This window comes from Rathayibacter sp. RFBD1 (genome assembly GCF_002932915.1).
Taxonomy (GTDB): domain Bacteria; phylum Actinomycetota; class Actinomycetes; order Actinomycetales; family Microbacteriaceae; genus Rathayibacter.
This window is the reverse complement of sequence record NZ_PSWQ01000006.1, coordinates 1-98,079: the sequence shown is the minus strand read 5'-3', so window position 1 is coordinate 98,079 and position 98,079 is coordinate 1. Positions and strand designations below refer to the sequence as shown.

Sequence of the window (98,079 nt, the reverse complement as noted above, 5' to 3'; positions counted from 1 at the left end):
GCCGATGGTACTGCAGGGGGGACCCTGTGGGAGAGTAGGACACCGCCGGACACCATTCACGATGGCCACCCAGAAATGGGTGGCCATCGCTGTTTAACCACCACCTCGGATCCCCGCTGCTCACTGGAGCGCGGTGCGGGTTAGGGTGGTGCGACGGTTACGGCCGTCCTCCCCGCCCTCGGGCGGGTCAACTCCACAGAGCATCACCACGACAGGCGAGGAACGCATGGACGACTCAGGATCCGACCGCAACGACCGGGACTCCGGACGTCGTGACGAGCGGCCGCCTCGCGCCGGCGGCCCCGGCCGCTCCTCGAACGATCGCGGCGGCTCGGGCGATTCCCGCCCCCGCCGCGACGGTGATGCTCGTCCTCCCTATCGTGGCGGTGGCGACTCCCGTCCGCAGCGTGATGGTGACTCGCGTCCTCCGTACCGCGGTGGTGGCGATTCCCGTCCGCAGCGTGATGGGGACTCTCGTCCTCCGTACCGTGGTGGTGGCGATTCCCGTCCGCAGCGCGACGGGGACTCTCGTCCTCCGTACCGTGGCGGTGGCGACTCCCGTCCGCAGCGTGATGGTGACTCTCGTCCTCCGTACCGTGGTGGTGGCGATTCCCGTCCGCAGCGCGACGGGGACTCTCGTCCTCCGTACCGTGGTGGTGGCGACTCCCGTCCGCAGCGTGATGGGGACTCCCGTCCTCCTTACCGTGGCGGTGGGGATTCGCGTCCGCAGCGCGATGGTGACTCGCGTCCTCCTTACCGTGGTGGTGGGGATCCCCGTCCGCAGCGCGATGGGGACTCTCGTCCTCCTTATCGCGGTGGCGACTCTCGTCCGCAGCGTGATGGTGACTCGCGTCCTCCGTACCGCGGTGGCGGCGACTCTCGTCCGCAGCGTGACAGTGACTCTCGTCCTCCTTACCGCGGGGGTGGGGATTCCCGTCCGCAGCGCGATGGGGACTCCCGTCCTCCTTACCGTGGAGGTGGGGACTCCCGTCCGCAGCGGGACGGTGACTCGCGTCCTCCCTATCGCGGTGGCGACTCGCGTCCGCAGCGGGACGGTGACTCCCGGCCTCCCTATCGCGGTGGCGACTCTCGTCCGCAGCGGGACGGTGACTCTCGTCCTCCTTACCGTGGAGGTGGAGATTCGCGTCCGCAGCGGGATGGTGACTCCCGCCCTTCCTACCGTGGTGGTGGCGACTCTCGTCCGCAGCGTGACGGGGACTCGCGTCCGCCGTTCCGCGGTGGATCGCGCGACGGCGGAAGCCGGCCGTGGTCGGACGATCGTCGGGGCGGCGGAGACCGCCAGGGCGGCGGACGCGGACGCGAGGGCTTCGGCGGCGGACGCGGCGGCCCCCGCGAGGAGCCGGAGCTCACCGAGGAGGAGCGCGAGCGGCGCTCCCTCCAGTCGGTGCGTCCGCGCCACGACGACCCGGACCTTCCGGACGACGTGCAGGCCAAGGACCTCGACAAGGTCGCCCGCAACGAGCTGCGCACGCTCTCGAAGGACAACGCCGAATGGGTCGCCCGTCACCTGGTGATGGCCGGCCGCCTCCTCGAGGAGGACCCCGAGCTGGCGCACCGCCACGTGCTCTCGGCGGCACGCCGCGCGGGACGCATCGCCGTGGTCCGCGAGTCGCTGGCCATCTCGGCGTACGCGACGGGCGACTTCGCCCTGGCGCTGCGCGAGCTGCGGACCTTCCGTCGGATCTCCGGCTCGGACGAGCAGGTGCCACTGATGGTCGACTCCGAGCGCGGCGTCGGCCGACCCGACAAGGCGCTCGAGCTGGGACGGTCGATCGACCGCACCACGCTGAGCCCCGGCGCGCAGGTGTCGCTGGCGATCGCCATGTCCGGCGCCCGCCTCGACCTCGGGCAGGCGGAGCTCGCTCTCATGGAGCTCGAGATCCCGCAGCTGGACCCGGACCGCGCGTTCTCGTACAGCCCGGATCTCTTCGCCGCCTACGCACTCGTCCTCGAGGAGGTCGGCCGCTCCGAGGAGGCGGCCGAGTGGCAGCGTCGCGCCGACATCGCGGCGCAGGCCGTCTTCGCGGCCGAGGGCGGCGGTGACGACGAGACGATCGAGGTGATCGAGGAGGAGCACGAGTCGGCCGACGCCGCGTCCGCTCCCGATCGCGCCGAGGAAGGGACCGCGGTCGACGACGCGGACGACTACCTGGACGACGAGGAAGGCCCGACCGCCGTCGACGACGCGGACGAGGACGACGCCCGGCGGACCGTCTCCGAGGAGATCGCCGACGAAGACGACGCGGACGACGCCGACGCGAGCGCTGACGCCGACGCCGACCTCGTCGACACGGACGAGCCGACCTTCGCGGACGAGTCCCTCGAGTCCGACGATCTCGCCGAGACGGACCTGGATGAGGCTCTCGACTCGGCTGACCCGACCGCCGACGATTCGGTCGAATCCGCCGTCACCACCGAGGAGGACGCCGATGTTCCGCAGCAGCAGGACTGAGCCCACTCCGCTCGACGGCCGCGACTCCGTCTTGGCCGACCTCGACGGGGTCGTCTACAAGGGTGCCGACGCGATCCCCTTCGCGGTGGAGAGCCTCAACCGAGCGGCCGAGACGCTGCGGGTCGGCTACATCACCAACAACGCCTCCCGCACGGACGCCTCCGTCGCCGGGCACCTCTCCGAGCTGGGGCTGAGCGTCCGGCCCGAGGACGTCGTCACCTCCCCGCAGGCAGCGGTCGTGCTGCTCGCCGACCTGGTGCCGGCCGGCTCGACGATCCTCGTCGTCGGGGCGGAGGGCCTCACCTCCGAGGTCGAGCGCGCCGGGTTCACCGTGACGCGCAGCGCGGAGGACTCGCCGGCGGCGGTCATCCAGGGCTTCGCGCCCACGGTCGGCTGGGAGCAGCTGGCCGAGGCCTCGTTCGCGCTCCACACGGGGATCCCGTGGGTCGCGACGAACACCGACTGGACGATCCCCGTCGCGCGCGGCATCGCCCCGGGCAACGGGACCCTCGTCTCGGCCGTGCACACCGCGGTCGGCCGGCTCCCGGTCGTCGCGGGCAAGCCCGAGCGGGCCATCTTCGACGCGGCGACCGCGCGCTTCGGCTCGACGAACCCGCTGTTCCTCGGCGACCGGCTCGACACCGACATCGCCGGCGCGAACGGCGCAGACATGGAGAGCGCCCACGTGCTCACCGGCATCGACCGGGCCAAGCAGCTCCTCGCCGCGGAGCCCAAGCTCCGGCCGACGTACATCCTCGGCGACCTGCGCGAGCTGCACCTGCCCTACCCGGCGACGACGGTCTCGCGGAACGGCACGCACGCCGTCCGCGGCGCCAAGGTCCGCCTCGACGGCGACTCCGTGGTGATCGTGGACGTCGGCGACGACGCGACCGATCTGCTCCGGGCCGCCTGCTCGGTGATCTGGTCGTCCGGCCGCGCGATCTACGGCCTCGACGTGCCGGAGTCGCTCTACAGCTGAGCCTGCTCGGCGGGCTCCCGGCGTCCCTCGCGGCGCAGGAGCCCGTCGAGCCGGCGGGCCAGACCGACCGCGGCGATCGCGATCAGCGCGGCGTACGAGAAGGTCGCGGCGAAGACCCCGGTCCCGGCCCCGATCAGGCCGGTGACCGCCGCCGCGAGGAGGCCCGTCAGCGCGAGGGAGACCGAGGCGCCGGTCGAGTCGGCGATCTGCAGGGCCGAGCTGTTGAAGCCCTCCCGGCCCGGAGCGGAGAGCGCGAGCGTCATCGTCCCCATCCGCGGGAACATCGTGCCCATGCCGCCGCCGGCCAGGAACCAGCCCACGCCCGCGACGATCGGGCTGAGGGCGAGCACCGTGACGAGCAGCACGACTCCGATGCCGGCGAGCACGAGCGACGTGCCGAGCCGCATCGCTCCGCCGTGGCTGAGGCGGGTACCCGGGCGTCCCTGGATGTTCGAGCCGAGAGCCCAGGAGACGGCGCCCGCCGTGAGCATGGCGCCCGAGAGCCAGGGCGGCAGGCCGTACTGCTCCGAGAGCAGCAGCGGCAGGTAGACCTCGGTGCCGAAGAACGCCGCGGCGACGAGGGCGCGGAGGAGGATCACCGACGGCAGGACGCCCCGGGCGCGCAGCGTGCCCGCGGGCAGGAGCGCGCGAACCGCCACGACTACGACCACCACGGCGGCCGCGGCCAGGAGCCCGGCGAGGTCGGGCGCGAGCTCGGCGCTCGTGCTCAGCACGACGACTCCGGCCGAGACGACCACGGCGCGGGCGATGCGGCCCACTGCCCGGCGATCGAAGGGGAGGCGCTCGCGCGGCTCGAGCGAGCGGAGCGTCGGCGCGATCGCGGCGCTCGCGAGGGCCACCAGGGCGACGACTCCGAAGAAGACCCAGTGCCAGCTGGCGAGCTCGGCGACGACTCCGGCCACCAGCGGCCCCACCAGCGACGGCACGACCCAGGCCGCGGCGAAGGCGCCGAAGATCCTCGGATGCAGCTGGCTCGGGTAGACCCGCGCGACGAGCACGTAGAGGGTGACGGTGATCCCTCCGCTGCCCAGCCCCTGCAGCAGGCGGGCCGCCACGAAGACCGGCATCGCCTGCGCGGCGCCCGCGGCGACGAGACCCAGGGTGAAGAGCAGGATCGCGACCACGAGCGACGGCGTCGGGCCGCGGCGGTCGGCGGAGGAGCCGGCCGCGACCATCCCGACCACGGCGGCGGCGAGCGTCGCCGCGAAGGCCAGGGGGTAGAGGGCGCGGCCGTCGAGATCGGCGCTGACGATCGGCATGATCGTCGTCACGGCGAGCGACTCGAACGCGCAGAGGAAGACGAGGCTCGTCGTTCCGATGGTCGTCAGGAGGAGGGGAGCCGAGGTGATGCCGCGGCGATCACGAGAACGCACCTGCTCAACAGTACGCCGAGCGCACGGCCGGTCAGCGGTAGACGGCCCAGTCGTCCTTCGCGAGCACCGTCGGGGTGCCCTCGATCTCGACCAGCCAGCCGCGGTCGTCGCGCTCGAGGTAGCGCCCCTGCACGATCTCGGGGGCCCAGCCGCCGTCGCGGGAGGAGATCCAGCGGACGAAGCGGACGGTGCCTCCGCGCCGGAACAGTGTGCCGTTGTGGTCGCTCATGCGGGGATCTTCTTCACGGAGAGGTCGTCGGGCGACGAGGTTTCGGGGAGGAGGTGGAGGCCGAGGCGGCCGTTCGAGGCGTTCGAGAGCTCGCGCAGCCAGTGCGGGTTCAGCTCGATCGCGGCGGTGCCGTCGTACTCGTAGCGGGTGGGGATGCCGGGGTGGAGCCACAGTTCGGACCGGCGGCCCTCGGCGTCCTCGATCGTCAGGAGGAAGCCCTCGCCGCGGCGGAACCGCGAGGTGATCACGGTCTGGAGGTGGGCCAGGGCGCGGTCCTCGAAGGAGTGCGAGCTGGCGGGTGCGCCGTAGAGCAGTCGTCCCATCGCGCGCACCTCCTCACCGTCGGCGGCGCACGGAAGGCGTGCCGCACCGTCGACACTAGGTATTGCTAAGTCGGTTGACTAACAGTCTCGGCGCCGACTGCGCTTTCGGGACACACGCCGTCCGATCGCCGGAGAAGTGGTTCGATGGGGGCAGCGAGTTCCCGTCCGGGGCGCCTGCCGCTCGGAAGGTGCACCTCGATGGACGCTCGGCCAGACCTGTTCGCTCTGCTCACGCGATTGCGCACGGCGGAGCGCGACTACGACGGCCGCGTGGAGCGCCGCCTGGGCATCGGCGCCACGGATCTCGCGGCCCTGCGGCTGATCGGGGTCGGGGAGCGGCGCGACGAGATCGTCCGCGCCGTCGACCTGTCCGCGGCCCTGTCGATCACGACGGCGGCCGTCTCCCTCCTCGTCGACCGCCTCGCCCGCGCCGGCTACGTGGACCGCACTCCCGACCCGTCCGACGGCCGCGGCCGCATCCTCTGCCTGACGGAGCGCGCGCAGAAGGCCATCGTCGGCACCGACGACCCGACCTACGAGCAGATCCGCGCGATGGTCGCGAAGGTGCCCGAATCGGAGGCCGCGACCGTCGCGGTGCTGCTCGACGGCCTCAGCCGCATCCTCGAGGGGCAGCCGCCGCCCGAGCTCGTCGACTGATCAGCGCTGCAGCGTGGCGCTCGGCGACTCGCCGAATCGCTCCGCGTAGGCCGCGCTGAAGCGGCCCGCGTTCCCGAAGCCCCAGTGCCGGGCGACGGCGGCGACCGTCGTCCCGAGGGGCGGACTCACGGCGAGCTCCTCCCGGGCGCGGTCGAGCCGCACCAGGCGCAGGTAGGCGATCGGGCGCATCCCGAGCACCCGCTGGAACGCGGACTGCAGGCCCCGGACGGTCAGGCCCGACGCCGCCGCCATCTCGGCGGGGCCGATCGGCTCGCTGCAGTGGGCGTGCACGTACTCGACGGCCGTGCGGATCCGTGCGTTCCGGGGGGCGAGGAGCTCGGGCGGGACCGGAGCGGACTCCGGAGGGTAGAGGTCGAGCAGCGCGGAGGCCGTGGCGCGGGTGAGCTCGTCCCAGAGCAGCGGCTCGACGCGCTCGCTGCGCAGCGCGCGGGCGGAGTCGGCGACGGCGGTGCGCCAGCGGCGGATCGCCGCGGCGTCGGGGCGGTGCTCGGAGTCGAAGACGAGGGAGCCGACGAGGCCGCGCTCGGCGGCGACCCGGTCGACCACTCCCCGGTCGAGGTGCACCAGGCGCTGGTCGAAGTCGACGTAGTCGAAGGCGAACGGCCGGCCGACGGGGAAGAGGACGGGACGGTTCTCCTCCATCGCGATCGAGGCGCGGCCGACGTCGATCCGGCCGGAGCCGCCCACGATCCACTGCACGACGACGTCGTCCGAGTCGCCCACGCCGCCCGCGAGGCGCCCGGACATCCGCGAGGTGCGGAGGGTCATCCCGCCGTCGCCGATGGCCGCGTAGCGGTAGCTGAAGTCTGCAGCGGTGGTGGCGGCGCGCCACTCGTCGCCGTTGTAGAGCCGCGCGAGGCTGTGCCGCGCCTCGTCCGGATCCTCGCCGCGGGCCTCCAGCCGGACGCGAGGGTGGTGATCGTCCACAGGTCGTTCCGGTGCCTCAGCGCGTGAGGCGCTCGATGAGCTCGCGGTAGCGCGCGGCCGTGCGCTCGACGATCTCGGACGGGAGGGTCGGCGGGAGGCCCTGGCCGTCCCAGTTGTCGGAGAGCCAGTCGCGCACGATCTGCTTGTCGAACGAGCGGCCGCGGATGCCGGCGTCGTAGTCGTCGGCGTCCCAGTAGCGGGAGGAGTCGCTCGTGAGGACCTCGTCGCCGAGGGTGACGACTCCGGTCCCGCGGTCGATTCCGAACTCGAACTTCGTGTCGGCCAGCAGCACGCCGCGGGCCAGGGCGATGGTGGACGCCTCGCGGAAGACGGCGAGCGAGAGGGTGCGCAGCGCCTCCGCGGCCTCCTCCCCGACGATCTCGACCGTGCGCTCGAAGGTGATGTTCTCGTCGTGCTCGCCCTGCGGGGCCTTCCACGCGGGGGTGTAGATCGGCTCGGGGAGAGCGTCGCCGTCCTGGAGGCCCTCGGGGAGCGGGACGCCGCAGACGGAGCCCGTCTCCCGGTACTCCTTCCAGCCGCTGCCGGAGAGGTAGCCGCGCACGACGCACTCGATCGGGAACATGTCGAGCGTCTTCACCAGCATCGACCGGCCGCGGACCGCCTCGGGGATCGCGCCCGGGATCAGGTGGTTGGGGACGTCGGAGAGCTGCGCGAACCACCAGAGGGAGAGCGTGGTCAGCAGCTCGCCCTTGCCGGGGATCCCGGGCTCGAGGACGGCGTCGTACGCGCTGACCCGGTCGCTGGCGACGACGAGCATGCGGTCGGCGCCGAGCACGGGGTCGGCGTCGTCGGGGGTGTAGAGGTCGCGCACCTTGCCGGAGTAGGCGTGCTGCCAGCCGGGCAGCGGCGCCGTGGTGTCGAAGGACAGGGAGTCGTCGCGGGTCACCGCACCATTCTCCCCGATCCGGGGGGCTCCGCGGCTCCTGAAGACCTCCTGTGTCCTGGCGGATCGGGGCTGTCAAGCACGCGCGGCCGCCGATCCCGCGCGCCTAGCGTCGAGACATGACTTCGCAGAACGACCAGACTCCGCAGAACGACCAGTACACGTTCCAAGACCCGACCGCGATGTTCGCCGACATCGACACGGAGGCCCAGTACCAGGAGGGCTCCGGCCTCGACTCGAAGATGGACGACCCCGCCGACCGCGGCGAGTCGACCTACCGCGGCTCCGGCCGCCTGACCGGGCGCAGGGCGCTCGTCACCGGAGGCGACTCGGGCATCGGCGCGGCCGTCGCCATCGCCTACGCCCGCGAGGGCGCCGACGTCGCGATCGTCTACCTCCCCGAGGAGGAGTCGGACGCGAAGAAGGTCGTCGCGCTGATCGAGGAGGCCGGCCGCACCGCCGTCGCCATCCCCGGTGACATCACCGACCACGACTTCGCGGTGGGCGCCGTCGCGAAGGCCGTCGAGGGCCTGGGTGGACTCGACATCCTCGTCAACAACGCGGGCAAGCAGCAGCACGTCGAGGACTTCCTCGAGCTCTCGGACGAGCAGTTCGACGAGACCTTCAAGACCAACGTCTACGCGATGTTCTGGATGACGAAGGCGGCCGTGCCGCACCTCGCCCCGGGCTCCGCGATCATCAGCACCTCGTCGATCCAGGCCTACCAGCCGTCGCCGATGCTGGTCGACTACGCCAGCACGAAGGCCACGATCAACACGTTCTCGAAGGCGCTCGCGCAGCAGCTCGCGCCCAAGGGGATCCGCGTGAACGTCGTCGCCCCGGGCCCGATCTGGACGCCGCTGCAGACCGCGGGCGGCCAGCCGTCCGACAAGCTGCCCGAGGTCGGCTCGCAGACGCCGCTCGGACGCTGGGGTCAGCCGGCCGAGCTCGCTCCCGCCTACGTGTTCCTCGCCTCCCCGGAGTCGAGCTACGTCGTCGGCGAGACGCTGCACGTCAACGGCGGCATGCCCACGCCGTAACACTCGGCGCTCACGGCGGGCCCGGTCACGGAGCGGAGGAACCTCTTCCGCGCCGTGGCGGGGCCCGCCGTTTTGGTTGTCGTAACAATCGACTGCTGTGCAGGTTCGTGCGCGAGAGTCGGTGCATGACCGATTCCCTGCCGATCCTCGACCTGTCCCGCCTCGACCGGGGGGAGGCGGAGGCCGCCGCCTTCCGCCGCGACCTCCGGGAGACCACGCACGACGTGGGCTTCTTCTACCTCGTCGGCCACGGCGTGCCCCAGGACCTCCTCGACGACGTCGTCGCCGTCTCCCGCCGCTTCTTCGACCTGCCGGAGGAGGAGAAGCTCGCGATCGAGAACACCCTCAGCCCGCAGTTCCGCGGCTACACCCGCTTCGGCGCCGAGCTCACCAACGGCGACGTCGACTACCGCGAGCAGGTCGACATCGGCATCGACCGACCGGCCGTTCCCGCCGGGCCCGGCGTCGCCGACTACGAGCGCCTCGAGGGGCCGAACCTCTGGCCCGAGGCGCTGCCGGAGTTCCGCGAGGTCTTCGAGCGCTGGCACGCGGAGCTCGCCGCGGTCGCGATCCGGCTGCTGCGCACCTGGGCCGTCGCGCTCGACGCCCCGGAGGACGTGTTCGACGAGGCGTTCGCCGAGCGGCCGTTCTCGCTGGTGAAGGTCGTCCGCTACCCGGGCACCTCCGACCCGGAGCCCAAGCAGGGCGTGGGCGCGCACCGCGACGGCGGCGTGCTGACGCTGCTGCTGGTCGAGCCCGGCAAGGGCGGCCTGCAGGTCGAGCACGACGGCTCGTGGATCGAGGCACCCGCGATGGAGGGCGCGTTCGTCGTCAACATCGGCGAGATGCTGGAGCTCGCCACGGGCGGCTACCTCAAGGCCACGCTGCACCGCGTGATCTCGCCGCTGATCGGAACGGACCGGATCTCGATCCCGTTCTTCTTCAATCCCGCGCTCTCGGCCACCATGCCCTCGCTCCCGCTGCCCGAGGAGCTCAAGTCCGGCCTCTCGGTCGACCCGACGAACGCGCCGATCCTCGAGACCTACGGCGAGAACGCGCTGCGCTACCGGCTCCGGGCCCACCCGAACGTGGCGGCCGCCCACCACGCGGACCTGCTCGCTCCCACAGTCTGACCCGGGAACGACGAAGGGCCCCCTTCCGCGCGAGCGCAGGAGGGGGCCCTTCGTCGTCAGTGCGTCAGCAGCGCGTGGCGGCCACGGGGACCGTCGCGGTGAACGCGGGCTGGCCGGTCGCCGATCCGGTCACCGTCACCGTGCCGGCCGGCATCGAGGCCAGGCGGGTGGTGAAGGCGGCGGAGGCGGACGAGCCGGGAGCGACCGCGGTGAACGACTTCGAGCCGTAGGCCGAGGTGATCGTGACGTCCGCGGCAGCGGTATCGGTGTTCTTCACGGTCGCGGTGAGCACGATCTTGCCGGCGACGCAGCGCGTGGCGACCGCGGGGACGAGCTCGAGGGTGTCCAGCGGGACGACGGCCGAGACCGACGTGCGCACCAGCTTGTCCGCGTACCCGGTGTAGGAGGCCGTGACGCCGGTCACGTCCGCCGGGACCGAGACGCTCGCCGAGCCGCCGGAGAGCGGGACGGTCGAGGTCCACGAGCCGCCGGTGAAGGTGACCGAGCCGACGACGTCGCCCTTGTCGGCCGCCGCGACCGTCGCCGTGACCGTGCGGCCGTCGGCGGTGAGGGTCGTGGTGGAGTCGACGGCGGTGACGCCGGTCCAGTTCTTCATGGCGGTGAGGACCGTCTGCGGGACGCTCACGAACGCACCGTGCCGCGGGCTGGCCGGGAGGCCGGCGCGGCTCTTGGGCGAGACGTTCCAGTCGGCCGACTGCGAGAGGCGGTTCGTCTGCGAGCTGCCGGCGATGGCCGCTCCGGAGGTGAGGAAGGCCTTGTAGCCGCCGTCGCCGTAGTTGTCGACGAGGAACGCGTAGCCGTCGCCCGTGCCGGTGGTGTCGTTCGGGTCGCCCGCGTTCAGCTTGATGATCTCGGGTCCCTCACCGGCCTGGCCGGTCTCGAGCGAGGTCATCCGGGTGTCGGTGAGCTGCCAGGTGGTGTTCGGGTCGGCACTCCAGTTCGAGGAGGTCGTCCCGGCGGTCAGGACCTTCGACTTCTCGAGGAAGATGTCCTTTCCGGCCTCGAGGGTGCCGGCGGCGCCGCCCTCCTCGTTCTTGGTGAAGCGGTAGTAGTAGTCGCCGATCTTCGTGATCGTCGAGTCGATCCGCGCGTAGCCGGTGTCCTGCCAGGTGGCGGGAGGAGCGGTGAAGGTGCGGAAGTCGCGGGTGATCACGGAGAAGACGCGGGAGTAGAGCTTGTCGTTGTTGGTCTTCGTCGCGTCGGAGTAGAGGCGCGAGGAGAAGAACACGACGTAGGACTGCAGGGCGTCGTCCCAGTACGCCTCGGGCGCCCAGGTCATTCCGGCGGCCGGCTGGTTCACCGTGATGCCGGTGTCGGCGCCGTTGGTGCGGGTCCACTGCACCAGGTCGGTCGACTCCCAGACCTCGATCTTCAGGCTGCCCTTGGACTGGGCGTCGCCCCAGCCGGTGCCGCAGGAGATGCAGAGGTCGGTGGCGACCATGTAGTACTTGTCGCCGTTGTGCGAGCGGAGGATGAACGGGTCGCGCAGGCCCTTCGTGTCGGTCGTCGAGGTGATGACCGCCTTCCCGCCGTTGACCGGCGAGAAGGTGAAGAAGTCGTTGCCCGAGGTCGCGGCCTGGTAGATCTTCTCGTCGCCGTCCGACTTGAAGTACGCCGAGGCGTAGCCCGCGTCGGGAGCGGTGCGGCCGAGCTCGGCGACCGTCAGCGTGAAGGCGCGCGTCTCGGTGACGCCGTTGAGGGTGGCCGTCGCGGTGAGGGTGACGGTCCTGTCTCCGGAGCCGTAGGCCGGCCGGGTGACGACGCCGCCGCCGCGGTAGGGGTCGGCCGCGCCGACCGCCGGAGCCGCGTAGGAGGTGTTCGTCGGCGTGACGAGGGCCGGGTCCGAGGAGGTCCAGGTGATGTCGGTGCCGTTCCGGGCGCCCTTCACCGCGAGGGGGAGGTTCTCGGTGGTGCGCGTGGCGAGCTTCAGCGCGTCGAGGTCGTCGTTGATGCTCGGGGCGAGCACGACCACCTCGAAGGCGATCGTCGCGCCCTGGGCGGTGGTCGCCGTCAGGGTGACCGGGGTGTTCTGCGCGATCGAGCGCGAGACGACGCCGGTGGCCGAGACGACCGCGCTGTTCGAGGAGGTCCAGGTGAGCGGGACGCCGCTGCTGGAGGCGGGCAGCGTCAGGTTCGAGGAGACCTGGGTCAGCGACGGGTTGCCGGCCAGCAGGACGGGCTGGATGTCCGAGCGCAGCAGGGCGGAGGTCGCGGACGCCTTCGCCGCGGCGGTCGGCATGCTCGAGGCGACCTGCTCGGCGGTGAGGGAGGTGTCCCAGAACTTCACGTCGGTGACGTCGGCGGTCACGAGTGCGTCGCCGGAGTAGAGCGAGCGGCCGAGGTAGCCGAGAGTGGACCCGGTCGGCACGATGCTCGCCATCGACTTCGTGGTGTTCGCCGTCGAGATCTGCGTGCCGTCGCGGTAGAGGGTCAGCACGGTGCTCGACCCCGTGCCGGTGCCGACGAGCGTGAGGGTCGTGAATCCGGGGTTCAGCGTGCCGCCGAACGGCATGCGGGTCTCGCCGTTGCTGGTGGGCTCCTTGACGCGGATGCCCGCGAGGACCTGTCCGCTGGGCGAGCCGTCGGGGTTGCGCGGGTTCACGAAGACGTGGTTGCCGAGCTGCGTGGTGTTCCACGGGCCGACGCCGTCGCCGATGACCCAGCCGAACTGGTTGGCGGTGGTCTGCGTCTTCACCGTGTACTCGACGGCGAAGGCGTTGTCGGCTCCGGTGACCAGGCCCTGGGGGAGGCTCGCGTAGCCGTCGTTCTTGAACCGGGCGACCTGGTCGCCGCCGGCGTTCGCGAAGGACGCGTCGGTGAGGCCGGTCAGTGTGGCGTTGCGTCCGTTGCCCGAGATGTCGAGCAGGGCCGAGCCGGCGTGCGACATGTCGTAGTGCGCGGTGGGCGCCGGGACGTCGACGGCCTGCGCCGAGACGGGGACGAGAGCGCCGGTGAGGGCGACGCTCGTGCAGGCGAGAGCGGAGAGGAAGAGGGATCGCACGCGGCGCCGAGGCGCGGCGGCAGGGGGCTCCGGGGAGCGTCGTCTCATCGTCGAGACCTTTCCTTCAGGGGAGGGATGCGTCGAGCCGAGGGGACCGACGCGTGTGTTCACGTTAACATGTGAGCCGCCTCAGAGCCATGGGGGAATTGCTCCGCCGTCGGGAGCGAACCATGCGACAGGGGCGCGCCTCGGCGCAAGACCTGCACCCGCGAGCGCCCGGGGCGTAGCGTGAGCGCACCGCATCCTGGCCCCCGGTGACGGAACCATGCCCATCCGCCTGCCTTGCGAGGAATTGACCATGACGACGCTCTTCCACACCGGTGGCTCCCTCTCCCTCGACGACGCGACCGCCGACGCCGTCGTCCGCTACTCGCTCGCGCTCGCGCAGCAGCATCGGATGAGCACGGTCAGCGTCGCCGACGACTCGGCCCCCTCCTCCGTCGTGACGCTCACCGTCGGGCTCGGCGTCCCCCTGGTGGTCGCGGGCAGCGGCAGCGCAGCGGCGGAGTCGAGCGACGAGATCCTCGAGCGCCTCGACGCGCTCGACGGCGCCGGCGGTCCGGTGCCCGCCTCGGACGTCGACCCCCGCGCGACGTGGGAGCTCGAGAACGAGTACTGAGCTCCGAGCCGCGGCGCCGCCGGCGCGGATCCGCCCCGCTCCTGCTCCGCTGGCGCGGAGCGTCAGCGCCGGTAGTCGCGGATGATCTCCTGGGCGAGCGTCGTGATCGGGGTCGACGTCGCTCGCGCGCGGACCCGCAGCACCTCGAAGGCCTGCTCGACCGTGGTGCGGTGGGCGTAGGCGAGTATCCCCTTCGCCTGCTCGATCAGCACCCGGCTGTCGAGCGCGTGCTGCAGCTGCTCCTGGGTGACCGTGCTCTGCTGGAGCGCGCGCTGGTGCAGGATCCCGATCGTCGCGACGTCGGCGAACGCCTGCACGACCGCGATGTCGTCCGGATCGAGCCGGCCGGGCCGGGCCTGGAAGAGGTTGAGGGAGCCGATCGTCGTCCCCGCCGAGCGCATCGGCACGCAGTGCGCCGAGAGGACGTCGAGCTCGACCGCCAGCGTCCGGAACTCCGCCCACTCCTCGCCCACGGCGCGGGCGTCCTCGACGATCACCGGCCGCCCGGTCTCGAAGCACTGGATGCACGGGCCCGACCCGCTGTCGAGCTGGAGCAGCTCGATCAGCCGGGTGTCCTCGTCCGTGGAGGCGAGCACCTCGAGGGAGCCGGAGGAGTCGGCGAGGACGAGCCCCGCCGAGACGGCGTCGAAGAGGGTCGCGCTGCTCTCCACGAGGGTCTGCGTGAAGTCGACGACGTCGTAGTCGTCGACCAGCGTGTCGGAGAGGGCGACGAACGTCTGGATGACGCTGCGCTCGCGGGAGTTCGTCACCATGTGTCGTCCTGGGCGGTGAGAGGGCGGTCGGGGAACCCGTCGTGCCGGGCCACGATGCCGGAGGCGACATCGACGACGGAGCGCTGCTGGGCGAAGGCGTGGGCGCGCAGCAGCAGCTGCGCCTCCTCGGCCGTGCTGCCGTAGCGCGCGATGATCATGCCGGTCGCCTGGTGCACCACGCGTCGCGAGCGCGGATTCGTGCTCTCCTCGACCTCGTTGTCGCGCAGCACCGCGGCAAGCACCAGCAGCGCCGTCGCGGTGGTCGAGGCGCTGATCCGGCCGAGGAGGGAGTCGCTGAGCGACGTGGGGCGGCGGGAGTAGAGGTCGACCGCGCCGATCGAGAGCCCCGCGATCGAGAGCGGGAAGGCGAAGACCGCGCGCACCGCCGTGGGGCCGATCGCCTCGGTGAAGAGCGGCCAGCGCTCCTCCGCGCCGGTGTCCGGCACCGAGACGGGGCCGGCAGCGCGGATCGCCTCCCAGCACGGGCCCTCGCCGAGGTCGATCTGGATCTCGTCCAGCCGGCTCGCGGTGCTGTCGCTCGCGGCGACGGTCTCGCCGCCGAAGGGGCTGCCGAGCGTGGAGATCGCGACGCCGTCGATCGGATACCCGCGCAGATACGGGTCGCAGAGAGCGTCGGAGTCGGTCACCGCGCCCATTTCAGCCGTCGGCTCCGCTCGGAGCGACGCTCCGCCGGACCGGCGGGGACCACGACGCGGTGACGCGCGGGAGCCCGCCTGGCTGCGCTGCCCGGGCGCACGAGGCGACGGCCCGTGAAGCGGCTCGTCGGGCGCGGACGGTGCGCGGTGCGGGGCGACGGGAGCCGGAGGACGGCGGCCTGCACGGCGACGGAGCGGCTCAGGCCGGGGTCGATCGAGCCGGGACGCTCGAGGGCGGCGATGAGGTCGTCGAGGACGGCGAAGGCGGGATCTGTCATCACGGCTCCTGGCCGGGTGTCCGCGGCCGTTGTTCTGTGCGCCGGGGCGCGGGCGGTGTCGATCGGGTGTCGCCGTGCGGGGTCCGCGCACGACGTCGACGAGGTCCTGCCCGACGGTACGGGGCGCGGATCGACCGGACGACGTGGTTGACCTCCCCGAGGTCCGCCGCTACTCGTACTCTGCGTTGAGCTTGTCGAAGTCGTTCGTGATGATCGACAGCGGGGTGTACGGCGTGATGAGGAGGAGCGCCGGGTTCGCGCGCCCCTCGCCGTAGTTGACGGTCAGCCACTGCGGGGTCGGGGAGGCCAGGGCGGCCTCGACCTCGGCGCGGAACTCCTCGAGGCTCCTGTTGTTGACGGTGTAGGCGGTGCCGTTGTAGATCAGGTCGATGCGCTTCACAGCTGGTCGCCCTTCGCCGGGGGACGCACCGGTTCGGCGGGTTCCGAGATCACGTACAGCCCGCCCGCGGAGTTCGCGAGGTCGGTGAGCGCGGAGATCCAGGCGGGGTTGATGCGGGGCATCCGGCCGCCGAAGTACTTGTAGCGGAGCGCGTGGGAGGGGTGGATCCAGATCGCGCTGCGGCCGTCGCCCATGCTGTGATCGTCGCGCCAGCTGAGCAGGAACGACTCGTTGCGGCGCAGCTTCGCGGTGATGACGATCTGCAGGTGCGCGAGCACGCGGTCCTCGAAGTCGATCTCGACGGTCCCGTCGTAGTGCAGCTTCCCCATCGGCGTCTCCAGCCCCTGATCTCCAGCCGGCAGGCGCCCGCCGTTGCCACCACCCTTCCGCAGACCGGAGGGATCCGACAACCGGGGTTTGCCATCCTCTGCTCGATCTGTCCAGGTCTTCCGTCAGCGGCGGTCCTCTGTCAACCTCCTCCCTCCACGCAGCCGGCGCTGCCGAGCATGGACGGCATGAAGCACATCCTCTTCGCCGACAAGACGATCCTCGTGGGGGACGAGGCGGCCGACGCGCTCGTCGAGTACGCCGTCGCCCTCGCCGCGAAAGGCGCGGCCGACACCGTCGAGTACACGGGGATCGGCGCGGACGGCGGGACGGTCGACGCCACTTTCCTCGTGAACGCCGCGGCCGCCCTCATCGTCGAGACCACGCCGAGCGACCTGCCCGAGCCGGACAACGCGGCGGAGGTGGCACGGCTGCGCGAGCGGATCGACGCGCTCACCGGCGAGCATCCCGTGCAGCCCGGCGACGGCGAGCTGACCAGTGGTGCCGACTACGAGGACTCCTACGAGCAGTGAGTGGTTCCCCGTGGTGCGGACCCGGATGCGACCGGCGTCCGCTACCACTGCGAGGCTCCGCAGTGAACCCCCTGATCGGCTGAGGGGAGGCGGACGTACCGTGGCCCTGCGGGTCGCCGACGACACGATCACCGGTCGACCGCTACGGGCACGGCCGCGGGTCGGCCGGGGAGGACGGACACCATGACCGGAGACCATCCCTTCTGGGTGCGCCTCGCGCGCAAGGAGCCGCAGTGCGCCATCGTGCGCGGCCGGGTCTTCGAGATCGGCGCCCCCGACGAGCGGGACGGGGCCTTCCTCCTCACGGTCTGGGAGAAGGGGCGGCCCGTCGGGCACGTCCTGAACGTGGATCCGCCCGCCTACAAGCCGTGCGGACCGGGGCTCCCGGTCGAGCCGCAGCGGGTCGACGGGGTCGAGGAGCTGCTCGAGCTCCTGGTGCCCCAGCGCACCCGGCTCGCGGCGCACGGCTGACGCCGCTCCCGTCCGCGGGGGCCGCCCGAGTCCTGTGCACCGGGAGCGGGGCGAGCGCTGAGCACCCGCTGACGGACGCCCGGGACGGGGGAGTCGTGCGGCCGGGCGGCGGCTGGCATCCTGACCTCGGTGCGACGAGCGCGCCCGCGAGGGGGAGCCCGATGAGCACCGCCGAGGACGTCGACGACGGGACCGCCGACTTCGGGTACCGCCCTTCGCTCACCCGCGGGATCGGCCGCTTCGGCAGCTTCGCCGCGGGCGTGAGCTACATCTCGATCCTGACCGGCACGTTCCAGCTCTTCTCCTTCGGCTTCGCTCTCGGCGGTCCCGCCTACTGGTGGTCCTGGCCGATCGTGTTCGCCGGGCAGCTCATGGTGGCCCTGTGCTTCGCCGAGCTCGCCGCCCGCTACCCGGTCGCCGGCTCCGTCTACAACTGGAGCAAGCGCCTCGCCGGGCCGACGGTGAGCTGGATGGCGGGCTGGCTGATGGCCACCGCGTCCGTGGTCACGCTCGCGGCCGTCGTGCTGGCGTACCAGGCGACGCTCCCGCAGATCTGGAGCGGGTTCCAGCTCGGCGGCTCCGCGGGGGTGAGCGCGGTGGTCTGGGGAGGACTGCTGATCGCGTTCACCACCGCGGTCAACGCGCGCGGCGTGCGGCTGATGGCCCGGATCAACAGCGTCGGCGTGCTGATCGAGCTCGTCGCGGCGGTGCTGCTGGTGGCGGTGCTCGCGGTGAACGTGGTGCATCCGCCGACCGTGCTGCTCGACACCAGCGGCTACGGCGGGAGCACGCCGGGCGGGTACGCCGGCGCGTTCCTCATCGCCGCGATCGCGTCGGCGTACGTGATGTACGGGTTCGACACCGCGGGCTCGCTCGGCGAGGAGACGGTCGATCCGCGCCGGACCGCGCCGACGGCGATCCTGCGGGCGGTGACCGCCTCCTTCGTCCTCGGCGGCCTCATCCTGCTGCTGGGGATCCTCTCGGCGCCCGACCTCGCCGACCCGGCGCTCGGGCAGGCGTCGGGCGGGCTGCAGCGGATCGTGCTGCAGGTGCTCGGCGGCCCCCTCGGATCGGTCCTCCTGCTCTGCGTGGTCGTCGCGATCACGGTGTGCGCGCTGGCGGTGCACACGGCGGCCATCCGACTGATCTTCGCGATGGCCCGCGACAACGCCCTGCCTGGCAGCCGCGTGCTCGCCCGCGTCGACCCGCAGCGCGGGACACCGGTGGCGCCGGCGCTGGTCGTGGGGGTGCTCGCGGTGCTGATCCTGGTCGTGAACATCGGGACGCCGGCGATCTTCACGGCCGTGACGAGCGTGGCGGTCATCCTGATCTACCTCGCCTACCTGCTGGTGACGGTGCCGCTGCTGATCGCCCGGCTCCGCGGCCGGTGGCCCGCAGCCGCGCCCGGGCGCTTCTCGCTCGGCCGCGCGGGCCTGCCGGTGAACGTCGTCGCGGTGCTCTGGGGCGCGGCGATGACGGTCGACCTCGCGTGGCCGCGCGTCGAGGTCTACGGGGAGGAGCTGCGCTGGAGCGCGGTCGTCGTGGTCGCCGCGGTCGTCGGGATCGGCCTGGCCTGGTTCCTCCTCCGCGGCCGGCACCGCCTCGGCACCCTGCCCGCGCACGCGCTCCCCTCGCCGCCGCCGCAGGGCTGAGCCGGAAGGCTCGTTCTCGAGGGGGGAGGACGGGCGTGCCCGGGCGACTCGGCGGCGGCACCGGGAGGAGGATGGGGGAGCGGGTGCTCGGCCGAGCGCCGCGGGGAGGAGCGCGCGTGCGGAACCGCCTGGCGACTCCGTCCCTGCTCGTGCACGCCGTGCTCATCCAGGCCGTCGCGTTCCTGCTCCGGCCGGCCGCCGTCTACCAGGCGATCCGGCTCGACGTGCCGGCCTGGGCGCTCGGGGCGCTCGGCGCCTCGTTCGCGCTGGTGCCGCTGCTGATCGCGCTGCCGGTGGGCGGGCTGGTCGACCGGGTCGGCGCCCGGGCCGTGATGGCCGTCGGCTCGCTCGTCGCGGTGGGAGCGGCCGCGGTGCTGCTCCTGGCGGGCGGGAGCGTCGCGGGGCTGCTCCTCGGCATCGCCCTGCTCGGCGCGGGGCACCTGGGCTGCGTGGTCGGGCAGCAGACCGTCGTCGCTGGCGGCACCGGAGGGACGCGGCTCGACAGCCGCTTCGGCTACTACACGTTCGCCGCGTCGCTCGGGCAGGCGATCGGGCCCGCATTCATCCCGGTGCTCGCGGGCGGCTCGGTGCGGCCCGACCCGGCGCCGCTGTTCCTCGTGGGCGGGATCCTCGCGGTGCTGCTGCTGGTCTCGACGGCGGGGATCCGCAGCCCGTCCCCGCGCGGACCCGCGGCGGAAGGGGCGGCGGCTCCGGGCTCGACGCTCGGTCTCCTCCGGGTGCCGGGCCTCGCGCGCGCCCTGCTGACCAGCGCGACCGTCGTCGCCGCCGTCGACCTGACCGTCGTCTACCTCCCCGCCCTCGGCGCCGAGCGCGGGCTCCCGGCCGGCGTCGTCGGGGCCCTGCTCACCGTGCGCGCGCTCGCGTCGATGGCCTCGCGGCTCCTCCTCGGCGCGGCCACCGCCCGGCTCGGGCGCACCCGGGTGATGGTGGGCGGCATCCTGATCTCGGCGCTCTGCCTGGTGCTGGTCGCCCTGCCCGCGCCGACCGTGCTCCTCTTCGTCGCGGTCGCCGCCCTCGGCCTGGGCCTCGGGATCGGCCAGCCCATCACGATGTCCTGGCTGATCGAGCGGACCCCCGCCGACCGCCACGGCCGCGCCCTCGCGCTGCGCCTGGCCGGGAACCGCCTCGGGCTGATCGCCCTGCCCAGCCTCCTCGGCGTCCTCGCGGCGGCGGCCGGAGCGGGCGGCGTCCTCATCGGCACCGGTGCCGCGGTCGGCGCGACCCTCCTCCTGCTGCGCGGGGTGCGCCTGGACTGAGGTGCCCGGGGCCGCAGCGGATCGGCGGCGCGAGCGGCGATGCCGGGCCTCGCAGTCGGAAGACCGGAGGGTCAGCTGCCCGGCTCCTCCACGCGGACGTCCTCGGCGGCCTTGTCGGCGCGCCAGCCGCGCCAGACCGGCTGGCGGAGGGTGCCGGAGGCGGTGCGCTCGCGGTAGCGGACCTCGCCGACCAGGACGGGCGACACCCAGTGCACGCCGCGCGACTCGAGCGGAGGGACGGAGACGGCGGGCTCCTCGGTGGCGTGCTCGGCCAGGCGGTCGACCAGTCCGCGGCGCTCGCGGTCGCTGAAGCCGGTGCCCACACGGCCGGAGTACGCGAGCCCGTCCTCGCCGGGGATCGCGGTCAGCAGCGCCCCGACCGACCCCTGCAGGCCGCCCTCGCCCTCGCGCCAGCCCACGATCACGACCTCCTGCAGCCGGTGGTGGGTGAGCTTGATCCAGTCGCGCGAGCGGCTGCCCTCCTGGTAGCGCGAGTCGCGGCGCTTGGCGACCACGCCCTCGAGGCCGAGGGTGCGGCTGGTGGCCATCGCCTCCTCCAGGTCGCCGTCGAACACGGACGGGACGTGCACGCGCTCGTTCTCGGCGACGAGCTCGACCAGTGCCGAGCGACGGGTGTCGTAGTCGCTCCCGGTCAGGTCGTCTCCTGCGCGCTCGAGCAGGTCGAAGACCATCAGGTGCACCGGAGTGGACCGGGCGGCCGCCTCGATCTCGCGCGGCTTCGTCAGCCCGCCGCGGGTCTGCAGGGCGCCGAAGTCGGGGCGCCCGCGAGCGTCGAGGGCGACGATCTCGCCGTCGAGCACGGCGTCGGCGGCGGCCTCGGCGAGCGGGGCGAGCAGGTCGGGGAACGCCGCGGTCAGGTCGTTGCCGTTGCGGCTCGTGAGGGTCGCGGTGCCGCCCTGCACCCGCACGAGAGCGCGGTAGCCGTCCCACTTCATCTCGATCGCGGCCCCGGGGTCCACGTCGCCGCGGCGTCCGGCCGTGGCGAGCATGGGGCGGTGGCGGCGCGGAGCGGAGTCCTCGGCCGGGCGGTCGGCGGAGGGTGCGGGGCGGGGAGCGGGCGACGCGGCGGACGCGGCCGCCCGGCCCCGTCGCTGCGTCCCGTGCCCGTGAGCGGGACCCGGCGCCATCAGGTGCAGGAGCCAGTTCTTCTCGGCGCCCTCCCTCGAGCCCGTGTGCAGCAGGGCGTAGCGACGGGGCTCGCCGCCGAGCCCGCCGTCGGGGCGGCCGGTCAGCACCGCGATCACCTCCTTCCCCTCGCGCCACTTCTCGAGCGCGTAGGTGCCCTCGTCCCAGATGCGCACCTCGCCGCCGCCGTACTCGCCGGCCGGGATCGTGCCCTCGAAGGTCGCGTACTCGAGGGGGTGGTCCTCGGTCTGCACCGCGAGCCGGTTCGGGTCGCCCTCCAGCGGCGGGCCCTTCGGCACCGCCCAGCTGACCAGGACGCCGTCGTGCTCGAGCCGGAAGTCGTAGTGCAGGCGCCGCGCGTGGTGCTCCTGGATGACGAAGGAGTCGCCCGAGGAGGAGCCCGCGGACCCCGCCTCGGGCACCGGCTCCGGCGTCCTCGACGCGTCGCGCATGCTGCGGTAGGTCGCCAGGCGGTCGGAGGAGGCGTCCGTCGCGGCGAAGCCCGCCATCCGCTCCGGGGTCGGCTCGAGCCCGGCACCCCGGGCGGCGAGCAGCGGGCGGAGGAGGTCGCCGTCGCTCCGCAGCCGCTCCACCACCTCGTCGGGCGACAGGTGGCGCAGGTCCTCGGCGCCCAGCTCCTCCCACGTCCGGGGCGCGGCGACGGCGGGCCGGAGGCGCCCGCGGAGGGAGTAGGGGGCGATGGTCGTCTTCGCCGCGCTGTTCTGGCTCCAGTCGACGAGGACCTTGCCCTCGCGCAGGGTCTTCTTCATGTCCGAGACGACGAGGTCGCGGTGGTCCGACTCGAGAGCGCGCGCCAGCTCGTGCGCGACCGCCGAGATCTGGTCGCTGGAGGCGGAGGCGTCCAGCGGGCAGTAGAGGTGGATCCCCTTGCTCCCGCTGGTCACCGGCAGCGGAGCCAGCCCCATCCCCTCCAACAGGTCGCGGGCGAGGAACGCGACCTCGGCGCACTCTGCGAGGCCCGCCCCCTCGCCCGGGTCGAGGTCGAGCACGAGACGGTCGGGCGGACGGCGCTCGCTGTCGGAGCCCACCCGCCACTGGGGGACGTGCAGCTCGAGCGCCGCCTGCTGCGCCAGCCAGGTGAGCCCGGCGACGTCGTCGACCAGCGGGTACTCGACGTCGCGCGACGAGTGCGCGAGCCGGGTCCGGCTCAGCCAGTAGGGGGCGGAGGAGGGGAGGTTCTTCTCGAAGAAGACCTCGCCCGGATGCTCGGCGGTGCCCACTCCGTCGACCCAGCGCTTCCGGGTGACCGGGCGGCGCGCGAGATGCGGCAGCATCGCGGAGGCGACGGAGGCGTAGTAGGAGAGCACGTCGGCCTTGGTGAAGCCCGTCTCCGGGTAGACGACCTTGTCGAGGTTCGTCAGCCGCAGCCTCCGCCCGCCGACCGAGACGATCTGCTGCGAGGCGGCCATCCCCCCATGGTGGAGGCAGGCGCGCGCCGAGGGAACCCCGGACCGTCGCGGGAACCCGCAGCGAGCCGCCTCCACGACTCGGGGTTCCCTCGGCGGCGGGGAGTAGCGTCGACGCACCACGTCCGAAGGAGCCCTCCGTGCCCGACACGATCGCCGACATCCCCCTCACCACGATCGACGGCACCACGTCGACCCTCGCCGACTACCCGCCCGTGCGGCTGATCGTCAACGTCGCCTCCCGCTGCGGCCTCGCCCCGCAGTACGAGAAGCTCGAGGCCCTGCAGAAGAGCTACGGGGAGCGCGGATTCACGGTCCTCGGCTTCCCGAGCAACCAGTTCCTCCAGGAGCTGAGCGACGAGGACAAGATCAAGGCGTACTGCTCGACGACCTGGGGGGTCACCTTCCCGATGTTCGAGAAGGTCCGCGTCAACGGCCGCTCGGCGCACCCGCTCTACGCGGAGCTCACCAAGGCGGAGGACGAGAACGGCAAGGCCGGCCGGGTGAAGTGGAACTTCGAGAAGTTCCTGATCACGGCCGACGGCACGGTCCACCGGTTCCGCCCGACGGTCGAGCCCGACGACCCGCGGATCGTCGACCTGATCGAGGCGTCGCTCCCCGCCTGATCCCGCTCAGCGGCGGGCGCGGGGCGGAGCACCCCGCCCGTCGCGGATCAGCGGTCGCGGAGCCCCAGGGCCGAGCGGGCGTCCGCGGGCTCGACGCCCTCGGGGCAGACGATGTCCGAGACGTCGAACGGCGTCGCGCGCGAGAACGGGATCATCTCGATCCCGTCGACGTGGCGCAGCAGCACGAGGCCGCCCTCGCCCTCGCGCAGGCTCCGGCGCACCTGGCGCAGGAAGATGCCGGCCATGTCGAGCTCGACGACGAAGGAGCGGCCGCTCACGTCGATCCGGCAGCCGATGACCGGCTGGGAGCCGACGGAGACGGAGTCCGGCACGCGGCGCGGCTCGATCGGCTGCTCCTTGCGGAGCGTCCGCACCGGGGTGAGGGTGGGCAGGCCGGTCGCTCGCGCGGTGTCCGTCATGGTCGTCTCCGTCCGTCGACGTCCACCGATGGTTCCGGGGACGTCTTCTCGACGGTACTTCGCGTCCCCCGCAGAGGGGACGGGGTTGACGGCCGTGCGATCAGGGGGCAGCGGGGCCCAGGAGCGGCGGAGCTCAGGAGCCCTGGCGCTGCTCCTCGGGCTCCGGCAGGACCGAGAGCTCGCCGTGCATGCTGGCGACGCTGAGCATCTGCTCGATCCACGCGCGGTTGAGCTTGGGCTGGTGCGCCTCGGTGAAGCGGAAGTGCAGCGGCACCGACGGGTGCAGCCAGACGGAGCTCCGGCCGTGTCCGGTGGAGGCGTCCTCCATCCACGAGAGCGAGAAGGCTTCGTTGCGGCGCAGCTTCGAGAGGACGGCGACCTTCAGGTGCGCGAGGACGCGCTCCTCGAATTCGATCTCGAGGTTCTGCGGTCCGTAGATGAGCGTGGCCACGGGCCCCCTTCGTTCATCGGGCCGGCCCTGGCGGACGGCTCCTCGGGGGACGGTATCCGCTCGGACCCCGGTGCGGGGAATCGGGCGGGAGACACGCCGGACCCCCATTGACAGTCCCGCGGACGGGACGTAGCACTGCCGGGCGTGCTGGGCGCCACGTTAGCCGACGCATGTAGCGAGAGTCGATGCTCCGTCGCGGATCTCCCGTCGGCCGGGGCCGGCCCGGGAGCGAGCGCGGGCACCTCCGGCTGCCGGCCGCGCCGCTCCGGATCCCGTCACGGCCCGGCCGGCGCGTCCCACCCCTCCTGCGGAGTCGCGCAGGTGCCGCGGAAGACGTACTGCGACGGCAGCTTCCGCTGGTGGGAGGACCAGTCGATCGCCGGCCGCCGCTGCTCCGGAGGCAGGTAGCCGAGCCGGTACACCGCCATCAGCTCCAGCTCGTCGGGCACGGCGAGCAGCGACTCGATCCGCGCCCACGCTCCCGGCACCTCCATCGGGAACGACACGAACTGGATCCCCATCCCCAGCTCGACCGTGCTCAGCCAGACGTTCTCCATCGCGGCGCCCATGCTGAACACCGAGTAGAAGGAGGAGAGCTCGCCCGGCCGGTACTCGGAGCGGTCGAGCATCACCCCGAGCAGCAGCGGCGATCCCGCGACGAGCCGGCGGTTCTCCTCGCCGAGCGTCTGCGGGACGCGGAGGGAGTTCATCAGGAACTGCCCGCGCTTCGTGAAGACCTGCTTCGTGAAGGGGCGGAGCGGAGCCGGCAGCTTGTCGAACAGCATCCCGTCGCGCCGCCGCTCCATCTCCTCGCTGCTGAAGCGGAAGTAGGGCTTGTAGCGCTCGAAGAACGTGCCGTTCGACATCGCGGTGGTCATGCTCTCGCCGCTGATCGCGGCGATCCGGTCGATCGTCTCGCGCTCCTCGACGAGCACGAACCGCCACGGCTGGCTGTTGAGCTGCGAGGGCGCCCGGCCGGCCACCTCCATCAGGAGCCGCTGGTGCTCCTCGGAGACGGGGTCGGGCAGGAACGCGCCGTTGGTGGTCTTCCGGCGCCGGACGACATCGAGGAACTCCATGCCTCGATCCTGCCCCGATCGATCGCGCAGAGGGGGGAGCGGCGGCGGCCCGGGGCGCGCGCGGTAGCATCGAGGGTCCTGTGCAGGCTCGAGGGAAGCGGTGGAACGGTGAAGACGAGGGTCATCTTCTACCTTCTCGGAGGTGTGTTCGTGCTCGGCGCGGGCATCAACTCGGTCGTGGGCAGCGGCTTCTCGGTGCCGAACCTGCTGACGATGCTCTGCGGCGCGCTGATCCTCGCGATCGCCGGCTGGCAGGCGCTGCGCTCGTACCGCTCCGACCCCGACCGCGACGTCGAGCCCCCGCGCTAGAAGCCGGGGCGCGTCAGCGCAGGGCTGACCCGGCCCTGAGACGCTGGAGCACTCCTCGGCGCCGCGCCGGCCGCCGCGTCCGCCCGAGAGCGGCGAGCACGAACGGAGCCGCCGCCAGCGCGATCGCCGGGTGCCGACGTCCGTGCGTCCCCGCGAAGGGGATCACCGCCAGCGGGACGGCGGCGGGAGCCAGCGCGGACGCGGCGCGGGGGTCCGACCGTCGCAGCGTCGCCCAGGCCAGAGCGGTGAGCGTCGACGTGCAGATGTAGAGCGCGTGATGGATCCAGTGCCAGCGGCCCGTGCGGAGAGCGCCGGTGGCGACGGCGCTGCCGAGGGCGCAGTTGGCGGAGTAGCTGACAGCGGCGGCGCGCAGCCAGAGCGGACCGGAAGCGCTCACCCTCCGCCGCGTCCTCACACCTCGCCCCGCGCGAGCAGCAGCCGGTAGGGCGCCGCGCGCTCGACCCGCCACCCCTCGGGCGCCACCGCCCGCAGCTCGCCGGCGGTGAAGCTGCGTCGCACAGACAGCGACCCGTCGTAGTGGAGGAACGAGCCGGCCGCGATCGGTCGCGTCGCCAGCAGGTAGGCCGTGTAGGCCAGCCGCGAGCGCTCGATGTCGTTGTGCAGTGCGCGCGGGGCCAGGCGCTCGCTGTCGGCGAGCAGGTCGGCGAGCGACTCCGGCGACAGGTGGTGCAGCACGTGGTTGGAGGTCACCAGGTCGAAGTGCTCGCCCTCGGCGACCAGGTCGGCGCTGCTCGCGCGGCGGAACTCGACTCCGGGCGGCGCGGGCGTCGACGTGGCGAACGCGGAGGCGCGCTCGTCCGGATCGACGGCGGTGATCGCCAGGCGGAGGCCGTCCTCGCGGGCCCAGCCGGCGAGGGAGCGGGCGACGTCGCCGCCTCCGGAGCCGATGTCGAGGAGGCGGAACGGCTCGTCGGGCCGCAGCAGCGGACGCAGGCGCGAGCGGTAGAGGCCACGCCACCCCGAGACCAGCCGGTTCACGGTGCCGAAGCGGGCGTAGGTGGCGTCGAGCAGGGTGCGGTCGCAGTCCGGGTCGTCCATCAGCTCCTGCTCGGAGACCTCGCGGTGGCGCAGGTCCGGCGCGAGAGGGGCTCGCGGAGTCACTCCCCGCCCCGCTTGGTGAGCAGCGCGAGCTCGACGGTGAGGCCGGGGCCGAACGCCATCGCGCCGATCCGCTCGCCGTCGGCCGCCTCGCCGTGCAGCAGGCGCCGCAGGATGAAGAGGACGGTCGCGCTCGACATGTTGCCGTTGGTCCGCAGCACCTCGCGCGACGGGGCCAGCTGCTCGTCGCTGAGGGCGAGCGAGGCCTGCACCTTGTCGAGGATGCTGCGGCCGCCGGGATGGATCGCCCAGCGCTGCACGTCGCTCCGCTCGACCTCGGCGCCGGCCAGCAGCGGGGCGACGGCCGCCTCGATGTTCGCTCCGATGATCGAGGGCACGTAGGTGCTCAGCCGCATCGAGAAGCCGTGGTCGCCGATCGTCCACGCCATCTCGGTCTCGCCCTCGTCGGTGAGCGTCGTGGCGAGCGCGTCGAGCTCGAGCACCGGGGTGCCGGGCGCGGCCTCGCGGGCGGTGACGACGGCCGCCGCACCGCCGTCGGCGAAGACGGAGGTCGCGACGATCTGCTCCGGGTCGTTGGAGCTCGTGAGGTGGATGGTGCACAGCTCGACCGCGACGACGAGGACGACCGCCTCCGGGTCGGCCTCGCAGAACTGGCGGGCGGCGCGCAGGCCGGGGAAGGCGCCGTAGCAGCCCATGAAGCCGAGGTGGAAGCGCTGCGTCGAGGGCGCGAGGCCGAGGCGGCGGACCAGCTGGTAGTCGGGCCCCGGGGCGTAGAAGCCGGTGCAGGAGACCGTCACCACGTGGGTGACGTCCTCGGGGGTCATCGACGCGGACGCGAGGGCGCGGCGGGCCGCCTCCGTGAAGAGCTCGGGAGCGCGCTCGGTGTAGACGGCGTTGCGCGCGGCCGTCCCCGGGTCGAGCACCAGGCCGCTCCCCGCGTCGTAGAAGACGCTCGCACCCTCCCGCTCGACCCGGTCGAGCTCGTCGACCACCGTGCTGCGGGTGTCGATCCCGGACGCGTCGAAGGCCGCGCCGATCAGGCGGGACCCGAGCCGGGTCATCGCGGGCTGGGACGCGAAGAGGTCGCGCACCTCGGACTGGCGCAGGACCGTGGTCGGCACCGCCGTCTCGATGCTGCGGATGTGCACACTCACCCGCAGGAACCTATCGCGGAATCCTGCGGGTGAGCGGTGCCCTGGAGCGTGATCAGAGGATCGGCTTCCCGCCGGTGACGGCGATCGTCGACCCGCTGATGTAGCTCGCCTCGTCGGAGGCGAGGAGGACGTAGGCGGGGGCCACCTCGGCCGGCTGCCCGGGGCGGCCCAGCGGGACCTGCTCGCCGAACTCGGCGACGGCCTCCTCCGGCATGGTCGAGGGGATGAGCGGCGTCCAGATCGGGCCGGGCGCGACGGAATTGGCGCGGATGCCCTTCTCGCCGAGCGCCTGCGCGAACGAGGCGGTGAGGCTGAGGATCGCCGACTTCGTGGCGGCGTAGGGGAGCAGCTGGTACGACGGCTGGTCGGACTGCACCGAGCTCGTCGCGATGATCGATGCGCCCTCCTTCAGGTGGGGCAGCGCCGACTTCACGAGGTGGAAGTAGGCGCTGATGTTCGTCGCGATCGTGCGGTCCCACTCCTCGTCCGGGATGTCGGTGACGCTCTCGCGGCTCATCTGGAAGGCGGCGTTGCTGACGAGCACCTCGAGGTGGCCGAAGCGCTCGACGGTCTCGGTGACGACGGCGCGGCAGTGCGCCGGGTCCTGCAGGTCGCCGGGGAGGAGCAGCGCCTCGCGGCCGGCCTCCCGGACCCACTTGGCGGTGTCCTCGGCGTCGTCGTGCTCGTCGAGGTACGAGATCGCGACGTCGGCGCCCTCGCGCGCGAACGCGATCGCGACGGCCTTGCCGATGCCGCTGTCGCCGCCCGTGATGAGGGCGACCTTGCCGCTGAGGCGGCCGGTGCCGCGGTAGGTGGTCTCGCCGTGGTCGGCCTTCGGCGTCAGCTCGGCCTCGGTGCCGGGCGGTGTCTGCTCGGGGGATTCCGGAGTCATGACTCTCCCTCTCGTGTCGTCGGTCGGTCCCTCCATGCAAGCGGGTGGGAGGGAGGGGGCGCAGGGGGTTGACGCCCGGACCGCTCCGTCGTGTCGTCAAGCCCGCGACACCGAGGGCTCCCTGGGTCTTGACTGAGCGTGTCGCCCTTCTTCGGGGCGCTCGGCCAGGAGGTTCGACATGAGCACGACAGACAGGGATCCGGCTGACGGCGGACTGCCGCGACGGGCAGAGGGCTCGGCGGCGGGCGGCACGGCGCGCATCGACTCCGCGGGGGATACGGGAGCGGCTGCGGCGACGGACCGCTCCGCGACTCCGGACCGTTCCGCCTCCTCGGACCGCTCCGCTTCGACGGACCGCTCCGCTTCGACGGACCGCTCCGACTCCGCGCATTCGGCTCCCGAGCACCGCGCGCCCGTCGACCCCGACTCCGCCGAGGCGAAGCAGGCCCGTGCGGCCGCGCGCAAGGACATCCACCAGCGCGAGCGCGACCGCTTCGGCGGCTTCAAGATCGGCTGCGCCTTCTTCGGCTGGCTCGCCGCCACCGGACTCGCCGTCCTCCTGACCGCCCTCGTCACCGCGATCGGGGCCGCCGTCATCGGCACCCAGGACGTCACCGGCGACCTCGCGGCCGACCCCGCCGCGTTCGGCTGGGCGGGCGCGATCGCCCTGCTGGTCATCCTCCTCGTCGCCTACTACTGCGGCGGCTACGTGGCAGGCCGCATGGCCCGCTTCAGCGGAGCGAAGCAGGGCGTCGGAGTGTGGGCCTGGGCGGTCGTCGTCGCGATCGTCGTGGGCATCGTCTCGGCGATCACCGGCGGCAGCCAGGCGCTCTCCGCGGTGAGCGGCTTCCCGACGATCCCCCTGGACGCCGGCGACGCCACGGCCGCGGCGGTCGTGACGGCGCTCGCCGCCCTGGTCGTCGCGCTGGTCGGCGCCGTGCTCGGCGGTCTCGCCGGCATGCGCTTCCACCGCCGCGTCGACCGCGAGGGCCTCTCCGGCCTCTCCGTCTGACGCTCCCGTCCCTCCTCCCTCCCCGGAAGCTGCCGCTCCGGTACGCCACGCACGCCGTGTCGCGCACCGGAGGGGCAGCTCACGGAGGGGAGGTAGGGTCCTTCGCGTGACGGGGGAGCGAGGGACGCGGCTGGCGGGCGAGCTGCGGGAGTGGGACGCGGGCGCGCTCGCGGACCTGCGGGACGAGTACCTGGCGTTCCTCGAGCAGCGCGGCGAGTCGGCGCTCGAGCGCGACGGCGGCCCCGAGCACGTCACGGCGAGCTGCTTCGTGCTCTCGCCGAATCTGGCGCAGGTGCTGCTCTGCTTCCACCGCAAGGGCCGGTTCTGGGTGCAGCTCGGCGGTCATGTCGAGCCCGGCGACGACTCCACGGCCGACGCGGCCCTCCGCGAGGCGCGGGAGGAGAGCGGAGCGGCACGGCTGCAGCCGCTCGGCGTCCTGCCCCTCGACCTCGACCGGCACGCGCTCGGCGACGGCTTCGGCCGCTGCTCCCGCCACTGGGACGTGGGCTACGGTGCGATCGCCGATCCTGACGCTCCGGTGAGCGTCAGCGACGAGAGCGACGACGTGTCCTGGTGGCCGGTCGACGCGCTGCCCGCCGAGGTGCCGCCGGGGTTCGCCGAGCGGCTGGCCGGGGCGCTCGCCGCGGCGCGTCTCCTCCGCGGTGCGGGGTCGCTCGGCGGCTGACCGAGGCCCGCCTCCACCCACTCCGCGTCCCGGCAGCGCGCCTGCGACGAGTCCTCCCCGTGACTCCGGCGCCGTGCGGCACGATGGGGCGATGAGCAGCACCGCTGACCCCGTCGTCGTCCTCGCCGGTGCGAGCGGATTCCTCGGGACGGACCTCACCCGTCGCTTCACGGCCGACGGCTGGACGGTGCGGAGGATCGGCCGCTCCGGGCCGGACGCGCGCTGGGGCGACACCGTCGGCATCACCCGCGTGCTCGACGGTGCGCGCCTCCTGGTGAACCTGGCCGGCAAGAGCGTCGACTGCCGGTACACCGCGGCGAACCGCGCCGAGATCCTCCGCTCGCGCGTGGCGACCACCGCGGAGCTGCACCGCGCGGTAGCGGCGGCCGCGACTCCTCCTCCGGTCTGGATGAACGCGAGCACGGCCACGATCTACCGGCACGAGGAGGAGCGGGCGAACACCGAGGACGAGGGCGTGCTCGGCGAGGGCTTCTCGGTCGACGTGGCGCGGGCGTGGGAGTCGGAGTTCTTCGCCGGGGAGACGCCCGGCGTGCGGCGCGTGGCGCTGCGGATGTCCATCGTGCTCGGAGACGGTCCGGCGACGGCGATCCTGCTGCGGCTGGCGCGGCTCGGGCTCGGCGGTCCGCAGTTCGACGGGCCGTGGCCCTCGACGCGCGCGCGCCGCGAGGCCGGCGTGCACCACGAGCACCGGCGTACCCGCGGCCGTCAGCACTTCAGCTGGATCCACGTGGAGGACGTCCACCGGTCGATCCGCTTCCTCGAGGAGTCGACCCTCGACGGGCCGGTGAACCTCGCGTCGCCGAATCCGAGCGACAACACCGAGCTCTCCCGGCTGCTCCGCGCCGCCGTGGGCCGCCGGATCGGCGTGCCGGCCCCGCGCTTCGTCCTCGAGCCCGCGACGCTCCTGCTCCGCACCGAGTCCGAGCTCCTGCTCAAGTCCCGCTGGGTCGTGCCCGCCCGCCTCGAGGACGACGGCTTCACCTTCGCGCACCCCCACCTCGCCGAGGCCCTCCGCACCCTGGCCTGACCCGCCCCCCGCGAGGCGACCGACCTCCGCCGCGAGCCCGTGTCGCGGAGGTCCGAGTCCGAGTGCGGATCCAACCGACCCCCGGCCACCCTCGAGGCGTCGACCGAGACGCGTGCCGAGCGTTTCGGATGCGCCGATCGCTCACCGAAACCCGGCCATTCTCCCAGCCGACTGCGCCACGCCGCGCGGGGAGCGGCGTGGCCGACATCACGCTGAGGTCGCGCTACTGCGCGACCTTCGCCGCGATGTCGCTCCGATACAGCCCGCCGTCGAGGTGGATCAGGTCGAGCGCGCGGTACGCCCGCTCCCGCGCCTCGGCGAAGTCGGCGCCGCGTGCGACGACGTTGAGCACGCGGCCGCCGGTGGCGACGAAGCTCCCGTCGACCAGCTGGGTCGCCGCGTGGGCGATGGTGACGCCGGGGACGTCCGCCGCCGCGTCGAGTCCGGTGATGGTCCGTCCGGTGACGGCGTTCTCGGGGTAGCCCTCGCTCGCGAGGACGACGGTGACGGCGACCTCGTCCGTGAACGCGGGCCACGGGACGGAGGCGAGCGCGCCGGTGGCCGCCGCGTGCAGCAGCGCGGACAGCGGGGAGGCGAGGCGCGGGAGGACGACCTGAGTCTCGGGGTCTCCGAAGCGGGCGTTGAACTCGATCACGCGCAGGCCCGCGTCGGTCACGATGAGGCCGCAGTAGAGGAGTCCGACGAAGGGGGTGCGCTCGCGCTCGAGCTGGCGGATGGTCGGGATGGCGACCGTGTCGATCACCTCGTCGACGAAGGCGCGCTCGCTCTCCCAGAGGTCGGCGAGCCAGGGGAGCGGGGAGTAGGCGCCCATGCCGCCGGTGTTCGGCCCCTCGTCGCCGTCGCTCAGGCGCTTGAAGTCCTGCGCGGGGGAGAGGGGGACGACGTCGTGGCCGTCGGAGAGGAGGAAGAGGGAGACCTCCTGGCCGGCGAGGAACTCCTCGATGAGGACGTCGCCGGACTGCAGCCAGAACTCGGCGTGCGCGATAGCCGCGCTGCGCGACTCCGTCACCAGGACGCCCTTGCCCGCGGCGAGGCCGTCGGCCTTGACGACCGAGGGGAGTCCGTACTCGTCGATGGCGCGGGTGGCGTCGACCAGGGTGGAGACGCGGGTTGCACGGCCGGTGGGCACGCGGGCCATGTCCATCACGCGCTTCGCGAAGGTCTTCGAGCCCTCGAGTGCGGCGGCGGCCCGGTCGGGGCCGAAGGTGGGGATGCGGCGCTTGCGGAGCGCGTCGGCGACTCCGGCGACCAGGGGCGCCTCGGGGCCGATGACGACGAGCTCGATGCCCTGCTCCACCGCGAAGTCGCTGACCAGCCGGGGGCTGTTCGTGTCGAAGTGGATGACCTCGACGTCGCGCGCGATGCCGGCGTTGCCGGGCGCCGCGATGATCTCGTGGTGCTCCTCCTCCGCGAGGAGAGCCGTGATGATGGCGTGCTCACGGGCACCCGAACCGAGGACGAGGATCTTCACCCTGACAGGATAGGGCGCCCCGCCCCGGGGCTGGTCCCTGTGACGTCCTCCTCCGCAGGGCGGCGCTGCGGACGCCGACACGCCGGGCGGAGCCCCGCGGGAGGCCTTCGGGAGCGAGCGGCGGCGGCAGGATGGGTGCATGGCCAAGGGCAGGATCGACGAGGCGAGCGGGCAGTCCGCGGTGCGGGCGGCGCTCGCCGGAGGAGCGGACCGGAACACGACGGCGACGGCGGTGCGGTTCCTCCTGCAGATCATCGAGACGAACGTCCCCGGACGCAGCGTCGAGGTGCGCGTTCCGCCGTTCGGCGCGGCCCAGTGCGTCGAGGGACCGGGCCACACCCGCGGGACTCCGCCGAACGTGATCGAGATGGACGCGGCGACCTGGCTGCCGCTCGCGACCGGCTCCCTGCCGTGGAGCGAGGGCCTCGCGAGCGGGCGGATCCACGCCTCCGGAGTGCGCGCGGACCTCACGCCGTTCCTCCCCATCCTGCGCGTCAACTGAGCGTCGGCGAGTTAACTTCTCGTAAACGCGGCGGCGAGCCGTCGTCGGATCGTTTGACCTGGGGTCCGCCGTCGGGTTGTCTGGGAATAACCCCCTCACGCGGCACGAATCCTCTCCGGATCCACCGCTCGATGCTTGGAGTCCCCTTCACGATGCGCAGTACTTCCCCGGGCCGACGCGGCCTCACCCGACTCCTCTCCGCGACCGCCGTCGGCGCCGTCGCCGGAGCGGCCCTCCTCGGCGCCACGCCCGCCGCGGCGGCCGAGGGCGATGTCGCCATCGACATCCTCTCGATCAACGACTTCCACGGGCGGCTCGCCGCCGACCGCGCCGTCGCCGGAGCCGCCGTGCTCGCCGGTGCCGTCGACTCCTACCGCGCCGCCAACCCGAACACGCTGTTCGTCTCGGCCGGCGACAACATCGGCGCCTCGACCTTCGTGTCGAAGGTGCAGGGCGACATCCCCACGCTCGACTCGCTCAACGCGATGGGCCTCGACGTCAGCACCCTGGGCAACCACGAGTTCGACCAGGGCCGCGCCGACGTCGACGGCCGCGTCGTGGACGCCTCGGCGTTCCCCTACGTGAACGCGAACCTCTACGACACCGCGACCGGCGAGCGCGCCTACTCCCCGTACGTGATCACCGAGCAGGACGGCGTCTCCGTCGCCTTCATCGGCGCGATCACCGAGGACCTCGGCAAGCTCGTCAGCCCCGCCACGATCTCGACGCTCTCCATCGAGCCGATCGCCGAGAACGTCAACGAGGTCGCCGCGCAGCTCCAGGACGGCGACGCCGCCAACGACGAGGCCGACGTGGTCGTCCTGCTCCTGCACGAGGGAGCCGACGCCGACGCGGCCGAGCTGAACACTCCGGAGGCGGACCCCAAGTTCGGCGCGATCGTCAACGCGGTCGCCCCGAACGTCGACGCGATCGTCTCGGGCCACAGCCACCAGGAGTACGACGCGGGCATCGACGCGGGCCGGGCCTTCCCGACCGTCGTGTCGCAGACCGGCAGCTACGCCGAGAACATCGGCCGCATGTCCCTGACCGTCGACCCGGCGACCAAGCAGCTCACCTCGCTCACCAGCGAGGTCGTGCCGCTGACGAAGGTCGTCGACGACCCGACCTCCGACGACCCGGCCAAGACGATCGTCGTCGGCGCCTTCGAGCCCGACCCCGAGGTCGAGACCATCGTCGCCGACGCCCAGGCCGTCGCCGTCCGCGAGGGCAGCGTGAAGGTCGGCACCATCACCGAGGACATCTCGCGCGCCTACCGCCCGGACGGCACCACGACCAACCGCGGCTCGGAGTCGACCCTCGGCAACCTCGTCTCGGACGCCCAGCTGTGGGCCACCCGTGAGCTCGGCACGCAGATCGCCTTCTCGAACGCGGGCGGCCTGCGCGACGATCTGTCCTACACCGCGACTCCGGACCAGCCCGGCGACGCGGACGGCGTGGTCACCTACGCCGAGGCCTCCGACGCCCAGCCCTTCGCGAACACCCTGGTGACCCTGCAGCTGACCGGCGAGCAGATCTCCGACCTGCTCGAGGAGCAGTGGGTGGGCAGCTCCAGCCACCCGCAGCTGAACCTCTCCACCTCGAAGGACCTCACCTACGTCTTCGACGCGACGGCGCCCGAGGGCTCGCGCATCTCGCAGGTGTTCTTCCAGAACGAGCCGATCGACCCGGCCGCGACCTTCACCGTCGTGACCAGCAGCTTCCTCGCGAGCGGCGGCGACGGCTTCAGCACCTTCACCGAGGGCACCGGCACGGCCGACTCCGGCCGCATCGACCTGGACGCCTTCGTCGGCTACATCCAGGACCTCGGCACCGTCAGCCCCGACCCCGTGCAGCGCACGATCGGCCTGACCGACAACGTCCCGGACTCGGGCGAGTACGCGGTCGGCGACACCATGACCGTCGACCTCTCCTCGCTCCTGTTCAGCACCGGAGCCGCGGCCGACACCACCGTGACCGCGAGCGTCGACGGCACCGTCGTCGGCACCGCGACGATCGATCCGACCCGGGCCGTCACCGACGACTCGACCGGTCGCGCCTCGTTCTCGGTCCCGATCGACGAGAGCCTGGCGGGCGGCGCGCACACCGCGACGTTCGCGCTCGACACCACCGGCACCGAGATCAGCGTCGGCTTCGCCGTCGCGGCCGGTGCCGGAGCGGGCACCCCGACTCCCGGACCGACCACGGAGCCGACGCCCGCGCCGACCACGCCGCCCACCACGGGCCCCGCGCCGACGCCGACCACTGCTCCGGTCGCCGGCTCGCACCACCTCGCCGAGACCGGAGTGGACGCGACCCCCGCGTTCGCCGCAGGGATCGCCGCTCTGCTGCTCGGTCTGGGCATGACGGTCGCGCGCCTGCGCCGCCGCACCGCCGCGAAGTAGCCGCACCGCGCGCACGACGGGCCCTCGACTCCGGTCGGGGGCCCGTCGTCGTGTGCGGGGCGAGCCGATGGTCGACCCCCGGGAGCCGCGGCGGGGAGGCGCTCCCCGAGGAGCGGCACCAGCCCCCGGAGACGCGAGAACGCCGCCTCCCGGTCGGGAGACGGCGTCGGAACGCGATGAGGTGCTGTCGCGGAGCGGCGGGGCTCAGTGCTGCGCGGGGACCTGACGGTAGCCGTCGCGGCTGGCGACGAGCACCGTCGACACCGTGCCCCATGCGGCGAGGCCACTGAGGACGACGAGGATTGCGATGCTCATGAGTGTTCTGCCTTTCGTTGCGGCGGCTTCTGATCGATCCGCCGGGATGCTGTGTACAACGTCCAGTGTCCGGCCGCGTGTTCCGTAGGACAATCGAACTGTTCTTGCCCTGACGTGTAGTTTCTCTACATGGACGTGCGACGGCTGGAACTGCTCCGCGAGCTCTCGATGCGCCGCTCGATCACGGCCGTGGCGGAGGCGACGCACCGCACGCCCTCCGCGGTCTCGCAGCAGCTCAAGGTGCTCGAGCGCGAGGCCGGCGTGCCGCTGATCGAGCGCTCCGGCCGCGGCGTGGTGCTTACGGCGGCGGGACGCGAGCTCGCCCGGAGCGCCACCGAGATCGCGATCGCGCTCGAGCGGGCCGACGCCGTCTGGCAGACGTTCAAGAACAACCCGATCGGCGAGGTCACCATCGCGACCTTCCCCACTGCGGGCCAGATGCTCCTCCCGAACGCGCTGGTCGCGCTCCGCAGCGTCGAGGGACTCGTCGTGCAGTGCGAGGACGCGGACCCCGGCACCGACGAGTTCGCCGACCTGACCGCCGACTTCGACATCGTGCTCGCCCACTCGCCCACCGGCAGAAGCGCCTGGGCCGGTCGCGGCCTCGCGATGGCGGAGCTGATGATCGAGCCCCTCGACATCGGCCTGCCGGCCGGGCACCGCCTCGCGGACCGGGCGACGGTCTCGGCGGCGGATCTGGTCGGCGAGACCTGGATCGGCGTCCCGGACGGGTTCCCGTTCGAGCGCGTGATGCAGGACATCGAGACCGCGTCCGGCGAGGCGGTGCGGGTGGAGCAGCGCTTCGCGTCGACCCGCGTGACGGAGGCGTTCGTCGCGGCGGGCCTGGGCATCGCGGTGCTCCCGCGCTACACGGCGGGCGGCGCGGGAGTGGTGGTGAAGCCGCTCCGCGGGGTGAACTCCGTGCGGCACATCGTCGCGCTGATGCGGCCGGATCGGGCGGAGCGGCTCTCGGTCCGCACCGTCGTCCGCGAGCTGCGCGCGCAGGCGGGCCGGCTCGTGCACGCGCTCTGAGCGATCACGGTGCCGTGCCCTCGCCCGCGCGGGGGAGAATGGAGGCATGAGCGATCCCGCCCGCCCCGAGGTCACCCGCGAAGAGGTCGACGTCCGCCGCTCCCCGCGCGTCTGGCGCATCCTGACCCTCGGCGTCGGGCTCGGAGCGATCGCGGCCTTCGTGCTGACCTTCGCGCTGCCCGAGACGCAGGGCTTCTCCCGCGGGCAGGTCTTCGGCTTCAGCCTGCTGCTCTTCGTGACGCTGTTCGGCGCTCTCGCGGGGCTCGTCGTGGTGCTGCTCGACCGGGTCGTCGGCCGGAAGGTCGTCCGGACCACCGCCGAGCGGATCGTCGAGCGCGAGGACGCGGCCGAGGAGCCCGTGGCCGAGGAGGCCCTGCCCGACGCGCGGACGACGTCCGACGAGGACGACCCGCAGACGGGATCCGACCGGGTCTAGCCGGCGGAGGCGGGCCGCCCTGCGGCCGCTGCACTCCGCCCTGCGCTGAGGGTCCCGCCCGCGGCTCGCGCTCGCGGACGGGACCGCGGCGTCAGCGTCCCCGGCGCGACGAGGAGCGGCGGCTGCTGCTCGCGCTGGACGTCGGGCGCTTGGCGGCGGCGCGCTTGGCCTTCTGCGACTTCGAGATCTTCTTGGCCACGAAGGTGAGCAGGAACGGAAGGATTCGGTAGATCACGGGGGACTCCTCGGGTGCATGCGCGCGGGGCCGCGCACCCTCCGATCATGGAGCGGCGCACGGATCCGCGGCACCCGTTGCGCCGCGCCCAGCGCTGTGCAGAGCTCAGCTCAGCTGCGTGCGCTCCACCCAGTCGAGGTACTCCGGGGTGACGGTGCCCGTGACGTACTCGCCGGTGAAGCAGCTGGTCTCGAGGTCGGTGACGTCCGAGCCCTCGAGGATCGCCGCCTTCATGTCGGCGACCTCCTGGTAGATCAGCTGGTCGGCGCCGATCGCCTCCGAGATCTCGGGGATGCGGCGGTTGTGGGCCACGAGCTCCTGGCGCGAGGGCATATTGATCCCGTACACGTGCGGGTAGCGCACGGGAGGCGCGGCGGATGCGAAGGTGACCGTGTTCGCGCCGGCCGCGCGGGCCATGTCGACGATCTCCTTGGAGGTGGTGCCGCGGACGATCGAGTCGTCGACGATCAGGACGTTCTTGCCCTTGAACTCGCTCGACATCGCGTTGAGCTTCTGCCGCACCGACTTCTTGCGGACCGCCTGCCCGGGCATGATGAACGTCCGGCCGACGTAGCGGTTCTTGTAGAAGCCCTCGCGGTACTCGATCCCGAGCTTCTGCGCGACCTGCATCGCGGCGGGGCGGGAGGAGTCGGGGATCGGCATGACGACGTCGATCGCTCCGCCCGGGGTGTACTGCGCGATGGTGTCGGCGAGGCGGTCGCCCAGGCGCAGGCGCGCCTCGTAGACCGAGATGCCCGACATCACGGAGTCGGGGCGGGCGAGGTAGACGTACTCGAACGAGCACGGGATGAGTCGCGGGTCCTTCGCGCACTGGCGGCTGGCCATCCGGCCGTCGGGAGTGATGAAGACCGCCTCGCCGGGAGCGACGTCGCGGACGATCTCGAAGCCCTGCGCCTCGAGCACGAGCGACTCGGAGGCGACGACCCAGTCGTCCGGCGCCCCGGTGTTGCTGCGGCGGCCGACGATGAGCGGGCGGATCCCGAAGGGGTCGCGGAACGCCAGCAGCCCGACGCCGGCGATCAGCGCGATGGTGGCGTAGGAGCCCTCGACGCGCTCGTGCACGCGGGCGACGGCGTCGAACACCTCGTCGGCGTCGAGGTCGCGGCCCGACATCGAGGCCTGCAGCTCGTTCGCCAGCACGTTGACCAGCAGCTCCGTGTCGGAGGTGGTGTTGAGGTGGCGGCGGTCGATGCGGAAGAGCTCCTCGGTGAGCTCGCGCGTGTTCGTGAGGTTGCCGTTGTGGACGAGGATGATGCCGTACGGCGCGTTCACGTAGAACGGCTGGGCCTCCTCCTCGCGCTCGGCGTTGCCCTTCGTCGCGTAGCGCACGTGGCCGAGGCCCATGGATCCGAGCAGCGAGCGCATGTCGCGGGTGCGGAACGCCTCGCGGACCTGTCCCGCGGCCTTCTTGATGTGCAGAGTGCTGCCGTCGGCGGTCGCGATGCCGGTCGAGTCCTGGCCGCGGTGCTGCAGGAGGGAGAGGCTGTCGTAGATGGACTGGTTGACCGGTCCGGAGGACACGATCCCAACGATTCCGCACATGCCGGAGGGGCTCCCAAGGGGATAGCAGGGGGGTTTGACGGTCCATCCTGGCACGCGGGGGACTCATCCCCTAATGGTTCGCCGTGGGCGGATCCGTGGTCGCGGGGGTGCTCAGGGCGGGGCCGACCGGCGGATCGGCCGGGCGGTCGGTCGGGGAGCCGCGCGGCCGCTCAGCTGCTCGGAGCCGTCCAGGCGCCGGCGAGGCTGCGGTCCAGGACGCGGCGCCAGCCCTGCGGAGCCGCGGACTCGCGGCTGGTCGTGCCCGCCATCCAGAGCAGGGCCATCAGGTCGTCGTGGGTGAAGTCGGGGGAGAGGGATCCGTCGCGGTGGGCGGCCTCGACGAGATCCCGGCCGAGCTCGATCGAGCGGTCGCAGGCCTCGATGAGGGCGACTGCGTCGGGGAAGCGGCGCAGCATCGCGTCGTTGAGGGCGGGGTCCTCCAGCTGGAGGTCGATCATCCCGGAGACGAAGCGCTCCAGGCGTCCGCGGGAGGACCGCTCGGCGAGAGCGCGCTCGGTCAGGCCCTTCAGCTTCTCGCCGGCGACGGCCGGGACGACGGCGTCGATGAGCTCCTCACGGGAGCCGACGCGGTTGTAGAGGGTGCCGATGCTCACGCCGGCGTGACGGGCGATGTCCTCGAGGGGGGCGGCCAGGCCGCGGGAGCCGAAGACCTCGAGGGCGGCGGCGTGCAGCTTCTCGACGTTCCGCTGCGCGTCCCGGCGCAGGGCCTTCTGCTCGTCCACGTGATCCTCCCGATGATCTTGAGGTGCCACTCAACTTATGGCGCAATGATTCTTGAGGCTGACCTCAACTTAGCAGCCCCGCTCATCGCGCCCCGGGGCGCACGACGACAGGACCCCCATGCCCCTTCTCACCGTCATCGGCGCGGGCCCCGGCCTCGGCCTCGAGATCGCCCGCGTCTTCGGCCGGGCCGGCTTCACCGTCGCCCTCGTCTCGCGGAACCAGGAGAAGCTGGACGGCCTGGCCGCCCGCCTCGCCGAGGAGGGCATCGAGGCGACGGGGTTCGCCGCCGACATCGCGCAGCCCGAGACCCTGACCGCCGCGCTGCGGGCGATCCGTGCCGACCTCGGTCCGATCGACGTCCTCGAGTTCTCCCCCGCCGACTCCGCTCTCACCCCGGTCGGCGTCCTGGACGTCACGCCCGAGAACCTGCAGCCGCAGATCGACTTCTACCTCGGCGGCGCGCTCCGCGCCGTCGGCGAGGTGGTTCCGGACATGATCGCCGCCGGCAGCGGGACGATCCTCGTCACCACCGGCGGCGGCTCCGTCGCCCCGCACGCGGCGCTGGCGAACATCAACATCGCCGCCGCGGGCCTGCGGAACTGGGTCCTCAACCTCCACTCCGCGCTCGAGCCCCGGGGCGTCTACGCCGCCCACGTGGCGATCACCGCGCTCATCGACGGCGGCCACCCGGACGCGGCGGCCGAGGTCATCGCCCGGTCCTACCTCGACCTCCACCGCAGCCGCGACCGCGCCGAGCTGCACTACGTCGCCTGGGACGCGTGACCGCGGGCGCGGAGCGGGAGCCGCCGGTGCGGCGGACCCGGATCCGCGCCGCGGCGGGAGAGGGCAGTCGGTAGGGTCGTCGCGTGAGTGATGAGACGAGCAGCTACGCCCGCGCAGGAGTCGACACGGCGGCGGGGGACCTCGCCGTCGAGCTGATGAAGTCGGCGGTGTCGGCGACGCACGACAGCCGGGTCCTCGGCGGGGTCGGCGGCTTCGCGGGCCTGTACGACGTCTCCTTCCTCCGCGACTTCCACGCCCCCCTCCTCGCGACCTCGACCGACGGCGTCGGCACCAAGGTCGCGCTCGCCCAGGCGATCGACAAGCACGACACCATCGGGCAGGACCTCGTCGGCATGGTCGTCGACGACATCGTCGTGGTCGGCGCCCGCCCGTTCTTCATGACCGACTACATCGCGTGCGGCAAGGTCGTCCCGGCCCGCATCGCCGACATCGTCGCCGGCATCGCGCGCGCCTGCTCCGAGACGGGCACCGCGCTCGTCGGCGGCGAGACGGCCGAGCACCCGGGCCTGCTCGGACCCGACGACTACGACGTGGCGGGCGCGGCGGTCGGCGCGATCGAGGCCGACCAGGTGCGCGGCGCCGACCGCGTGCGCGACGGCGACGTCGTGGTGGCGATGGCCTCCTCCGGACTGCACTCGAACGGCTACTCGCTCGTGCGCCACATCCTCGCCGAGCGCGGCATCGGCTTCACCGACCGCTCCGAGGAGCTGGGCGGCGTGGTCGGCGAGGTGCTGCTGGAGCCGACCCGCCTCTACACCCGGCCCCTCCTCGACCTGCTCGACGACGCCGAGCTCGGCCCGGCCGTCCACTCCATCAGCCACGTCACCGGCGGCGGGATCGCGGCGAACCTCGCGCGGGTGCTGCCGCGCGGCTCCTGGGTCGAGGTCGAGCGGGCGAGCTGGAGCCCGTCCGACGTGTTCCGCGCGCTCGCCGGGATGTCCGGCGCGACGCTCGAGAGCACCGAGGGCACCTGGAACCTCGGCATCGGCATGTTCGCCGTGGTCGCGGCGGAGGCGGCCGACGGCGTGATCGCACGCCTCGAGCGCTCGGGCGTCCCGTCGTGGGTCGCGGGCCGCGTCTCGACGGCCGCGCGCGGGTTCGAGGGCTTCGAGCAGGGCGCGAAGGGCGTCGACGGCGGAGCGGTCCGCCTGGTCGGGTCCTACGCGGGCTGATCCCCGGAGGCGCCGCGGATCAGCGCGGTGCGGCGTGCGCGCGCTCCCAGGAGTGCTCGTGCCGAGTCAGCAGCCACGAGCCCGCAGCGCAGAGCGCGCAGGCGGCCGCGGTGGCGAGCAGGGCGGTCGCCCAGGTCGGGGCGTCGCGGCTGACGAGCAGGTTCGCACAGGCGACCAGCACGCCGAGGCCGGCGCCCGCGCTGGTGCCGAGCACGAACGGGCCGTCGCGGCGGCTCGCGACGCGCACCGCGACCATGCCGGCGACCGCTCCCGCGCCTCCGACGACTCCGATGCCCGCGCCGGAGGCCGCTCCCATGAGCAGGCCGAAGCTCACCAGCCCGGGCGGGCCGTCGGCGGCGAGGACGCCGGGCAGGTAGAGGACCAGGGCGACGGCGGCGCCGACCGCGCCGCCCACCAGGATCGCGCCGACCAGCAGGGCGGCGGTGACGTAGCCGACCCGCGCGACAGGCCGCGCGGATCCTCCGGGTTCGAACATTCGCGGCTCCATCGACGCGGCCCGCGGGGCAGCGGGCGGTCCTCGGACAGTACGCCCGAACGCCCCTCGGCGGAACCGTCGCCGGGGATCGGCGGGGCTAGCGCCGGAGGGTCTCGCTCGGGAGCTCGCCGAACCGCGTCGCGTAGTGCTGGGCGAAGCGGCCGCCGCTGATGAACCCCCAGCGTGCGGCGACGTCGCCGACCACCAGCGAGCCGATCGATCCGGCCGAGAGCTCCTCGTGCGCGCGCTCGAGGCGGACGTCGCGCAGGTAGTGCCGCGGGGTCTCGCCGAAGGCGCGCTGGAACGCCAGCTGCACGCCGCGGACCGTGAGCCCGGCCGCGTCGGCGATGTCGGCCACTCCGAGGGGCAGATCGGCGTTGGCCTGCACGAACTCCACGGCCCGTCGGAGGCGCCGAGCGCTGACCGAGGGCGGCACGGCCGGCAGCGGGGCGATGCGGTGGGCGAAGGTCTGCAGGGCGGCGAGCGCGGCGATGCGGGCGACGCCGTCGCGCTGCAGCACGGTGGGCGTGTGCGGGGAGGCGAGGGTGTCGCGCAGGAGCCGGATCGCGGCCCACCAGGCGGTCGTGTCGCGCGCCACGGGGGCGAACCGCAGCGGGCCGGGCTCGGTGCCGTGCAGCTCGGCGGCGATCGCCTCGAGGTGGGCGGCCTCGAAGTGCACGAGCGCGTCGCGGTACTCGAGGGCCTCGAAGCCGAAGGGCCGGCCGCTCGGGAACATGGCCGGGCGGCCGACGACGAGGCGGTGCTCGTCGCGCCCCAGGTCGAGGGAGGCGCGCCCCGCGGTCAGCCAGAGGGCGACGTAGACGTCGCTCGGGGCCACCGTGCCGCGCACCCGGCCCAGGAAGGAGGCGGAGTGGAGGCTCACGGGCCCGGGCCCGGTCGTCGTGTAGCGGAACGCGAACGGCACGACCGAGCGCTCGGCCCGGAAGCCGGAGCCGTTGTACGAGCCGGCGTAGAACTCGCGCGCCTCGTCGAGGTCGCTCCCGCGACGCTCCGACTGCCACACGGGCAGCCGTGCGGGCGGGGAAGTGCTCATCCGGTCAGTGTCCCAGGGGGCACCGACATTCTGCACTCAGTGGCGGAAAGCGGGAGAACGTGCTCAGCCGAGCGACCCGCGCTCCAGGTCGGGTCCCTCACCCGCCGGATTCCCGTCCGCACGCGAAACGGGGCCGCCCCGAGGGAGCGGCCCCGATTCACGGGAGGAGTCACGCACGCTTCTGGTGCGGCTCCTCGACGAGGTCCGTGTCGTCGCCGTCGTCCTCGGCGTCGATCCACTTCGAGTAGTCCGGCTCGTCCGGGTGGCTGAGCTCGCGCTCGAGCGCGCTGTAATCGACCGCCGGGCTGAACGACTTCAGCTCACGGGCGATCTTGGTGTTCTTCGCCTTCTGACGGCCGCGCCCCATGGGTGACCCCCTCACGATGACAGGCCAGACGGGCAGTGAGCCGGCTGGGGAAAAGAGCAGACAGGGAAAGTTGAAATCTACGCGGTAGTTTAGCAGACGGGGGACACGCCACCCCGGGCCTCGATCTGCCGGACGGCCGCCCATCCTCGACCGCGTCAGGAGCACCGTGGACAGCGTCGCCCCACCGCGTCCCGTCGTGGTGATCGGCGCGGGCCAGGCGGGTCTGTCCGTGGCCTACTACCTGCGCCGTCTCGGCCTCGTCCCCGGGCGCGACCTGATCGTCCTCGACCGCGGTCCGGAGCCCGGCGGGGCCTGGCAGTTCCGCTGGGAGGCCCTGCGGCTCGGCTCCGCGCACCGCGTGCACGATCTCCCGGGCATGGAGCGGATGGGGCTCTCGTTCCGCACGGCCGATCACCGGCGACCGGCACGGGACGTGGTCCGCGAGTACTACGGGCGCTACGAGGAGGAGCTCGGTCTCGAGATCCGCCGTCCGGAGTCGGTGCGGCGCGTCACGAGTGCGACGCCGCACGACACGGGGTCGCCGCTCGTCGTCGAGTCCGACCGCGCGGTCGAGCGCGCGAGCCTGCTCGTCAACGCGACCGGCACCTGGGGATCGCCCTTCGTCCCGCACTACCCCGGGCGCGACCGCTTCCGCGGCGTGCAGATCGACCCGACCGAGTACGTCCGCGCCGAGGACTTCGCCGGGAAGCAGGTGCTCGTGGTCGGCGGCGGCACCTCGGCGATCGGCTTCCTGCTGGAGCTCGAGCGGGTGGCGCGCTCGCTGACGTGGGCGACGCGGCGACCGGTGGTCTACCACGACGGCGAGCAGCTGGCGATGGAGTCGGCGGTGGAGGCGGTGGCCGAGCAGGACCGCGCCGCCCGCGCAGGCCTGCCCCTCCCGAGCATCGTCGGCGGCACGGGCGTGCAGCGCACCCGCCGGGTGGTCGCCGGGATCGAGCGCGGGCTCCTGCACGAGCGGGGGATGTTCTCGTCGATCGAGGAGGAGGGCGTGCGCTGGCCGGACGGCTCCTTCACGCGCGCCGATGCGATCATCTGGGCGACGGGCTTCCGGCCGGAGCTGCGCCACCTCGCTCCGCTCGGGCTGCGCGAGCGCGAGGGCGGCATCGCGGTCGCCGACGGAGCCTCGCTGACGGATCCGCGCGTCTTCTTCGCCGGCTACGGCCCGACGGCCTCGACCATCGGGGCGAACCGCTCGGGCCGGCGCATCGCGCGCGCGGTCGTGGCGCGCCTGCCCTGAGCGCGCCTGCCCTGAGCCGGCCTGATCTGAGCCGGTCCGCCCTGAGCGGCGCGGCGCCTCAGATCCTGCCGTCCCAGTCCACCGGCACCACGGAGCCGCGGTAGCGGATCCCGTCCACGCGGATCGGCCCGGCGAGCGCGGGCGAGAGCGGCGCGACGACCAGGGTGTCGCCTCCGGGAGCGAGCCCCAGCGCCGCCGACAGCACGGCGACGGAGGCGGCCGCCGACCAGGCCTGCGGTCGGCAGGCCGCCGGGTACGGCACCGGCGCGTGCACCTCGGCGGCGGGGTCGCCCGAGTGCAGCTCGGGCATCCGGTAGCCGAAGCCCTCGGCCGCGGCGATCAGTCCGCGCGAGAGGGTCGTCGCCTCCGCCCCGAAGCCCTCCCGGGCGAGCCCGGTGACGGCGATCGCGGTGTCGTGGGCCCAGACGGAGCCGCCGTGGTACGACAGCGGCCAGTAGCCGCCCGAGCCGGTGTCCAGGGTGCGCAGGCCGAAGCCCGAGTCGAGCCCGGGGGAGACCAGCAGCTCGGCGACCCGGGCGGCGTGCTCGGGGGAGAGGATGCCGGTGCCGAGGAGGTGGCCGAGGTTGCTGGTGATCGTGTCGACCGGGCGCCCGGCCGCGTCGAGCGCGATCGCCGGGTAGCCGCCGTCGGCGTCGTCGATCCAGAACGCCTCCGCGAAGCGCGCCTTCAGCGTCGACGCCGCCTCGCGCCACTCCGAGCCGTCACGGCCGAGGTGCTCGAGCAGCGCCGCTCCGCCGACCATGGCCTCGTGGGCGTAGGCCTGCACCTCGCAGAGCGCGATCGGACCCTCCGCGAGCGTGCCGTCGCGCCACTGGATCGAGTCGCCCGAGTCCTTCCAGCCCTGGTTGGCGAGGCCGTGCCCCGTGGTGTCGACGTACTCGAGGAACCCGTCGCCGTCGGAGTCGCCGTCGTCGCGGAGCCAGCGCAGCGCCGCCTCCAGAGCGGGCAGCAGCTCCTCGACCTCGTCGTCCGGGAGCCCCCAGCGCCAGGCGTCGTGGAGGAGGCAGACCCAGAGCGCGGTGGCGTCGACCGTGCCGAAGTAGAGCGGGGGCAGCGAGACGCCCTCGCCGGGGATCTCGAGGGTCGTGGCGCGCAGCTCGTGCATGATCCTGCCCGGCTGCTCGGCGGTGTCCGCGACGTGGCGGGTGCCCTGCAGGCCGGCCAGGACGCGGAGGGTGGAGGCGGCGATCCCGGTCCCGAGGGGGAGGAGCATCCGCGCCGCCCAGATCGAGTCGCGGCCGAAGAGGGTGAAGAACCACGGCGCTCCCGCGGCGAGGAAGGGCTCGCCGGGGCGCTCCACGGTGACCATGCGCAGGGCGTCGAGGTCGTCGAGCGCGGCGCGGCACCAGGAGGCGAGGCGGGAGTCGCCGGTCTCGAGCGCGGTCCCCGCCCATTCGGCCGGTCCGGACGCGGCGGCGACCACGGCGGAGGCGTCCTCCGCGGCGACGCTCCACACGACCTCGACGCTCCCGCGGGCCGGGACCACGACGCTCCAGGTGAGCACCGTGCCCGAGATCGAGGCGCCGGGCGCGCGCAGCTCGGCGCGGACCGGGCCGTGGGTCCAGTCGAGGCCGCCGTCCACCGGAGCGGTCGCGAAGGAGGGCTCGTCGCGGAGCCCCGCCTTCACCACGTGCACGAGCGAGAAGTCGGGGTCGAGGGTCAGCTCGACGGTGGTCGCGACCTCGTCGGGGAGCGCCGACTCGAGGCGGATGCTCTCGCGGACGCCGCCGGCGGAGACCTCCCGCGAGCGGACCACGCGGATCCGAGGGTCCGCGGCGGCGTCGTCGAGATGGCGGGCGAGCGCGGTGAAGCGGGCGGAGGAGGCGCCGTCGCGGCCGGTCGCGATCGCCTCGAGCGCCGCGCCGCCCACGCGGAGCGAGGCGCCCGCGAGCACGCGCACGTCGCCGAGGTAGAGCCCGTGCACGGGGCGGGAGCCGACCTCGCCCGCCTCGTCCGACCACAGCTGCACGGGTGCGCGGAGCAGGACGAGGGAGTCGTGGAGGAGGGGCTGGCGGGGCGGGGTCTGTCGGTCGTCGCGCTCGGTCGTCACGGTCGACTCCTCACTGGATCGTCGGTGCTGGGGGCGTGCCGCCGATCGTCCTCCGCCGGCTCCGGGAGTGCCGGAGCGTGGCGGACGGTTGACAGCTGCGTCGTCGGAGGTAACCTTACCGAAGGATTTGATCGATCAAACCGGTGGATCCCGTCGGGTTGGAACGATCAAGAGCACGTCGAGGAGGACGCATGGCACTGCCGACCGTCGAGGACGTCGCCCGTGCCGCCGGCGTCTCGCGCCAGACCGTGTCGAACGTGCTCAACAGCCCGCACATCGTCCGCGACAGCACCCGCGAGCGCGTCGAGAAGGCGATCGGCGACCTCAACTACCGGCCGCACGCCTCGGCCCGCCGCCTCCGCACCCGCAAGTCCGGCACCATCGGTGTCCGGATGGACCGCGTGCTCGACGGCATCTCCGGCAGCCTGCTCGACCGCTTCCTCCACGCCGTCACCGAGCAGGCCGATGCGCGCGGCATGCGCATCCTCCTCTACACGGCGAAGAGCCCGGAGGAGGAGATCGAGCGGATCGGGCGCCTCCGCGACGGAGCCGACGTCGACGCCTTCGTGCTCACCTCCACCTTCTACGGCGACCCCCGGACCGCCTGGCTGATCGAGCAGGCCGTGCCCTTCGTCACCTTCGGCCGCCCCTGGGGCGTCGACGACCGCAACGACCCGCAGCACCTCTGGGTCGACGTCGACGGCGCCGCCGGGCTCGCCCAGGCCACGGCGCACCTCGCCGACAGCGGCTGCTCCCGCATCGGCTTCCTCGGCTGGCCGAGCGGATCCGCGACCGGCGACGACCGCCGCAGCGGCTGGGAGCGGGTGCACCGCGAGCGGTTCCCCGACGCGCCACTGCTCGCCGCCTCCTCCGAGGACGACGTCCAGCAGGCCCGGATCGCGGCCATCGAGTTCCTCCGCGCGACCCCGGAGCTCGACGGGCTGGTCTGCGTCTCCGACTCGCTCGCGCTCGGCGCCTCGATGGCCGCCGTGGCCGTCGGCCGGCCCTCCCTCCCGATCGTCGGCTTCGACAACACCCCCGTCGCCGCGGCCGTCGGCCTGCCGAGCATCGAGCAGGACCTCGACGCGGTGGCCGCGGGCGCGCTCGAGCTCCTGCTGGGCGAGCGCGGCGACGACGTCGTCCACCGCTCGCTCGCTCCGGGCGAGGCCCACCGCCTGATCGAGCCCCACCTCGTGCTCCGCACACCCCTCCACCACCCCGCCGACTGAGGCGCCGTCACTCCGACCGGCGCCCCTCCCCACGAAAGGCCAGACCATGACCCCCACCCACCGCGCGGCACGCTGGGGTGCCGCGATCCTCGCCGGAGGCCTGCTGCTCCCGCTCGCCGCCTGCTCGAGCGGCTCCGACTCCGGTGACGCGGGCGGCGACTCCGCCCTCACCGTGATGATCGGCTCGTCCGGCGACGCCGAGACGACCGCCGTCACCGACGCCGTGAACGCCTGGGGCGAGCAGAACAGCACGACGGTCGACGTGGTCGCCGCCAGTGACCTGACGCAGCAGCTCGGCCAGGGCTTCTCCGGCGGCAACCCGCCCGACCTCTTCTACATGAGCTGGGACCAGTTCCAGACCTACGCGAGCAACCGCTACCTGGAGCCGTACGCCCAGGACGCCGGGAACGCCGACGCCTTCTACCCGGCGCTGCGCGACGCGTTCAGCTACGACGACCGGTTCTACTGCGAGCCCAAGGACTTCTCCACGCTCGGCCTCGTGATCAACACGGACCTCTGGGCGGCGGCCGGCCTCACCGACGCGGACGTCCCCACCGACTGGGCCTCGCTCGAGTCGGCGGCGACGAAGCTGACCGCGAACGGAGTGACCGGGCTCTCCTTCGGCGCCGAGTACGCGCGCATCGGCACCTTCATGAACCAGGCCGGCGGATCGCTCCTCTCGGAGGACGGCACCACCGTCACCGCGGACACCCCCGAGAACGTCGCGGGCCTGACCGAGGTGAAGACGCTGCTCACCGACGGCGTGCTGAAGTTCCCGGCCGCGCTCGACTCCGGCTGGTCCGGCGAGGCGTTCGGCAAGGGCGCGGCGGCGATGGTCATCGAGGGCCCGTGGATCAACGGAGCGCTCGCGGCCGACTACCCCGACGTGAACTACCGCGTCGCCGAGCTCCCCGCCGGCCCCGGCGGGAAGTCGACCTTCACCTTCAGCAACTGCTGGGGCATCCCCGTCGGCAGCGCCACGGCCGAGAAGACGGAGTCGCTCGTGTCGGCCCTGACCTCGGACGAGCAGCAGCTCGCCTTCTCGGACGCCTTCGGAGTCATCCCCTCCACCGAGACCGGAGCCGCCGAGTACGCGACGAAGTACCCCGAGAACGCCGCCTTCGTCTCCGGCAACGACTACGCGGTGAGCCCGGTGGCCTTCGCCGGCGCGGCGACCGTCATCACCGACTTCAACTCGGCGCTCGAGGGCCTCGCGACCGGCGACCCGGAGTCGATCCTCGGCGACCTGCAGACCAACCTGCAGGACGCGCTCGACACCGCGAACGCGAAGTAGCCCGGCCGGGAGGCGGCGGACCCGACCGCCGCCTCCCCGTGCCCGACCGGCACGCCCCACCCCGCGCACGTGAGTCGAAGGAGACGCATCGATGAGCACCACCGCCGCCCCCCGGAGCCGCCGCTCCGGCATCCGCGGGCACGAGGCCCGCTACGGCTGGCTCTTCACCCTCCCGGCGATCGTCGTGATCGGCGTGTTCCTCGTCGTCCCGATCGGCCTCGCCCTCTGGGTCAGCGTGAGCAACTGGAACGGGCTCGGCTCGCCCCTCGGGCCGACCGCGCAGTTCGTCGGAGCCGACAACTACCGCGCGGTGCTCACCGACTCCGGCCTGGCGCAGAAGGACTTCGGCACCGCGATCCGCAACAACGTCTACTACGTGCTGCTCGTGGTGCCGCTGCAGACCGCGCTCGCGCTCTTCCTCGCCGTGCAGGTGAACCGGCGGATCCTGCGGGGCCGGGGCTTCTTCCGCACCGCCTTCTACTTCCCCTCCGTCACCTCCTCGATCGCGATCACCGTGATCTTCCTGTTCCTCTTCTCCGCCTCGGGCGTCGTCAACGCGGTGCTCGGCTGGTTCGGCGCCGACGGGCCGACCTGGATGGCCGACCCGACCGGTGTCCTGCATTCGCTCCTGGGCGCCGTCGGCGTCGACGGCTCCGGGCCGCTGGCCGCGGGCGCCCCGCTCGGACTCACCTGGTGGGACTGGCTGTCCGGCCCGTCCGTCGCGATGTGCGTGCTGATCACGATGGCGATCTTCACCACCTCGGGCACGTTCATGCTGCTGTTCCTCGCGGCGCTGCAGAACATCGGCGCCGAGATCGACGAGGCGGCGCTCATGGACGGCGCCGGCCCGCTCCGGAAGTTCTTCTCGGTCACCCTGCCGATGCTCAAGCCCACGCTCTTCACCGTGCTGACCCTCGGACTGATCGGCACCTGGCAGGTGTTCGACCAGATCTACCTCACCGGAGGAGGGGCGCCGGGCAAGACGCTGCTCACCCCGGCGTACCTCGCCTACGAGTCCTCGTTCACGGATCTCCGCTGGGGTCAGGGCGCCGCGATCGCCTTCATCCTCTTCTTCATCATCGTCGTGCTGACGCTCCTGCAGCGGGCGCTCCTCCGAGAGAAGGGGGAGCCGCGCCGGCGCCCCCGCCGCGCCGCCCGCGCCGACGCCGCGACGACCCTCACCACGGGAGGCATCCGATGAGCACGCTGACCGAGCCCGGCACCCGCGCCCCCGAGAGCCCCGAGCCCGCCGCACCGGTTCCGCACCGCCGCATCCGCCTCGGCGCCCGCGGCCGCGCGTCGCTGATCGGCGGCTACCTGCTGCTGATCGCGCTGGCGCTGGTGTACATCTACCCGTTCCTGATCTCGGTCGCGTCGTCGTTCAAGTCGGACGCCGACGCCACCGCGAACCCGCTGTCGCTGCTGCCCGCGACCTGGTCGTTCGCCTCCTACGAGCGGCTGTTCACCGACGTCCCGCTGCCGCTGTGGACGCTCAACTCGGTGATCGTCACCGTGTTCGTCACCGTCGGCCGGGTCTTCTTCGACTCGCTGGCCGGCTACGCGCTGTCGCGGCTGCGCTTCCGCGGACGGGGTCTGCTGTTCGCGCTGTTCATCGGAGTGATGAGCGTGCCCGCGGTGGTGCTGCTGATCCCGCGGTTCCTGATCCTCAAGCAGCTCGGCCTCTACGACAGCTACGCGGGGATGATCGTCCCGCTGATCGTGGACGCGGCGGGGATCTTCATCATGAAGCAGTTCTTCGACTCGATTCCGCTCTCCATCGAGGAGGCCGCGCGGATCGACGGGGCTGGAGTGTTCCGGACCTTCCGCTCGATCGTGGTGCCGATGGCGCGTCCGGCGATCGTGACGCTGTTCATCCTGTCGTTCCAGGGCTCGTGGAACGAGTTCTCGCACTTCGTGGTGTCTCGGCAGTCGCCGGAGCTGAACACGCTGACGACCGGAGTCGCGTCGCTCGTGTCGGGGCAGCTGGGCACCGGCAACCAGTACCCGCTGCAGCTCGCGGCCGCGGTGCTGATGTCGATCCCGGTGGCCGTGCTGTTCTTCGTCTTCCAGCGGCGGATCATGAACACGACCGAGGGCGCGGAGAAGGGGTGACGCGGGGGCTCCGGCTCCTGCTGAGCGAGCATCGCGCGTGGGTGACCGGTTCCTGCTGATCGAGCAGCGCACAGGGCGCGTATCGAGATCCGTGTCCGTGCGACGGGCCTCGATACGCCCCTGCGGGGCTGCTCGACCAGCATGCGGGAGTGCCGCCGCTACTTCGCGAGGAACTCCAGGACGACGCGGTTCCACTCCTCCGGGTGGCTCACGGTCACTCCGTGCGGGGCGCCGTGGACGACGTGCAGCTCGGAGCCGGGGATCGCCGCGTGGGTGCGGGCGCCGGAGCCCTCGAACGGAACCGTGCCGTCGCCGTCGCCGTGGATGACGAGCGCGGGCACCGACACGTTGGGCAGGTCCTCGCGGAAGTCGGTGGTCGCGAACGCCGTCATGCAGGCGAGGGCCGCGTGCTTGGCCGACTGCTTCGCCAGAGCGATCGCCTCCTGGCGCTGCTCCTCCGTCACCTTCAGCACGCCGTCGACCGAGAAGAAGTCGGTGGTGAACTGGTCGTAGAAGTCGTCCTCGCTCTTCGTGAGGCCCGCGGTCATCTGCGCGGCCTGCGCCTTCTCGAGCGGGCCGTCCGGGTTGTCGTCCGTCTTCATCAGGTACGGCGGGACGGCCGAGGCGAAGACGACGCTGTGCAGGCGATCGGCGCCGTACTTCGTGAAGTAGCGGGCGACCTCGCCGCCGCCCATCGAGAAGCCGACCAGGGTGACGTCCTGCAGGTCGAGCTCGGTGAGGAGGGTGTGCAGGTCCTCGGTGAGCGTGTCGTAGCTGTAGCCGGTGAGCGGCTTGTCGCTGCGCCCGAAGCCGCGGCGGTCGTAGGTGACGACGCGGTAGCCGGCCTCGGCGAACGCGGGGACCTGCTCCTTCCACGACTCGCCCGAGAGGGGCCAGCCGTGGATGAGGACCACGGGGCGGCCCGATCCGCCGGTGTCGTCGACGTGCAGGTCCGTGTCCTTGAAGAGTCCGTGGTGGGCGGTGATCTCGGCCATGGGGAGTGCTCCTTCCGGCGCCGACGATCGGCGTCACTTGATGTTCGAGGACGTCCCTGCGAGCGGATGGCCGGGGCGGGGAGGGTTGACAGCTCCCGTCACTCCGCGACGACGGCCGCGGCGAGGCCCCGCAGCGCGGTGTGCAGCCCGGGGCTCATGGGCAGCCCGGCGTCGAGCACCGCGTTCGCGGCGGCGACCAGCACCGGTGCCGCGGGGGAGGAGACCACGGTGAGGCCGGCGGGCGGATCCGTGTCGCCCGAGGGCCGCACGACCAGGACGAGCCGGGAGCTGGGAGCGCTCGTGCTGATCGTCGCTCCCGATCGGGCGGGCAGCACCGCGAGGGTGCCGCGGCCGACGAACTCGCGCTCCTCCCGACTGGTGACGGTGAACGCGCCCTCGAGCGGGAGCAGGAGCACCACCGACCCCGGGTCGGCGCGGGGGCTCGGGCGGAAGTCGATCGTGCCGGCCGTGTGCCAGATCCGCCGGAGGAGCACGCCCTCGGCGGCGGCCTCCTGACCGGTGACGGCGAAGGCGGGGTCGGGCCCGGCCTCGGCGTGGCGGGCCCGCAGCCAGTACCGGGCGGAGTCGCCGCGGAGGGGCATCGGGCGGATCAGCGGATCGGACACGGCGGCTCCCGAGGAACGCGGACCTGAATCGGCCGAGACAGTGAGGAACCATCATCCTAGGAGCGGCGGGAGGCGTGGTCTCCGGAGTGGCGCGTCCTCACATGCCGATGCCGCCCCGGCCGCGCTGAGCGCGACGCCGGAGCGGCATCCGATGAGTGGTGCGGACTACTGGAATCCGCCGCCGCGGTCCTCCGGGTCCTCGATCGGGTCGGAGTCGGGCGTGTCGATCGAGTAGGTCACGTGGACCGCCTCGCCGACCTCCTTGGCGGAGACGGCGTTGTAGACGAGGTGCGTCTCCTGGCCGTCGACGGCGGCGTAGACGTCGACCTCCTTCTCGTAGCCCCCCTCGGTGCTGACGCGGTTCTCGGTCTGGCCGTCGAACGGCCCGCCCTGGAAGAAGGCGAGGTAGCTCTCGCCCTCGGTGAGTGCGCGGATGTCGTTGCTCATGCCCCCAGGTCTACCACTCGGCGACTCCCCGCCGCTCGGCCTTGCGCTCGGCGGGCGGAGGAGGGCCGGGGCGCCGCATTCCTCACGCCGGTCGTTCTCGGCTCCGCGGCCGGGGTCAGGAGGCCGACCGTTCCATCCGGCGCCAGGCTCCGCCGAGCAGCGGAGTGCCGGCGGCGACCACGTAGACCACGGCGGTGACGGCGAAGGTGAGGCGGAGGCCGAGCGTGTCGGCGGCGAGCCCTCCGAGGACTCCGCCGAGCGGCATCCCTGCCCAGGTCCCGGCGGACACGAGTCCGAGCACGCGCGCCTGGAGGGCGGTCGGGATGCGATCGAGGAAGACCGCGCCGAGGATCGGGTTCAGGGCTCCGGCGGCGAGCCCGCAGACGGCGGCCGAGGCGGCCAGCCCCACGACACCGAGACCGAGAGCCGGCGCGGCTCCGTAGGTGGCGGCGACGAGGAAGCAGGCGGCGAAGGGGATCCGGCGCGGCAGGCGGTGCGCGACGAGGCCGAAGGCGAGCGTTCCGGTCAGGGCGGCCGCGCCGAACACGCCGGAGACGAGGCCGAGGGACGACGCGCCCTCGAGGTGCCGCTCGGCGTAGAGGGGGAGGAGCGTGCTCGACCGGGCGGCGTCGAGGGTGTTGGTGACGAGGACGAGGGCGATGATGCAGCGCAGGAGGGGATCCCGGCGGATGAAGCGCAGACCCTCCCGGAGGTCCGACCAGTAGCCCGTCGAGCTCTCCTCCGGCCCCTCGGGGGTGGTCGACGGTGCCCGGACGAGTGCCGCCGTGAGGATCGCGGACGCGGCGAAGGACACTGCGGTCGCGAGGAGGGCCGCATCGGCGCCGAGAGTGCTGACCATCACCCCCGCGAGCGGCGCGCCGAGCATGGTGGAGAGGCGGGTGGTGGCGTCGAGGAAGCCGACCGAGCGCTCCAGCGGGATGCCCGCCGTCTGGGAGAGGCGGGGGAGGAGGACGCGTCGGGCGGTCTCCCCGGGGACGTCGAGGAGGCCGCTGACGAAGACGATCGTCAGGAGGACCGGGAACGGCAGCGCGTCGAGCGCGGTCAGGAGCGGGATGAGCGCGAGACTCGTGCCGCTCACCGCGTCGGAGAGCACGGACGACCGCACGAGGCCGACACGATCGACGAGTGCGCCGCCGAGCGGCCCGCCGAGGAGGACGGGTGCGGTCGCCGCGGCGGCCGCTGTCCCTACCTCCACCGGTCCTCCGCCCGCGCTGAGCACCAGGAACGGCACGGCGAACAGGGTGACGACGTTGCCGGTTCTGGAGAGGACGTGCCCGACGAGGAGTGCGGCGAGGGGCCGCGAGGAGCGCTCCGCCGCGCTCATCGCGGCCGGCGGTAGGCCTGGACGAGGAAGAACACCTCTTCCGACCCGTCGTCGGTCCGGTGGTCGTCGCTGACCCGCGCCCACTTCCGGTCGAGCTGCGCGAGCTCGTCGCGCAGCTCCCACAGCTGATCCGCGCTCAGGCGCCAGCGGCGGTCGCTGCTCGTGCCGGCGCTCACCCACTCCTCCGGCAGCGTCGGCGTCGACGCGAGGTACTCGTCGTACTGCTGCGCGTAGACGCGGGAGATCGCCGCCGCCATCTCACGGAGGGCTCCGAGCTTCTCCGGGTCGCGTGCGACCTCGCTCTCGTCCCACACGGTCTCGAGGTGCTTCGCCCTCCACCAGCGCTCCCGCCGATCCCGGCCCGACTCCGGCGCCTCCTCGATCAGCCCGGCTCCCGCCAGCTTCGTCAGGTGGTAGCTCAGCGTCCCCGGCGCCTCGTCGATGTGCTCCGAGAGCTGCGCGGCGGTTCGTGGGCCGAGCTCTCGGAGCAGCCCGAGCAGGCGTAGGCGGGTGGGGTGAGCAAGGACGCGCATGTGAGCTGCGTCGTGCAGATTCGATCGGTCGACCATGCGCTCAGCCTAAAGCACAAGAAAGATTGTGCAAGAAGCGTTGTGTATCTGGGTGGCGGCGCGGTACTTCGACGACCCGTCAGGGCACGAGCCGCTGCGTGATCGAGGCCGTCGGCCCGCTCAGCGCGATCTCGGCGAGCGCGCCGTTGACCAGGGGCATCTGCGGCGGCTGGTGCCCGGTGTCGACGTCGAGGATCACCGGCACGCCGAGATCGCCGAGAGCGCGCTGCACCGCGTCCTCCTGGCTCAGCTCGGGCAGGGACGCGCCCTCGGTCCGGCCGATCAGGACGCCGGTCGCCTGCTCGAACCAGCCCGCGAGGCGGAGGGAGGTGAGCATCCGGAGCACCGAGACGGAGTCGGACCCGGCCGCCTCCAGGTAGACGACGGTGCCCTCCGGCGCGTGCCGGCGAGCGAAGCCCGGAACGTCGCCGTAGGGCGTGCCCGCGAGCAGGGACACCGTCTCGAGGCATCCGCCGATCAAGCGGCCGGACATCGCCGCGTCCGCTGACCCGTCGAGCGAGCGCCAGCGGGTCGGCTCCTCGTAGGCCCGATCGCGGTCGAGCGGCTCGTCCGCCCACGCACCCCACGGACGGCTCCGGCGTCGCGGCGCGGCGTGCTGCGTGAACGCGGCTCCGGGCTCGAGGCCGGCGACCTCCGTCCAGCGGTGGAACCCGACCGGCAGCTCCCACGGCTCGTCCATCAGATTGGCGCCGTGGATCGTCGCGAGCCCGGTCGTCGTCGTCAGGGGCAGGAGCAGCGTCGAGACGTCCGACCAGCCGACGAACCAGGGCCGGGCCTCAGCGAGGGCGTGCCAGTCGAGCCTCTCCAGCAGCTCGACGGCGAGCTCGCCGCCCCACGGAGGAAGGACCGCGTCCCCGCTCCGGAAGGCGTCGTGCAGGTCGGCCGCCCGATCCTCGGCGGACGCCGGAGCGAGTCCGCCGAGGAGGGCGTGCGGCCGGACCCGGACGTCGTATCCCGCCGAGCCGAGTCGGCGCGCGGCGTCCTGCAGCCGGTCGTGCAGGTGCGCGGGGACTCCCATCGAGGGCGCGGGCACCTCCACCCTGCTTCCGACGCGGAGGGGTGCGGGGTACGTGATGCTCGCCATCCGACGACGCTAATGCGCCTCGCGGTGACCGGCTTCGGATGCCCGGTCCGGCGAGTACCTCCGCGCCCTTCCTGCCCCGACTCGCCAGCCGAGCGCGATCGCGAGAGGGGTCGGCGCGAGTGCCGCGCCGCCCAGCCACCCATTCGCGCGCAGCGCCGGCCGCCAGGAAGAAGGATGGGGCCAGGAGGCGCACCGGAACGTGACGTCGCGGTCTCGCGCAGGCGTCTCGGCTCCGCTGCTGCCTGCGGCGATCCGCGCCACACGGCTCCTTCAGCTCGTGAGGCGGCCGATCTCGTCCTCGGAGAGGAGGCGGTCGGAGTAGAGCACGATGCGAGCCGCGGGGTCGGGGCTGTGCGCGTCGGGGCCCGCCCACCTCCGGTCGAGACCGAGTCGAGCGACCGTGCGGTGCGATCGCTCGTTGTGTTCCGCGACGACCGCGGTCACGGGGAGCTCCGGCCGGAGCCGCCGCGCCCGCGCGATGCCTGCGGAGGCGACCTCCTGGGCGTACCCCCTGCCCCAGTGGTCCGGATGGACGGTGAACGCGACGTTCCAGGCCGTGTCGGCGAGGAGGGTGCATCCGCCGATCCCGATCGCACCGTCCGCGCCGCCCTCGGGACTCCGCAGCCGGACGACCCAGCTGCTGAGGTCGTCCCGTGCCCACTGCGCCGTCCGGCGGGCGAGCACCGCCCGGGTCTGCTCGACGGAGTCGTGCCGGAGGAGGGGGTCGCCCGCCGCGATCCGCTCGTCGGAGTACAGCCGCCACAGCTCGTCCAGATCGCTCTCGGCGGGACGGAACAGCCGGAGCCGCTCGGTCGTCTCGTCGGGGCGATCACCGGCGCCGATGCTGCTGCCGCTCGCTCGAGGAGGGATTCGGGACCATCGGGGCGGTCGCCGAGGAGTGAGGCGAGCGCGGTGACCGCGCCAGGACGTCCACCCGCTCAGCCCGCGATCAGGCCGGTGAGGCGGTCGGCGGCGGCTCCGACGGTCGAGACCGCGCTGACCGTGACGAGGCAGGCGACGCCCCAGAACCAGGTGCGACCGGGAGCCCTGGCGCTGCGCCGCTCGAAGGCGAGCCACCAGGCGCCGACCACCGAGACGCCCGCCGCGACCACCGAGCCGAGCGCCATGCGGACGTACTCCTCCGGTCCGGGGGAGGACCAGGCCGTGGTCGCGAGGACGATGAGCAGCGGGGCCACGATCATCCCCAGTGCGCCGAGCAGCACCGCGTGGAGGTGACTGCGGGGAGGGGCACCGGCCGTCGTCGTCGCGGTCCGCGTCCGAGTCGTGTCCATGCCGCGTCCCCCGTCGCCGCGGTCCGGTCCGCGCTGCCCCGACGCTATCCGCTCGCCGTCCCGCCGTCACCCCGCACCTCTGAGCGGGCCGCGTGCCCGGGTGGCGTCAGCACCGCGCCGCCCGCGCCGCCCCGGTCGAACGCCGAGAACGTAGGATGTCCGGGATGACGATCGGACGCCGCCTCTTCCTCTCGGGAGCCGCCACGGGAGTCGGGCTCCTGGCTCTCGCGGGCTGCACGCCGTCGCGTCCGACGCCGACCCGCTCCGTCACGAAGGCCCCCGTGCCCACGCCGAGCACCACCGCCGTCCCCGCGCCGGCCGCCTTCGTGCGCTCCGCCTGGGCCGAGGATCCGTACGCGCTCGGCTCCGTCTCGTACCTGCCCGTCGGCGCGACGCCGCAGCACCGCACCGACCTGGGCACCGCGGTCCTCGACCGCGTCTTCCTCGCGGGCGAGGCCACCGACACGGAGGCGCCCGGCACGCTCCAGGGCGCCTGGAGCTCCGGGGTCCGCGCGGCCGCCGAGATCAGCGCCGTCGCCGACGAGGGCGAGCGGATCGCGATCATCGGGGCCGGCCTCGCCGGAGCGGTCGCCGCGCGGCGCCTGTCCGACGCGGGCTTCGACGTCACCGTGGTCGAGGCGCGCGAGCGCACCGGCGGCCGCATCGCCACCGCGACTCCGGACGGCTGGCCGATCGCCGTCGAGACCGGAGCCTGGGCGCTCACCGGCGCGGGAGCCGCCCTGCGCGAGAGCATCGCGGACGCGGGCGTGGTCACGACCGCAGTCGACCTCGCCGACGTCCGCTCGAGCGACGCCGACGGCGCGGCCCTCGACACCGGCACCACGGGCGCCGACGCCCTGACCCGTGCTCTCGAGTGGGGAGCGGAGCAGCCGGAGGACCTGGCGCTCGCCGAGTCGTTCGCCGGCTCCGGAGCGCCCGATCCCGCCGAGGCCGAGCCGGGCTCCGGCGACGGCGACGCCGCCCGCGTGGCGGCGCACCTCGCCGGGACGACCGCGCTGCGCACCGGCGCCGCTCCCGAGGAGCTCTCCTCCTGGTACGGACTGGGCGACGCCTCCGCCGCCACGACCGCGGAGGAGCTGAGCGACGACTCCGGCGACGCGCTGCTGACCGACGGGCTCGCGCCTCTGGTCGACACCTTGCTCGCCGACGTCGAGGTCTCGCTGCGCGCCGTGGTGAGCGGCATCGGCTACACGGACACCGGGGTCAGCATCCGCCTGGGCACCGGCGAGTCGTTCACAGCCGACCGGGTGCTGGTCACCGTGCCGATCGGGGTGCTCCAGACGGACGCGATCGCCTTCGACCCGCCGCTCCCGTTCGCGCAGCGCGCGGCCGTCGCGGCCCTCGGCTCCGGCGTCGTCGAGACGCTGTGGCTGCGCTTCGACGAGGCGTTCTGGGAGGCCGACGCCCCCGCGCGCTGGTCGCTCGTCGGCTCCGAGGCGGGCATCACCGAGTGGCTCAACCTCCAGCCGTCGACCGGCGAGGCGGTGCTCGTCGGGCTGGTCGGAGCGGATCAGGCCCTCTCGCTGCAGGATCTCAGCGACGACGAGCTCGTCACCCTCGCGCAGACGGCGCTCGAGCCGTTCGCCGTCGTCCCCGGCTGACGAGCTCGCGGAGCCGCGCCAGCGGCCCCCGCCACTCCGACGCGTGCGCCGCCCCGAGCGGCCGCACCCGGCTGAGCGCGAGGACGAACGCGGCGATGCCGGAGATCAGGCTCAGCACGATCACGTCGTAGAGCACGAACATCACGGGTCCGTCGACCTGGCCGGGGTCGAGGAAGAAGTACGGATACCAGCCGATGAGGGCCCCGCGGACCAGGGTGATGACGCCCCAGACGATCGGGAAGCCGAGCACGGTCAGCGCCCCGCGCCAGGCGACCGGGCGGCGACCGGGTCCGAGGATCCAGTCGAGGATCGCGAGCGTCGGGATCACGAAGTGCAGGAGCGCGCTCGACCAGGGCACGTCGACCCGCACGCCGCGGTTGTTGGCCTCGACCGCGATCAGCCCGAAGACGATCCCCGACACGACCATATAGGTGAGCACGAGCGCCCGCACGGTGCTGAGCCAGCGCGGCTCCCGCTCGCGCGCGAGGGCGACCAGGCCGGACAGGCCCAGCACCACGACCCCGGCCATGTTCGACTGCGTCGTGAAGTAGGCGAAGAAGTTGTCGATCTGGAACGCGCGGAAGCCCAGCGTGTAGAAGAAGTCGCCGACGAGTCCGACCGCGCCCAGCCCGGCGAGGGCCAGGCGGAGGATCGCGAACGCCTTCCGCACACCCGCTCCGATCCGTCGCCGCTGGGCCCGGAGGGCCGGACTTCCGGACGATTCTACGGTCGCCGCGCTCGGAGCTCCCCGAGCGCGCGGCTCCGCCGGACGGGGGAGGCGGGCCCCGCGGAGGCGATCTAGCGTGGAGTGATGGCGCGCGCACAGGACGGGAAGGGTTCGGGTCGGATGTCGTCGGAGGAGGCGTCCCGGCGCTGGAACGCGGTCACTGGTCCGCTGTTCCTCGCGGCGGGAGCGGTCTTCGCGGTCCTCGGGAATCCGGTCTGGCCGGTGTTCCTCGTCCTGGGGATCACGTTCCTCGGGCTGACCGCCGGTCCCGGGAGGCCGACGCGCCGGAGTGGAGCCCAGGAGCCGGACCGCGATCGGTGACGCGCGCTTCGCGACGCGGACACTCGCCGGTCGCGTTGCCGGGATAGCGTGCGTGTCATGCCCTTCACGCCGAGCCACGCCGTCGTCGCGCTCGCGTTCTCGAACGGCCGGATCCCGGCCGCGGCCGTCGCCATCGGCGCGATGGTCCCGGACATCGGCATGTACATTCCGATCGCCGTCGCCCGCGAGTCCACCCACTCCCTCCTCGGCGTCGTCACCGTCGACCTGCTGCTCGGGATGCTCGGCCTCGCGCTGTGGAGCGCGGTCGTCGCTCCGGCCTGGCGCGACCTCGCGCCCGCGCTGGTCCGCTCGCGCCTGCGTCCCCGGCGCTCGCCGCCCCGCGGGGCCGCCGCATGGATCCGCGTGCTCGTCTTCGCGGCCGCCGGCATCGCGATCGGAGCCGCCAGCCACGTGATGTGGGACGGCTTCACCCACCGGGGCGGCCTCTTCGTCTCGGCGATCCCGCTGCTGCAGCAGGAGCTCGGGCCCTTCCCCGGCTTCCGATGGGCGCAGTACGCGAGCGGCGTGCTCGGGCTGCTCGGGCTCGGGATCGGCGCGGTGGTCTGGTACGTCGGCCGCCGTCCCCGGAAGCTCCGCTCCGACGGCCGGCAGCCGGTGCGCATCGCGGCCGCGGCCGTGGTGCTCGCGGCCGCGGTGGTGCCTGCCGGGATCGTGCTGGCGGGGGCGGGCATCGATCCGCTCGACGCCGCCTACCGGGCGCACGTGGTGCGGGCGGCGATCCTGCTCGTGGGCGGCGGCGCTGCGGCCGCGGTCGCCGTCGCGGCGGTCTGGTGGCTCACCGGCCGAGGGATGCGCGGGGCCGTCGTCTGAGACGACGGAGGGCGAGCCTGTCGTCTCAAGGGAGCACGGGCATCCGTCGCGAGGAGGATGCGCCGGTGCATAGCCCACCGATAGCGTCGGACACGGCCCGTTGGGGCGGGCCGCCTTCGGGGGAAGGCACTAAGGGGAAATCGGGGGCTCGCGGCACACGCCGCGGGCCCTCTACCCGTTTCCGGGCCCCCGCCGCCTCAGCGCCGCTTCGAGCGCGGCCGGTTCTGCGCGGCCGGGCGCTGCGGGATGCGCGGGGCGCCCTCGCCGGCGGCTCCCTGGGGGAGCGAGGACGCGGGCGGGATCGGGCGGCGGGTCACCGGGCGCACCGGCTCGCCGCGGCGCGTCTGGCCGGGGATCGGCCGCGAGCGGCGTCCGTAGATCAGCTCGGACGAGTCCAGCAGCCACGGCACCAGCGCCACCGTCACTCCGTGCACCAGCAGGAGCTTCTGGCGGATCCGCCGCGACTTGTGGTTGTGGAGGAACGCCTCCCACCAGTGCCCGACGATGTACTGCGGCATGTAGACCGTCGTGATCTCGGAGCCGTGCTCGAGGCGGTGGGCCTTGATGTACTTGATCAGCGGGTACGAGATGTCGCGGTAGGGAGAGGCCACGCAGCGCAGCGGCACCTCGATGTCCATCTGCGCCCAGTCGGCCTTGAGCTGCGCGGTCTGCGCGTCGTCGATGGAGGAGTGCACCGCCTCCAGCGTCTCGTGCCGCGCCGCGATGGCGTAGTCGAGCGCCTTCAGCGTGGGCTTGTTCATCCGGCCCACCAGCACGATCGCGTGGTCGCCGTTGGCGCCGAAGGTCGTGGTCGGGTCGACCTCGATCTCCTTCTCGACGTCGCGGTAGTAGCGGTAGACGCCGGCCATCAGGACGCCGAGGATCGGCATCACCAGGTAGACGAGCCAGGCGCCGTGGGTGAACTTCGTGATCGTGACGACGACGAGCACCGCGAAGGTCAGCGTCGCGCCGAACAGGTTGATGGCCAGGCTCGTGTAGACGGTGCGCGAGCCCTCGCCGTTGCGGATCATCCGCACCCAGTGCTTGACCATGCCCGACTGCCCGAGCGTGAACGAGACGAAGACACCGATGATGTACAGCTGCACGAGGCTCGTGAGCGAGGCCTGGTAGACGAGCAGGATGATCGCGGCGACGAGCGCCAGGATGATCACTCCGTTGGAGTAGATGAGGCGGTCGCCGCGGGTGTTCAGCGACTTGGGCGCGTAGCCGTCGCGGGCCAGCACGGAGCCCAGCAGCGGGAAGCCGTTGAACGCGGTGTTCGCCGCGAGGAGCAGGACGGCGGCCGTCGCGGCCTGGATGATGAAGAACAGGATCGTGTTGTTGCCGAACGTGGCGGCGGCGACCTGCGCGATCACGGAGCGCTGCGGGGTCGTGGCGCAGTCGGCGAAGCCCACCAGGTGGCAGGCGTTCTCGGCGTAGTGCACGTTCGAGAGCAGGGCGAGGGCGGTCAGGCCGACGAAGAGCACGATCGCGATCGTGCCCATCGCGACGAGGGTGCGCTGGGCGTTCTTGACCTTCGGGGCGCGGAACGCGGGCACGCCGTTCGAGATGGCCTCGACGCCCGTGAGCGCCGCGCAGCCGCTGGCGAAGGAGCGCAGCAGCAGGAGGACGACGGCCGCCTGCGTGAGCTGCTCGCCCTGCACGGTGAAGCCCGCCGACTCCGCGACCGGGGTGTCGCCGAAGGCGGTGCGGACCAGGCCGACGACGACCATCACGAAGACGCTCGCGACGAAGAGGTACGTCGGGACGGCGAAGGCGCGGCTCGACTCCGAGACGCCGCGGAGGTTCACGGCCGCCAGCAGCACGACGAAGAGGATGGCCAGCTCGACCCGCAGCGGCGCCAGCTCGGGCACCGCGGAGATGATGTTGTCGACTCCGGAGGCGACCGACACGGCCACGGTGAGCACGTAGTCCACGAGGAGGGCGGCGGCGACCGTGAGGCCCGCCGTCTCGCCCAGATTGGTGCGAGCGACCTCGTAGTCGCCGCCGCCGGACGGGTAGGCCCGGATCAGCTGGCGGTAGCTCAGCACCACCACGACGAGGAGGACGACCACGCATGCGGCCACCCAGGGGGCGAAGGTGAGGAAGGAGAGTCCGCCGAGCAGCAGGATCATCAGCAGCTCCTGCGGCGCGTAGGCCACGGAGGAGAGCGGGTCGCTGGCGAAGATGGGGAGCGCGAGCCGCTTCTGCAGCAGCTGTCCCTCGAGCTTGTCGCTGGGGAGCGGCTCGCCGATGAAGAAGTGCTTGGCGGTGCGCAGCTCGGTCGCGTCGGCCGATGATCCGTCCGCGGCGGACGGGGGGCCCTCGTGTGTCACGAGCGATGACACTACTCCGTGCGAGGGGGCAGTCAAGACGGCCGGGAGCGGGCCGAGCGGAGGCTGATCTCGCCCTGTGACCGGGAGTTTCCCGGTGCGGCTGGGAGCGGCGGCCGGCGTGCTCGCGGCCGGCGCCCCGAGCGGGGGGTCAGCGGCCGTCGCGGGTCGCGGCTCCGATCAGGCCGGTGAGGCTGTCGCGGAGCGCGGTGAGCTCCTCGAGGGGGACGTCGAGCCGCTCCACGATCTGCGGAGGAACCTGCAGGGCCTGCTCGCGGAGGGCCGCTCCGGAGGGGGTCAGCGCGACGTCGAGGCGGCGCTCGTCGTCGCTGCTCCGGGCCCGCGTGACGTGGCCGCTCGCCTCCAGGCGCTTCACGAGCGGGCTGAGCGTGGCCGGCTCGAGGCGGAGGGCGGAGCCGAGGTCGGCGAGCGAGCGGGGGCTGCGCTCCCAGAGCGCGAGCATCACGAGGTACTGCGGGTGCGTGAGTCCGAGCGGCTCGAGCACGGGGCGGTACAGCCCGATGACGGTGCGCGCCGCGACGGCGAGGGAGAAGCAGACCTGGTTCTGGAGGGCGAGCGGGTCGGTTTCCACGGCGTCATCCTCTCATCGTGCCCTGATGGTTAGTACACTAAGGATATGACGCGGAAGAAGACCGGCTCCCTCTACCAGCGCTTCAACGCGCGGCTGTTCCCCTGGATCGGCCCGCCGCCGCTCGGCCCGTACGACCAGCCCGAGCAGGAGGCGCCCGCGGGGCAGGCGTGCCCGCTCTGCGGTCGGCCGATGTCCGAGCACGTCATCGACCGCTCCGGTCCGCGCACCCAGCTGTACTGCCCGAGCGACCCCTCCTGAGTCGCACGCCCCCGTTCGGGGGTCGGGGGCTTCGGGCGGCGGGGGCGGATGATGAGCGCATGTCCCGTCTGAGCCCCACCGCCGCCCGCGTCGTCCAGTACAGCCGTTTCGGCGACGCGGACGTCCTCGAGATCGTCGAGGTCGAGCGGCCGAAGCCCGGGGCGGGCGAGGTGCTGGTCGAAGTGCTCTCCGCCGGGGTGAACCACATGGAGGCGTTCATCCGGCAGGGCCAGTTCGACTCCGACCACTCCGCGGCCTTCCCGATGCGCCAGGGCACCGACTTCTCGGGCGTCGTCGTCGCCCTCGGCGAGGGCGTCACCGACATCAAGCTCCGCAGCGACGTGGTCGGCCACGCGCTCGTCGGCTCCCACGCGACCCACGTCGTGGTGCCGCGCCGCAACCTCGTCGCCAAGCCCGCCTCCGTGAGCTGGGAGGTCGGCGGCGCGCTGTTCCTCGCCGGAGTGACCGCGTGGCGTGCGCTCGAGGCCACGCACGTCGGACCCGACGACACCGTCCTCGTCTCCGCCGCGGCCGGAGGAGTGGGCAGCCTCGAGATCCAGCTGGCGAAGCTCCGCGGCGCGACGGTGATCGGCACCTGCGGCGAGCGCAACTTCGACTACCTCCGCCAGATCGGCGTGAAGCCGGTGGTCTACGGCGACGGGATCGCCGACCGCATCCGGGCCGCGGCGCCCGGCGGGGTCACGGTGTTCCTCGACAACTTCGGCGGGGAGAACGACGCCCTCGCCGACGAGCTCGGCATCGCGGCGGGCCGCTTCCACTCCAGCGACGACCGCAAGGAGATCGAGCTGCGCGCCGTCTGGCCCGACGCCGAGACCGCCCAGCGCGACACCGAGATCCTCGGCGAGCTGGTCGGCCTCGTCGGCGAGCAGAAGCTGCGGGTGCTCGTCTCGGGCTTCTACCCCTTCGACCAGGTGCAGGACGCCTTCGACGACCTCGAGAAGCGGCACTCGCGCGGCAAGATCGTGCTCGGCATGAACCCGGTGGACCCGGCGAAGGTCACCAAGGCGCGCGACATCCACGAGGCCGGCCGCTAGCCGCACCCTCCCGGCGGCTGTCCGGGCTGCTCTCCGGGCGGCCACAATGGGGCCGTGGCGCGCGGACGCCCGGGAGGAGTGACGCGATGGAGGAGCCCGTCGTCGCGATCGTCTGGATCGTCTCGTTCGTGGTGGTGACCGTCCTGGTCACCGGGCTGTCGGGGCGGGTGAACTGGTCCGCTCCCGTGGCGCTCGTCGCCGTCGGAGCCCTCGCCTCCTTCGTCCCCGGGATCCCGGAGGTGGTGGTCGAGCCGGACGTGGTGCTGTTCGGGATCCTGCCGCCGCTGCTCTACGCGGCGGCGATCCGCACCTCCGTCCTCGACGTCCGCGCCCGCGGCGACAGCATCCTCCTGCTGTCGGTCGGGCTCGTCGTCTTCACGGTCGCGGTGGTCGGCGCGGTGGCCTGGATGGTCGTCCCGGCGATCACGGTCGCCGCAGCCCTCGCGTTCGGCGCGATCGTGGCGCCCACGGACGCGGTGGCGGTCACGGCGATCGCGGGGCGGCTCCGCCTGCCGCGGCGCATGCTCACGGTGCTCGAGGGCGAGAGCCTCCTCAACGACGCGACCGCACTGGTGGCGCTGAACGCCTCACTCCTGGCGATCGTCAGCACGGTCACTCCCGGGCGCATCGCGCTCGACTTCGTGCTGGCCGTGGCGGTGGGCGGCGGGGTCGGGATCGGCATCGCCGTGCTGCTCGGGTTCGTGCGCAAGCAGGTGCAGTCGTCCGTCCTGGACACGAGCCTCTCGCTGGTGACGCCCTACGTCGCGTTCATCCCGGCGCAGCTGCTGCACGGCTCCGGGGTGCTGGCGGTCGTGGTCGCGGGGCTCTACCTGGGCTACCGGGCGCCGGTCATCCAGTCGGCGCAGGCGCGGATCGCGGAGTCGCTCAACTGGCGGACGATCCAGTTCCTGCTCGAGAACGCGGTGTTCCTCTTCATCGGGCTCAGCCTGTCGTCGGTGGTGGAGGCGACGGCCGACTCGGGCATCGGGGTCTGGCAGACGGTCGGCATCGGCGCGGCCGTGCTCGCGGCGCTGGTCGGGAGCCGCGTGGCCTGGATGTGCATGACGACGCTGCTGTTCCGGCACGGTCCGCGCCGGCTACAGCAGCGCGGGTGGACCTGGCCGACCGCGATCGGGGTGTCGTTCGCGGGCATCCGCGGCGTGGTCACCCTCGCCGCCGCGTTCCTCCTGCCCGCGGAGACGCCGCAGCGCGCGTTCCTGCAGTTCCTCGCCTTCATCGTGGTGGCGGGGACGCTCGTCGAGGGGCTCGCGCTCCCGCGGCTCGTCCGAGCCCTGAAGCTGCCGGCCCCGAACGAGATGCAGGAGCACGTCGAGAAGCAGATGCTGCTCGCCGAGGCGCAGGCCGCCGGCCTCGCCCGGCTCGACGCGGAGCCGCAGGACGGAGTGGAGGACCGCGTTCTCGACCGGCTGCGGCGGAACGCGACGTTCCTCGCCGACGCCCTGGAGAACCCGCCGGAGGGCGAGGGCGTGGAGCCGCTCCCGCAGGCCTACAACCGGCTCCGGCGCGTGATGATCGCGGCCGAGCGGGAGGCGGTGCTCCGCGCGCGCTCCGAGGGGCGGTACCAGGAGCCGGCGGTGGTGAGCGCTCTGGCGTTCCTCGACGTGGAGGAGGAGGCGCTGGCGGTCGGACGGCAGTAGCGCCGGGAGGGCGGGGACCCCGGGCGGGATCCCCGCCCTCCGGGCGGTGCGGTGTCCGGGCTCAGTCCAGGGTGGAACGGACCGAGGCGCGGGCCTCGTCGAGCGCGGCGCGCAGGGCGTCGACGCTCGCGGTCGTCACGGATCCCGAGGAGGCGGCGGTGCGCAGCTCCGCGCGCAGCTCGTCGCGGAACTCGGTGAGCAGCACCTCGGCGTCGCGCAGGGCGATCCGCGAGGCGGTGCGCGCGTCGGGCGAGACCGGCGCGGTCTGCTCCGGCGCGGGCTGCTCGGAGGGGGTGCCGGACGTGTCCTGCGGACGCGGCTCCTCGGCGGAGTGCTCCGGTCGGCGTCCGGGCTCCCGCGAGTCGCGGGCGGCGCTGGCCAGGTCGGCGCGGAGGCTCTTCATCGCCTCCGCGACGCCGAGGCGGACCTCGTCGGCGAGCCGGCGGACGGAGTCGGTGAGCTCCTCCTCGATGTCGCCCAGGTCGGTCGCGCGGTTCGCGAGCTCGGCGCGGCCGGCGTCGGTGATGGAGTAGACGGTCTTGCGGCCGTCGGCCTCCTTCGTGACGAGTCCCTCCTCCTCGAGCTTCGCGAGGCGCGGGTAGACCGTGCCGGCGCTGGGCGCGTAGGTGCCGCCGAAGCGCTCGCTGAGCGCCTGGATCAGCTCGTAGCCGTGGCGCGGCGACTCGGCGAGGAGGTTGAGCAGGTAGAGGCGCAGGCGGCCGTGCGCGAAGACAGGGCTCACAGCGAGCTCCCGTCCATCGGGCGGCGGTCGTCGGCGGGGCCGGTGCCGGGAGAGCCCCAGCCCTCGCCCACCGAGGCGGAGGACGCGGCGACGGACCGGCGGACGACGACCACGTCTCCCGAGACGGAGTTGGCGGCGACGTCGACCCACTTCGAGTCGAGCGAGCCCGTGGTCGAGGTGAAGCCCCGGCCGAAGGTGCCCTTGACGACGGAGCCGTCGAGCTGGAGCGTGCCCGAGACGGTGTTGATGCGGTAGCGGGCGCCGAGGCCCTCGTCGACGCGGATCGTGAGGTCGCCGCTGACGGTGTTGGCCTGGATCCGGTCGGGGGTGCCCTCGGCGTCGACGAACACGCTGCCCGAGACGCCGTCGACGGTGAAGCGGGTGAGCTCGCCGGTCGCGGTGACGTCGCCGGAGACGGTGCGCGCGGTGACGCGGCCGGTGTGGCTGCGGACCGAGAGCTCGCCGTGGACGGTGTTCACCTCGATGTCGCCGTGCAGGCCGTCGACGACGATGTCGCCGCCGACCGTCGAGACGCGGGCGTCGCTGTGGAGACCCGAGACCAGGCCGTCGGCCGAGACGGTGTCGAACTTGAGGTCGACGCCGCGGGGGACGAGGAGGCTGATGTCGGCGCGGTCGCCGCGGCGGCCGAGGCCCTTCACGACGTCGACGATGGTGTCCCAGCGGAGCTGGACGTGGTCGATCTCGAGGCGGTCGCCGTCCATCGAGACCTTGAGCGGGCGGCCGTCGACGCTGTGGACCTCCACGCGAGCGGTCGGCTCGTCGTGGGCGATGACGTCGATCTGGCCGCCGACGAGGGCGACCTTGACCGAGCGGACGACGTCGAGGTCGATGACCTTCGTCTCGCCGGCCTGTACGAGCCATTTCTCGAGGGACATGAGCTCCTCCTCCTGCACCGGGGTGCCTTTCTTAACGCGATACATCGCGAGTGGACGAGAGTCACGATATATCTCGATCGCTGCGGTCGGCAACGGGGCTCGGCCGGTTCCCAGCGTCGAGCGGCCGGGACCGGGGCGGGGCCGAGGCGGGATGAGGCCGGGGGCCGGAGCCGAGGCCGCCGTCGAGGGGTGAGGCCGCGGCGGGCGCCGTGGTAGACCGGGCGCATGGACCCGATCGCGGCACTCGAGGAGATCGCAGCACTGCTCGAGCGGGAGCGGGCCTCCCGCTACCGGGCGAAGGCGTTCCGCCGCGCGGCCGCGGTGCTGGAGGGGATGGCGTCCGCCGAGCGGGACGACCTCGCCCTCGTGCGGCGGGCCTCCGGGATCGGCGACACGACCTTCACGGTGATCGAGCAGGCGCGGTCGGGCCGGGTGCCCGACTACCTCGCGGAGCTGCGCGGCTCGGCTCCTCCGCCCGCGAGCGCTCTGCGGGGACGGCTGCGCGGCGACCTCCACAGCCACAGCGAGTGGTCCGACGGGGCGACGCCCGTCCTCGCGATGGTGGACGCGGCCCGCGCGCTCGGCCACGAGTACCTGGCGCTCACCGACCACTCGCCGCGGCTCCGGGTCGCCCACGGTCTCAGCGCGGAGCGGCTGGAGGAGCAGCTCGCCCATCTCGCGGGCCTCGACACCGGGCCCCTGCGGCTGCTCAGCGGGATCGAGGTCGACGTCCTCGAGGACGGCGCGCTCGACCAGACGGACGAGCTGCTGGACCGCCTCGACGTGGTCGTCGCGAGCGCCCACTCGAAGCTGCGGCTGCCCTCCCGCGAGATGACGGCTCGGCTGGTCGCGGCGGCCTCGGATCCGCGGACCGACGTCCTCGGCCACGTCACGGGGCGGCTGGTGTCGGGCGAGCGCGGCACCCGCCCGCCGTCGACCTTCGACGCCCGGGCCGTGTTCCGGGCGTGCGCCGACCACTCCACCGCGGTCGAGATCAACGCCCGCCCCGAGCGCGAGGATCCGCCGGACGAGCTGATCGCGCTCGCGCTCGAGGAGGGCTGCCTGTTCTCGATCGACAGCGACGCGCACGCTCCGGGCCAGCTGGGCCTGCTCGACTACGGAGCCGAGCGGGCGGAGCGGCTCGGCGTTCCGGAGGAGCGGATCGTGACCACCTGGCCGGTCGAGCGGCTCCTGGAGTGGACCCGCGGCTGAGGATCCTCGCGCGTTGCGCAAACGAACTGCGGCCATCACCCCCTTGACAGGGGGCCGTACCGCGGGACGAGATCCGACGCAAGTGGCGAAATCCCAGCCGCCCACGCGGCATGCTCGGTACCGGCCCGCTCCTCCCGGGCCGCTCCAGCGGTCGGGAGTCGCGCTCCGTCGCACTCTCCACTCCGACAGACCAGGTGAACCATGGCCACGCAGACCGCTCTCGACGCCGTGCGCGCCGCTCCCACTCTGCTCGAGGCCGTCCGGATGGCGGATGAGCTGACGGTCGCCGCGGTGAGCGACGGCGGCGGCCGCGCGGTGCGCCTGCTCACCCGCGCCGCTCTGGACTCCTCGGACCAGCTCACCGCGATCGCGGCCGTGCACTCGCTCGCGCAGGTCTTCGACGAGGAGGCCGACCTCGCGCTGCTGATGCTGCTCGAGGACGAGCGCCCGTACCTCCGCGAGCACGCCGCCTGGGCCTTCGGCGGGCGCCTGCCCCGCCCCGCTGCGCTCGGACCGCTGCTGCGCCTGGTCCGCGACGGCGGCTTCTCCGGCATGCTCGCGCAGCGCTCCGTCCTGCTCTGGGCCTCCTCGACCCCCGACCTCGTCGCCGTCGCGCTCGAGGGCGCGCTGCTCGGCGAGCGCGAAGCGGCGGCCCGGGCACGGCTCGTCGAGACCCTGGGCCTCGTGCCCGGCGCGATCGCCGAGCGCACCCTCCTGCACGTGGCCGCCGATCGCGCGGAGGGGCTGGAGGCGCGGGCCGCCGCGACGGACGCGCTCGGCGAGCGCGGCTCCGACGACGCCGAGCTCCTGCTCACCGGCCTGGCCGAGGAGGCGGCGCCGATCGGGCCCCTCGCCCGGCTCGCCCTGGGCGACCTCGCCCCCGCACCGGCCGTGGAGGCCGGACCGACGGTCGCCCAGCTCTTCGTCCACGCCGACATCGACGGCACCCTGACGCGCGTGGGCGCGGGCGACAACGGCGGCATCGCGACCCTGCTGGTGCGCCTGGGCGACTCGCTCGTCGAGCAGGAGGGCATCGACCGGGTGCTCACGCTCTCGCGCGGGACTCCGGCCGAGGCCGAGCGCGCGCTCGGCGAGCTGCCCGACTCCGGCCACGGCTTCGCTCCGGTCCCGTTCGTGGGGCCGCCCGTGGCCATGCCCCAGGCGTGGAGCCGCCGCATCGCCGCCGAGCGCGGCATCCGCCGGATCCTGCGCGCGGCCGGCCGGGTCGACGTGCTGCACCTGCGGATGGCGGACGTCGGATCCCTCGCGGCGGCCGCGGTCGCCCGGGAGCTCGAGATTTCCGTCGTGTTCACCCTCGCTCCGGACCCGCACGCCCTGATCGCGGGCCTGGACGCGTCCGGCGCCCTCACCCGCGCGGACTTCGGCGAGCGCGACGCCGCCGAGCACTTCTGGTTCCGCGTGCGCCTGGTGCAGCGCCTGGCCGCCGACGCCGCGCACACCGTCCTGTTCCCGCGGGAGGAGCTGGCGGCGACCATCCGCGAGCTGATCGGCGTCGACATCACCGCGCACCCGGAGCGGCACACGATCGTCCCGGAGGGGATCGACGTCGGCCTGGTCGAGCGCGGCGAGGCGGCCGCACGGGCCTCCGCCGCCGGTGAGCCGGTCGCGCTGGACGAGGGCGGGGACCTGGCCTCGCTCGACCTCCTGCTGGAGGAGCTGCCCGAGCACCGCCGCGGCCTCCCGCTGCTGCTCAGCGTGGGCCGCCTGCACCGGGTGAAGGGGATGGCGGCGCTCGCCGAGGCCTGGGCGTCCGACCCCTCGCTCCGGGAGCGCGCCAACCTGCTCCTGGTCGGCGGCGACCTCGCCGACCCGAGTCCCGACGAGCGCGAGCAGCTCGACCGCATCCGCGCCGTCGCGTCCGACGGGCTGCTCCTGGCCGGCCACCGCCCGAACGGGACCGTGGCCCGCTGGCTCGGCGCGATCCGGCACGGCCGACCGGGGCTCTCTGCTCCGGGAGGCGCCTACGTCTGCGCGAGCGTCAAGGAGGAGTTCGGCATCGCCCTCCTCGAGGCGCTCTCCGCAGGACTGGTCGTCGTCGCTCCGGCGACAGGCGGGCCCGCGACCTACGTCGAGGAGGGGGAGACCGGCTTCCTGGTCGACACCGCCGACCCCGCGGCGCTCGCCGCCGGCGCCGCCGCCGCACTGGATCTCGCAGGAGGGCCTCTCGGCGAGCACGCCGCGGCCCGCGGGCGTGCGATGGTCGCCGAGCGCTACACGGTGCAGGCCATGGCTCATGCCCTCTCGGGCGTCTACGCGCACGCGACCGCGGACCAGGAGCGTCCTCTCCGCTCGCCGCTCGTGCTGGGGGCCTCGTGACCCTGCTGATCATCAGCCCCGACTACGCGTCGCACCTGCTGCCGCTGGCGACCCTCGGCACGGCGTGGCAGGAGGCGGGCGAGCGCGTCGTCGTGGCCACCGGCGACGCGACGCGCTCCATCGTGGACGGCTTCGGATTCGAGCACATCGCGCTCCGGCTGGGGCGCGGCTCCAACCCGGGCACGATCCGCGCGGAGGAGCAGGCGCCCGACGAGGGCGCGTCCCTCCGCGGCTTCTTCGACGCCACCCGGCGCGGGATGGTCCCGACCCTCGCCTACCAGGCGCGGGAACGGCTCACCGACCTGCTCTGGGATCCGTCCGGCGTCGCCTCGCGCCTGCGCGTGATCCTCGACGAGGTGCAGCCCGACGCGATCGTGGTCGACCACCTCGCCTTCACCGCGCGCGTGGCGCTGAAGGCACTCCGCGTGCCCTACGGCGACGTCGTGCTCGGCCACCCCAGCGCGCTCACGGTGCCCGGCGAGGTCTACGGCTTCCCTCCGGTCTGGCCGGACGCCTTCGCTCCGGAGCCCGACGACCTCGATGCGCTCCGCGCCCTCTGCGAGCAGGTGCGCGACTCCTTCACCGCGGAGTGGAACGCCGCCCTCACCACCCTCGACCCCGGGGCGGCGCCCAGCGCCGACGCCTTCGCCGAGAGCGGCGACGTCCTGCTGCTCAACTACCCGGGCGAGCTCCACGACTCGGCCCGCACCGCTCAGCTGCCGCCGCACGCGTTCCTCGGCTCCGCCGTCCGCGAGGAGCCCGACGACGCGGAGGTCGAGGAGTGGCTCGCCGCGTCCGAGGACCCGGTCGTCTACGTGAGCTTCGGCAGCTTCCTCTCGGTGCGCGGCGACGTGCTCGCCCGGGTCGTCGAGGCCCTGGCCGGTATCGAGGTCGGGGGCAGGCCCGTCCGCGTGGCTCTCGCCTCCGGCGCGACCGAGCGCTCGGCCCTGGGCGAGGTCCCCGAGGGCTGGCTGGTCCGCGGCTTCCTGCCGCAGGTCGCGCTCCTGCGCCGGGCCGCGCTCGCGGTCAGCCACGGCGGCAACAACAGCGTCACGGAGGCGATGACCGCGGGCGTGCCGCTCGTCGTCCTGCCGTTCTCGACGGACCAGTTCGCGGGGGCGGCCGCGCTCGAGGACGCCGGGTTCGCCGCCGTGCTCGACCCCAACGCCGCCTCCGGGGGAGAGCTCGCGGAGGCTGCGCGGCGGATGCTCGCACTCGACGCTCCCGCCCGGGAACGGCTGACGGCGCTCGCCGAGGGCCTCGCCCGCGAGACGGGACCGCAACGGGCCCTCTCCGCCCTGAGCGGAGCGACCGTCCAGCGCTAGCCTGGGCCGATGGTCGAGCCGACACCCCGGGACGCGCCCCTGCGCGCCGAGCGGGACGCCGCGCGGGCGGAGCCGATGCTGGCTGCTCTCGGCCCGTTCGGGCGCTTCGAGGGGATCGTCCCTCCGCTGTTCGAGGCGGCCGTGCGGATCCTGCACCCCTCCGACGACCCGCCCCGGCGCTGGCGCGAGGTCGCCGAGCGGGAGGGGACGCTCCTGCATCCGCTCGCGCAGTGGGACTTGCTCACCGGCGAGCATCCCGACGAGTACGCGGAGCCCCGCCTCGGAGTGCTCCCGCTCGACGAGCTCGCGGCCGTCGCCGCCGTGCTCGCGGAGCACACGAGCGCTCCCGAGGACTGCCTGGCCGTGTTCTGGGAGGGGTTCGGCGTGCTGAGCGGCGGGTCGCGGATCCTGATCTCCCGCTCGGACGCCTCGGACGAGCTGCCCGAGTGGATGAGCGACACCCGGCCGACCGGCTGGGAGCACCCCGAGACCGCCGCCGCGGCGACAGTCGAGCTGCCGGGGCGGGAGGGGCCTCTGCTCTCGCTCGACGTCAGGGTGCTCGAGGACACCGCGTGGGCGCGCGCGGCGGGCTTCGCCGACGCCTCCGGGCTCGTCGTGCAGACTCCGCTCGCGCTCTGGCCGGAGGACCGGGCCTGGTACCTCGCGAGCGAGGTCGACTTCGACTCGACGCTGGTCGGCGGCTCGCGCGCCCTCGTCGACGACCTGCTGCGGCTCTCCGCCGCGGGGCGGATCGAGGCGCTCCTGCTGCCGGAGCAGGTGGACCTCACGAGCACCGGTGACCGGCTCAACCCGAGGCGGCGGTGACGGGGTGAGCGACGAGGACGACGAGCGCTGGCTCGTGGTGAAGGGCCGCCGGTGGCGGCGCACCGACCCCTCGCTGCCGGAGGACGTGGTCGCCGTCCTCACCTCGCACCTCGGGCGCGGGCGCTCGGGAGTGCGCTCGGCCAGGATGCACGAGGACGCGGAGGCGGAGGCGCTGGCGCGCAGGAGGGTCGGGCTCGCCAAGCACGGGCTGGGCGAGCGCGGACCGGCATGGTGGGACGAGCCCGAGGCCGATCGGCTCGAGCGCGCCCGCGAGGCGCTGCGGGCGCTCGAGGAGCTCGACGCTCCGGAGGACTGACTCGGCTTCTGCATCCCCCGAGCGTGTTCGCCGGGCGAGGCGGGCGGGGAAGGCCCGAGCGGATCCGGGGAGAGCGCGCGGGACCGCGGCCTGTGGAGGAGGACCGCCCCGCGGAAGCCGCTGGCAGAGGTCGCCCGCCGAGCCCGCCCGCTCGAGCCCGCCGGCCCCTAGCGGAACCTCACCACGAAGCCGTCCTCCGGCCCGGTCGGGAAGCTCTGCAGGCTCACGCGCAGATCCTGCCCGTCCTCGACGTCGTACGGGTGCCCCGCGGCCAGGAGCTCCAGCGCCGCGGACAGCAGGTCGACGGTCGCCGGCTCGCCCGGGCACCGGTGGTCGCCTCCGTAGTGCCCGCCGCCCTGGGCGATGAAGCCGTTGCGGTCGACCGGCGACCGGAACCGCTCCGGATCGAAGCGGCCCGGCGCCTCCCAGTGCGAGCCGTGGTCCGTCGCGTAGAGGTCGAGCAGCATCCACTGCCCTGCGGGAAGCGTCTCGCCGCGGAAGTCCAGCTCCCGGCGGGCCCTTCCTCCGACCATCGGGAAGAACGGGTAGAAGCGCCGCACCTCGTTCGCGAACGCGACGCGCTCCTCCTGGTCGGCGAGCCGCTCCCGCCACTCCGGATGCCGGTGCAGCGCGAGCGCCGCCAGCACCACGAAGCGCCCCACCGCGACCGTGGGCCGCAGCACGTTGATCAGCTCCACCGCGGCGACCTCGACGGGCAGGAGGCCGCCGTCCTCCTTCTCGTGCGCGATCCGGTGCAGGGGAGTCGGGGAGGGTCCGGCCGTCCGGCTCGCCTCGATCAGGCCGCGCGCCCACCGCTCGGTCGAGCGGCGGCGGAGTCGCGCGGCCCAGTTGGGCGGGCCGAAGCGCCCGGCGTTGTCGATCATCGCCCGGAGCTCGTCCGTGCGCCGCAGCACCTCCTCCTCGTCGGCCTCGATGCCGGCCCACGACAGGACCGCGCGGCCCAGGACCTCGGCGGCGACGTCCTGGAGGCGGACCCGCTCGCCGGTCAGCCGGGCGGCGGACGCCTGCCACTCCCGCGCGAAGGCCGAGACCAGCCTCGACCGCTGCTCGGGCGTCTCCACCAGATCCAGGAACATCCGCTTCCGCCTCCGGTGCGGCTCGTCCTCGAGGGTCTGCACGCTGCCCTCGTCCTGCAGGAGGTGCAGCACGGAGCCGGGCAGCGCGCCCTCGCGGTCGAAGCGCCCGCCCTCGTAGAAGAAGCGCGCCGCCTCGATACCGCGCGCCATGATCACGGGCCGTCCGAGGATCCGGGTGCGGAACGCGTCCGCGCCCACGTCGTCGAAGCGCCGCGTCCCGAAGAGGTAGCCGTCGGCGAGGACGGCCGCGCTGCTGTCGATCGCGGGGAGGACGGGGATCGAGGCGGCGATCAGCCGGCCGATCCCTCGGTGTCGTCGCCCTCGGCCTGCGAGGGCTTGTCGACGCCCGCGTCGTCGACGTGGTCGTGGTTCTGCGGGTTCTCCTGCGGCTGCTCGGTCCGGTCGGTCATGGTGCTCCTCTCGCGTCGGCGCGGTGCGCGCCTCGCGGCCACGGTAGGAAGAGCGCGGCGGACCCGGGTACCCCGTTGACTCGCGGGGGAGGGGCGGGCAGACTCCGCCGCCCTCAGCGCCTCCGCAGGAGGACCGGCGCGGTCGCCCAGACCACGGCGAGCAGCAGCAGCACGCCTCCGCCCGCCCAGAGGCCCGCCGGCCCGCCCAGCACGACGTCGAACACGAAGCCCACGACTCCGACGAACAGCAGCGATCCCGCCGCGAGGCACACCGTGACCACCCGGTTGCCGAACCGCACCAGCTCGGCCTTCCTCCGCCGCTGGAACAGCAGCCGGTGGGCGATGACGGGCGCCAGCGCCAGGATCGTGACGCACGCGGCGAGCAGGACGAGCACGAGGTAGAGCGCCACGTCGGGCGGCGCGAGGTCGGCGAAGCGCTGCTGGAAGCACAGCGTCAGCAGGAAGCCGCCCAGGATCTGCGTGCCGGTCTGCACGACCCGCAGCTCCTGCAGGATCTCGTTCCAGTTGCGGTCGGATCGCTCCTCCACCGTCTCGTCGCGACCGGAGTCGGGGGCGGAGGGGTCGACGGGTCGGTCGCTCATGGGACGAGGGTAGAGCTCAGGCGAGCAGGGACTCCGCCAGCGAGATCGCCCCGCGCACCCCGGACTCGTCGCCGAGGGCCGGGCGCACGATGCGGATCCGCCCGCCGCCCGTCCCCGTCGCTCCGGGCGCGCCCATCAGCCGCTCGACCTCGGCCTCGACCGCGGGGACGAGCCCCGGCGTCTTCGACACGCCTCCGCCGACGACCGCGAGCCGCACGCCCGCGACGTAGGCGAGCGTCGTGACGAGCTGCGCGAGGTAGTAGGAGCTGAATCGGAGGTTCGCGGCCGCCTCCTCGGGGCCGAGGCGGGAGCCGTCGACGCCCCAGCGCGCCGAGATCGCGGGACCGGCGACCAGACCCTCGAGGCAGTCGCCGTGGAAGGGGCAGGTGCCGGCGAAGCCGTCCTCGGGGTGGCGGCGGGGCAGCAGGTGCGCGACCTCGGGCCAGCCGCTTCCGGCGAGGAGCCGTCCGCCCGCGATCACGCCGCCGCCGACTCCGGTGCCGACCGTCAGGTAGACGAAGTCGTCGACTCCGGCTCCGGCGCCCCAGCGGGCCTCGCCCAGGGCGGCTCCGTTGACGTCGGTGACCAGCGCGAGCCGGGCGCCCGGTGCGGCCGCGCCGATCGGGCCGAGGACGTCGGTGCCCTCCCAGCCGAGCTTCGGCGTGGAGGTGAGGTGCCCGTAGGTCGGCGAGCCGGGATGGATGTCGAGCGGGCCGAAGGAGGCGACGCCGACCGCGGCGACGGTGCCGTCGACTCCGTGGCCGCTGACGAAGCCGGCCAGATCGGCGAGAGTCTCGGCGGGCCCGCGGGTCGGCAGGGTCGTCGTCGCGAGGATCCGCTCGGGATCAGCGGCGTCGGCGACCGCCGCGACGACCTTCGTGCCCCCGGTCTCGATGCCGACGAGGAGGGGACGGTCGGCGGTGGCGCTCATGGATCTCCAGGGCTCGTGCGGTGCGTCTCGGGTCTCAGCAGGCGGACAGCGAGCGCACCTGCGCCGACAGGGTCAGGGGGCTGCCGAGGAGCAGCACCTGATCGAGGTCGTGGCCCTGCATCTTCACACGGGTGCTGCGCGGCAGGCAGGTCGGCTCGCTGAGGTAGAGCGGGGCGCCCTGCTTCGCGGCGACCGGGCCGACGGCCAGCGCGTCGGCGAAGCCGGTGGCGGTCGCGAGGTAGACGGTGTCGCCCAGCTCGGACGGCGGGAAGACGTCGTTGAGGCGTCGGCTGGTGTCGTGGCGGTCCGTACCGGCGATGCGCGACACGGTGTCGGCGATCTTCGCGGCGCGCAGGTCTGCCTCGACGGCGGTCGAGATCGACGGCGCACCGCCGAGCAGCTGCACGGAGGAGGGGTCGAGCCCGGCGAGTGTGTCGCGGGTCGGCTGGTCGAGGCGCGAGCGGGCGCCGTCGACGAGGAGGACGGGCTCGGCGCGGCGGCCGGCGATCGGCGCGACCGAGAGGGCGTCCGGGAAGTTGGTGCCGGTCGCGACGAAGACGTTCTCGTAGCTGCCGTCCGGGAAGGCGTCCTCGACGATCCGGCGCGAGGTGTCGTAGCGGTCGACGCCCTCGATGCGCTCGGTCGGGATCCCGAGGGCCCGCACCTGCTGGAGCACCGAGTCGCTCACGGAGAGGGCGCTGCCGACCACGACGATCCGCTGCGGGGCGAGGCGGCGCAGCTCGGCCGCCACCACGGCGGGCAGGACGCTCGGGTCGGTGAGCAGGAGGGCGCCGCCCTGCTTCGCGGCGGCGGGGCCGGCGCTCAGCGCGTCCGGCCAGTTCGCTCCGCTGGCGAGGTAGACGACGGGGGCGCCGTCGGCGAATCCGGAGGCGGTCACCGCGACGGCGGTCGCGTACCGGTCGGTCCCGGCGAGGCGGGCGACGTCGGAGGAGTAGGCGGACGGGAAGAAGTCGATGCCGCTGCGGCCGCCCGGCGGCACGGAGACGACCGCGCGCTCGTCGAGGCGGGCCAGGCGGGAGAAGTACTGGTCGTCGTAGGCGGGGTACCCCGGCTCCACGAGGCGCAGGAGGTAGTCGCCGGCGGGCAGGGCGAGGTCGCCCGTGTCCCACGCGCGGGCGGCGCCGGGGGCTCCGGTGACGGGGACGGTGTCGAGGAGCGAGTACGTCCCTCCGTCGACCCACCAGGCCTGCACGTCGAAGGAGGGGGAGGAGACGCCGGGGACCGCGTCGGCGGTGATCGATCCGGACAGCTCGGCGGTGCGCAGGAGGGAGATGGCGACGGACTCGTCGGTCCCCCGGGTCGTCCTCGCGGCCTCGGCGACCGGGGTGTCACCGAACCAGGTCGGGTACCAGTCGTCGCTGCCGATCAGGTTCGCGCGGACGGTGAGGGGCTCGCCGCCGGGAACGGGGAGGGAGAAGTCGGCGCCCGTGTCCGCCTCGGCGACCACGTCGCCCTCGGCGTTCTGGACCTGGACGTAGAAGGACGGGTTCGCGGGGGCGGGGTGCTCCTCATCGGCGTCGCGGAGCGCGATGGTGCCGGAGAGGACGACCTCGGCGGCCGCCTCCTGCGCGGCGCTCGCGCCCGGGAGATCGGGGGCGGCGACGGCCGGACCGGCGGCGAGGCCGGCCAGCAGGAGAGCGGAGACGCCGATCGCGGCGAGGGGGCGTGCGGGCACGGCGGGCCTTTCGGCAGGATCCGCGGGAGGCCGCGGCGGACACGGTGTCTGAATGCTAGCCGCCGCCCGCCTCCGGGCGAGGGCGGGTGTCGGCGGGATGGGCCCCCGTCCGGGGGACGATGGTGGTGGATTCCCGGGGCCGCCGGAGGAGTCCGCGCGAGCAGGCTCCCCCGGCGACCCGGGTCGGATCCCTTACTTGACGACCGCTGCGGTGGCGGCGGAGGTGCGCGTCGCCGTCGTGTAGTCGGCCTTCTTGCCGGTGACGGTCACCGTGATCTTCTTCCCCACCGTGGCGCTGGTCGGCTTGTAGGTGGCGGAGGTCGCCCCGGTGATCGCGGTGCCGTTCGCCTTCCACTGGTAGGTGAGGGCCACCGGCGAGGGACCCCACGTGCCCGGCTTGGCGGTCAGGGTGGAGCCGACCTTCGCGGTGCCGGTGATCGTCGGGGTCGCGGCGGAGAGGGTTCCCGCCACCACGGCGCTCGTCTTCGCGGAGGTCTTCGTCACGGCGGTGAATCCGGACTTCGACCCCGTGACCGTCACGGTGATCGTCTTCCCGAGAGTGGCGCCGGTCGGCGTGTACGTCGCGGACGTCGCCCCGCTCAGAGCGGTGCCGTTCGCCTTCCACTGGTAGGCGAGGGCGACGGGGGAGGGGCCCCAGGTGCCGGGCTTCGCGGTGAGGGTCGAGCCGACCTTCACCGTGCCGCTGATGGTCGGCGTCGCAGCGGTGATCGCGCCGCCGGTCACGGCAGCGGTCCCGGAGGAGACCCGCGTGGTCGAGACGTAGCCCGACTTCGAGCCCGTGACGGCGGCGGTGATCACCCTGCCCGCGTCGGCCGCGACCGGACGGTACGTGGTGCCGGTCGCCCCGCTGATCGCGGTGCCGTTCGCACGCCACTGGTACGCGAGGGCCACGGGGGAGGGGCCCCAGGTGCCGGCGCTCGCCGTGAGCGTCGAGCCGACCGCGGCGGTGCCGGTGACGGTCGGGGTCGCGGCGGTGAGGGCGGTGCCGCCGATGCGCACGACGGTCGATGCCGCCCCGCTGTCGCCTCCGGCATTGATAGCGCTGACGCTCATCGTGTAGGTGGCGCCCGCCGCCAGGTGCGTGAACGTGAAGGAGCGTGCGGTGGCGGCAACGGTCGTCGACCACGGTCCGGCTCCCGCGTTGTCGACGCCGTTGCGCGAGACGCGGTAGCCGGTGATCGCCGGGTTGCCGGCCGACTCCGGAGGCGCCCAGGAGATCGTCGCGGATCGCACGCTGTCGTTCGTGGTGCCGGCGACGCGCGTGGGAACGGAGGGGGCGAAGTAGGCGTCGGCGGTGCGGGTGACCGTTGCCGCTTCGCTGGTGCCGACCGCGTTGATCGCCTGAACGGTGAAGGTGTAGGAGGTGTTCGGGCGGAGGTTCGTGAACGTCTGCGAGCGGCGGTCGGCGGAGACGACGGTCGACCAGGGGCCGCTGCCGGACGCGTCGGTGCCGTTGCGGCTGACCCTGTAGCCCGTGATGTCGGTGCCGCCGTCGGCGTAGGGCGCCTCCCATGAAACGGCCATCGACGTGCCGCTGGGCTCCGCGTATGCGAACTCAGGAGCAGCAGGACGGGTGGTGCCGGTGCCGAAGGAGACGCAGCTCTTTGGAGAGTCGAGGTAGTCGGCATAGTCGGCACTTTCCGACCTGAAGTACCAGGACGCAGCCCAGATGCAGTATTCGTAGCGATGGCCGGCGGCCACATCGAGATTCTGCGAGGTTGTGGTCAGGGAGTACTCGACGTCGTAGCCGCTGCCGTTGCCCCAGTCATCGTCGTAACTCGCGATATCGTCGAGCGTGGCGTGGTACTCATCGAAGGAGCACGCTTCCCCGTTGATCGACGGCCGCTTCCACCGGGCGGAAGCCAGTGCTGTGGATTCGTCGTAGGCCACCGAGAGCTCGGCCGGCGCAGGGACGTTCCAGTAATGGTAGAGACCGGTGCTGGTCGGGATGCTCTGGGTCGATGATGCGACTAGTTTCTGGCCGTACTCGCCGCCGGAGAACGAGGCGTTGAAATCAGTCACACTCGCAACTTCAATGGTATAGCCATTCACATCGCGAGGTAAGTCGAAAGAGACCGAAGTTGCGTTCGACACTTCCGTCAGGGCTGTCGTATACGAGTCGGTGTCCCCATATCGCGTCGTGTAAATCGTGTAGATGTGCACGCGATAGCCGGCGACCTTCTGCGCGGGTGCCGTCCACGAGATGGTGACGGCGTCCGTGCAGCTGTTGTCAGAAGCGACGACGTTCGTCGGCGCGGCCGGCGATCCCGCGGCCTGGGCCGGGGTCGCGACGAAGAGGGAGAGGAGCAGGGCGAGGAAAAGGGAGACGCTGAGGGTCTTCGTTCGCATGGAGGAGGGCATCCGGATTCGTCGGAGCGAGAAGGCCGACGACTGTCGGGCCGGAGGGATCGTCCCATGCCGCTTATCGCTGCCCTAAGTCCCCCATTCAGGGCAGAATTCGGCGGATTCCACAGATGTCATCAGCGCGATGACAAGAGAGAGGGATAAGGCCTTCTCGCCGAGAGGCGCAACGTCGTCCCTCCGAAAGCCGCCTCAAGGCGAGAGTCGCGGCGGCATCACAGTGCCCCGCGGAAGAGCCGCGGTGGTTTCCCGCGCCGCACCCACCGTTCACGCGCGTTCCGTGCGCCCCACGGCGAGAACCGCACGATCGGCGCGTGCAAGACTGGGCGCGAGCGTGCTCCATCCCGCTGCGTCATGCGCGGGGCACGGAGCCACTGGACCCGGTCCGCTCATCCGCATCCTTTCGCAGGAGGACTCGAATGACCGATACCGCCGTGCTCGCCGAGGCACCCGCCCGAACCCCCGTCGCGAAGACGATCCTGATGTGCCGTCCCGAGCACTTCACCGTCGTCTACCGCATCAATCCGTGGATGGACCCGCAGGTCCCCACCGACACCTCCCTCGCCGTCCGGCAGTGGCAGACCCTCTACGACACCTACGCCGATCTGGGCTTCACCATCGAGCTGATCGAGCCCGAGGCCGGACTGCCGGACATGGTCTACGCGGCCAACGGCGGATTCGTGATCGACGGCATCGCCTACGGCGCCTCCTTCACCTACCCCGAGCGCCAGCCCGAGGGCCCGGCGTACATGGACTGGTTCCGCTCGGCCGGCTTCGACGTCCGCGTCCCCGAGGAGGTCAACGAGGGCGAGGGCGACTTCCTCCTCGTCGGCGAGCGGATCCTCGCCGGCACGGGCTTCCGCTCCGCCTCCGACTCGCACGCCGAGGTCGCCCGCGTCTTCGGCCGCGAGGTCGTCACGCTCGAGCTCGTGAACCCGTCGTTCTACCACCTCGACACCGCGATCGCCGTGCTCGACGACACGAACATCGCCTACCTTCCGAGCGCGTTCAGCGAGGAGGGCAACCGCACCCTCCGCGAGCTCTACCCCGACGCGATCCTCGTCTCGGAGGAGGACGCGTCCGTGCTCGGGCTCAACTCCTTCTCCGACGGCCTCAATGTCGTCATCGCGTCCCGTGCGACGGGCTTCGAGCGCCAGCTGCGCGAGCGCGGCTACAACCCGATCGGCGTCGACCTGTCCGAGCTGCTGCTCGGCGGCGGCGGCGTGAAGTGCTGCACGCTCGAGCTGCGCCGCTGACCCACTCCCCGTGGTCGGCGATCAGCAGCGCCGACCCACCCTCCACTGTCCACGATCCGTCGCACTCGACGCCGAGTGCGACGACTCCTGGAGAGTCGATCGTCCCCTCAGGAGGAACGACATGAGCATCACCGACACCGACACCGCCCGCTCCGCCGCCCTCATCGCCGCGGAGGAGGAGCACGCCGCCCACAACTACCACCCGCTGCCCGTCGTCGCGGCCACCGGCGAGGGCGCCTGGATCACCGACGTCGAGGGCGTCCGCTACCTCGACTGCCTCGCCGCCTACTCCGCCGTGAACTTCGGCCACTCGCACCCGGTGCTGCTGGAGGCGGCCCGCGAGCAGCTCGGCCGCGTCACCCTGACCAGCCGCGCGTTCCACAACGACCGCCTCGGCCCGTTCGTCACGGCGCTCGCCGCGCTCGCCGGCAAGGACATGGTCCTGCCGATGAACACGGGCGCGGAGGCGGTCGAGTCGGGCATCAAGGTCGCCCGCGCCTGGGGCTACCGGGTCAAGGGCGTCGCTCCGGGCCGGGCGAACATCATCGTCGCGGCGGGCAACTTCCACGGCCGCACGACCACGATCATCTCGTTCAGCGACGACGCGGAGGCGCGCGACGGCTTCGCCCCGTTCACGCCCGGATTCCGCACGGTCCCGTTCGGGGACGCGGAGGCCCTCGAGGCCGCGATCGACGACGACACCGTCGCCGTGCTGATCGAGCCGATCCAGGGCGAGGCGGGCATCGTCGTGCCGCCGGCCGACTACCTCCCGGCCGTCCGCGAGATCACCGCTCGCCGCAACGTCCTCTTCATCGCGGATGAGATCCAGTCCGGCCTCGGCCGCACCGGCGCCACCTTCGCCTGCGACCTGGTCGGAGTCGTCCCCGACGTCTACCTGCTCGGCAAGGCGCTCGGCGGCGGCATCGTCCCCGTCTCGGCCGTGGTCGCGGACGCCGACGTGCTCGGCGTCCTGCAGCCGGGCCAGCACGGCTCCACCTTCGGCGGCAACCCGCTCGCCGCGGCCGTCGGCCTCGCAGTCGTCGAGATGCTCGCGACCGGCGAGTACCAGGCCCTCGCCCGCGAGCGCGGCGCGCAGTTGCACGCCCGCCTCGAGGCGCTGATCGGCCGCGGAGTGGTCGCCGTCCGCGGCGCCGGACTCTGGGCCGGCATCGACATCGACCCGCGGCTCGCCTCGGGCCGCGCCGTCTGCGAGGCCCTGATGGCCCGCGGAGTGCTGGCCAAGGACACGCACGGCTCGACGATCCGCCTGGCGCCGCCGCTCGTGGTCACCGCCGCCGAGATCGACTTCGCCGTCGACGAGCTGGAGGCCGTGCTCGAGTCGCTGCGCTGAGGCGCACCGTCCTCCCTCCGCGAGGTGCCGCTCCGGTCCGCGACACGCCGTGCCGGCCGCACCGGAGCGGCGTCTCGCGGGGAGGGGTCAGCGAGCGGCGCCCGCCGTCGCCGACTCGGGCAGGCTGCTCATGGGGAGGGTGTACTCGCCCTTCAGCGCCGAGATCCAGACGGTGGTCGGGGCGACGGCGGCGAAGTTCGAGTTGAGCAGCGCCATCAGCGTGGTGTGCAGGGAGTGCGCGTCGATCGTGCCGGCGTCGTTCGCGATCGCGATCGCGCCCGTCGCGTCGGAGAGGACCTCGGCGCGGAGCCCGTGCGTCTCCGCCTCGGCGGCCGAGGCGAGGATGCAGTTGTTGGTCATGTAGCCGACGAGGGTGATCGTGTCGACGTCGTGCTCGCGGAGCCAGTCGAGCAGGTCGGTCCCCGCGAAGACCGTACCGAACTGCTTCGTGACGTTCTTCCACGAATCCGAGCGGCGCTTCTCGATCTCCGGGTGCAGCGCGAAGGACGGACCCGACGGGTCGAAGATCGGCGCTCCCTCGCCCGCGCTGTGCTGGACGACGGCGATTGGGAGGCCCGCGGCGGCGGCGGAGTCGAGGGCGGCGGCGATCCTCGGCAGCGACTGCGCGTGCGGCGGGTACTGGATCTCGAGCGGACCGCTGAAGTACTCCTGCTGCACGTCGACGAGGATCAGTGCGCGGCGCGGTGTGGTCATGAGGGGCTCCCATCGGTGGCGGACGTCCCCGATCCTCCCGCCCGGGGCTGGGAGCGGCGGTCAGCCACGCGGCCCGCGACCCGGTCGTGGGCGCAGGCCCACACCTCCTCGTGCTCGAGCGGAGTGAGGACGCCGGCGTCGAGCAGCCGGTCGGCCCGCCGCAGCGCGGCCGCGATCGCCGCCTGCTCGGCGACGGCGGGGGAGTCGACGTCCGCGATCACGAGCCGGCGGGCGCAGGCCCGGCGGAGGCGGCGGGTCGAGCGGGCCGAGAGGAGCAGGAGCGACGCGGTCGGCAGGGCGAGCGCGGCCAGCAGGAGGAGCGGCAGCCGGTCGAGCGCGAGCGTCCCGACGGCGCCGGCGGCCGTCACGGCCACGACCAGCTGCGGACCGGCCGCGTGCAGGTGGAGGCGCCTCCGCTCCTCGACGGAGGTGCCGGGCGCGAAGACCACGAGCTCGCTCCGGACGACGCCGTACCGGCTCGCGCCGACGGTGTGGCGGCCCCAGCGGGGACCGGCGTCGAGGAGGCGGAGGAGCAGGTGCACGAGCGCCATCGTCGGCCCGCGACGGCGGGTGCGAGGGGATCCTGACGGAACGCGGACGCGCACCGGGCCGATCCGCACGGTCCGCTCGCGCGACGCTCACGATGCCCTCACGACCCCCTCACGACGCGGGATCGCGCGTCGACGTCCCTCCCCAGCCGATTACCCGTGAGGAAAGCGTGAGGATCCGCTCATTCCGGGCGGGCGCGCTCCTCACGGCGAGTAGAAACATCCAGTGACCTCTTCCGTCGTCCGTGGCGACCCCGACGCCCTCGAACCCTCCCCTCTCTCCTCCGCGCGCGCGGGCGGGGTGAAGGCGTGGCTCCTCGAGGGCCTCCGCGACGACTCCGGAGCCCACCCCGGCCCCCACGCGGCCACCGGCAAGACGCACTCCTGGTGGCGCGTCATGTGCCTCACGGGTGTCGACTACTTCTCCACCCTCGGCTACCAGCCGGCGATCGCGGCGCTCGCCGCCGGCCTGGTCTCGCCGCTCGCGACGATCGTCCTGGTGGTGCTGACCCTCCTCGGCGCGCTCCCCGTCTACCGCCGCGTGGCCCGCGAGAGCTTCCGCGGCGAGGGGTCGATCGCGATGCTCGAGCGCCTGCTGCCCTGGTGGGGCGGCAAGCTCTTCGTGCTCGTGCTGCTGGGGTTCGCGGCCACCGACTTCATGATCACGATCACCCTCTCGGCGGCCGACGCGACGGCGCACGCGGTCGAGAACCCGTTCGCCCCCGCCTGGTTCCACGGGGCGGAGGTGCCGCTCACGCTGGGGCTGATCGCCCTGCTGGGGATCGTGTTCCTGCGCGGGTTCCGCGAGGCCATCTCGATCGCGGTCGTGCTCGTGGCCGTGTTCCTCCTGCTCAACGCGATCGTGATCGCCGTGGCGATCGGGCACGTGGCCGAGAACCCCGTCGTCATCGGCGACTGGTGGTCGGCGCTCACGACCCAGCACGGGAATCCGCTGATCATGGTCGGCATCGCGCTCATCGTGTTCCCCAAGCTCGCGCTCGGGCTCTCCGGCTTCGAGACCGGGGTCGCGGTCATGCCGCAGATCCGCGGCGACGCGGGCGACACCGAGGACGCCCCGGTCGGCCGCATCCGCGGGGCGAAGCGGCTGCTCATCACCGCCGCCGTCACGATGTCGGCGTTCCTCATCACCTCGAGCTTCGTCACCACGCTGCTCATCCCGCAGGCGCAGTTCCAGCCGGGCGGCGAGGCCAACGGCCGCGCGCTGGCCTACCTCGCGCACGAGTACCTCGGCGAGGGCTTCGGCACGGTCTACGACATCGCGACGATCTGCATCCTCTGGTTCGCGGGCGCCTCCGCGCTGGCCGGCCTGCTCAACATCGTCCCGCGCTACCTGCCCCGCTACGGCATGGCTCCCCAGTGGGCCGGCGCCGTCCGTCCGCTCGTGCTGGTCTTCACCGTCGTCGCCTTCGTCATCACGATCCTCTTCCGCGCCGACGTCGACGCGCAGGGCGGGGCCTACGCGACCGGCGTGCTGGTGCTGATCACCTCCGCGTCCGTCGCCGTGTTCCTCTCGGCGAAGCGCAGGAAGCAGCGCAAGCGCGCCGCGGGCTTCGCGGTCATCGCGCTGGTCTTCGTCTACACGACGGTCGTGAACGTGGTCGAGAGGCCCGACGGCGTGAGGATCGCGGCGGTCTTCATCGTCGGCATCCTCGCGGTCTCGCTCGTCTCGCGCGTGCACCGCTCGTTCCAGCTGCGCGCCACCTCCGTGGTGTTCGACGCCGCCGCGATCGACTTCCTCTCCACGGACGCCGACGACTACGGCGTGATCCGCATCCTCGCGAACGAGCCCGACGACGGCTCCGAGGCCGAGTACCGGGACAAGCTGGCGGAGGAGCAGCGCGACAGCAACCTGCCCATGCGCGGGCCGGTGCTCTTCCTCGAGGTGCACACCACCGACTCCTCCGACTTCGAGGAGGACCTGGTCGTGCAGGGCCGCGTCTGCCACGGCTTCCGCGTGCTCACGGTGACCAGCGGCAACATCCCGAACACCATCGCCACGGTGCTGCTCGAGATCCGCGACCTCACCGGCGTGATCCCGGACGTCTACTTCGAGTGGACCGAGGGCGGCCCCATCTCGAACATGTTCCGCTTCCTCATCACCGGCACCGGCGAGGTCGCCCCCGTCACCCGCGAGGTCCTCCGCCGCGCGGAGTCCCGCCGCGACCGCCGGCCGGGCGTGCACGTGGGCTGACGCCTGCTGCGCGGCGGGGGAGTGGCGGCGCGGAGGTGCCGCTCCTGCTGCGGGATGCCGCCGAGACGCCGCTCCTGCTGCAGGATGCCGCCGAGACGCCGCTCCGTCATCGAGACATCGCTGCAGGAGCGGTGTGTCGCCGGAGGAGGCGGCGTCCCTGCGCGCGGCGGCCCCGTAGCGTGGGCGCGGGCGCCCGTCGGGGCGCCGACACCGACGAACGGACGACGATGACCCTCGAGGACCAGCGCGCGCACATCCTGACCGGCGCCGTGTACGACGACATGACCCCCGAGCTGGTCGCCGCGCGCGAGCGGGCGGTCCTCGCCTCGAACGCGTACAACGCGAGCTTCGGGCGTCCGCCGGTCGAGCGGGAGGCACTGCTCCGCGAGCTCGTCGCCTCCGTGGGCGCGGACGCGCACCTCGAGCCGACGTTCCGCTGCGAGTTCGGGTTCAACATCACGATCGGCGACCGCTTCTACGCGAACTTCGACTGCATCCTGCTCGACGGCGCCCCCATCACGATCGGCGACGACGTGCTGTTCGGCCCCCGCGTCTCGATCTACACGTCGAACCACGCCCTCGACCCGGCCGAGCGCGCCGCCGGCGCCTGCACTGCGAAGCCGGTCGTCGTCGGCGACGGCGTCTGGATCGGCGGCGGCGTCACGATCAACCAGGGCGTCACCATCGGCGACGGGGCCGTGATCGGCTCGGGCAGCGTCGTCACCCGCGACGTCCCTCCGCTCACCGTCGCGGCCGGCGTCCCCGCCCGCGTCCTCCGCTCGATCACCCCCGACGACCGGACCGGCTACCGCCCGGCTCACTGACGCGGACCCACTCCGGCTCCGAGACGCCGGCTCCGAGACGCCGCGGGACTGCTCCCGGCCTCGCGGCGATCCGCCCTCAGGACTTCACGGTCGACAGAGGCTCGGTGATGCTCTCGAGGCTGCGGCGCTCGGCGTCCACGCCGAAGATCAGGGCGATCACGCCGCCGAGGATCATCACGGCGGCGCCGACGAAGTACCCGATCGTCAGCGGTCCTCGGTCGCTGCCGTCGCCGATCAGGGCGCCGTAGAGGGCGGGGGCGACCGCTCCGGCGATCTGGCCGAGGGTGAAGAAGTACGAGATCGCCTGGCTGCGCAGCTCGAGCGGGAAGATCTCGCTCACGGTGAGGTAGGCGCTCGAGGCTCCCGCGGAGGCGAAGAAGAACGACACGCACCAGAGGATCGTCTGCGTCGTCGCGGTGAGGACGTCCATGCTGAAGAGGACCGCCGAGACGGCCAGGACCGCTCCCGAGACGCCGTAGGTGAGGAAGATCATCTTCCGCCGGCCCCACACGTCGAACAGGTGGCCGAGCACCAGCGGCCCGACGAGGTTGCCGATCGCGAACGGGAAGAAGAAGTACGAGATCGCGCTCTGCTCGACTCCGTAGAAGTTCTCGAGCACCAGCGCGTAGGTGAAGAAGATCGCGTTGTAGAGGAACGACTGGGTGATCATCATCGTCGCGCCCACCAGCGTCCGCTTCGGGTACTGCCGCAGCAGCACCCGGGCGATGGTGCGGAAGGGGATGCTCTCCGTCGCCTTCACGGTGATCGCCTTCGCGTCGTCGACCGGCTCGAGCACGCCGCCCTCCGCCTCCACTCGGCGCTCGATCTCGTCGACGGTGCGCTCCGCCTCCTCCTCGCGGCCGTGCGTCATCAGCCAGCGGGGGCTCTCGGGGATGTGGCGGCGCAGGTAGATGATCGCCAGTCCGAGGATCGGGCCGAGGAAGAAGCCGAGGCGCCAGCCGACGTTCTCGGCGAAGAGCGCGTCGTTCAGGAAGAACAGGTTGGCCGCGGAGCCGAGAGCCGCGCCGCCCCAGTAGGTGCCGTTGATCGCGATGTCGACGCGGCCGCGGTACTTGGAGGGGATGAGCTCGTCGATCGCGGAGTTGATCGCCGCGTACTCGCCGCCGATCCCCATGCCCGCGAAGAAGCGGAACACGGCGAGGAAGACGTAGTTCGGCGCGAGTCCCGCCAGGCCGCTGGCGACCAGGTAGATGACGAGCGTCAGGATGAACAGCTTGCGCCGCCCGAGCTTGTCGCTCAGCCGCCCGAAGATCAGGGCGCCCGCGATCTGCCCGCACAGGTAGATCGTGCCGAGCAGGCCGACCTCGAAGGCCGAGAGCCCGAACTCCTTCGCGAAGCCGGCGGAGGCGACGATCTGGATCTCGAGTCCGTCCAGCACCCACGAGAAGCCGAGGCCGACGACGATCGACCAGTGGAAGCGGGTCCAGGGGAGCCTGTCGATGCGGGCGGGCACGAGGCTCCGGACCGGGCCGCGCGGACTGGTGGATGTCGACATGGCGAGCGCCTTCCTGTCGCCCCGGCGTCGTTGCGGAGGAACGCTGTCCCGAGCGCGGCGAGACGACACTAGACCCGCCGGCGGCTCCATATCGCCGGGCTATTCACCCCTTGTCAGGGACCGCCGAGCGGGTGTATCCCGGGGATCGGTGCCCACCGGAGGCGGAGCGCGGCGCGGAGCTCATCGGCCCGGATCCGGAGCGAGGCGCGGTGGACGCGAGCCCGGATCCGTTCCGCGGGGCCTGACACCGCCCGCCTCCTCGGCCTAGCGTGGAGGCATGATCGACGCGACGCCCGCGGGCACCCCCACCTACGTCCTCAGCGAGGGGCCCGTCTGGGATCCGGACACCGCCCGCCTCACCTGGGTCGACATCGAGGCCGGCGCAGTCCTGTCCGCCCCCGTCACCGCGGACGGGATCGGAGCGATCTCGCGCACCGACGTCGGCGAGCAGGTCGGCGCCGCGCTGCCCCTGGGCGACGGGCGGACGCTCGTCGCGCTGACCCGGCGGCTCGCGATCCTGGAGGTCGACGGCTCCCTCACGCGCGGCTCCGAGCTGCTGCCGGAGGGGCACCGCTTCAACGACGGCACGATCGACCCGCAGGGGCGCCTCCTGGTCGGCTCGCTGACCCTCGGCGAGTCGGCGGGCGACGACGTCCTGCTGCGCATCGAGCACGACGGATCCGTCACCGTGCTCGACGACGACCTGCGGCTCTCGAACGGACTCGGCTTCTCGCCGGACGGCTCTGTGCTGTACTCGGCCGACACCGAGTCGGGCGTGATCCACCGCCGCTCCTACGCGGACGCCGAGCACGGCCCGCGCGAGCCGTTCGTCGAGCTCGAGGAGGGCGTGTTCGCCGACGGACTGACCGTGGACGCCGACGGCCGCGTGTGGGTCGCGGTCTGGGGCGGGAGCGGCGTCCGCGTGTTCGAGGCCGACGGCAGCCCGGTCGAGGGCGAGGGAATCAGGATCGACGCCCCGCACTCCTCCAGCATCGCCTTCGCGGGCGAGGACCTGGACATCGCGGTCGTCACCTCCGCATCACGCGACCTCTCGGCGGACGAGCGGGCGCGTCATCCGCACGCCGGCGGACTGTGGATCGCGCAGCCCGGAGCCCGCGGCCGCGCCGCCACGCGCTGGGTGGAGGGCCCTCTGCCCTAGGCGCGGCCGGTCGCCCGTCAGACGGCGGGCGCCGTCGGCGGGCTCGGCTCCGACGCGGGCTGCGGCACGAGGGTCAGCCGCGAGATGCGGTAGCGGTCCGTCTCGGCCACGCGGAGCAGGTGGTCGCCGACGAGGACGGAGTCGCCCACCACGGCCACGCGGCCGATCCGGTCGAGGACGAACCCGCCGACCGTCTCGTACGGGCCCTCGGGCAGCTCGATGCCCAGCTGCTCCGCCAGGTCCTCGAGGATCATCCCGCCGTCGACGTCGTGCAGCTGCTCGGCCGCCTTCGCGTCGACCGCCTGGCGGGCGCCGTCGTACTCGTCGTAGATCTCGCCGACGAGCTCCTCGAGCAGGTCCTCCAGCGTGATGATGCCGTCGGTTCCCCCGTACTCGTCGATGACGACGGCGATCTGGTGGCCGTCCTGGCGCATGGTGCGCAGGGCCGCGAGCACCTTCGTCGTGCCGGGGACCGCGAGGATCGGGCGGGTGATGTCGGCGACGCTGCTCGCGGTGCCGGCGCGACCCGCCTCCGGGAACGCGGACATCAGGTCGCGCACGTGGACGAAGCCGAGCACGTCGTCGAAGTCGTCGCCGACCACCGGGTAGCGCGAGTGCGGCTGGTCGAGGACCGCCGCGTAGCCCTCGGCCACGCTGAGCGCGCCGCGGAGGAAGTCGACGTCCGGGCGCGGGCGCATCACCTCGGCGACGCGGCGGTCGTCCGCGCGGAAGATGTCGGTGAGCAGCCGGCGGCTGTCCTCGTGGATCTCGGTGTTGCTGGAGATCATGTCGCGCACCTCGTCGGCCGAGACGCTCTCGCCCTTCTCGCGCGGGTCGGCGCCGAGGAGGCGGACGACGGCGTCGGTCGAGACGGACAGCAGCCAGATCACGGGGCGCATCAGGCGCGCGAGGGCGTTGAGCGGGGGCGCGAGGGCCTTGGTGAACGCGACGGACTTCTGCATCGCCAGGCGCTTGGGGACCAGCTCGCCCAGCACCAGGGAGAGGTACGCGATGACGAGGGTCATCAGGATCAGGGCGACGGTCGAGGCGGCGGAGGCCGAGAGGCCGAGCGACTGCAGCGGCGGCACGAGGTCGGGCGCGATGGTCGAGGCGCCGTACGCCGAGGAGAAGAAGCCGGCGAGCGTGACGCCGATCTGGACCGCGGAGAGGAACGTGTTGGGGTTGCGGACGAGCTCGGCGATGCGCCGGCCGCGCTCGCTGCCGGCCTCGATCGCGCGGACCTGGCTCTCGCGGAGGCTGACGATGGCCATCTCGGTGCCCGCGAAGACGCCTCCGAGGAGGACGAACAGCACGACGAGGCCGATGTTGAGGAGGGTGTCGAGATCCACGCCGACCAGAGTAGGGATGCCGGCCGTGAGAACGCCTCGTGGACTCTCAGGGAGCGGGGTCGGGCGGGACGACGCCCCGCCCGCCCCTCGCTCAGGACGCGTCGGCCGGGCGCACGCCGATCGTGAGGATGAGGTTCGCGTAGATGCGGCGGTCGCCCGAGGCTATGGTGAGCGCGACGTCGGGCGTGCGCGCCTCGGCGTAGAAGGCGTGCCGCTCGAGCGAGGTGAAGGGGACGCCGTCGAGGGACCGGCGGAAGGAGTCCTGCGCGGGGACGTCGATGCCGGGCGCGGGGGTCATGACCGTCGCCTCCTCGACGACGATCGCCGAGAGCAGGGCGTCGAGGATCTCGTCGACGGTCAGCATGTCGGGCCGGAGGTTCAGGTGCACCAGCGCGGAGTTCGGTCCGAGCGTGGTGCCGACGGGGTAGTTGCCGTCGGCGATGAGGACGCGGGAGCCGTGGCCGGCGCGGGCGAGCGCGTGCAGGATCTCGGGGTGGAGGAGGGTCGTGGTCAGCAAGAGGAGCTCCTAGAGGTCGTGGAGGTGGGCGACGGACGAGCCGGCGAGCAGGCGGCCGGGGAGCCTCCGCTCCTGGGGACCGGGCTGCTCCGCCCCGGAGTCGAGGCGGAGGCGGACGAGGGCGGCGGCCTCGGCGGCGATCGCCTCCGTCGGCTGGGCGATCGTGGTCAGGTGCGGGCGGACCACGCGGGCCAGCTCGACGTTGTCGAAGCCGACGACGGAGAGGTCCGTCGGCACGCGCAGTCCGGAGTCGCCGAGCGCGATCAGGGCGCCGACCGTCAGCTCGCGGTTGCTCGCGAACAGGGCGGTCGGCCGGGGGCTCAGGGCGAGGATCCGCTCGACGGCGGCGACCCCGCTCTCGACCGTCAGCGGGCCGCGCACCACGGCGTCGGCGGCGGGGTGGACGCCGCGCTCGGCGAGGGCGGCGAGGAAGCCGGCGGTCCGCTCCCGGGTGGAGGACACTCCGTCCTCCCCGCCGAGCACCGCGATCGAGCGGTGGCCGTGGTCGAGGAGGTGGCGGGCGGCGGAGGCGCCGGCGCCGGCGTTGTCGAGCGCGACGCGATCGGTGACCAGTGCGTCGTCGATCCAGTCGACGGCCACCACGGGGGTGCCCTGCTCGGAGGCGCGGCGCAGCGCGTCGACGTCGCCCGCGGACGGCACCGCCACGATCCCGTCGACCATCTTCTCGAGCAGCAGGTCGACCGCGGCTCCCGGCTCGGGGCGGCTCACACCGACCAGCACGCCGATGCCCTCCTCGCGCAGGGCCCGCTCGAGGCCCGCGATGATCGAGAGGTGGAACTCGTTGTCGAGGGCGGGCAGCAGCACTCCGACCGTGCGGGAGCGCCGCGAGCGCAGGCCTCGAGCGAAGCCGTTGACCCGGAAGCCGACCTCGGCGGCCGCCGCCTCGATCGCCGCCCGGTTCTCGGGGCGCACGGGGAGCCCGTTGTAGTGCTTCGAGATGGTCGAGAGCGAGAGGCCGGTCAGCCGCTGCAGGTCCTTGTAGGTGGCCACGTCACAGGGTGGCGCGGGGCGAGCCGTAGCCGCTCCAGCCCGGGATCGTGCCGTCGGCGTCCCACAGGTCGAGCCAGCCGGTGCTGCCGGGCCAGAGGAAGACCTGGCCCTTGATCAGCCGGTTGTTGCGCTCGGCGCCGCGCAGCGCCTCCTGCTCCTCGGCCGTGAGCACCAGGGAGGCGGCGGCCAGGTTCGCCTCGATCTGCTCCGGCTTCACCGCGAACGGGATCGGGATCTGGCCGCGGTTCACCGCCCAGGCGAGGCACACGACGGCCGGATGCACGCCCCGCTCCTCGGCGATCGCCCGCACCGCGGGGTGCTCGATGTCGACGATGTCGCCCTCCACCCGGTCGCGCTCCGGCCGCGACGGCGAGCCCAGCGGCGAGTAGCCGATCGGCTGGATGCGGTGGTCGAGGCAGAAGCGGAAGAGCTCCGGCTGCTGGAAGCAGGGGTGCAGCTCCATCTCGTTCAGCTGCGGGGCGATGCGGACGTCGGCGAGGATCCGCTCGAGCTTGGGGATCGTGACGTTGGAGGTGCCGAGGTGCCGGACGAGGCCCCGGTCGACCAGGCTCTCGAGCGCGCGCCAGGTCTCGAGGAACGCCTCGTGGACGTAGGGGCGGGCGTGCGGATCGCGTGCGTCGGTCTCGGCGTGCGGCGGGTGGTGGTTGGGGAAGGGCCAGTGCACGAAGACGGCGTCGAGCACGTCGAGACCCAGGTCGGCGAGCGAGCGCTCGACGGAGGCGACGACCGCCGCGGGCTCGTGCGCGTCGTTCCAGATCTTCGACATGACGAAGAGCTCGTCTCGGTCGACTCCGGAGTCGGCGATCGCCCGGCCGACGCGCGGCTCGTTGCCGTAGACGGTGGCGCAGTCGAGGAGGCGGAAGCCGGCGCGGAGGGAGTGCTCGACCGCGAGGCCGACGGTCTCGGCGTCGTAGCGGTCGGAGCCGAACGTGCCGGCGCCGATCGCGGGGATGCGGCTGCCGCTCGCGAGGACGCGGTGGCTCGGCGGAGTGGGGGCCATGCGGATCCTCCTGGTGCGGCGGGGCGAAACGTTGCGCCTTACCGTAGGCGGGGGAGGGTGGCGGCGTCAACGATGCCGTGGACTGGGGCGCGTATCGTTTCGTGCGGTGGGTGCTTTCGTCCTCCGTTCCTGCCCCGCCTCCCTCGAGAGCCCAGTAGTCGTCGCACTCGAGCGCGACTGCGACGACTCCTGGACTCTCGAGCCGCGCGCTCGGCTCGCTCGCGCGAGAACTCAGGAGTCGTCGCACTCGACGTCGACTGCGACGACTCCTGGACTGTCGAGAAGAGCCCCGCCCCTCCGCTCAGACCAGCCGGCGCGACTCCTCCGTGACCACGCGGAACCAGCGCGCGCCGTAGCCGTCGAGGGGCACCGACACGGTGCCGTCCTCGCCGAGCGGGAGCGATTCGCCGCCGAGGGAGTCGACCAGCCGCGCTCCGGCGGGGGTGTCGGGGAGCGTCAGGTGCGCCGTGCGCGGGTTCGACGCCAGGTTGTGCACTGCGACGGTCGTGCCGGTCGACGCGGACATCCGGTGCGCGAGCACGCTCGGCTCGTCGCAGGGGAGGTGCGTGTACTCGCCCCAGCCGATCTCCGGCGACCGCCGGTACAGCCAGGCGAGGCCCTTCACGTGGGCCAGGAGGGAGTCCGGATCCTGGAGCTGCGCGGCCGCGTTCACGTGCTCGGGTCCGAAGCCGCCGCCGGGAGGGGCGGCGATCAGGTCGGAGGCGTCGGCGCGCGAGAAACCGCCGTTGGCGGCGCTGCTCCACTGCATCGGGGTCCGCACGGCGCTGCGGCCCGGGATGTCGGCGTTCTCGCCCATCCCGATCTCCTCGCCGTAGTAGAGCACCGGGGTCCCGGGCAGCGAGAAGACCAGGCTGTGGACCAGGCGGACGCGGCGCGGGTCGCCGTCGACCATCGGCGGGAGGCGGCGGACGATGCCGCGCCCGTGGATCCGCTGCGACTGCTCCGGAGCGAACGCCGCGAAGACCTCGTCGCGCTCGTCGTCGCTCAGCTGGTCGAGGGTGAGCTCGTCGTGGTTGCGCGCGAAGTTCGCCCACTGACTGCCGACGGAGATCTCGGGGCGGCTCGCGAGCGCCTCGACGAGAGGCGCCGCCTCCTCCCGGGCCAGCGCGAGGTAGAGGCGCTGGTTGCCGATGAAGTCGAACTGCATCGACAGCTCGTCCGCGTCCTCGCCGCCGAAGAAGCCGAGCTGCTCCTCGCGGGTCACGTTGACCTCGCCCAGCAGCATCGCCTCGCCGGAGCGCCGCGAGACGAAGCGGCGCAGCAGGCGCAGCCACTCGTGCTCGTCGCGTTCGCCGGGCTCGATCAGGTAGGGCACCGCGTCGACCCGGAAGCCGTCGACGCCCAGCTGCAGCCAGAACCCGATGAGCTTCGCGATCTCGTCGCGCACGGCCGGGTTCTCGGTGTTGAGGTCGGGCTGGTGCCGGTAGAAGTGGTGCAGGTAGTACTGGCCCGCCTCCTCGTCGCGGAACCAGACGCCGTCCTCCGCGTCCGGGAAGACGTTCGCGGGCTGATCGGCGGGCGGCTCGTCGCGCCAGACGTAGTAGTCGTGGTACGGGCTGTCGGGGGAGGAGCGGGCGGCCTGGAACCAGGGGTGCTGGTCCGAGGTGTGGTTGACGACGAGGTCGACGATCACGCGCATCCCGCGGTCGTGTGCGGTCCGGATCACCTCGACGACGTCGCCGTGGTGCCCGAAGCGCTCGTCCACTCCGTAGAAGTCGCTGATGTCGTAGCCGTTGTCGCGGCCGGGGGACCGGTAGAACGGCGCGAGCCAGAGGCAGCTGACGCCGAGCTCGGCCAGGTAGTCGATCCGGTGGACGAGGCCCTCGAGGTCGCCGACGCCGTCGTCGTCCCAGTCCATGAACGTCTTCACGTCGAGGTTGTAGAAGACGGCGGTGCGCCACCACAGGTCGCTGGTGTCGGTGACCCTCATGCGCGGGGCTCCGGGCGGGAGGAGGCGGAGGGTGCGGGGAAGAGGGGCGCGGGCGCGGGCGTCCCGGCTCCGGTGTGGGAGGTCGCGGCTGCTCTTGTCGGGTGGTAGC

At 73.0% G+C, this 98,079-nt stretch carries 96 protein-coding genes; 42 read left to right on the top strand and 54 right to left on the bottom strand.

Going from position 1 to position 98,079, the window contains the following annotated elements; genetic code table 11:
* Positions 1-235: 235 nt before the first annotated feature.
* Positions 236-1,420: a hypothetical protein gene (locus C5D50_RS16290; protein ID WP_146086868.1), complete on the bottom strand. Its 1,185-nt coding sequence runs from the start codon at positions 1,418-1,420 to the stop codon at positions 236-238.
* Between C5D50_RS16290 and C5D50_RS02985 the strand changes: the two genes are divergently transcribed.
* Positions 1,406-2,473, top strand: coding sequence for a hypothetical protein (locus tag C5D50_RS02985; RefSeq protein ID WP_258069543.1), 1,068 nt, complete (start codon positions 1,406-1,408; stop codon positions 2,471-2,473). The genes C5D50_RS16290 and C5D50_RS02985 overlap by 15 nt on opposite strands.
* Positions 2,451-3,452 carry an HAD-IIA family hydrolase gene (locus C5D50_RS02980; protein ID WP_104282671.1) on the top strand — a complete coding sequence of 334 codons (1,002 nt, stop codon included), beginning with the start codon at positions 2,451-2,453 and terminating at the stop codon, positions 3,450-3,452. The genes C5D50_RS02985 and C5D50_RS02980 overlap by 23 nt, the downstream gene beginning before the upstream one ends.
* On the opposite strand, the gene C5D50_RS02975 is transcribed toward C5D50_RS02980, so the two are convergent.
* The 3 genes from C5D50_RS02975 to C5D50_RS02965 are packed head-to-tail and all read right to left on the bottom strand — an operon-like array spanning position 3,443 to position 5,398.
* Positions 3,443-4,846, bottom strand: coding sequence for an MFS transporter (locus tag C5D50_RS02975; protein ID WP_258069542.1), 1,404 nt, complete (start codon positions 4,844-4,846; stop codon positions 3,443-3,445). The genes C5D50_RS02980 and C5D50_RS02975 overlap by 10 nt on opposite strands.
* 31 nt (positions 4,847-4,877) lie before the next feature.
* Positions 4,878-5,075, bottom strand: coding sequence for a hypothetical protein (locus C5D50_RS02970; protein WP_068256013.1), 198 nt, complete (start codon positions 5,073-5,075; stop codon positions 4,878-4,880).
* Positions 5,072-5,398, bottom strand: coding sequence for a hypothetical protein (locus C5D50_RS02965; RefSeq protein ID WP_104223794.1), 327 nt, complete (start codon positions 5,396-5,398; stop codon positions 5,072-5,074). The genes C5D50_RS02970 and C5D50_RS02965 overlap by 4 nt, the downstream gene beginning before the upstream one ends.
* A gap of 198 nt (positions 5,399-5,596) precedes the next feature.
* Here C5D50_RS02965 and C5D50_RS02960 point away from each other — a divergent pair, with 198 nt between their 5' ends.
* Positions 5,597-6,055: a MarR family winged helix-turn-helix transcriptional regulator gene (locus C5D50_RS02960; RefSeq protein ID WP_159940166.1), complete on the top strand. Its 459-nt coding sequence runs from the start codon at positions 5,597-5,599 to the stop codon at positions 6,053-6,055.
* Here C5D50_RS02960 and C5D50_RS02955 read toward each other — a convergent pair whose 3' ends face one another.
* Both C5D50_RS02955 and C5D50_RS02950 read right to left on the bottom strand, forming a co-directional pair.
* Positions 6,056-7,003 carry a helix-turn-helix domain-containing protein gene (locus C5D50_RS02955; protein WP_104233810.1) on the bottom strand — a complete coding sequence of 316 codons (948 nt, stop codon included), beginning with the start codon at positions 7,001-7,003 and terminating at the stop codon, positions 6,056-6,058. It abuts the gene before it with no gap.
* A gap of 16 nt (positions 7,004-7,019) precedes the next feature.
* A complete protein-coding gene (locus tag C5D50_RS02950) occupies positions 7,020-7,910 on the bottom strand; it encodes a phosphoribosylaminoimidazolesuccinocarboxamide synthase (protein WP_258069541.1) in 891 nt (296 codons plus the stop codon).
* 116 nt (positions 7,911-8,026) lie between these two features.
* Between C5D50_RS02950 and C5D50_RS02945 the strand changes: the two genes are divergently transcribed.
* Positions 8,027-8,947, top strand: coding sequence for a glucose 1-dehydrogenase (locus C5D50_RS02945; protein ID WP_104233811.1), 921 nt, complete (start codon positions 8,027-8,029; stop codon positions 8,945-8,947).
* Positions 8,948-9,072: 125 nt separating this feature from the next.
* The gene (locus tag C5D50_RS02940) at positions 9,073-10,080 is read left to right on the top strand and encodes an isopenicillin N synthase family oxygenase (protein ID WP_104233812.1); all 1,008 of its coding nucleotides are present in this window, start codon (positions 9,073-9,075) and stop codon (positions 10,078-10,080) included.
* 64 nt (positions 10,081-10,144) lie between these two features.
* Here the strand turns inward: C5D50_RS02940 and C5D50_RS02935 are convergent, their stop codons facing one another.
* The gene (locus C5D50_RS02935) at positions 10,145-13,102 is read right to left on the bottom strand and encodes an immunoglobulin-like domain-containing protein (RefSeq protein WP_258069540.1); all 2,958 of its coding nucleotides are present in this window, start codon (positions 13,100-13,102) and stop codon (positions 10,145-10,147) included.
* Between the two features lie 298 nt (positions 13,103-13,400).
* Here C5D50_RS02935 and C5D50_RS02930 point away from each other — a divergent pair, with 298 nt between their 5' ends.
* Positions 13,401-13,721 (top strand): hypothetical protein, encoded by a 321-nt coding sequence (locus tag C5D50_RS02930; protein ID WP_104282669.1) that lies wholly within the window; start codon positions 13,401-13,403, stop codon positions 13,719-13,721.
* Between the two features lie 62 nt (positions 13,722-13,783).
* Here the strand turns inward: C5D50_RS02930 and C5D50_RS02925 are convergent, their stop codons facing one another.
* The 5 genes from C5D50_RS02925 to C5D50_RS02905 form a co-directional block, all read right to left on the bottom strand.
* On the bottom strand, positions 13,784-14,494 hold the full coding sequence (locus C5D50_RS02925; RefSeq protein WP_104260835.1) for a GAF and ANTAR domain-containing protein: 711 nt from the start codon (positions 14,492-14,494) through the stop codon (positions 13,784-13,786).
* Complete coding sequence (locus tag C5D50_RS02920; protein ID WP_104223787.1) at positions 14,488-15,150, bottom strand: GAF and ANTAR domain-containing protein; 663 nt, start codon at positions 15,148-15,150, stop codon at positions 14,488-14,490. Before C5D50_RS02920 ends, C5D50_RS02925 begins: the two co-directional genes overlap by 7 nt.
* Positions 15,138-15,428 carry a hypothetical protein gene (locus tag C5D50_RS02915; RefSeq protein WP_104282667.1) on the bottom strand — a complete coding sequence of 97 codons (291 nt, stop codon included), beginning with the start codon at positions 15,426-15,428 and terminating at the stop codon, positions 15,138-15,140. Before C5D50_RS02915 ends, C5D50_RS02920 begins: the two co-directional genes overlap by 13 nt.
* Before the next feature lie 169 nt (positions 15,429-15,597).
* Positions 15,598-15,828 carry a hypothetical protein gene (locus C5D50_RS02910; protein ID WP_104282666.1) on the bottom strand — a complete coding sequence of 77 codons (231 nt, stop codon included), beginning with the start codon at positions 15,826-15,828 and terminating at the stop codon, positions 15,598-15,600.
* Positions 15,825-16,157, bottom strand: coding sequence for an ATP-dependent DNA ligase (locus tag C5D50_RS02905; protein WP_104223784.1), 333 nt, complete (start codon positions 16,155-16,157; stop codon positions 15,825-15,827). Before C5D50_RS02905 ends, C5D50_RS02910 begins: the two co-directional genes overlap by 4 nt.
* Positions 16,158-16,343: 186 nt before the next feature.
* Between C5D50_RS02905 and C5D50_RS02900 the strand changes: the two genes are divergently transcribed.
* From C5D50_RS02900 to C5D50_RS02885, 4 genes are all read left to right on the top strand, one after another.
* Entirely contained in the window at positions 16,344-16,688 is a 345-nt protein-coding gene (locus C5D50_RS02900; protein WP_104226802.1) for a hypothetical protein, read from the top strand.
* Positions 16,689-16,871: 183 nt separating this feature from the next.
* Positions 16,872-17,159 carry a hypothetical protein gene (locus C5D50_RS02895; RefSeq protein ID WP_104282665.1) on the top strand — a complete coding sequence of 96 codons (288 nt, stop codon included), beginning with the start codon at positions 16,872-16,874 and terminating at the stop codon, positions 17,157-17,159.
* A 161-nt stretch (positions 17,160-17,320) separates the two neighbouring features.
* Positions 17,321-18,811, top strand: a complete 1,491-nt coding sequence (locus tag C5D50_RS02890) for an APC family permease (protein ID WP_104282664.1) — start codon at positions 17,321-17,323, stop codon at positions 18,809-18,811.
* 116 nt (positions 18,812-18,927) lie between these two features.
* On the top strand, positions 18,928-20,088 hold the full coding sequence (locus C5D50_RS02885; protein WP_258069539.1) for an MFS transporter: 1,161 nt from the start codon (positions 18,928-18,930) through the stop codon (positions 20,086-20,088).
* 71 nt (positions 20,089-20,159) lie between these two features.
* On the opposite strand, the gene C5D50_RS02880 is transcribed toward C5D50_RS02885, so the two are convergent.
* Positions 20,160-22,664 (bottom strand): ATP-dependent DNA ligase, encoded by a 2,505-nt coding sequence (locus C5D50_RS02880; protein ID WP_104282662.1) that lies wholly within the window; start codon positions 22,662-22,664, stop codon positions 20,160-20,162.
* Between the two features lie 137 nt (positions 22,665-22,801).
* On the opposite strand from C5D50_RS02880, the gene C5D50_RS02875 reads away from it, so the two are divergent.
* A complete protein-coding gene (locus C5D50_RS02875; RefSeq protein WP_244229546.1) occupies positions 22,802-23,287 on the top strand; it encodes a glutathione peroxidase in 486 nt (161 codons plus the stop codon).
* 47 nt (positions 23,288-23,334) lie between these two features.
* On the opposite strand, the gene C5D50_RS02870 is transcribed toward C5D50_RS02875, so the two are convergent.
* The 3 genes from C5D50_RS02870 to C5D50_RS02860 form a co-directional block, all read right to left on the bottom strand.
* Positions 23,335-23,706: a hypothetical protein gene (locus C5D50_RS02870; RefSeq protein ID WP_104223778.1), complete on the bottom strand. Its 372-nt coding sequence runs from the start codon at positions 23,704-23,706 to the stop codon at positions 23,335-23,337.
* Between the two features lie 133 nt (positions 23,707-23,839).
* Positions 23,840-24,157 carry a hypothetical protein gene (locus C5D50_RS02865; protein WP_244229547.1) on the bottom strand — a complete coding sequence of 106 codons (318 nt, stop codon included), beginning with the start codon at positions 24,155-24,157 and terminating at the stop codon, positions 23,840-23,842.
* A 275-nt stretch (positions 24,158-24,432) separates the two neighbouring features.
* On the bottom strand, positions 24,433-25,236 hold the full coding sequence (locus tag C5D50_RS02860; protein ID WP_104233823.1) for a nitroreductase family protein: 804 nt from the start codon (positions 25,234-25,236) through the stop codon (positions 24,433-24,435).
* Positions 25,237-25,344: 108 nt separating this feature from the next.
* Here C5D50_RS02860 and C5D50_RS02855 point away from each other — a divergent pair, with 108 nt between their 5' ends.
* On the top strand, positions 25,345-25,545 hold the full coding sequence (locus tag C5D50_RS02855; protein ID WP_104223776.1) for a hypothetical protein: 201 nt from the start codon (positions 25,345-25,347) through the stop codon (positions 25,543-25,545).
* A gap of 13 nt (positions 25,546-25,558) precedes the next feature.
* On the opposite strand, the gene C5D50_RS02850 is transcribed toward C5D50_RS02855, so the two are convergent.
* Genes C5D50_RS02850 through C5D50_RS02835 form a run of 4 tightly spaced genes read right to left on the bottom strand, consistent with a single transcriptional unit; the run spans position 25,559 to position 28,671 of the window.
* Complete coding sequence (locus tag C5D50_RS02850) at positions 25,559-25,942, bottom strand: hypothetical protein (RefSeq protein WP_104282661.1); 384 nt, start codon at positions 25,940-25,942, stop codon at positions 25,559-25,561.
* Positions 25,943-25,956: 14 nt separating this feature from the next.
* On the bottom strand, positions 25,957-26,667 hold the full coding sequence (locus C5D50_RS02845) for a class I SAM-dependent methyltransferase (RefSeq protein ID WP_258069538.1): 711 nt from the start codon (positions 26,665-26,667) through the stop codon (positions 25,957-25,959).
* Complete coding sequence (locus C5D50_RS02840; RefSeq protein WP_104250783.1) at positions 26,664-27,779, bottom strand: type III polyketide synthase; 1,116 nt, start codon at positions 27,777-27,779, stop codon at positions 26,664-26,666. Before C5D50_RS02840 ends, C5D50_RS02845 begins: the two co-directional genes overlap by 4 nt.
* Positions 27,780-27,831: 52 nt before the next feature.
* Positions 27,832-28,671: an SDR family oxidoreductase gene (locus tag C5D50_RS02835; RefSeq protein WP_104233826.1), complete on the bottom strand. Its 840-nt coding sequence runs from the start codon at positions 28,669-28,671 to the stop codon at positions 27,832-27,834.
* 178 nt (positions 28,672-28,849) lie between these two features.
* On the opposite strand from C5D50_RS02835, the gene C5D50_RS02830 reads away from it, so the two are divergent.
* The 3 genes from C5D50_RS02830 to C5D50_RS02820 all read left to right on the top strand — a co-directional run bounded on the left by C5D50_RS02830 (position 28,850) and on the right by C5D50_RS02820 (position 31,416).
* Positions 28,850-29,683 carry a hypothetical protein gene (locus C5D50_RS02830; RefSeq protein ID WP_244229549.1) on the top strand — a complete coding sequence of 278 codons (834 nt, stop codon included), beginning with the start codon at positions 28,850-28,852 and terminating at the stop codon, positions 29,681-29,683.
* Positions 29,684-29,789: 106 nt separating this feature from the next.
* A complete protein-coding gene (locus tag C5D50_RS02825; protein WP_258069537.1) occupies positions 29,790-30,368 on the top strand; it encodes an NUDIX hydrolase in 579 nt (192 codons plus the stop codon).
* A gap of 91 nt (positions 30,369-30,459) precedes the next feature.
* Entirely contained in the window at positions 30,460-31,416 is a 957-nt protein-coding gene (locus C5D50_RS02820) for an epimerase (RefSeq protein ID WP_104288925.1), read from the top strand.
* Positions 31,417-31,639: 223 nt separating this feature from the next.
* On the opposite strand, the gene purD is transcribed toward C5D50_RS02820, so the two are convergent.
* On the bottom strand, positions 31,640-32,908 hold the full coding sequence (purD, locus tag C5D50_RS02815) for a phosphoribosylamine--glycine ligase (protein ID WP_104250785.1): 1,269 nt from the start codon (positions 32,906-32,908) through the stop codon (positions 31,640-31,642).
* Between the two features lie 139 nt (positions 32,909-33,047).
* Here purD and C5D50_RS02810 point away from each other — a divergent pair, with 139 nt between their 5' ends.
* The 4 genes from C5D50_RS02810 (at position 33,048) to C5D50_RS02795 (ending at position 37,595) form a co-directional block, all read left to right on the top strand.
* Complete coding sequence (locus C5D50_RS02810) at positions 33,048-33,410, top strand: sterol carrier family protein (RefSeq protein WP_104282657.1); 363 nt, start codon at positions 33,048-33,050, stop codon at positions 33,408-33,410.
* Positions 33,411-33,562: 152 nt separating this feature from the next.
* The gene (locus C5D50_RS02805) at positions 33,563-35,812 is read left to right on the top strand and encodes a bifunctional UDP-sugar hydrolase/5'-nucleotidase (protein WP_104282656.1); all 2,250 of its coding nucleotides are present in this window, start codon (positions 33,563-33,565) and stop codon (positions 35,810-35,812) included.
* Between the two features lie 444 nt (positions 35,813-36,256).
* Positions 36,257-37,159 carry a LysR family transcriptional regulator gene (locus C5D50_RS02800; RefSeq protein ID WP_104223768.1) on the top strand — a complete coding sequence of 301 codons (903 nt, stop codon included), beginning with the start codon at positions 36,257-36,259 and terminating at the stop codon, positions 37,157-37,159.
* 46 nt (positions 37,160-37,205) lie between these two features.
* Positions 37,206-37,595 (top strand): hypothetical protein, encoded by a 390-nt coding sequence (locus C5D50_RS02795; protein WP_104250788.1) that lies wholly within the window; start codon positions 37,206-37,208, stop codon positions 37,593-37,595.
* Positions 37,596-37,686: 91 nt separating this feature from the next.
* Here C5D50_RS02795 and C5D50_RS16465 read toward each other — a convergent pair whose 3' ends face one another.
* The 3 genes from C5D50_RS16465 to C5D50_RS02785 form a co-directional block, all read right to left on the bottom strand.
* Complete coding sequence (locus tag C5D50_RS16465; protein ID WP_181028791.1) at positions 37,687-37,830, bottom strand: hypothetical protein; 144 nt, start codon at positions 37,828-37,830, stop codon at positions 37,687-37,689.
* 105 nt (positions 37,831-37,935) lie between these two features.
* Complete coding sequence (gene purF / locus C5D50_RS02790) at positions 37,936-39,393, bottom strand: amidophosphoribosyltransferase (RefSeq protein ID WP_104223766.1); 1,458 nt, start codon at positions 39,391-39,393, stop codon at positions 37,936-37,938.
* A gap of 170 nt (positions 39,394-39,563) precedes the next feature.
* Positions 39,564-40,136 carry a TetR/AcrR family transcriptional regulator gene (locus tag C5D50_RS02785; protein ID WP_104282655.1) on the bottom strand — a complete coding sequence of 191 codons (573 nt, stop codon included), beginning with the start codon at positions 40,134-40,136 and terminating at the stop codon, positions 39,564-39,566.
* Between the two features lie 118 nt (positions 40,137-40,254).
* Here C5D50_RS02785 and C5D50_RS02780 point away from each other — a divergent pair, with 118 nt between their 5' ends.
* Both C5D50_RS02780 and purM read left to right on the top strand, forming a co-directional pair.
* Entirely contained in the window at positions 40,255-40,920 is a 666-nt protein-coding gene (locus C5D50_RS02780; protein WP_104282654.1) for an SDR family NAD(P)-dependent oxidoreductase, read from the top strand.
* An 83-nt stretch (positions 40,921-41,003) separates the two neighbouring features.
* The gene (purM, locus tag C5D50_RS02775; protein ID WP_104282653.1) at positions 41,004-42,113 is read left to right on the top strand and encodes a phosphoribosylformylglycinamidine cyclo-ligase; all 1,110 of its coding nucleotides are present in this window, start codon (positions 41,004-41,006) and stop codon (positions 42,111-42,113) included.
* Positions 42,114-42,132: 19 nt separating this feature from the next.
* Here purM and C5D50_RS02770 read toward each other — a convergent pair whose 3' ends face one another.
* The 3 genes from C5D50_RS02770 to C5D50_RS02760 all read right to left on the bottom strand — a co-directional run bounded on the left by C5D50_RS02770 (position 42,133) and on the right by C5D50_RS02760 (position 44,030).
* Positions 42,133-42,609 (bottom strand): hypothetical protein, encoded by a 477-nt coding sequence (locus C5D50_RS02770; protein WP_104256048.1) that lies wholly within the window; start codon positions 42,607-42,609, stop codon positions 42,133-42,135.
* A gap of 97 nt (positions 42,610-42,706) precedes the next feature.
* Positions 42,707-43,663 carry an AraC family transcriptional regulator gene (locus tag C5D50_RS02765; protein ID WP_104282652.1) on the bottom strand — a complete coding sequence of 319 codons (957 nt, stop codon included), beginning with the start codon at positions 43,661-43,663 and terminating at the stop codon, positions 42,707-42,709.
* A gap of 169 nt (positions 43,664-43,832) precedes the next feature.
* Positions 43,833-44,030 (bottom strand): DUF3073 domain-containing protein, encoded by a 198-nt coding sequence (locus C5D50_RS02760; protein WP_097167615.1) that lies wholly within the window; start codon positions 44,028-44,030, stop codon positions 43,833-43,835.
* A 166-nt stretch (positions 44,031-44,196) separates the two neighbouring features.
* On the opposite strand from C5D50_RS02760, the gene C5D50_RS02755 reads away from it, so the two are divergent.
* Positions 44,197-45,288 (top strand): FAD-dependent oxidoreductase, encoded by a 1,092-nt coding sequence (locus tag C5D50_RS02755; protein ID WP_104226818.1) that lies wholly within the window; start codon positions 44,197-44,199, stop codon positions 45,286-45,288.
* 58 nt (positions 45,289-45,346) lie between these two features.
* Here C5D50_RS02755 and C5D50_RS02750 read toward each other — a convergent pair whose 3' ends face one another.
* A complete protein-coding gene (locus C5D50_RS02750) occupies positions 45,347-47,359 on the bottom strand; it encodes a glycogen debranching N-terminal domain-containing protein (protein WP_104247389.1) in 2,013 nt (670 codons plus the stop codon).
* A 191-nt stretch (positions 47,360-47,550) separates the two neighbouring features.
* On the opposite strand from C5D50_RS02750, the gene C5D50_RS02745 reads away from it, so the two are divergent.
* From C5D50_RS02745 to C5D50_RS02730, 4 genes are all read left to right on the top strand, one after another.
* A complete protein-coding gene (locus C5D50_RS02745; protein ID WP_104282651.1) occupies positions 47,551-48,588 on the top strand; it encodes a LacI family DNA-binding transcriptional regulator in 1,038 nt (345 codons plus the stop codon).
* 46 nt (positions 48,589-48,634) lie between these two features.
* Positions 48,635-49,882 carry an extracellular solute-binding protein gene (locus tag C5D50_RS02740; protein ID WP_104282650.1) on the top strand — a complete coding sequence of 416 codons (1,248 nt, stop codon included), beginning with the start codon at positions 48,635-48,637 and terminating at the stop codon, positions 49,880-49,882.
* A 91-nt stretch (positions 49,883-49,973) separates the two neighbouring features.
* A complete protein-coding gene (locus C5D50_RS02735) occupies positions 49,974-51,083 on the top strand; it encodes a carbohydrate ABC transporter permease (RefSeq protein ID WP_104238714.1) in 1,110 nt (369 codons plus the stop codon).
* The gene (locus C5D50_RS02730) at positions 51,080-51,994 is read left to right on the top strand and encodes a carbohydrate ABC transporter permease (protein WP_104238713.1); all 915 of its coding nucleotides are present in this window, start codon (positions 51,080-51,082) and stop codon (positions 51,992-51,994) included. The genes C5D50_RS02735 and C5D50_RS02730 overlap by 4 nt, the downstream gene beginning before the upstream one ends.
* 158 nt (positions 51,995-52,152) lie before the next feature.
* Here C5D50_RS02730 and C5D50_RS02725 read toward each other — a convergent pair whose 3' ends face one another.
* The 8 genes from C5D50_RS02725 to C5D50_RS16790 form a co-directional block, all read right to left on the bottom strand.
* A complete protein-coding gene (locus C5D50_RS02725) occupies positions 52,153-52,989 on the bottom strand; it encodes an alpha/beta fold hydrolase (RefSeq protein WP_104223760.1) in 837 nt (278 codons plus the stop codon).
* A gap of 98 nt (positions 52,990-53,087) precedes the next feature.
* Positions 53,088-53,615, bottom strand: coding sequence for a hypothetical protein (locus tag C5D50_RS02720; RefSeq protein WP_104282649.1), 528 nt, complete (start codon positions 53,613-53,615; stop codon positions 53,088-53,090).
* Positions 53,616-53,780: 165 nt separating this feature from the next.
* Positions 53,781-54,062, bottom strand: a complete 282-nt coding sequence (locus C5D50_RS02715) for an oligoribonuclease (protein ID WP_104282648.1) — start codon at positions 54,060-54,062, stop codon at positions 53,781-53,783.
* A 115-nt stretch (positions 54,063-54,177) separates the two neighbouring features.
* Positions 54,178-55,407 carry an MFS transporter gene (locus tag C5D50_RS02710; RefSeq protein ID WP_181028792.1) on the bottom strand — a complete coding sequence of 410 codons (1,230 nt, stop codon included), beginning with the start codon at positions 55,405-55,407 and terminating at the stop codon, positions 54,178-54,180.
* On the bottom strand, positions 55,404-55,976 hold the full coding sequence (locus C5D50_RS02705) for a winged helix-turn-helix domain-containing protein (RefSeq protein ID WP_104282647.1): 573 nt from the start codon (positions 55,974-55,976) through the stop codon (positions 55,404-55,406). Before C5D50_RS02705 ends, C5D50_RS02710 begins: the two co-directional genes overlap by 4 nt.
* 79 nt (positions 55,977-56,055) lie before the next feature.
* Positions 56,056-57,081, bottom strand: a complete 1,026-nt coding sequence (locus tag C5D50_RS02700; RefSeq protein WP_104282646.1) for a S66 peptidase family protein — start codon at positions 57,079-57,081, stop codon at positions 56,056-56,058.
* Between the two features lie 270 nt (positions 57,082-57,351).
* Positions 57,352-57,879, bottom strand: coding sequence for a GNAT family N-acetyltransferase (locus C5D50_RS02695; protein WP_258069545.1), 528 nt, complete (start codon positions 57,877-57,879; stop codon positions 57,352-57,354).
* A gap of 140 nt (positions 57,880-58,019) precedes the next feature.
* Positions 58,020-58,373, bottom strand: coding sequence for a hypothetical protein (locus C5D50_RS16790; protein WP_258069536.1), 354 nt, complete (start codon positions 58,371-58,373; stop codon positions 58,020-58,022).
* A gap of 164 nt (positions 58,374-58,537) precedes the next feature.
* Here C5D50_RS16790 and C5D50_RS02690 point away from each other — a divergent pair, with 164 nt between their 5' ends.
* Positions 58,538-59,995, top strand: a complete 1,458-nt coding sequence (locus C5D50_RS02690) for an NAD(P)/FAD-dependent oxidoreductase (protein ID WP_181134675.1) — start codon at positions 58,538-58,540, stop codon at positions 59,993-59,995.
* On the opposite strand, the gene C5D50_RS02685 is transcribed toward C5D50_RS02690, so the two are convergent.
* Entirely contained in the window at positions 59,946-60,665 is a 720-nt protein-coding gene (locus C5D50_RS02685; protein WP_104233845.1) for a Pr6Pr family membrane protein, read from the bottom strand. The genes C5D50_RS02690 and C5D50_RS02685 overlap by 50 nt on opposite strands.
* 141 nt (positions 60,666-60,806) lie before the next feature.
* Here C5D50_RS02685 and C5D50_RS02680 point away from each other — a divergent pair, with 141 nt between their 5' ends.
* Together C5D50_RS02680 and C5D50_RS02675 are read left to right on the top strand one after the other, a co-directional pair.
* Complete coding sequence (locus C5D50_RS02680; RefSeq protein WP_146080930.1) at positions 60,807-61,043, top strand: hypothetical protein; 237 nt, start codon at positions 60,807-60,809, stop codon at positions 61,041-61,043.
* Between the two features lie 57 nt (positions 61,044-61,100).
* Positions 61,101-61,874, top strand: a complete 774-nt coding sequence (locus tag C5D50_RS02675) for a DUF4184 family protein (protein ID WP_104288924.1) — start codon at positions 61,101-61,103, stop codon at positions 61,872-61,874.
* 197 nt (positions 61,875-62,071) lie between these two features.
* Here the strand turns inward: C5D50_RS02675 and C5D50_RS02670 are convergent, their stop codons facing one another.
* Both C5D50_RS02670 and C5D50_RS02665 read right to left on the bottom strand, forming a co-directional pair.
* On the bottom strand, positions 62,072-64,210 hold the full coding sequence (locus tag C5D50_RS02670; protein ID WP_374952928.1) for an APC family permease: 2,139 nt from the start codon (positions 64,208-64,210) through the stop codon (positions 62,072-62,074).
* A gap of 148 nt (positions 64,211-64,358) precedes the next feature.
* Complete coding sequence (locus C5D50_RS02665; RefSeq protein ID WP_104223751.1) at positions 64,359-64,799, bottom strand: MarR family winged helix-turn-helix transcriptional regulator; 441 nt, start codon at positions 64,797-64,799, stop codon at positions 64,359-64,361.
* A 45-nt stretch (positions 64,800-64,844) separates the two neighbouring features.
* On the opposite strand from C5D50_RS02665, the gene C5D50_RS02660 reads away from it, so the two are divergent.
* The 3 genes from C5D50_RS02660 (at position 64,845) to C5D50_RS02650 (ending at position 67,770) form a co-directional block, all read left to right on the top strand.
* Entirely contained in the window at positions 64,845-65,057 is a 213-nt protein-coding gene (locus C5D50_RS02660) for a hypothetical protein (RefSeq protein WP_104223750.1), read from the top strand.
* A 59-nt stretch (positions 65,058-65,116) separates the two neighbouring features.
* Positions 65,117-66,112, top strand: coding sequence for an NADP-dependent oxidoreductase (locus C5D50_RS02655; protein ID WP_104223749.1), 996 nt, complete (start codon positions 65,117-65,119; stop codon positions 66,110-66,112).
* 86 nt (positions 66,113-66,198) lie between these two features.
* Positions 66,199-67,770 (top strand): sodium:proton antiporter, encoded by a 1,572-nt coding sequence (locus C5D50_RS02650; RefSeq protein WP_104223748.1) that lies wholly within the window; start codon positions 66,199-66,201, stop codon positions 67,768-67,770.
* A 61-nt stretch (positions 67,771-67,831) separates the two neighbouring features.
* Here C5D50_RS02650 and C5D50_RS02645 read toward each other — a convergent pair whose 3' ends face one another.
* A complete protein-coding gene (locus tag C5D50_RS02645; RefSeq protein ID WP_104247409.1) occupies positions 67,832-68,512 on the bottom strand; it encodes a PadR family transcriptional regulator in 681 nt (226 codons plus the stop codon).
* The gene (locus tag C5D50_RS02640; protein WP_244230533.1) at positions 68,509-69,408 is read right to left on the bottom strand and encodes a hypothetical protein; all 900 of its coding nucleotides are present in this window, start codon (positions 69,406-69,408) and stop codon (positions 68,509-68,511) included. Before C5D50_RS02640 ends, C5D50_RS02645 begins: the two co-directional genes overlap by 4 nt.
* 225 nt (positions 69,409-69,633) lie before the next feature.
* On the opposite strand from C5D50_RS02640, the gene C5D50_RS02635 reads away from it, so the two are divergent.
* The 5 genes from C5D50_RS02635 to C5D50_RS02615 all read left to right on the top strand — a co-directional run bounded on the left by C5D50_RS02635 (position 69,634) and on the right by C5D50_RS02615 (position 75,423).
* Entirely contained in the window at positions 69,634-70,620 is a 987-nt protein-coding gene (locus C5D50_RS02635; protein ID WP_104282642.1) for a PHP domain-containing protein, read from the top strand.
* A 201-nt stretch (positions 70,621-70,821) separates the two neighbouring features.
* A complete protein-coding gene (locus C5D50_RS02630; RefSeq protein WP_104282641.1) occupies positions 70,822-72,957 on the top strand; it encodes a glycosyltransferase in 2,136 nt (711 codons plus the stop codon).
* Entirely contained in the window at positions 72,954-74,282 is a 1,329-nt protein-coding gene (locus C5D50_RS02625) for a glycosyltransferase (RefSeq protein WP_104282640.1), read from the top strand. The genes C5D50_RS02630 and C5D50_RS02625 overlap by 4 nt, the downstream gene beginning before the upstream one ends.
* A gap of 9 nt (positions 74,283-74,291) precedes the next feature.
* Positions 74,292-75,107: a hypothetical protein gene (locus C5D50_RS02620; protein ID WP_104282639.1), complete on the top strand. Its 816-nt coding sequence runs from the start codon at positions 74,292-74,294 to the stop codon at positions 75,105-75,107.
* A gap of 4 nt (positions 75,108-75,111) precedes the next feature.
* Positions 75,112-75,423, top strand: a complete 312-nt coding sequence (locus tag C5D50_RS02615; protein WP_104273215.1) for a biopolymer transporter Tol — start codon at positions 75,112-75,114, stop codon at positions 75,421-75,423.
* Between the two features lie 167 nt (positions 75,424-75,590).
* Here the strand turns inward: C5D50_RS02615 and C5D50_RS02610 are convergent, their stop codons facing one another.
* The 5 genes from C5D50_RS02610 to C5D50_RS02590 form a co-directional block, all read right to left on the bottom strand.
* Positions 75,591-76,718, bottom strand: coding sequence for a cytochrome P450 (locus tag C5D50_RS02610; protein ID WP_104282638.1), 1,128 nt, complete (start codon positions 76,716-76,718; stop codon positions 75,591-75,593).
* 325 nt (positions 76,719-77,043) lie between these two features.
* Positions 77,044-77,532, bottom strand: coding sequence for a DUF6328 family protein (locus C5D50_RS02605; RefSeq protein WP_104223741.1), 489 nt, complete (start codon positions 77,530-77,532; stop codon positions 77,044-77,046).
* Between the two features lie 16 nt (positions 77,533-77,548).
* Positions 77,549-78,463, bottom strand: a complete 915-nt coding sequence (locus C5D50_RS02600) for an ROK family protein (protein ID WP_104282637.1) — start codon at positions 78,461-78,463, stop codon at positions 77,549-77,551.
* Between the two features lie 34 nt (positions 78,464-78,497).
* Positions 78,498-80,159 (bottom strand): cell wall-binding repeat-containing protein, encoded by a 1,662-nt coding sequence (locus tag C5D50_RS02595; protein WP_104282636.1) that lies wholly within the window; start codon positions 80,157-80,159, stop codon positions 78,498-78,500.
* A gap of 192 nt (positions 80,160-80,351) precedes the next feature.
* A complete protein-coding gene (locus C5D50_RS02590; RefSeq protein WP_181137275.1) occupies positions 80,352-82,202 on the bottom strand; it encodes a fibronectin type III domain-containing protein in 1,851 nt (616 codons plus the stop codon).
* A gap of 758 nt (positions 82,203-82,960) precedes the next feature.
* Between C5D50_RS02590 and ddaH the strand changes: the two genes are divergently transcribed.
* Together ddaH and rocD are read left to right on the top strand one after the other, a co-directional pair.
* Entirely contained in the window at positions 82,961-83,797 is an 837-nt protein-coding gene (gene ddaH / locus C5D50_RS02585) for a dimethylargininase (RefSeq protein ID WP_104226838.1), read from the top strand.
* A 121-nt stretch (positions 83,798-83,918) separates the two neighbouring features.
* Positions 83,919-85,148 (top strand): ornithine--oxo-acid transaminase, encoded by a 1,230-nt coding sequence (rocD, locus tag C5D50_RS02580; RefSeq protein WP_181027169.1) that lies wholly within the window; start codon positions 83,919-83,921, stop codon positions 85,146-85,148.
* 87 nt (positions 85,149-85,235) lie between these two features.
* On the opposite strand, the gene C5D50_RS02575 is transcribed toward rocD, so the two are convergent.
* Together C5D50_RS02575 and C5D50_RS02570 are read right to left on the bottom strand one after the other, a co-directional pair.
* A complete protein-coding gene (locus C5D50_RS02575; protein ID WP_104248270.1) occupies positions 85,236-85,862 on the bottom strand; it encodes an isochorismatase family protein in 627 nt (208 codons plus the stop codon).
* Complete coding sequence (locus tag C5D50_RS02570) at positions 85,859-86,404, bottom strand: DUF6611 family protein (RefSeq protein WP_146086867.1); 546 nt, start codon at positions 86,402-86,404, stop codon at positions 85,859-85,861. Before C5D50_RS02570 ends, C5D50_RS02575 begins: the two co-directional genes overlap by 4 nt.
* A 232-nt stretch (positions 86,405-86,636) precedes the next feature.
* Between C5D50_RS02570 and C5D50_RS02565 the strand changes: the two genes are divergently transcribed.
* Positions 86,637-88,622, top strand: a complete 1,986-nt coding sequence (locus tag C5D50_RS02565; RefSeq protein ID WP_374955341.1) for an amino acid permease — start codon at positions 86,637-86,639, stop codon at positions 88,620-88,622.
* A 227-nt stretch (positions 88,623-88,849) separates the two neighbouring features.
* Complete coding sequence (locus tag C5D50_RS16940; protein ID WP_104225087.1) at positions 88,850-89,446, top strand: sugar O-acetyltransferase; 597 nt, start codon at positions 88,850-88,852, stop codon at positions 89,444-89,446.
* A 76-nt stretch (positions 89,447-89,522) separates the two neighbouring features.
* On the opposite strand, the gene C5D50_RS02555 is transcribed toward C5D50_RS16940, so the two are convergent.
* Positions 89,523-90,962 (bottom strand): MFS transporter, encoded by a 1,440-nt coding sequence (locus C5D50_RS02555; RefSeq protein WP_104225083.1) that lies wholly within the window; start codon positions 90,960-90,962, stop codon positions 89,523-89,525.
* Between the two features lie 277 nt (positions 90,963-91,239).
* Between C5D50_RS02555 and C5D50_RS02550 the strand changes: the two genes are divergently transcribed.
* Complete coding sequence (locus C5D50_RS02550) at positions 91,240-92,121, top strand: SMP-30/gluconolactonase/LRE family protein (protein WP_104282632.1); 882 nt, start codon at positions 91,240-91,242, stop codon at positions 92,119-92,121.
* A gap of 17 nt (positions 92,122-92,138) precedes the next feature.
* Here C5D50_RS02550 and C5D50_RS02545 read toward each other — a convergent pair whose 3' ends face one another.
* The 5 genes from C5D50_RS02545 to C5D50_RS02525 form a co-directional block, all read right to left on the bottom strand.
* The gene (locus C5D50_RS02545) at positions 92,139-93,470 is read right to left on the bottom strand and encodes a hemolysin family protein (RefSeq protein WP_104233863.1); all 1,332 of its coding nucleotides are present in this window, start codon (positions 93,468-93,470) and stop codon (positions 92,139-92,141) included.
* A gap of 91 nt (positions 93,471-93,561) precedes the next feature.
* Entirely contained in the window at positions 93,562-93,987 is a 426-nt protein-coding gene (locus C5D50_RS02540) for an RbsD/FucU family protein (protein WP_104269762.1), read from the bottom strand.
* Positions 93,988-93,996: 9 nt separating this feature from the next.
* Positions 93,997-94,998 carry a LacI family DNA-binding transcriptional regulator gene (locus C5D50_RS02535; RefSeq protein WP_104225079.1) on the bottom strand — a complete coding sequence of 334 codons (1,002 nt, stop codon included), beginning with the start codon at positions 94,996-94,998 and terminating at the stop codon, positions 93,997-93,999.
* A gap of 1 nt (position 94,999) precedes the next feature.
* The gene (locus C5D50_RS02530; protein ID WP_104282631.1) at positions 95,000-96,019 is read right to left on the bottom strand and encodes an aldo/keto reductase; all 1,020 of its coding nucleotides are present in this window, start codon (positions 96,017-96,019) and stop codon (positions 95,000-95,002) included.
* A gap of 301 nt (positions 96,020-96,320) precedes the next feature.
* Complete coding sequence (locus C5D50_RS02525; RefSeq protein ID WP_104282630.1) at positions 96,321-97,970, bottom strand: alpha-amylase family protein; 1,650 nt, start codon at positions 97,968-97,970, stop codon at positions 96,321-96,323.
* Positions 97,971-98,079 lie beyond the last annotated feature (109 nt).

What these genes read in the sequence shown, in the direction of transcription:
- C5D50_RS02860 (WP_104233823.1), bottom strand. Translation starts at nt 25,236, where the DNA reads ATGGAGTTCCTCGATGTCGTCCGGCGCCGGAAGACCACCAACGGCGCG.
- C5D50_RS02765 (WP_104282652.1), bottom strand. Translation starts at nt 43,663, where the DNA reads ATGAGCACTTCCCCGCCCGCACGGCTGCCCGTGTGGCAGTCGGAGCGT.
- C5D50_RS02940 (WP_104233812.1), top strand. Translation starts at nt 9,073, where the DNA reads ATGACCGATTCCCTGCCGATCCTCGACCTGTCCCGCCTCGACCGGGGG.
- C5D50_RS02650 (WP_104223748.1), top strand. Translation starts at nt 66,199, where the DNA reads ATGGAGGAGCCCGTCGTCGCGATCGTCTGGATCGTCTCGTTCGTGGTG.
- C5D50_RS02680 (WP_146080930.1), top strand. Translation starts at nt 60,807, where the DNA reads ATGGCGCGCGCACAGGACGGGAAGGGTTCGGGTCGGATGTCGTCGGAG.
- C5D50_RS02715 (WP_104282648.1), bottom strand. Translation starts at nt 54,062, where the DNA reads ATGAGCAACGACATCCGCGCACTCACCGAGGGCGAGAGCTACCTCGCC.
- C5D50_RS02740 (WP_104282650.1), top strand. Translation starts at nt 48,635, where the DNA reads ATGACCCCCACCCACCGCGCGGCACGCTGGGGTGCCGCGATCCTCGCC.
- C5D50_RS02945 (WP_104233811.1), top strand. Translation starts at nt 8,027, where the DNA reads ATGACTTCGCAGAACGACCAGACTCCGCAGAACGACCAGTACACGTTC.
- purF (WP_104223766.1), bottom strand. Translation starts at nt 39,393, where the DNA reads ATGTGCGGAATCGTTGGGATCGTGTCCTCCGGACCGGTCAACCAGTCC.
- C5D50_RS02760 (WP_097167615.1), bottom strand. Translation starts at nt 44,030, where the DNA reads ATGGGGCGCGGCCGTCAGAAGGCGAAGAACACCAAGATCGCCCGTGAG.
- C5D50_RS02690 (WP_181134675.1), top strand. Translation starts at nt 58,538, where the DNA reads ATGACGATCGGACGCCGCCTCTTCCTCTCGGGAGCCGCCACGGGAGTC.
- C5D50_RS02805 (WP_104282656.1), top strand. Translation starts at nt 33,563, where the DNA reads ATGCGCAGTACTTCCCCGGGCCGACGCGGCCTCACCCGACTCCTCTCC.
- C5D50_RS02800 (WP_104223768.1), top strand. Translation starts at nt 36,257, where the DNA reads ATGGACGTGCGACGGCTGGAACTGCTCCGCGAGCTCTCGATGCGCCGC.
- C5D50_RS02835 (WP_104233826.1), bottom strand. Translation starts at nt 28,671, where the DNA reads ATGACTCCGGAATCCCCCGAGCAGACACCGCCCGGCACCGAGGCCGAG.
- C5D50_RS02980 (WP_104282671.1), top strand. Translation starts at nt 2,451, where the DNA reads ATGTTCCGCAGCAGCAGGACTGAGCCCACTCCGCTCGACGGCCGCGAC.
- rocD (WP_181027169.1), top strand. Translation starts at nt 83,919, where the DNA reads ATGAGCATCACCGACACCGACACCGCCCGCTCCGCCGCCCTCATCGCC.
- C5D50_RS02745 (WP_104282651.1), top strand. Translation starts at nt 47,551, where the DNA reads ATGGCACTGCCGACCGTCGAGGACGTCGCCCGTGCCGCCGGCGTCTCG.
- C5D50_RS16790 (WP_258069536.1), bottom strand. Translation starts at nt 58,373, where the DNA reads ATGGACACGACTCGGACGCGGACCGCGACGACGACGGCCGGTGCCCCT.
- C5D50_RS02890 (WP_104282664.1), top strand. Translation starts at nt 17,321, where the DNA reads ATGAGCACCGCCGAGGACGTCGACGACGGGACCGCCGACTTCGGGTAC.
- C5D50_RS02725 (WP_104223760.1), bottom strand. Translation starts at nt 52,989, where the DNA reads ATGGCCGAGATCACCGCCCACCACGGACTCTTCAAGGACACGGACCTG.
- C5D50_RS16940 (WP_104225087.1), top strand. Translation starts at nt 88,850, where the DNA reads ATGACCCTCGAGGACCAGCGCGCGCACATCCTGACCGGCGCCGTGTAC.
- C5D50_RS02635 (WP_104282642.1), top strand. Translation starts at nt 69,634, where the DNA reads ATGGACCCGATCGCGGCACTCGAGGAGATCGCAGCACTGCTCGAGCGG.
- C5D50_RS02640 (WP_244230533.1), bottom strand. Translation starts at nt 69,408, where the DNA reads ATGTCCCTCGAGAAATGGCTCGTACAGGCCGGCGAGACGAAGGTCATC.
- C5D50_RS02655 (WP_104223749.1), top strand. Translation starts at nt 65,117, where the DNA reads ATGTCCCGTCTGAGCCCCACCGCCGCCCGCGTCGTCCAGTACAGCCGT.
- ddaH (WP_104226838.1), top strand. Translation starts at nt 82,961, where the DNA reads ATGACCGATACCGCCGTGCTCGCCGAGGCACCCGCCCGAACCCCCGTC.
- C5D50_RS02830 (WP_244229549.1), top strand. Translation starts at nt 28,850, where the DNA reads ATGAGCACGACAGACAGGGATCCGGCTGACGGCGGACTGCCGCGACGG.
- C5D50_RS02960 (WP_159940166.1), top strand. Translation starts at nt 5,597, where the DNA reads ATGGACGCTCGGCCAGACCTGTTCGCTCTGCTCACGCGATTGCGCACG.
- C5D50_RS02575 (WP_104248270.1), bottom strand. Translation starts at nt 85,862, where the DNA reads ATGACCACACCGCGCCGCGCACTGATCCTCGTCGACGTGCAGCAGGAG.
- C5D50_RS02600 (WP_104282637.1), bottom strand. Translation starts at nt 78,463, where the DNA reads ATGAGCGCCACCGCCGACCGTCCCCTCCTCGTCGGCATCGAGACCGGG.
- C5D50_RS02630 (WP_104282641.1), top strand. Translation starts at nt 70,822, where the DNA reads ATGGCCACGCAGACCGCTCTCGACGCCGTGCGCGCCGCTCCCACTCTG.
- C5D50_RS02920 (WP_104223787.1), bottom strand. Translation starts at nt 15,150, where the DNA reads ATGGGCGCGGTGACCGACTCCGACGCTCTCTGCGACCCGTATCTGCGC.
- C5D50_RS02770 (WP_104256048.1), bottom strand. Translation starts at nt 42,609, where the DNA reads ATGTTCGAACCCGGAGGATCCGCGCGGCCTGTCGCGCGGGTCGGCTAC.
- C5D50_RS02930 (WP_104282669.1), top strand. Translation starts at nt 13,401, where the DNA reads ATGACGACGCTCTTCCACACCGGTGGCTCCCTCTCCCTCGACGACGCG.
- C5D50_RS02660 (WP_104223750.1), top strand. Translation starts at nt 64,845, where the DNA reads ATGACGCGGAAGAAGACCGGCTCCCTCTACCAGCGCTTCAACGCGCGG.
- C5D50_RS02810 (WP_104282657.1), top strand. Translation starts at nt 33,048, where the DNA reads ATGGCCAAGGGCAGGATCGACGAGGCGAGCGGGCAGTCCGCGGTGCGG.
- C5D50_RS02555 (WP_104225083.1), bottom strand. Translation starts at nt 90,962, where the DNA reads ATGTCGACATCCACCAGTCCGCGCGGCCCGGTCCGGAGCCTCGTGCCC.
- C5D50_RS02900 (WP_104226802.1), top strand. Translation starts at nt 16,344, where the DNA reads ATGAAGCACATCCTCTTCGCCGACAAGACGATCCTCGTGGGGGACGAG.
- C5D50_RS02895 (WP_104282665.1), top strand. Translation starts at nt 16,872, where the DNA reads ATGACCGGAGACCATCCCTTCTGGGTGCGCCTCGCGCGCAAGGAGCCG.
- C5D50_RS02710 (WP_181028792.1), bottom strand. Translation starts at nt 55,407, where the DNA reads ATGAGCGCGGCGGAGCGCTCCTCGCGGCCCCTCGCCGCACTCCTCGTC.
- C5D50_RS02965 (WP_104223794.1), bottom strand. Translation starts at nt 5,398, where the DNA reads ATGGGACGACTGCTCTACGGCGCACCCGCCAGCTCGCACTCCTTCGAG.
- C5D50_RS02925 (WP_104260835.1), bottom strand. Translation starts at nt 14,494, where the DNA reads ATGGTGACGAACTCCCGCGAGCGCAGCGTCATCCAGACGTTCGTCGCC.
- C5D50_RS02905 (WP_104223784.1), bottom strand. Translation starts at nt 16,157, where the DNA reads ATGGGGAAGCTGCACTACGACGGGACCGTCGAGATCGACTTCGAGGAC.
- C5D50_RS02730 (WP_104238713.1), top strand. Translation starts at nt 51,080, where the DNA reads ATGAGCACGCTGACCGAGCCCGGCACCCGCGCCCCCGAGAGCCCCGAG.
- C5D50_RS02525 (WP_104282630.1), bottom strand. Translation starts at nt 97,970, where the DNA reads ATGAGGGTCACCGACACCAGCGACCTGTGGTGGCGCACCGCCGTCTTC.
- C5D50_RS02735 (WP_104238714.1), top strand. Translation starts at nt 49,974, where the DNA reads ATGAGCACCACCGCCGCCCCCCGGAGCCGCCGCTCCGGCATCCGCGGG.
- C5D50_RS02620 (WP_104282639.1), top strand. Translation starts at nt 74,292, where the DNA reads ATGGTCGAGCCGACACCCCGGGACGCGCCCCTGCGCGCCGAGCGGGAC.
- C5D50_RS02820 (WP_104288925.1), top strand. Translation starts at nt 30,460, where the DNA reads ATGAGCAGCACCGCTGACCCCGTCGTCGTCCTCGCCGGTGCGAGCGGA.
- C5D50_RS02700 (WP_104282646.1), bottom strand. Translation starts at nt 57,081, where the DNA reads ATGGCGAGCATCACGTACCCCGCACCCCTCCGCGTCGGAAGCAGGGTG.
- C5D50_RS02870 (WP_104223778.1), bottom strand. Translation starts at nt 23,706, where the DNA reads ATGACGGACACCGCGCGAGCGACCGGCCTGCCCACCCTCACCCCGGTG.
- C5D50_RS02880 (WP_104282662.1), bottom strand. Translation starts at nt 22,664, where the DNA reads ATGGCCGCCTCGCAGCAGATCGTCTCGGTCGGCGGGCGGAGGCTGCGG.
- C5D50_RS02550 (WP_104282632.1), top strand. Translation starts at nt 91,240, where the DNA reads ATGATCGACGCGACGCCCGCGGGCACCCCCACCTACGTCCTCAGCGAG.
- C5D50_RS02970 (WP_068256013.1), bottom strand. Translation starts at nt 5,075, where the DNA reads ATGAGCGACCACAACGGCACACTGTTCCGGCGCGGAGGCACCGTCCGC.
- C5D50_RS02795 (WP_104250788.1), top strand. Translation starts at nt 37,206, where the DNA reads ATGAGCGATCCCGCCCGCCCCGAGGTCACCCGCGAAGAGGTCGACGTC.
- C5D50_RS02675 (WP_104288924.1), top strand. Translation starts at nt 61,101, where the DNA reads ATGCCCTTCACGCCGAGCCACGCCGTCGTCGCGCTCGCGTTCTCGAAC.
- C5D50_RS02780 (WP_104282654.1), top strand. Translation starts at nt 40,255, where the DNA reads ATGCCCCTTCTCACCGTCATCGGCGCGGGCCCCGGCCTCGGCCTCGAG.
- C5D50_RS02705 (WP_104282647.1), bottom strand. Translation starts at nt 55,976, where the DNA reads ATGGTCGACCGATCGAATCTGCACGACGCAGCTCACATGCGCGTCCTT.
- C5D50_RS02915 (WP_104282667.1), bottom strand. Translation starts at nt 15,428, where the DNA reads ATGACAGATCCCGCCTTCGCCGTCCTCGACGACCTCATCGCCGCCCTC.
- C5D50_RS02605 (WP_104223741.1), bottom strand. Translation starts at nt 77,532, where the DNA reads ATGAGCGACCGACCCGTCGACCCCTCCGCCCCCGACTCCGGTCGCGAC.
- C5D50_RS02530 (WP_104282631.1), bottom strand. Translation starts at nt 96,019, where the DNA reads ATGGCCCCCACTCCGCCGAGCCACCGCGTCCTCGCGAGCGGCAGCCGC.